Genomic DNA, 114,195 nt, shown 5'->3' with positions numbered 1-114,195 from the left:
CAAACTTCGTAATTGGCTTGATACCATTCTTTTCGTTAAAAATTCCATCCAAGAAACTTTCACGATCATTTCCGTTTGGCGCAATTGCACCCATTCCTGTAATTACTACTCGAGTCATGTCGTTTCCTTTCTGACTAACTAGCTTTGCTTAAATTTAGATATAAAGGCCACCGTCAACGGTAATCGTTTGACCAGTCATGTAGTCATTGCCTGCTAAGAACAAAGCAACGTCTGCAACGTCGTCAACCGTACCAAACCGTGACAAAGGAATTTCGTTCAAAATGGCTTCACGCGCCTTGTCTGACAAAGCATCCGTCATATCTGAAACGATCATCCCAGGGGCAATGGCATTCACGCGGATATTGCGCTTCGCCCCTTCTTTAGCAAGAGACTTAGTCAAGCCAATCACACCAGCCTTTGAAGCGGCGTAGTTGGCCTGACCAACGTTTCCCATTTGGCCAACAACTGAGGCCATGTTCAAGATAACCCCATGCTTTTGACGGATCATCTTCTTGAAGACTGGTTGGGTAACGTTGAAAGTTCCATTTAAGTTCGTGTTAACAACTTGGGCAAAGTCAGCAGCTGACATTCCCATTACTAATTGGTCCTTGGTAATTCCGGCGTTATTCACCAAAATATCGATACCTTCAAAGCCTTCCGTTTTATAAAGGTCCTTCAAGGCCGTTTCGGCAGCCTCTGCATCGGCCAAATCAAATTGCAAAGTCATTGGCTTTTGCTTGAAAGAGTTAACTACTTCTTCTTTCAAAGGTGACCGACCATGCAAAATCAATTGGGCGCCAGCGCTATCAAAGGCGTGGGCAACGGCCAAGCCGATACCACGTGACGAGCCGGTAACTAAAACAGTTTGGTTTGAAAAATCCATGAGTTCTTATCCTTTCTCTTCGTTGAGCATCTCAACGACCTTCTGATAGGAAGCCAAGTCGGTTACACTATAACGCGCAACTTCCTTGGGGGCAATTTTCTTTGCAAACTTAACTAAGGTTGCGGCTGGACCAATTTCAATCAAGGTATCAACCCCATCATCAACCATTTGCTGTAAGCATTGCGCAAAGTAAGTTGGTGAAACAATTTGGTCAGTCAGCGTTTGTTGCAAGCTGTCTTTGTTGAAAGCCTGCTTATTCGTGTTCGAATAAACCGGGAACTTTGCATCAGCAAAGTCTTCTTTAGCAAGCCGCTCGGACATCTTATCGGCTGCATCTTTCAACAATGGCGTATGGAAGGCGCCAACAACGGGCAACTCCACTTGTTTTTTAACACCAGCTTCAGTCAAAGACTCCACAGCTTGGTCAACATCAGCGGCAATTCCACCAATAACCAGTTGTGAAAAAGTATTGAAGTTGGCTGGATAAACTTGCAAACCGTTAGCTTGCAAGCCTTTTACAACTTCCACAATCATGTCTTGGTTGTCATCTAAGACCGCCACCATCTTTCCAGGGTTTTGGTCACCAACCTCTTGCATGTAAGCGCCACGGTCCTTCACCAGCGCAATTGCCTGGTCAAATGAAAGAATCCCGTTGGCTACCAAGGCTGGATATTCACCAAGTGAAAGACCCAAGCCAGCAATTACATTGTCCAAACCAGCATCAACTAATGCTGCTGCCAAAGCCGCATCGAGGGCAACAATGGCTGGTTGGGCGTACTTTGTTTGTCGAATCTTTTCTTCATCTTGGTCAACTTCGTTTAAGTCGTAACCCAAGATTTCAGAAGCCCGGTCGATGTACTTGCGGTAGTTAGGCAAATTATCATACAGGTCTGTTCCCATCCCCGCTTGTTGTGAGCCTTGGCCGTTAAATAACAGTCCAACTTTCATGTGAAACCTCGCTTTGATTACTTTGTGGTATTTTCAATACCCATGATATCAGTGGCTTGTTCCCAAATGGTTGACAAGATTTCTGCGGCTGGCTTTTCATCATTCACCATTCCAGAAATTTGGCCGGCCATGAAGGCTCCGCCGTCCTTGTCGCCATCTTGAACGGCAGCCCGAAGAGTTCCTGATTCCAGCTTTTCAACTGTTTCGTAATCAGGTTCTGGCTTACCGATTTCTTCAACTTCTTTTTTAACGTATTCCTTGGCCATCTTGTTCTTCAAAACTCGAACACGAGAACCAACGATATTACCAGTGATAATCGTATCGATATCACGGGCCTTCAAGACCTTAGCCTTGTAGTTTGGATGAACTTCTGATTCAGTAGCAGTCAAGAACCGGGTTCCCATTTGCACACCAGAAGCACCAAGGGCAAAGGCAGCGGCAACACCACGGCCATCACCAATACCACCAGCAGCAATAACTGGAATATCAACAGCGTCAACAACTTGTGGTACCAAGGCCATGGTTGTCATTTGACCAATGTGGCCACCTGATTCCATTCCTTCAGCAACCACGGCATCGACACCCTTCCGTTGCATCATCTTAGCCATTGAGACAGATGGGACAACTGGGATAACAACGATGCCAGCTTCGTGCAATTCTTCCAAGAATGGCGAAGGATCACCGGCACCGGTTGCAACAACCTTAACGCCTTCTTCTAAGATAACGTCGAAAACTTCACGGATGTGACGACTCATCAACATCACGTTAACACCAAATGGCTTATCAGTTAATTCCTTGGCCCGGCGAACTTCACGACGAACATCATCACCATGCCAGTAACCAGTTCCGATGAAGCCAAGTCCACCAGCTTCAGAGATAGCGGCGGCCAAAGCACCAGTACCTGCCCAAGTCATTCCACCTTCAACGATGGGATACTTCATACCGAGTTTATCAAAAATTGGGTTTTCAACTTTAAATGTCATAATATGTTTTGCCTCTACTTATTTTTTGGGGTATGTATGCGGTTAAAAACCGCTTTCAATAATTACTTGTTGTCAAGTTGCTTCTTGATTTCGTTAACCAAGTCTTGAACAGTTGAGATTTCTTCAGTGTTTTCCAACTTGATGTCGAAATCATCTTCAACACGGTTCAAAACTTCGAACAAGTCCAATGAATCGGCATCGATGTCATCAGTCATGTTGGTAGTCATTTCAACTTCTGAATCTTCCAAGTCGAATTGGTCGATCAAAATTTCCTTAACCTTGCCAAAAATTTCTTCGTTAGTCATGAGCATGCTCTCCTATAGTAGTTTCGTATTGCAATACGTTAGATTTTTACGGTGCAGTCTACTACACCGCAGTTAATACTCTTATTATACCGATTATACTTGCCAAATTTGAGCGCCGATCGCAAGACCACCACCAAAGCCAACAAAGGCAATCTTCATACCTGGCTTAATTTGACCACTTTCTATCATTTCATCAAGCAAGATGGCAGTCGAGCCGGCAGAAGTGTTACCGTACTCAGCCATATTGGTTGGAAACTTGTCCATTGACTGGCCAAAGTTCTTGGCCATTGACTCAATGATGCGCTTATTAGCTTGGTGAGCCAAGTAGAAATCAACATCATCAGCCTGTAAGCCAGCCTTTTGCAAAGCCTTATCCAAAACCTTTGGTACTTCGCGGGTGGCAAAGCTATAAACGCTCCGGCCATCCTGGTGGAAGTAAGGGTCCAAGGGTGAAATTTCACCAGCAAAGGCATTCTTGTTCGCAAAGCGACCAGTAATGATTGCTTCACCTTTGTCTCCGTAAGATTGGAGTTCTTCTTCAATCAAACCAACCGGTTGGTCAGTGGCCTCAAGCAAGACACCACCGGCACCATCACCGAACAAAACAGAAACTGTCCGATCTTTCCAGTCAACTAACTTGGACAAGACTTCTGCTCCGATAAACATCCCCTTCTTGTACCGTCCTGATGATAGGAAGGAAGAAGCAACGGACATTCCATAAACAAAGCCAGAGCAAGCCGCGTTCAAATCAAAAGCGAAAGCGTTTTGTGCTTCGATGTTTCCTTGAACGATTGCCGCCGTGTGTGGTGACAAAGCGTCAGGTGACATCGTGCTGACAATAATAAAGTCCAGGTCAGCTGCATCCCAACCGGACTTTTCTAATAGCTGCTTAGCAACGGAAGTTGCTAAGTCAGACGTGTTTTCATCAGTGACAACATGTCGTTGGTGAATCCCAGTGCGGGGGTAAATCCATTCGTCACTTGTTTCCATGATTTCTGCTAAATCATCGTTTGTGACGACCCGGTCTGGAACTTTTTTAGCAGTTGCTACTAATTTAATCTGTTCCATAATCTTTCAAATCCTTTGAACTTAGCTGTGGACTAAGTCGTTCAAATAAGTTTGTAAGCGGTGGATAGCACGTTCCATCGTTTGTGATTCAGCATTGTTCATTCCGTCAAAAAGTGACTTGGTCACTTGAAAATGAAACTGCTGGTGAGCTCGGTACAAAACCCGCCCCTTATGGGTCAGGCCGATTTTAACCACTCGCCGGTCGTTTTTGGACCGGCGGCGTTCAATGTAACCCTTGTCGACCAACCGGTCAATGGCGGTTGTCATTGCGCTTGGACTCAAGTGGACCGCCTTTGCTAATTGTGAGGCGGTCTTTTCATCATACATTGAAATCGCATAAATCGTGTGGACTTCTTTGACAGTTAATTCAGAAAAAGGTCCTTGTTTTAGCTCATATTCTTCAACCCAAGCAACGTTGGTAAACATGGTCATTAAATCTTCATTGACCAAACGCAAGTTTACCGCTGATTGTTCTTGGTTATTTGTTTTCATCAGGTGCCACCACGAACATTAGTTCCGCAGTAGTGGCGACCTTATCATCAACCTTGGCTGTCACCGTAACGGTTCCCATGTTTTCACGAACTTTACCAAAAGTAGCGTGCAACTTCAAAACGTCACCAGGGACAACCATCTTCTTAAACTTGGCATCGTTGATACCAGTCATGTAAGCAGTCTTACCCTTGAACTGTGGTGAAGACAAAATCAAAATTGAAGCAGCTTGTGCCAATGATTCGATAATCAAGACACCAGGCATCACGGGATTGCCTGGGAAGTGTCCTTGGAAGAATTGTTCGTTAATCGTCACGTTCTTTACAGCAACGATTGATTCATCCGGTACCATTTCCTCAACATAGTCCATATAGATAATTGGGTAACGGTTTGGGATTAGGTCCATAATCTCAGTCGTGGTCAATACTGGCATTATTGGTTTCCTTTCTTTCGGGTACATTTTGACCCAGTAACTTAATTTGCAATATAGCTATTTTAACAATAAATACTTCGATGGTCAAACTATCAGTTCGATTTGTTGGTCTAACAGGGTTTTTGTCCAATTTAGTCCTAGTTTTTCCAAACAAAATAACCGGTTTTACCTTTTTTTCTGTAACAAATAAAACCAACCGAGCTAACCCGGCCGGTTTTTAATTTAGGCTTCTAAAATGATCAAGCGCTCTTCCCATTCAGTCATAAAGTCCGTGCTAAACCATTCGTTAACTCGCCGGGTATGGTAACCAACCGAAGCATTATAAAAGGTCGTCCCTTGAATTTTAGTCAAAGGCACGTGCAAATGGAGGTGACCAGAGACCGCCGCACCCACTCGGTTTTTGACCGCCATGTTGCCAACCTTTTGACTACCCAAGAAGGCATTCAAAATATCTAAGCGCGGATTATGAAAAGGAATCTGTTGGATAAACCGCTCTTCCTGAGCAAAGTGGTTAATTAGGACAACTTTTTGCCCACTTGTGCCAAGGCCATTAATAGCCGCCTGCATTTGATTCAAGTTAACCTGTAACCGGTCAGGATCTGACATCGGTTGGTTAATCCGGCGGTCATACCAAAATTCCCGCTTAAACCGGCGGATTTCTGTCTCTTCGTGTTTCCCCTGGTCAAATGAATAATCGTACCAGGAGTTATTTCCGATTAATACCGTCTGGCCTAAGTCTAGGGTCTTGTTATGGAAGTAAAGGTCATCAATGGGGCTCTCTAGCTCTTCATAAGTCACGCCAGCGCCCATTTCGTGGTTACCAGCTAAAAAGCGGATAATTACCTTTCCGGCAACCTGATCTTGCAAGTCTCTAGCAAAGGCCAAGGTTTTTTCAAAGTTATTATAGAGGTCACCAGCAATGACATAGACACCAATTTCGTTTGCGATTAAGTACTGGCCCTGCATTTGCAAAGCCCAGCTTCTCTCAACTTTATTTAAATCTAAGTGGTTATCTGATGAGATTGCAACTTTCATAATGATCCGGCCCTTCCTTTGTAAACTAGGCTAGTATAGCATATTTTGTACTTGGGCCGGTGGTTCTAAAGCTTTATTTGCCAAGAGCTTATTGACTAGTGGTAAGAACCTTTTTTCAAAGCACAAAAAAAGAACGCCGAAGCGTCCTCTTTAATTATGAATGATTATACGTTTGCAAAGTGCAACAAAGTACGGATCATGTTTGAAGTGAAACCGTATTCGTTATCGTACCATGAAACAGTCTTAACCAATTGCTTGTCGCCAACTTCAACAATTTGAGTTTGAGTGGCATCAAAGGTAGTACCGTGTGTGTCTCCGATAATGTCAGATGAAACGATTTCATCTTCGTTGTATCCGAGTGAGTCAGAAGCCTTAGCCTTCATAGCAGCGTTAACTTCTTCAGCAGTAACCTTCTTTGACAAAACTGAAGTCAATTCAGTAACAGATCCATCAACAACACCAACACGTTGTGCGTGGCCGTCAATCTTACCGTTCAATTCTGGCACAACCAAACCGATGGCCTTAGCGGCACCAGTTGAGTGAGGAATTGTGTTAACTGAAGCAGTACGGTTTGAACGGAACTTCTTTGACTTAGGACCATCCAAGATCATTTGCGTTGAAGTAAATGCGTGGATAGTAGTCATAGTAGCGATTTCAACACCGAAGCTGTCTTGCAATACACGAGCCATTGGGGCCAATGACTGTGTAGTACATGAACCAGCTGAAACAATCTTGTCGTCAGCCTTCAAGATGTCTTGGTTAACGCCGTAAACAACCGTTGGAACATCACCGGCTGGGGCTGAAATCAAAACCTTCTTAGCACCTGCATCCAAGTGGGCTTGTGACTTTTCTGCTGAAGTATAGAAACCAGTAGCTTCCAATACATATTCAACACCATCATTCTTAACCCAAGGAATGTTCTTAGCATCGCGTTCTGCGTAAACAGTGTAGTGCTTACCGTTAACAACGATACCAGTTTCGTCAGCTGAAACTTCAGCGTCCAAAGTGCCATGAGTTGAGTCATACTTCAACAAGTATGCCAACATTGATGGGCTAGTCAAATCGTTGATGGCTGCGACTTCAACATCAGCTGCTGAGTCACCCAATTCCAAGATACGACGGAATGCCAAACGACCAATCCGACCGAATCCATTAATACCAATCTTCACAGTCATGTGTGTAGACCTCCAATTAATTTTTTGACAAATGTCAACACAAATATTATAACACAGTGGCTAAGAAACGGCGTAGGTTGATTAGTAAAAAATCGAAAAACTTAACCGTACCATTTCTCGTTTCTGTCGGATAAATGAAAAGAAAGTGACTTATAAAATTGACGCGTTTCAAGGTACAATAAAAGTGATATTCATTATTTCTACTATTGTAAATTAGAAGAGCAGGAGAAGCGTTATGAAATACTTCACGACGAAGCAAATTACGATTTTAGCGGTTATCACCGCTTTAAACTTAGCCCTATCATATGTCATTCACATCCCCACGCCCGGTGGTTACGTCAACTTGGTTGAGGCCGGTATCTTCTTGGTGGCCTTGTTAGGCAGTGCCCGGTCTGGCTTGATTGTTGGTGGCTTGTCAGGATTTTTACTTGATTTCTTGGCCGGTTATGCCGCCTGGGCCCCATTTTCCTTGGTTATCCACGGTTTGGAAGGTTACTTGGTTGGTTTGATTGGTGCCAAAAAATCAGTTACCGCCCAAACAATTGCCTTAGTGGTCGGTTCTTTGGTCATGGTCGTTGGCTACTTCTTTGCCACTGCCCTTTTGTCCAAGAGCTGGGCGACTGGTTGGGCCTCAATTATCGGTAACATTGCCCAATGTGTCTTTGGCCTGCTAATTGCCTTAGTAGTCCGGCCAGCTTTGGCAAACCGTGTGGACTTAAAGTGAATGAAAAGCACCTTATCCCGGTAGTCTAATGGACTGCTGGGGTTTTTATTTGCCTGAAAAACTTTTAGTTACAGTGGCCTTTCTTTTATTTCATTTCGACCTATGGGATAATTAAAGTAAGAAATTTTTAGGAGGATTTTCATCAATGACAGAGTATGATTACGATGTTTTGTACCTTGGCGCCGGGCACGGTGCCTTTGACGGTGCCCCATTACTAACGGCGGCCGGCAAGAAAGTGGCCTTCGTTGAACGCGAAAAGGTCGGCGGCACTTGCCCTAACTGGGGCTGCAATGCCAAGGTGATTTTGGAAAACGCCTCTGCGCTTCAGCGGCAATTACTTGCTTCTAACGGGATTGTCGAAGGGTCTGGTAAGATTAACTGGGCCAAGAACATGGACCGCAAGAAAGAAATTATTTCAATCTTTCCAAACGCCATCCAATCAGGGATGGAACAAGCCGGGATTGAATTTATCTTTGGTGACGGCGAATTTAAAGACGCCCACACCATCCAAGTCGGCGACAAGACTGTTACCGCCGATAATATTGTGATCGCAACTGGAATGCACTCACACCGCTTAGACATTCCTGGCGCCGAATACATGCATGATTCCAAGGACTTCTTGTCATTAGACCAAATGCCAGCCAAAACAGTTGTTATCGGAGCTGGTTACATCGGCTTGGAATCAGCTGCCATGATGCACACCGCTGGTGCCGATGTAACCGTTATTTTACGTGGCGACCAGGCCTTGGATGGCTTTAACAAGGAATACACCGACGCCCTGCTTACTTCATTAGAAAAGCAAGGGATTACCTTTGTTAAGAACACTGAAACGACTGCAGTTGAAAAGCGCAGCCAAGGATTTGCCTTGCAAACCTCAACTGGTACTTACGAGGCCGACTACATCTTGGATGCTACTGGTCGGATACCAAATACTGCTGGTCTTGGTTTGGAAAAGGTTGGTATCGACTTTGACGCCAACGGAATCGTTGTCAACGACTACTTGCAAACAGCCTTGCCAAACGTCTACGTTACTGGTGATGTGATGAAGAAGGACCAACCCAAGTTGACACCAACGGCAACCTTCGAATCTCAATACGTGGCCAACCACATCTTGGGTGAAGAAACAGCTCCCATTGACTACCCAGCTATCGCTACCAACGTCTTCACAACCCCACGCCTTGCCCAAGCTGGTGTGACTTTGGATGAAGCTCAAGCTCACCCTGACCAATTCACCATTGTTGAAAAGAACGTGATGGATGACTGGTACCGCCAAGTCGATTATGAAAACGAAGGAAAGTTGTCATTAATTTACGACAAGGACCAACACTTAGTTGGGGCCATCGAATTGTCTGACCATGCCGAAGATATTATTAACGACTTGTTGCCAGCCATCGAATTTGCCTATACGCCAAAGCAGTTGAGCCGCCTGGTAACAGTCTTCCCAACGATCGGCTATTCAGCCATTGGTAACTTGCTTTAAAATAAATTTGTCCAAATCGACAAGATAGTTTATACTTTGATTAATCATTAACTGGTTCAGAGAAGCCAAATGGTTACCCAAACATAACTTTTAAACCACAAGACTATTCTCTGAACTTTTTAGGGGATAGTCTTTTTTGTGCCAAAAATATTAGGAGGGCTGGATAAATGGAAAAACCACTTATGATTGCATTAGACTTTGCGTCAGTGAAGGAGGTAACCGAATTTTTAGACCGTTTTGACCAAGCCGATAAGCTAACGGTCAAAGTCGGCATGGAGCTTTTTTACCAGGCTGGCCCTAGTATTATTACCGATTTGAAAAACCGCGGCTGCGACATTTTCTTAGACTTGAAGCTTTTCGATATTCCAAATACCGTCAAACGGTCAATGAACCAAATTGCTCAATTGGGTATTGATTTTGTGACTGTTCATGCAATGGGTGGCCGCAAAATGTTAGCCGCTGCTAATGAAGGCTTACAAGAAGGCGCTGACCAAGCCGGTTTGAAAAAGCCCGCCCTCCTAGCTGTTACTGAGCTCACATCAATGTCTGATGAAGCCTTGAAAGAAGACCAACACGTTTCCCTATCGATGCAAGACCAAGTTTTAGCCCTGGCCCAAATGGCCGAAGAAACTGGCTGCGATGGGGTGATTTGCTCCGCCCTTGAGTTAAAAACTTTAAACGCCCAGCTGCCAAAGGACTTTTTGTTTGTGGTACCCGGTATCCGTCGCCAAGCAGACCAAAGCGGCGACCAAGTCCGAGTTGCTAGTCCCACTACTGCTGCCAACGACGGCGCCAATGCCATCGTTGTTGGCCGGCCAATTACCCAAGCCCCTGAACCGGTTGCCGCCTGGCACCAGTACCAAGAAGACTGGCAATCAGCCTAGACAATTAGTAACCGGTCGATTAAACGACACCACCCATTCCAACACGAACCTTAAAATTTGAAAGGAAAACCCATGATCCAAAAGACCGCTAACATCTACCAAGATTTGATTGACCATGAAATCGTTCAATTAAAGACGGACCAAACTTTTACCTTTGCATCTGGCATCAAGTCACCAATCTACACCGACCTTCGGCAAACAATTTCTTACCCCAAAACTCGGACTGCCATCAAAGAAGCTTTGGCTGACTTGATTGACACGACCTTCCCCGGCCGGACAGTCATCGCCGGTGTTGCGACGGCCGGCATTCCCCAAGCAGCCTTGGTTGCTGAATCTTTGAACCTGCCCATGGTTTATGTTCGCTCAAAGCCAAAGGACCACGGTACCGGCCGCCAAGTTGAAGGTAACTTACAACCAACCGACCAAGTCGTCTTGATTGACGACCTCATTTCAACTGGTGGTTCTGTAATTTCCGCTGCCAAGGCCGTTGAAAAAGAAGGCCACCACGTTACTGGGGTTGTTTCAATTTTTTCTTATGGTTTCCCAGACGCCGATAAGAACTTCAAGGAAGCCGGCTTTACCTTCAAGCCTTTATTAACTTACAGTGGCTTAATCAAACGTCTGGCCGACCAAGATGTGATTTCAAAGGACCAATACGACCGCTTTTCAACTTGGCACCAGGACCCTTGGGCCTGGTCATAATCATTTTTCACTTCAACACTCACCAACATTTAAAACATTTTTCAAACAAAAAAAGAGCTATCCATCTCACACCTAATCTGATTAGGCACAGCTGGTTAGCTCTTTTTTCATTTATTAATCATGCAATAATTATTCGATGCCAGAACCTGGTTCGATTGAATCAGGCAAGATTGAAACCGTCACGATATCATTCTTTTCCGCTGACAAAACCATCCCCTCAGACAGCTCACCAGCCATCTTCCGAGGAGCCATGTTAGCAACGATGGCAACCGTCTTACCAACCAAGACTGCTGGTTCAGGGTACCACTTGCGAATTCCCGAAAGAATTTGGCGAGGCTTGTCAGAACCATCATCAAGGGTAAACTTAACTAACTTCTTTGACTTTTCCACTAATTCAGCGGCCGTAATCTTAGCTGCTAAAATTTCAACCTTGTCAAAGTCATCATATTCAATCAATGCCTTCTTAGCACTTGCTTCTTCAGTCACTTGCTTCTCCTGGCCCTTTTTCTTGGCCGTTTCCTTTACTGCGCGGCCCTTACCCTTGGTATCCTTGGATACCAATGATGCAATGTAGGCCACTTCTTGTTCAACATCCAAGCGTGGGAAGATTGGTTCACCCTTTTTAACAACTTTGGCACCAGCCGGCACCTGGTCAATCGTCAAATCTTGGATGGATACGCCATTTTCAGGGTAGTCCAAACCAAGTTGGGCGAAGATTTGCTTAGGTGCATCCGTCATAACCGGTTGTAACATTACCGCAACTGCCCGCAAGGCGCCAACCAAGTGAGCCAAGACAGATTGTAAGGCCGCCTTAGCTGCTGGGTCTTCACCAGCTGTCTTCGCCAACACCCATGGTTCCGTTTCATCGATATACTTGTTGGCCCGACGGACAACGCCCCAAACTGATTCAAGGGCATCGGCAGTATGGACAGCGCCTAAGTGTTCGTTGTATTCGGCCACTTGTTCCAAAACAACCTTGTCTAAGTCTAGGTCAAAGTCGGTCTTACCCATTTCAAAGGCAGGGACAACCCCGTCTTCATACTTGTTAACCATGGCAACCGTCCGGTTTAACAGGTTACCAAGGTCGTTAGCCAAGTCATAGTTCACCCGAGAAACAAAGTCTTCAGGTGAGAAAACACCATCATTTCCAAATGGCATTGACCGGAGTAAGTAGTAACGGACGGCATCCAAGCCGTAACGTTCCGTTAAGTCTTCAGGGTAAATCACGTTTCCCTTCGACTTTGACATCTTACCGTCTTTCATAACTAACCAGCCGTGACCAATGATTTCCTTTGGCAAATCAAGACCCAAAGCATGGAGCATGATTGGCCAGTAAATAATGTGGAAGCGAACGATTTCTTTTCCAACTAATTGGACGTTAGCCGGCCAGAATTTTTGTAACAAATCGTCTTGGTTAGACCCGTAACCCAAAGCCGTAATATAGTTAGCCAAGGCATCAATCCAAACATAGATAACGTGCTTTTCATCGCCCGGTACCGGTACCCCCCAGTTAAATGATGTTCGAGTAACCGCTAGGTCTTCCAAGCCAGGCAAAATGAAGTTTTGCAACATTTCGTTCATCCGTGCTTGTGGTTGAACAAAGTCTGGGTGTTCCTTGTAGTACTTAACCAACCAGTCAGCATACTTGGACATCTTAAAGAAGTAAGTTTCTTCTTGGATTTTTTCGACTTCATGACCAGATGGGGCCTTCCCACCGATCATCTTGCCGTCATCATCGCGGTAGACTTCAGCTAGTTGTGATTCAGTAAAGTATTCTTCATCCGAAACTGAATACCAGCCTTCATACTGACCCTTATAAATATCGCCCTGGTCCAAGAGCTTTTGGAAAATCTTTTGAACGGCTGCTTCGTGGTCCTTATCCGTCGTCCGAATAAACTTGTCATAAGAAATGCCCATCAATGACCACAAGTCCTTGATGTCTTTGGCCATCTTATCCAAATAAGCAATTTCGGTTGTGCCGGCAGCAGCAGCCTTCTTTTGAATTTTTTCACCGTGTTCGTCTGTTCCAGTTAGGAAGAAGACATCATCGCCTAAGAGGCGGTGGTAACGGGCGGCCGCGTCGGCCAAAACCGTTGTATACGTATTACCGAGTTGCAACTTCCCAGATGGGTAGTAAATCGGCGTTGTGATGTAAAATGTACTATTTTCTGACATATGAGTCCTTTCTGGCCTAATGGTGGCCACACCTTGCTACCATTATAGCAAAGGCCCGAATGGCAGACCACTCTTATTAAGGAAGAAGGTCTATAACTTTCCAGTAAACCATTTGATAAAAACCCTTAACAAAAACCGTCCTATCCAACTTTATCAACAAGACCACTTTTCGAATCAATTTAGAAAATTAAAGATAAATTAGAGAAAATCCGTTGACAAAAAAATCACGGGACGGTACACTAAAGTAGAAATTGGAGGCGCTTATGTTAGTTGCATTATCATCTAACAACCTAGAAATGCGCGCGGTAACCTGTCGGTTCCCGCTTTTTTAGGGTGCGTTTTCGTTTTATACTAATAAAATGACTTAAAAACCGCCCTTAGTGTATTCTAGGGGCGGTTTTTCTATGTTTAAGAGGAGAAGGAACAAATGAAAAAGAAGATGGCGATTTTGCTCGCTGGAATCATCGTCGTGCTTGCAGCCATTGTTGGTTTGTTGCAGCTCAACAAGCCTGCCGAAGGCTACACGATGGACAAAGGAACCTTAACCGTCGGTTTAGAAGGAACCTACGCCCCATTTTCTTACCATGATAAAAATGGAAAATTGGTTGGTTATGAAGTCGAGATGGCCAAAGAAATTGGTCAAGTTCTTGGCTTGAAAGTTAAGTTTGTTGAAACCAAGTGGGACTCATTGATTGCTGGTTTGAACGCCAACCGTTATGATGCCGTTATCAATAACATCGGTATTCGTGCCGACCGACAAAAGTCATACCGAATGTCACAAGCTTACTTGTACTCAAAGACGGTGATTATTTCACGCAAGGGTGAAACCAACATGAATACCCTGTCAGATATCAGTGGTAAAACGATGGCTCAATCATTAACTTCTAACTATGGCCAAATTGCGCAACAAAAAGGTGCTACTATTAAAGGTGTCGCCGGTATCGTTGAAGCAATGAACTTGATTACGACTAACCGGGCCGATGGAACAATTAACGACCTTGGGGCCTTCAACGCATGGAAGAAGGAAAATCCTAAGGCCAAGGTGCAAGATGTTGATATCACCAACGAAATTGCATCCGTTCCTTCTGGTGTTTTGATGAAGAAGGACAACTCAGAATTGCAAAAGAAGGTCAACAAGGCCATCACCAAGTTGAAGGACAACGGCAAGCTGAAGAAGTTGTCAGAAAAGTACTTCGACACTGATTTGACGAAAAAATAATAGCTAAGAGGAGAACAACTCCATGACAGATTTTTGGAATCTGGCAACTGAATATACCCCCAGGCTTCTAGAATCAGCCTTCAAATACACGCTGCCGCTGACAGTTATCGCCTTTTTCTTCGGGCTGGTCTTTGCCATCCTAACTGCCTTAATTCGGACTGCTAACCTACCTCAAAATGAGTGGGCCGCAGCCGCCTTACAAATCCTAAAGGGGTTTGCCGCCTTTTATGTCTGGCTTTTCCGGTCAACGCCGATGTTGGTTCAACTCTTTATCGTCTTTTACGGATTACCAAACGCTCACGTGGCCTTATTCCAGTCCGCCTGGGTTTCAGCCATCACGGTCTTCTCACTAAACACTGGGGCTTATGCTTCTGAATCAATCCGGGCATCAATTTCATCGGTTTCTGAAGCCCAAAAGCAAGCCGCTCGGTCGCTTGGAATGACGACCACCCAGGTCTATCTGAACGTCGTTTTGCCACAGGCGGCTCGGATTTCAATTCCGCCTTTGTCAAACTCCTTAATTTCATTATTAAAGGACACGTCATTGGCCTCCACGATTACAATTGTTGAAATGTTCTACACCGCTCAACAAGTTGCCGCTACCAACTACAAGATCCTATCAATGTATATCCTGGCAGCGATGATTTATGCAGTCTTTACGTCAATCCTATCAATCGGTCAGCACTACCTAGAAAAGTACACATCGAGGTTCGCCCAATGATTCAAGTTAAAAATTTAATCAAACAATACCCCGATAAAAAAGCCCTAGATAATGTGACTGTTGACTTCCCTGCCGAAGAAACAACCGCCATCGTTGGTCCTTCCGGTTCTGGGAAGTCGACCTTACTACAGGCTTTAAACCTGCTAGAACGTCCTACTAGCGGTCTTTTAGCGATTGATAACGACACCTTGGACTTGTCAAAGCCGATTACCAAAGACCAAGTTCTTCACGCCCGTCAACAATACGGGATGGTTTTCCAGGAAAAGGCCCTCTTTACACATTTGACGGTCTTAAAAAACCTAACAGAAGGGCCAATTAAGGTTCAAAAGCTAAGCAAAGACGAAGCCAACCAACGAGCTTTAGACCTGCTCAAGCAGTTCAAGATGGAAGAACTTGCTAACCGCTACCCCTACCAATTATCTGGCGGGCAGCAACAACGAGTCGCCATCCTCCGCGCCTTAGCAATGAACCCCTGCTACTTATTATTAGATGAACCAACTTCGGCCCTTGACCCTGAGCTAGAAGCCCAAGTTTTACGGGTCTTGCGTGACTTAGCCCAAAAGGACACTTCGATGATCATTGTCACCCACAACATGTCCTTTGCCAGGCAAGTTGCTGACAAGATTGTCTTTGTCGAAGATGGTAAAGTCGGTTACGACGGTCCTACCGATGGTTTCTTTAATTCGTCTAACGACCGAATCAAGCAATTCTTAGGTGCTATGCAGTTTTAGTTTTATTCATAAATTAAAAGAGGTTCAACACTATTTTGTATTTAAGTGTTGGGCCTTTTTTTAATACAAATATTAAAAAAAAAAGAAAACGACCAGCCTAAGCTAGTCGTTTTTCTCTCATGAAGTGCCCTCGGTGGGAGTCGAACCCACACGGTGTTGCCACCACTGGATTTTGAGTCCAGCGCGTCTGCCAATTCCGCCACAAGGGCATTTGCTGTATTTCATAACTATATTAGTTTATCAACTACAGCACGATAAGTCAATTACTTTTTTAAATCTTTTTTACCTATTAATCTACCCGATGTTTCTCTGCTTCAGAGTGTGTCTGATGATTGACCACGTGTGTGACGTGCTTCTCGGCATTGTCCAAAATAGTCAAAATATGGGAGTCTGTCAACCGGCAATAAGATAGCCGACCCTCTTTTTGTACCGTTACAAGTTGGGCTTGGCGAAGCAGCTGTAGTTGGTGAGAAACCGCCGACTGTTCCATTCCTAACCGGTCTGCTATCTCATTAACTGTTAAGGACTGGTCACGGAGTAATTCAACCATTTGTAGTCTAGGTTTTGATCCCAAAAGTTTAAACACTTGACTGAGTTCTGATTGAATTTGTTTTTTCATCTAGTCGTCCCCCAAAAAGAAAAAATATAGTAAAAAGTATTGGCTTCATACATAATATAAAGACCGAGAACAAGGTAAATAACTAATTGAATTACTTTTCCATGGTGGTCAAATAGCCGTTGTAACCATTTTATTTTGGCAATATGATAGGCAGCCCAAATAGCCAGCGTCAAAATCAGGGCGAAAATCAGTAAAATCAACGGTAACAAACCAAGGTTTGTTAATGAGAAATAGGGAACATAAAGGGCCAAATTATCAGCTCCACAACCAGCTACCGTCATCAAAATAACTGTTTCAATTATTTTCGAATTTGGCACTTGTGCAAGTCGATCAGCAAATTTTTGTCCTTCACCGTCATCATCAGAGCGAACAAAGCGGACAACTCCTAAGATAATTGGAACTAACCCTAAAAATCCTAATAACCCCTCCGATGGCACTTGCTGCAGTAACGAAGCAACTAATATTGAAACCATCACAAGCAAGGCGTTTCCTAGATAAGCTCCCAATACTATTGGTTTTACCTGCTTTTTTTGCCGAAACTGGGCAAATAGTAATACTAAAATAACAAAATAATCAGATGTCGTTCCTAAATACGACAAGGTTCCTGAAACCAAGGCTTGAATCATAGTTTCCTCCATTGATGAATTAATTTTCATATATTCTAATGACTATTATATGAATATTTATTCATATGTCAAGCAATAAAAAAGGTACTAGCTTCCTAGTACCATTTCTTTATTCATGAACAATCAAAGTTGAAATCTTAGCATTACGAGCAATGTAAGATGCCTGTGAACCTAATGATGCCCAGAACCCTTCGTGAGAGTGGGCACCCACAACAATTAAGTCAGCCCCAACCCGAGGAGCGATTTCATCATTCAAGATTTCACCGGCCTTGATACCATCGTCAAATACCACTTCAACATTTTTCAACCCCTTTGACAGAGCGAAATCACGGTACTTGGCCAAGTTAGTCTCAAGTTCTTGTCGCTTTTCTTTAATAAAGTCCAAGTGTAAGGCGGAAATCGCCGACAAGTCACCCATTTCAAGGATTGTTGCAATAACCAACTTTGCATCATCTTCACGAGCTTGGTGGACAGCGTTTGACAAGGCGTTATAGCCCAACTCTGACTCATCAACCCCAACCAGAATGTTCTTAAATTGCTTTGGTTGTACATCTTCTAATTTCAATTCAGCCATGATTTGCCTCCTCTAGCTTAACCAAATACTGATGGGAAGAACTGGTCAAGGACAAGCCAAACGTTAATGGCTGTCAAAACTGCAAAACAGAACCAACCAGTCCAAGTAATCCAACGACTATTGGCATATGGACCCATAATCTTCTTTGATGAAGTAAAGTAAATCAATGGTGCCATTGAGAATGGCAAGGCAATTGATAAGAATACCTGCGTTCCAGTAATCAAGTTATCCAACTGGTATTCATTACCACCATAGATAATCGTGATTGCCAAAACTGGAATCAGGGCAATTCCTCGGGTAATCACACGACGAAGCCACATTGGCACCCGTAAGTGTAAGAACCCTTCCATGATAATTTCACCGGTCAAAGTACCAGTAATGGTTGAGTTTTGACCAGAAGCTAACAACGCCAAAGCAAAGAGTGTTGACAAGAATGGTGATGCAATTGCACCGGCAATCTTTGAATCACCCAAGGCGTTGTACATTGCCTTAAATGAGTCCAATTCAGTGGCGTGGCCAAAGAACAAAGCAGCTCCAACGACCAAAAGCAAAGTGTTAACAACAAAGGCCAAGGTCAATTGAATGTTAGAATCCCAAGTCATTAAACGAACAGCGTCGCGCACTTCTTCGGGATTTTCATGGTCAACCTTACGAGTTTGTGAAATCGATGAATGCAAGTACAAGTTGTGCGGCATAACCGTTGCACCAATAATACCAGCAGTTAAAATCAAAGGACTTGACAAACCTGAGATTGCTGAAGTCGAAATAATCTTTGGTTGTGGGACATAACCAGCGAAAAGACTAGCCCACTCTGGCTTTGACAGGATGGTCAGATAAACAAAAACAACCAAGATAGTCAAAATCAAAGTCATGACAATTGCTTCAATCTTACGGAAACCAAACTTCATCAAGCCAAGCAATAAGATAACATCAAATGCAGTCAAGAAGACGGTTACCAACAGTGGCCAGCCAAAGAGTAAGTTCAAGGCAATCGCCCCTCCGACAACTTCGGCAATATCAGTGGCAATCAATGCCAACTCCGTCATAATCCAAAGCGAATACCGGCCAAACTTGTTGGTCCGGTTTCCAGTAGCTTGCGCCAAGTCTTCTTGCTTAACGATTCCAAGCTTTCCAGCCATGTACTGCAGAAGCATGGCAATCAAAGAGGACATCAAAACAACAGAAAGCAAAACGTAGTGGTATGAAGCCCCACCGGCTACTGAAGTCACCCAGTTACCCGGATCCATGTACCCAACAGCCACCAAGGCCCCAGGCCCTGAAAAGGCAAACAACCGGCGCATGAATGATCCTCCACGAGGAATCTCAATCGTCCCGTTAACATCTTGCAAACTCTTCTCACCAGCGTGTTCGATTAGTGAGTGATGAGTCTTTTGTACGGATTCTTCCATAATTCTTCTCCTTCGGAATTTCCTCAGGGTTCAGTAATTAAATCTATTCACTTGATTTGTCCAAAGCAAAAAGCCAGTCTCTCGGCTGACTTTTTGACAGCACGAAAATCAGCCGGTTCCCCAAACTTCTTTTCACAAGTGCTAAATAATTTTCATAAAGGATTTCATTCAACTTGGTTGTTGAAAGCTTATGAAAGCTACTTAACTCAATTACTTCTTCCTAAGTCTATAGTAAATATTACACAAGAAATTATGAAGGTCAAGATATTTTTTTATTACGTTTTGATGGTTTTTGAAACATATTGTCTAAAAAGACTACTATAACAACGAAACACTCTGACACATTGTCGTAGAACTTTAATTTATTTAAATTAATCCCATCAATTAAAATAAGAACAATTCTAATTTATAATATCAATCGTCACTTTAGAATTTTTATCCAAATAAAAAATGCTCCAACTATTTTGGAGCATTCTTCTATATTTGGTTGCAATTTTCGTGGGGACTACCCAACTCCAACTGAACCGTAACGTGTTGAATACCGTATTTTTCCTTCAATTCGTTTTCAACCGTCTCCAGTAAGTTTTCGACTTTTTCCGGGGTGAAGTCGGCTTCCTTGACAGCCATGTGAACCGTCAAAGCGGTTTCCGTCGTTGACAGTGGCCAAATGTGCAAGTCATGGTAAGCAACTACCAAAGCCTGACTATCAAGGTACTGACCAACCGCTTCTTGGTCAACCGTTTCTGGTACCCCGTTAATTGCTAGGTTAACCGTTTCTTTCATCACCGGCCAGGCCGACAACAGGATTACGAAGCCAATTATTAATGAAACAATTGGGTCGATTAGCTCAATCTTAGTCACATCAATCAACCAACCGGCTAGGATGACGCCAATCGAAACAGCGGCATCCGATAGCAAATGCAAGTAAGCCGTCTTAGAATTCAAATCCTGGTCATGGTGGTGGCCGTGCTCATCAGGCGTGCCCGAAACTTTAAACAATAAGGCTGTCGACAGGTTCACAACAATCCCAATGGCAGCCACAACCGTAATAATCGTTCCATTAGTATGGACAGGTTTAGCAAAGAAGAGGTCATCAACCGCTTCATAGAAAATTGTGCCAACCGCAAACATTAACAAAACCGCGTTAAAAATCGAGGCTAAAATTGAAACGTTGTGAAAGCCATAGGTTTGTTTTTTAGTTGCTTTAATTCCAAAAACTAAGACCGCCAGCCAGGCAATTACCAGCGCCAAAACGTCTGATAAGTTATGGAAGGCATCTGCAAAAAGGGCCGTTGAATGGGCGACTTTGGCAAAGATAATTTCGGTTAAAACAAAGACCAGGTTCACTGAAATTCCAATTAGATACGGCTTTTGCGACAAATTAGGGTTTTGGTGAACGTGGGTATGCTTCTCTACTTGACTCGTTTTTCTTGGCGCTCCCGTCTTCGTCAGTGACTGGTTCGCTCCTTGATCATTCGTCATAAATTTTCCTCCACTCTTATCATACCCTTTTTTGGCCCAATAAAAAAAGCCCGTTTGGGCTTAAATTTCTAATTCTTTAAAAAATTGACCGGCATCCCCAACCACCTGGTTAACACGCTTACCCATTGGCACTTCTGTCAAATTAACGGATAACATTTCTGCATCCGGTCGGGCATACTGGAGCAAGCCGGCAAAGGGATAGACCTGGAAAGAAGTACCAACAACAACCAATAGGTCGGCCTGGCTAACCCAGTCAATTGCCTTTTCAACTTCTTGGGGTTGCTCCCCATAAAAGGTAATCGCAGGCCTTACTTTCGCCCCATCCTTTGGTCGGTACAAAGCCCTTTGATAGTCAGCCAAGTCTGCCGGCCGGCCATCCTTGGGAGCGTAAAGGTCATAAAGCGACCCATGGAAACGGATTAAGTGGTCGTCTTCACTCCCGGCTTTGACGTCTAAATCATCAATGTTTTGAGTAATAATCTTGGCCCGGTCTTTTAAAGTCAACTGCGCCATCTTTTCGTGGATAATATTTGGCTTGGCATCAGGGAAATACAAATTTTCCTGCATAAACCGGTATTGAATCTCTGGAATTTCCTCAAAGGCATCCTTTGACAGTAAGTATTCCGGGGCTAAGTTCAGCCCCTGGTAGACCCCTGACTTGGACCGGTAGTCCGGAATCCCGGATAAGGTTGAAACACCCGCCCCGGTCAAAAAGACTACCTGGTCTGCATCGTCAAACATTGCTTGAATCTCTTTGGTTACCAACATGTTCCTACCTCCACGAATAAGCTTTGATTGGGTCTTTCAATTTTACTGACGCAAGATATACGGCAAAGCCAACTTCGTCAGCAATTCCTTCACCGAAATTTGGTAAAGTTCCGTAAAGAACTTTGGTCGGTCACCCTCCTCTTCCGGCGGCGTTACCACAAAGGTATTTTGCCGGTCTTTTTTACCAACCCCAACAAAGGCCTTTTGCTTGGTTTGGAAATCCGTCATGTCAGAGTGGAAAATTTCATATAGGTTGGCCACCGGACCGTCTAACTGGCGTTGTGACAGCACCGGCGTCAGCGTCACATACTGGTTAGCATTGACTGTTGGTAAGTCTTTGGCCTCCAATTCTTCATCCAAAGCAGTAAAGACATGGACAATTTCACGGCGAATTTGCCGGGAGTCCTTTAAGTTTGCAGCTAAGATTGGCTGAGCCAATTTCAAAGCAGCTTCATTTGCCAATGGGTAATTTTCAACCAACTGAGCTTGTGCTGTCTCAATTTCGTTTTCCAAGCCAGCCCCTAAAGCACTAGCCAAAAAGACTTGAGCATCCAAGAGTGATAGTAGCCGCCAAAGGAATTGGCCATCGACGCCATCTTCAGTCGAAAGTTCATCGTCCAAGCCATTCATAAAGGCCTGCAAAGTATTCTTGGTCAAGAAGCCTTGCTTGGCTAATTCCTTGTAAGAAATCGCATGAATCACGGCCTTGTGAAGGCGAGTTGCAATCGTAATGAGCTGCTGGTCCAATTCTTCTTTGTTAAAAGTTAGGGCAAAGTAAACCTGGGGCGTAATGCCATTCAAAGTCAGGACCAGCTTCAGTAATTCATTGCCAATCACAAAGTCAGCTTCTGTTTGGTCCGGGACTTCAATCAACAAGCGGTCTGCCAAGGCTGACTGGTTGACGCGGTCGGTCCGCAAAAAGCCATCATGGTCATCGCCAACCCGAGTCATCACCGTTCCTGGATAAATCTGGTTTGCTTGGTCTAATAATTGGTTAAGCTTTTGGTTCATTTGCTCGTAACTCTCCTAAATACTTTTTCGCCTTGGCTTGGCTAATCGGTTGGTCTTTTGCTAAGGCCCTGGCTACTGCATCAACTTCATCAGCACCGGCACCAACTTGCACAGCCAATGTCCTAGCCTGCATCCGCATGTGGCCGGCCTGAATTCCCTCACCGGCAATTGCCTTTAAAGCGGCCAAGTTTGATGCCAAACCAACGCCCGCCACAATTGCTTTGACCTGGCTTAAGCTTGGGTTTTCTAGCAAATCCAGGTTGTCTTGGGCCTTCGGCAAGGCCGCTAAAGCCCCGCCAACAATTCCCAAGTTCAGCGGCACCGTGATTTTACCCTGGAGGTATTCCTGGTTTTCACTAATTTGCCAAGTTGATAGCGACTGGTATTGGCCAGTATGACTGGCATAGGCATGACCTGCTGCTTCGACTGCCCGCCAATCATTCCCAAGGGCCAAAACAGCGGCGGCTAGTCCATTAAAAATTCCCTTATTTTCAGTAACCGCCCGGTTGGAATCTACTTGGCCAAAGGTCGATAACTTCACAATTCTTTCTGCCATCGTTAAGCCGCCCAGAAAGTCCACCGGCACTTGACCAGTAACCGAAACCAAACTTTCATGGCCAGCGTTGGATAAAATTGCCCCAACAATTTGATCTTGGTAGTCGGTCAGCAATGCCCTAACAGCTTCTAAAATCGTGTTAACTGAATTAGCACCCATTGCTAAGCCTGTATTAACAACCAGGTCCAAACTTGCCCGGCCATTACTTAAGTCACGAAGGCTAACCTTTTTCAAGCCACCCCCGTGCTCAACCAAACTAGGCTTTGCATTAATGGCCGTTTCAAAAATTTTTGCTTCTTGTCCTTGAACAAACTTTTCCAAACTTTTAAAGTCAATTTGCTCAAATAAAATCTGTCCGGTTAATAGCGGCTGGCTTTCGCCCACAGATTGGATACCACCACCGAGCCCGAGCAACCGAGCACCATTATTAGCAGCTGCTACCACGGACGGTTCCTCCGTCACAAGCGGAACGCGGTAATCATGGCCATTGACCGTTAAATTTTTGATAATTCCCTCCGGCAAAGCGAAACTGGTCAGGTAATTTTCAATCAAATTTTCTTGACTTTTTCTCTGGTCAACCAAAAAACGATCAGCTAAAGTCTTTTCAAGACTTAACTGGTCAATTCGTTCTTTTGGACTAAGTTCGTAGAATTTTTTTGTCATGCTTCAAATATGCTTTCAATCAAACCTTCGCGAACACCGGACTCAGAAAAAATCACTTGGGGCGCCTGAATTGCTTCGGCTAAGTTTAAGAAAGGTAATAATCCAGAAATAATAATATCAGCCCGACTCTTTTCCAGGCCAGCCAAGTTTTCCCGCTTTGCCCGGGACATCTCAGTGATAGTCGTGAAAATTTCTCGGGCCTGGCCGGTAGTCATCATAAAGCCATGTAATAACCTTTTGCCCTGGTTCCAATCCTGACTCTGAGCCATTTTGGCAAGGGACCGGTTGGCCCCGCCAAGCAGGATAATTGGCTCTCCTTGAAAATCTTTCAAGAAGTCTAAACGTTGGTATTGGCCTTGGATTTTTTGATTAGCCAGATCGATATCAGCCATTCGAATATTGTCTGCGAGGTCAAACTGCTCCGATAGGTTCACCGCTCCAAATGGTAATGATACCTCGGCTTTGGCTTCCCCATTCCTGAAGGCAATCACTTCAACCGAAGCACCACCAGTGTCTAAAACCACACCATCGGTCACATCGGGCAGTGAGGCCTTGACGCCAAGAAAATCATAATGAGCTTCCTGCTCGCCAGTTAGAACTTGAAAATTAACGTTGGCTTCCTCATGGGCTCGTTGTAAAAATTCAGCCTGGTTTTTGGCAGTTCGAACAGCGGCGGTTGTAATGGCCAAAACTTGGTCAACGTGGAAGTCTTTAATTTGCTCGCGGTAGTCTTTTAAGACCGCAATCGTCCGTTTGATTGGCTCCTCTTGAAGCCTTAAATCGGCACCCATCCCTTGAGACAAGCGCGTATCTTGTTTGACCCGGTAGATTTCTTCATAAGTATGGTTAGAATGAAGCTCTTCAACTACCATCCGGGTGGAATTACTGCCAAGGTCTATGATTGCAATCTTTTGAACTGACATACCGTCTCCGCTTCCTTGATTAACTCTTAGTATAACACGAATAGATAGGGAATAAAAAAGCCAGGTAACTGTTGTTACCTAGCTTTCTAGCACACCTTAACCGGTGAATGATTCATTAATTTGTTCAAGCATCGTTTCAGCAATTGAGTAGTCTGAAGATGGAACTGTACTTCCGAATTGAGATCCGGTCGTCTTAGCCTTCAAGCCCAGCTGTGACCTAATCAGGTTCGTAATACGTTGCTTTTCAGAAGTTGGAACCATCTGGTACGAAACTTCGTCATAGTAGACTCCATCACCTTGCAAGTGATCAGAAACCTGGTTCTTAACCGTTCCACGGTACTTTTCAACAATTTGAGTAATGTTATCGAAGGTCAAATCAGTTTGCACGTTGCTTGACATCGACTTGATAAAGCTGGTATTAACCAAACTCTTAACATTAACAGCCTTCTTCAACAACGCCTCCAGCAAAATCCGCTGACGCTGTTGACGACCATAATCACCTTGTGGATCATCATAACGCATTCGACTAAAGGCCAAGGCAGCATCAGAAGTCAAAACGGTCTTACTTGCTGACCAAGTCTTACCACCATCAGTTGAGTGTTCGTACTTGTAAGATCCCTTGTGGAAACGATACAAGTCAGCACCATAATCATGGGCGGTATCTTGACTATACTGGAATGAAAGTGGTGACTTAACCTTAACACCACCAACCTTATCAACCAAAGTTTCCAAGCCCTTCATGTTAACCAAGGCATATGAGTCAATCGGGATGTTCAGATAATCTTGAACCGTCTTCATCGTTGCCCCAACATCATCAAGACTGTAAGCCGCATTCATCTTTTGTGGGAAGGAATCTTCATCACCATCAATGGCAACCATAATGTCACGCGGAATTGAGACCATCGTAATCTTGTGTTCCTTCGGGTTAACTGTCGCAACCATGATAGAGTCGGTCAAACCAGTCCGATCACGGTCCAACTCACCCGTATCAGTTCCTAAAATCAAAATTGAGAAGGACTTACCACGAGCCAAAAGGTTTGAAATATTCCGAGTTTTACTAATACTGGCTGACTTGTGCAAGTCGTCAATCGATGTCTTGTATTGGCTATAAATATAACCACCCCAAGCGACAAAGGCTACCAATGCAACCAAGAAGGTATACATCAACCAGCGTACCCAGCGGTGCTTACGACGCCGGTTACTTCGAACCTGGTCAAAGCGTTCCCGCCGTGAAACTTCTTGATATTCTTCTTCTGACATAAGAATCTATGCTCCGTTTTCTAGCGTTTATTAATCCGTTTTCACGTTCCCTTATAATATCACAAATAACGGGAACTAACCGCCCTTTTATTTAATCTTTACGTTTTTTATCATATCTTAAACAAAAAAACACCTACAAACTATTGTAGGTGTTTTAGGTTAAATCGAGATTAACTCGCTATTAGCGTGCTTCACCAACGATAGTACCGTTTACGATACCAAATCCAACCTTAGTGTAGTTAGGGTTGATCAACCAGTTACGGTGTGCAGGTGCTGCAACCATGTTGGTTTCGTTATACCAAGCGTTAACAACAGCGCTAGGTGAGAAGTCAATAGCAACAACTTCGCCAGAAGTAGCAAAGTGGTTAGTTGGCAAGTAACCGTTATCAACGGCGTTTTGTGCACGTGATTGTGCATATGAAGCCAATGATGAGTCATATGAAACAGGTGACAAACCAAGTGATGAGCGCAATGCGTTCATGGCGTTCAAGATAGTTTCAACTGAACCAGAAGCACCAGCTGATGAGTAACTTGAAGTTGATGCTGAAGTTGATGCAGCAGCTGAAGTTGAAGTTGAAACTGCAGCAGTTGAAGTTGAAGTTGATACTGAAGTTGATTCAGAAGTTGAAGTTGATACTGAACCATCAGTTGAAAGAACTTGGTCAACGTAAATCAAGTTAACGTTTGAGATACCGTTGGCTGAAGCCAAGGCATCAACAGTAGTGTTGTTGTCAGCAGCGATTTGTGACAAAGTGTCGCCAGCCTTAACAGTAACATCGTTAGCAGACGCGACAGCGTTTGCACCAGCAAAAGCAGCGGCACCAGCGGCTGCTGCCAAAATCGTTTTAGTAACGTTATTCTTCATGAGAGACATCTCCATATTTTTATCTTTGTTTTTTGTAAGCACACAGCCTACGCTTAGCTTATGGGTATAATTATGCAGTCCAGATATTACTACACATTATCCTTAATATTACATTTTTATTAAAATAAGGTTTCTTAAGTAACTGTACTTATATATCAAGTAACAGAGACCCGTAGGTGAACCCCGCTCCAAAACCAGTTAATACCACTTTTTTATCGGTCAAGTCTACCTCCTGGTTTACCTGATCAAAGGCCATGGCAATCCCAGCTGAAGAAGAATTTCCATACTTTTCTACATTGGTAACGAACTTAGTCATCGGCTGCCCCAGCGACTTTGCAATACTTTCAATAATTCGCATGTTCGCCTGGTGCAAGATAAAGTAATCAACATCATCCAGGTTCAAGCCTTGTTGGTCGACAAAGTCTTGAATATGCTTTGGTATCAAAGTGGTTGCTTCTTGAAAGACTTCCCGGCCCTCTTGGAAGAAGGCGTCAATCTTTGGATAGTTATCAGCGCTCAACTCAGTCAATGGCGCAATTCGACCAGAATGGATGACTTCAGCGTTACCTTCAGTGTGCAGGTCACTACCAGCAACCATTCCTTTACCTTCATCCTTGCCCAAGACAACAGCACCGGCACCATCACCGAAGAAGACCGTACTGGTCCGGTCAGAAAAGTCCATCATTTTCGAATTAACTTCAGCAGCAATCACTAAACCATATTGGTATTGACCGCTTTGCATAAAGTGGTTAGCAGTCGTCATCCCCAAGACAAATCCCGCACAGGCAGTCGACAAATCAAAGGCAAAGGCTTTAGTCGCATTCAAATTCCGCTGAACTAATGCAGCTGTCGATGGTGCTAGCCCATCCGGCGTAAAGGTTGTGACAATGATAAAGTCCAACTGGTCAGCTGCAAGACCTGCATTTGCCAAAGTTTTTTTGGCTGCTTTAGTGGCCAAGTCAGATGTATTTTCTCCTTGAAGGGAAACGTGCCGCGTCTTGATTCCGGTGTGTTCGACAATCCACTCATCAGACGTGTCAATCACTTTTGCCAAATCATCGTTCGTGACGGCGTCCCCCGGAACATAGTGGCCGCTTGCCAAAATTTTTGTTCCAAACATAATTTTTACCTATATAAACTAAACCAAATTTCACGGTTACCATGAATTAATTGTTTAAAATCTTATTATACTCATATTAACCTAACATAAAAACCCCACCGAAGTGAGGAAATTATTGTTACATTGAATTTTAGTTATGTTTTTGCAGCTCTGCAATCCGCTTATTAGTGGAATCTAGCTTATCCTGCCAATCTGCTAACTTTTCTTTTTCAGCAGCAACGACCTCTTCAGGTGCTGAGTTAACAAACTTTTCGTTTGAAAGCTTGCCATTTGCTCGGGCAACTTCCTTTGCAAACTTGTCAGCTTCCTTTTGCAAACGAGCAACTTCTTCGTCAATGTTAATCAAACCGGCCAAGGGAACGTAAACTTCCGCACCAGTAATAACTTGCGACATGGCCAAGTCAGGCAAGTCAACATTTGTTCCAATCGTCAATGATTCTGGCTTAACAAATCGATCAATATAATCGGCGTTATCATTGAAGACCGCTTGTAGCCGCTCTTCGCTAACCTTAATCACCACATTAATCGGCTTTGACATTGGCGCCTTGGCTTCAGCTCGAATATTTCGGACTGCCACAATCAAGTCCTGCAAAGACTTAAAGGAAGTAGCTGCTTCAGCATCCGCCAGTTCTGCCTTAAAAACTGGGTAAGCTTGGATACCCAAGTGTTCGGCCTTACCCTTGTGTTCAGGCATTTCTTGCCAAATGGCTTCTGCCATAAATGGCATGATTGGTTGGAGCAAACGCAATGTCTGGTCCAAAACATAGGCCAAGGTTTGTTGAACGGCCATCTTGTCCCCGTCACCATTCAATGACTCCTTGGTCATTTCGATGTACCAATCAGCAAAGTCAGACCAGATAAAGTTGTACAAGTCACGGCCGGCTTCGCCAAATTCAAACTTGTCGAAGTTTGTTGTTACCTTTTGGACCGTTTCGTTTAAACGGTTCAAAATCCAGCGATCAGCCAACGTCTGTTGGTCCTTAGCCGGCACAACCGCCTTGGTATCGTCATCTAAGTTCATAATAACGTAGCGGGCCGCGTTCCAAATCTTGTTAATAAAGTTCCAGGCGGCATCCATCTTTTCATAAGTAAAGCGGACATCTTGTCCCGGAGTAGAACCAGTTGCTAAGAACCAGCGCAAAGCATCGGCCCCGTACTTTTCGATGACGTCCATTGGGTCAACACCGTTACCCAACGACTTTGACATCTTGCGCCCTTCACCATCACGGATCAAACCATGAATCAAAACGTTCTTAAATGGTCGTTTACCAGTAAATTCTTTTCCTTGGAACATCATTCGAGCAACCCAGAAGAAGATAATATCGTAACCGGTTACCAAAGTGTTGGTTGGGTAGTACTTCGCGTAATCGCCTTCCAGGTCGTTTGGCCAGCCCATGGTTGAAAATGGCCACAAGGCAGATGAGAACCAAGTATCCAAAACATCTTGGTCGCGGACCCAGTCATCCCCAGGGGCTGTTTCGCCAACATAGATTTCTTCCTGGTCAGTCCCCTTATTCTTGTACCAAGCAGGAATCTGGTGGCCCCACCACAATTGACGAGAAATCACCCAATCACGGATGTTATCCATCCACCGGGTAAAGGTGTCTTCAAACCGGCCAGGGACAAATTCAACTTTGTCATCAGCTGATTGCTGCATTGCCAAAGCCTGCTTAGCCAACGGCTCCATCTTGACGAACCACTGCGTTGACAGACGGGATTCAATTTGCACGCCAGTTCGTTCTGAATGACCAACCGAGTGGGTCAATGGGTCAACCTTCAGCATAAAGCCTTGGTCTTCCAAGTCTTTAACCATTGCCTTACGGCCTTCGAACCGGTCCAGACCCTCGTACTTACCAGCGTTTTCGTTCAAATGAGCATCTTCGGTCATGGTGTTAATCCGCTCAAGGTTGTGGCGGTTACCAACTTGGAAGTCATTTGGGTCGTGGGCTGGGGTAATTTTCACCATTCCAGTTCCAAAGTCTTTTTCAACGTATTCGTCGGCAATAATTGGAATTTCGCGGTTAACCAACGGTACCTTAACGGTTTTGCCAATCAAATCCTTGTAACGTTCATCCGATGGGTGGACAGCGACCGCAACATCCCCAAACATCGTTTCGGGACGAGTCGTGGCAATTTCAATGTAATCCTTACCATTTAAGGTCGTACCATCCGTAAATGGGTACTTAACATGGTAAAAAGCACCCTCGTCATCTTGGTAAATGACTTCGATATCAGACAAGGCAGTCCGAGCTTGTGGGTCCCAGTTAATGATGTATTCACCACGGTAAATCAAGCCCTTATTGTACAAATCAATAAAGACTTTGTTAACTGCTTGGTTTAGCCCTTCATCCAGGGTAAACCGTTCACGGTCATAGTCCAATGCCAAGCCCATCTTGCCCCATTGTTGCTTGATGGTTGAAGCATATTCATTTTTCCAATCCCAAACCTGGTCGACAAACTTTTCTCGGCCCAAGTCATAACGCGAAACCCCCTGTTCACGCAACCGTTGTTCAACCTTGGCTTGCGTAGCGATTCCAGCGTGGTCCATTCCTGGCAACCACAGGGTATCAAAGCCCTGCATCCGCTTTTGCCGGATTAGCATGTCTTGTAAGGTTGTATCCCAGGCGTGGCCCAAGTGCAACTTACCCGTAACGTTTGGTGGTGGAATCACCACTGAATATGGTTCTGGTTCTTGGCCCTGGATTGCCTTGTTGGCTTCAGGGGCAAACAACTTATTGTCGAGCCAGTCTTGGTAACGGCCAGCTTCAACGGCGGTTGGGTCATACTTGGTTGACATTTCAACTTCGCGCATCGCAATTCTCCTTTTTGAGTGGCGGGCAAAATAAAAGGCGCCCTAATCTTTTGATTAGGACGCCAAGACGTGGTACCACCTAAATTGCTACCAACTTAGTTGGTAACCACTCATTAATCTAAATTTTTAAGGTCAAAGCAACCTTCAACATTAACGGTCCTGGTTTTCACCACCCACCAGGTCTCTAAAATCCGCGCTTGCCTAATCCTCATTGACTTCTTTTAGTTTACAAAGACCAGGCCACTTAGTCAAGCTTTTCTGCTGGCAAATAAAAAAGCGGGCTACCCGCTTTTCATATTTACTGTTGTGTAGTAGTTGTTGTCGTATTATTATTTTGTGCGGCCTTAGCAGCGGCAGCTGACGATGAAGCAGCAGCCGATGATGAAGCAGCCGAAGCTTGTTGGGAAGCAGCAGAATCTGCGGCAGCTTTGGATGAGGCGGCGGCAGCCGACTGACTTGCGGCAGTTGCAGCAGATTGACTTGCGGCAGAAGCTGCACGAGACGAACTTGCAGCGGCGGCAGAAGCAGACGAGGCCGCCGCTTGGTTCGCCGCAGCTACAGAAGCTGAATCATCTGAACTGGACGAACTTGAACTAGTTGACTTCTTCTTTGATGATGAGTAAGAAATATCAGGCGTTGAGGAATCATCCGAACTCTTTGATGAGTTAGCTGAACCGATAAAGTACAAAGCCACCCCACCGACAACAACAATCACGAAGACCCAGAATAACCACTTCTTATAAAATGGTCGGGTAGCATTCTTAACTGCCTTCTTATTAGTTGGCAAAGTGTTATTAGCACTGCGCTTCTTAACTGGACGTGGGTCCGATGAAGTTTCAATCGGCTTTGATGGCGTTACAATCCGTGAGCGCCGGGGTGCTGGCTGATCTTTCTTACCAACCTTGGGCATCTTAAAGCCCTTTTTATCTTTATTATTCTTACCTGAAAACATAAGCTTTCCTTTCAAAAACTGTTCAATTACCGGCCAATTCGGTTAAGTAAGTCACGGATTTCCTTGCGATAATACACAATAAAACCAGCGAACACGATTGGCCATGGGCTCTTAGTAACTGCTGCTAAAAGCAGTTCCCCTAGGTAGGAAAAGATTGCATTAAAGATTCCGCCGAAGATAACTTTCAAGGCCACCAGCAAAATCACCACCACGACTGTTACAACAACCGGGTTTGACCACTCCGACCGTTCTTTAACAGTATCATAAGCTTTTTTGGCTGACTCTTGTGCTGATTGAACCGTCTGGTTCACGACCTTATCAGTAGCTTCCTTTTGAGCCTTTTTCTTGGCTTGACCTTTATGCTGATCTTTTGCCATTCTCTCCTCCTTGCTAGAAAACTAGCACTTATATATTATTTTAGCAGGAATGGCCACAAAAGCCAATTTTTCGATAAAAAAAGCGGCCCAGGGCGGGGCCGCTTTACTAAAAAATATTTTTTTACCAAACGAACAAGCCAACCATTGCTGCTGAGAATAATGAAACCAAGATTCCAGAAAGCAAAAGGTAGATAACGTTCTTTGAAATCAGCTTGTTCTTGTCAGGATCAACCAAGCCCTTGAAGGCCCCGATAATCATACCAATCGTTGAGAAGTTGGCAAACGAAGTCAAGAAGACTGTCAAAACCGCTGCATAGTGAGGAGCGAAGTGAGCAACTGAACCAGTTACCTTACCCATCACGACAAATTCGTTCGTTACCAACTTAGTTCCCATATATTGGGCTAAGTCAAAGGCCGTATTGTGGTCCAAGCCCATCAACCAAGCAAATGGGAACATGATGATTCCCAAGATGTGTTCAAGTGACAACCATGGATTAACCCAGGCCAAGACCTTGTCAATCAAAGCGGCCAAGGCAACGAAAGCAATTACGTTGGCGGCGATAATCAAAATCAACTTACCGGCACCAAGAATTGAGTCACCCAAGAATGAGAAGAAAGGTTCACGGACTGGCTTTTCTGCCTTAGCGATTTCTTCTTCAGCCAATTCTTGCGAAGCTGATTCAGCGTTTTCAGCTGCTGGTGTAGCAGAGGAACCAATTGTTGCAATCGTATCTTCTTCAGGTGTAATTTCAACAGGGTTCAAAATTGACGTTACAATCAAAGCATTGATAACGTTAATTGGCACAGCCGTTAAAATGTATTGACCAGGCATCATTTGCATGTAGGCACCAAGAATTGAAGCCGTCACACATGACATTGACATCATTGCCAAAGTCAAGTTTCGTTCAGCCTTCATTGACTTCAATTGCAAACCAGAAATAGCCAAAGCTTCCGTGTTACCCAAGAACATCATTTCAACTGAGAAGAATGATTCAAACTTGGCTTGACCTGAAATCTTTGACAAGCCCCGACCGATCCACTTAATAATGAATGGCAAAACCCCAAAGTAAGTCAAGATATCAAACAAAGGCACAACCAACAAGATGGGCAACAATGATGACACCACGAAGTTGGATGGCAAAGATGCTCCGGTTGGCTTCAAGGCGAAGTCAATTCCAGCACTGGCAGCTGAAAGCAATTGTGTGAACCCATCAGCAGTACCAGAAATGATTGACCGACCAACTGAAAAGCCGGTAAAGAACCAGGCCAAGACCAAGTTCAAAACAATCATAATCGAAACAGACCGCCATTTAATGGCAGACCGGTTCTTTGAGAACAAAACGGCCAAGGCGATGAAAACCACCAAGCCGACGATGTTAGTAATCAAATACATGATTTAACTCCCTTTTTAATCAACATATTTACAGCATTGTCTATTATAGCATTAAAAAGTCACACAAACACTGGCCTTATGCGATTTAATTTTGATTTAATCCGAACAAACAACATTAATATGAAAATACGTTCGCGTTTAGCGGTGGTATAATATGACAGATTAAAAAAGTGGTGCGTTTACCCGTCACGGCACCTTAAAAACAAAGAGGAGTTCTACACATGAAAACATCAGATAAACAGCCTGGCATTGCTGATGGCCTAGCCGATAGCTTTTCGCCCAAAAGAATTGCAACCGACCTCGTCCAGCTATCGACCTTTACGAAGCTATTCCTAGCACTGATGGTCTTAGCACAAGTTGCCACCTTTATTTATGGTCAAAGCTGGGCTTGGATGGCTTGGCTAACATTAGTAACCGGGATTTCTTCCGTGGTTAACCTTGCCTTAGTTGACCAAGGCAAGCAAAGCAACTTTTTCTGGGGAATTATCGCAACTGCCACCTGGATGGCTGTTGCGATTAGTTCCAGGACCTATGGCGACTTTGCCTCGCAAGCCTTTGCCTTAATTATGCAATTTATCGGAATTGCCGCCTGGGCCAAGTACCGCGGCGGCACCGGCAAGGAGCTAAAGGTTCGTCAACTTGGCACCTGGTCAGCAATCGTGATCACTTTAATGACAATTGCTTCTTATCTAATGATTCTTGGATTATCGAAACAATTTAACGGGGTCCAAATTTACTTAGATTCCGCCGTCTTACCTTTAAACATCATTGGTCAGATTTTAATGACCTACGGTTACCGGTCACAATGGATTGCTTGGTTAATTGTTGACCTAATCCAAGTGGTTGTTTGGTTTCAAAACATTCACCTCCTTGGCAGCCAATATGCGACCTCAATGTTTGTCCTCCAAGTCATTATCTTGTTAAACGCCTTATATGGGACCTGGTACTGGTACCAAAAATCCCACAAGTTTCACATTTAACTAACCAATAAAATGAAAAACCGCTAATCAAGTGATTAGCGGCTTTTTATGACTGCCCCAGCTGGACTCGAACCAGCGACCCTCGCATTAACAGTGCGGCGTTCTACCAACTGAACTACGGAGCAATTAATTACCATGTCTATATACTAACCCGTTTTCTAATGATTGTCAACACTTTTTCTAATTTTATTTTAACAATTATATAAAAACAGGTGAAAGTCCTTGGCATGGCGGTTTGATTTAATTAAACAACTTCATTAAATTTGTTTTGAATTGAATCGGCTGATTTTTGCAACTTCTCTTTTTCCTCATCCGTTAAATCTAAGTGAGAGTAGCCAACAATCCCCGCCCGACCCACGATAGCCGGGTAAGACAAGTAAGATTCATACTCTGGGCGCTTGTGCGACACCGGTAATTCCGTATGCCCATCTTGAACAACCGTCTTAGCCAACCGAATTGCAGCAGAAGCAATCCCATACGAGGTAAAGCCTTTCCCTTCAAAGACGGTATAACCACCGACAACGGAGTCTTTTTCAATTTCGGCCAGGTCAACCTGGCTTTCTTTGGCCCGGTCAGCTACCGATTGGCCCTGAATTGACACCGTTGACCAAGCAGTAAACTGTGAATTACCATGTTCGCCCAAGTTATAACCCGCAACCGAACGGGGGTCCAAGTCAAAGGCTGCCCCCACCGCCCGGTGCATCCGGGCAGTGTCTAATAACGTTCCGGTTCCAATCACTTTTTCCACAGGGTAGCCCGTTTCTTTTTGGTACAAAGCTGCAATCGCATCACACGGATTGGTGATGACAATTAAAACGCCAGCAAAGTCGGTTTGCTTTAATTTGCCAGCGACATCTTTTACTTGGTCAACGTTATAGGGTAATTCGATAAAGCGGTCGTGACTAGGGTTATTATGCTGCAATTCGATGTTTCCGACAGCAGAAATAACCACGTCAGCATCCCCCAAAGCCTGGTAGTCATTGACCGCGATGTCAAAGGAGTGGTTCAAATTATTTTTAGCATCTTCAAAATCCAAAGCTTCCGCCTGGACCTTAGCTTCATTTTTATCAATTAAAACATACTGGTCAAAAGCCCCCTCAGCTACTAGGCCATGAGTAACAGCTGAGCCCACGTGGCCCATTCCAATAATTCCAACTTTACGCATAATAAAACCCTCCTTCGCTTTTTGACCATACTAGTCGGCAAATTCAGGCTTGTCAATCATTTTATGAAAATTTTCTAATCGAAATACTTATCTTCATGCAAGGTGCAATTTGGATTAAAGGCACTCTGGCAGTTTGGACACCGGCCCTGCTTGTACTCAGAAAAAGTTAACCGAGTCCCACATTTGCCACATAAAACTGATTTGACTGAATCCGCCTTCGTACTTGGCTCGAATCCATGGTCTTTAAGTTCGTCATGGCAGAGGTAGCAGGCAAAGTAGGCCTGGCAGGTTTCACACCACATCCCTGCAATATCTTCTTTTAAGTGATAATGGATGCAGGTCCCGGTTTCACCGAGGTCAATTCCGGTCATCGGTACCTGGTTTTTTCCAAATAAACGTGTCGTCATCGTCTTATACCAATTCTGTTAAGCTCTTTTGCAGTTGGGCCACTTCGCCAGCATACTGCCCTAAAATCGTGGTAACTTCGGCCTCCGTCATTTCGGCCGTAATATCACCCACAGCAATATTTAGCCGTAAGTTAGCTGGCAACCGGTTCATCTTTAGTCCCTGCAAAACCAGTGACAAAGCTAATTCAGCTTGAAAGCCACCATGGCCACCAAAGAAAACAGTTGCCACCTTTTTACCTTGCCATTCAGCATACAAAGTATCCAATGCATTCTTCAAAACGGCCGGATACCCCCAGTTATACTGAGAAGAGACAATCACCATGGCATCAAAGCTTTGAATCTTGGTAGACCAAGCCTTCGTGGCGTCATTTTGATAATGACCAGCGGATGGCAAATCTGGTTCATCTAACCAGGGCAGGTTTTCAGCGGCCAAGTCGACCACCTCAGCTCTTAATTGGTCAGAAGTCAGCTGCTTAGCTAACCACTGACCAATTCGCAGGGTGACTGAATTTGTCCGATTACTACCTACTAATACTGCGATTTTTTTTCATCTATTTGTTCTCCATTGATTGAGGGCCGCACGACTCATGAAGTCGTCGTCCCAATTACGAGATCAACAATGTCTGATAAACAAAAGAACTCTCGCGGCTTTTGCATTTCCCTATTATAGTCTTTTTTGTGATTTGTAAAAGCAATTTTAGAATTAGTCTTGACTCATTGTTTTTTAATGATATACTCATAACCAGAATGATAACTGCAATGAACGGATGAGTAGTTAGCAAGCAACCCTACAGAAAACCATGCATGTTGAGAAATGGTGGGTTGGCTACTAACGAACATGGTCCAGGAGTAGTTTTTAGTTGGTAAGTCCCTGTTGATTAGCCAGCTACGGTTAACAACCGTTACCTTGTTACGGTATAGCTTTTTCCTAGTGTACCGGTTTTAGGCTAGCCAATTATGCTAGCAAAGTAGAGTGGTACCGCGTTGACAGACGCCTCTAAGTTTAGGTTTTACAATCTAACTTGGGGGCGTTTTTTTAGTGTTTAAGAGAGAAATGGAGAAGAGACATGGACCAGCCCAAAACAACCATTGAATTAATTACTTTTACAATCCTTTCCTGTTGTCCCTGTTTAATGATGTCTGAAGGCAAGTAAACACAAGCAAGATTTAATCAACAGGAGTAAAAAATGAAACAATGGCATAAGTGGACGGGCGCAGCAGTCGCCGTCTTAGTAATTGGCGGATTAGTCGTGGCAGACCATCAAAAATCAAAAGGGTCAACTAGTTCCTCGGTCTTAAACTACTCGCTGGACAACGATATTCAAACTCTGGATATTTCAAAAAGTTCTGACCAATACTCAACCACCATTTTAGGCAACACAGAATCAAACCTACTGCGGCTAAACAGTAAAGGCGAACCAGTTCCTGATTTGGCCAAATCCTATAGCGTATCAAAGGATGGTCTCACCTACACCGTTCAATTGCGGTCCAACTTAAAGTGGTCTGATGGGTCAGCCTTAACCGCTAAGGACTTCGTCTATTCTTGGCAACGGTTAGCAGACCCTAAGACTGGGTCTGAATACGCCTACCTCACTTCAGGGGTCAAAAACGCTGATGATATTATGACTGGTAAAAAACCGGTTTCATCACTAGGCGTGACTGCAAAGGGCAATACGCTAACCTTCAAGCTGGAAAAGCCAATGCAGCAGTTTAAATACCTATTAAGCTTTGCCCAATTGATGCCCCAAAAGGAATCATACGTCACAAAGCAAGGCAGCCACTACGGGACAACTGCTAAAAACCAAATTTACTCCGGCCCATATAAACTAGAGGGCTGGAACGGTACCAATGAGTCCTTCAAGATGGTCAAGAACTCAGATTATTGGGATGCCAAGAACGTTAAAACCAAGACGGTCAACTGGCAGGTCATCAAAGATCCCGAATCGGCTTTGAAGCTCTACCAAGAAAACAAGCTTGACCGTGCTAAGATTTATGGCACGCCAGAAATCTACCAAGCCAACAAGAACAATAAGGCGGCAACGACCACCCCTCTCGCGGTTTCAAGTTACTTAGAATATAACCAGGCTAAGAACCCATATTTGGCTAATAAGAAAATCCGCCAGGCCCTTAACATGGCCACCAACCGAAAAGCCTTAGCCAGCCAAGCCAGTGGTAACACCCGTTGGGCAGCGACCGGCTTAGTTCCTAAGAACTTAGTCAAGGCTCATAACGGCCAGGACCTAGCTTCCTATGTCAACCCTGGCTACTCCTATAACTTAGCCAAGGCCAAGAAACTCTTTAAAGAAGGCCTTCAAGAAGTCGGTAAGGGCAAGATGAACGTCACGATTGAAACCGATACCGATGCCGTTATTTCAAAAAATACCGTCGATTATTTGAAGCAAGCTTGGGAGTCTGCCTTTGGTACCGATAATATCTCTGTCAGCGAAAAAATTGTTCCAATTAAGCAACGGATGCAAGACGCCAAAAATGGTGACTTTGACATTACTTTGACAAGTTGGACCGGTGATTACCAAGACGGAGTCAGCTACTACAACATGTTCAAGACCGCAACCACTGGCACTAATAACGGACAATTTACCAACGCGGCCTTCACCGCAGCCGTCAACAAGGCCGAAAACCAGGATGCCAACAACCCATCTGCTCGCGACGCCGACTTCAAACAAGCAGAAGAAGCACTGAAGGACGATGCTAACTTGAATCCTTTGTATTCATGGAAGCGGGTTACCCTAAACCGACCAAGTGTTAAGGGCGTTGTCGCCAACTCAACTGGTCTTCAATTGGATTTGACCCACGCTTACCGGAAATAATTTACCAAATTCACAACCATTTTGAGACCATCAGGAGCAATTATGAGCAATACTCAAAAAGCAAAACAATCAATGAATACTAACCAGCTGATTGCCCTGTCACTGGGTGGGGTAATCGGTACCGGAATTTTTATGAGTCCTGGTTACTTTATCCAAAGTGCTGGTGCAATCGGGACGGTTATCGCCTACCTAATCGGTGCCGTTTTGGTCTGCCTAGTCATGCAATGCCTAAGCGAACTCTCCGTCCACCAACCAACAACCGGGTCCTTCCGCGATTATGCTAACCAATATATTAATCCTGGCGTTGGCTTTGTGGTTGCTTGGCTTTACTGGTTAACCTGGACCATTGCACTAGGTTCGAACTTGCTGACCATGGGTGTTTTAATGCAACGGTGGTTTCCAAATGAACCTGTTTGGCTCTGGTGCTTGTTGTTCGGACTCATCATCTTTGCATTAAACATCGGTAACCTTTCTTGGTTTAGCAAAAGCGAATCGCTGACCTCCTGGGTGAAAACACTTGCCCTCCTCGCCTTTATCGTCATTGGTTTTTTGATGGTTACCCGGATTATTCCAGGCCACCACATTCAAACAGCCGCAAACTTTGGTGAATTGACCAAAGGCGGCATCCTTCCCCATGGTATTGGCCCGATTTTAGCCACCGTTTTAACCGCTAACTTCGCTTACTCCGGAGCCGAAATGATCGGTGTTGCTGCCGGTGAAACCAAGAACCCCGAAAAAGCGGTTCCAACGGCGAGCCGGAAAACACTTGTGATCTTAATCGTCCTCTTTATCGGCGCCATCGTCATCATGGGGTCACTGCTAGCACCCTCTAACAATGCCCTTGCCACCAGTCCTTTCGTTGCCATCTTGGGCCAAGCCGGCGTTCCCGGTGCCGCCGACATCATGAACGCCGTCTTGATCATTACCTTATTCTCTGCTTCCAATGCCGGTGTTTACGCGGCGTCTCGGATGATTTGGTCCTTAGCTGACAAAGGCGAAATTTCACCCAAACTTGGCAAACTCAGCAAGCATGGTTTACCTGTTTATGGTTTGCTACTAACAATGGCCGGCGGGGCCCTCTCCTTACTTTCCAGTATTTACGCTGCCCAAACTCTTTACCTGGCTCTCAATGCCCTGTCGGCCTTTGCCGTCGTGGCTGTTTGGATTATCATTGCCTGGTCTCAGCTGAACTTCCGTAAACATTACCAAAAAGAACATGATGTAAGCACCTTAGCCTACAAAGCCCCGCTCTACCCCCTAACACCGATCACCGTTATCATCATTTGCCTGGCCTCAATTATTGGAATTGGCTTTGATCCAAAGCAGCGGATTGCGCTAATTATCGGCGTTCCTTTCTCTCTTATTCTTTACGGTTATTATCAACTTTTTCAAAACAAAAAAGGAGTCAAACAACATGAATTTTCAACAATGGGCCAACCAGCAAAAGACGATTTTATTTGATAGCTCAATGAGCTTAGGCTTGGAAAACCAAGGCTTTGATACTAATAATCCCCTATGGACTGCCAAAGCCTTGATTAAAGAGCCTGAAAAGGTCTACCAGGTCCACTTAGACTTTTTTAACGCTGGGTCAAACATCACCACAACCGATAGCTACCAAGCCTCACCTGCTGGTTTTGCCAAACAAGGGCTTAATCATGACAAGGCCGAAGAGCTCATCAAACAATCCGTTTTTCTAGCTAAAGAGGCCAGTCAAGCCAGTAATGGTCAGCAGGCAAAGTGGGTCGCCGGTAACATTGGGCCTTACGGGGCCTACCTCGCCAACGGTGCTGAATATACCGGAGACTATGGCAACCTGTCGTCTGAACAACTGCGTGATTTCCACAAAGACCGACTCCACTGGCTAATCGAGGCGGGTTCAGACTTAATTGCGGTCCAAACCGTACCCAGCCTGCCAGAAATCAAGGTTCTTTGCCAGTTACTTGATAAGTACCCAGACACCCCCGTACTCTTCACCTGTTCATTAAAAGACAGCCGACACATTAGTGACGGCACTGACCTACGTGAAGTTCAAACGCTTTTGGAAGCACAAAAAAATGTGATTGCCTACGGTTTCAACTGCTTCAAGCCTGAATTTGCCGAGACTGCCTTGGATTACATCAAGGCGACTGCTAAAACAAAGAAAGCACTTGCGATTGCACCTAACGCCGGGGCTGATTACGACCCCATCACCAAGACCTGGGGCGAGCCAAACGAAAAAATTTTTTCCGAAAAAGCGCCATCCTGGCATGACCACGGTGCTTCTTGGATTAGTGGTTGCTGTGAAATGATTCCGGCCGAACTAAGTAAAGTCAAAGAAGCCCTGTCCTTATAACTCTGCCAAAGAAAAAGAAGCTACCAGTTATGAAACTGGTAGCTTCTTTTATTTTTAATCACAGTCATTTTTTGGCATGGTATTCTTCACGCCTAATTGGGTTAACTTTGAAACTTTCTTCCGTTCGATAAAGAGTGGGACGACTTCTTCGACTGTATCACTCAAGCGCAACTTGTAGAAGTAGCGCAAGTGAACGGTGTGTGATTGGAGCCAAACTCGACCACCAATCAAGAACCGGTCCCAAAGTGAGATACTTGAAACCGTCTTCAAGTCGGTATAGTAGTTATTGGTAATCACATACTTAAAATCACCGATACTCCGGTACTTATCGAGGCCATAACGGGACTTCTGCGGTTCCAAGACCCCTTGCTTAACCAACGTTTTGGCAATCTGGTGGACGTAGTATTCCACTTGAGGGTCAACCTTGAAGCCAAGGTTCAAAACTACACGAACCATGTTTGGACTACCCATCAAGTCCACCGAATACGACTTTTCATACGGGTTAATTGATTCCTTAATCGTGACAAACCAGTAAACATTGGCCCGTTTTGGCCGGGCACCCAACAAGGAATAAATCACCGACTTTTTGATTTGGTAATCGTTATGAACATTAACAATGTAAACCAAGTTTTTGGCCATCAATGGCTCGTCCTGGTCGTTAGTCAACAGCATCAACTGCTTCCGGTACTTCTTCAACGACAAGTACTCGTTGTTATAGGACAAGGCTTCGCGGCGCTTGTTCCCGTAGAACCAGAAGACCATCACAGACAAAATCGCCAACATAATCATCACAGAAGCATAACCACCATGGATAAACTTAACCAGACTTGCAATCAAGAATAAGGATTCCAAAATGGTAAACGGTACAGCGAAAACCCAGGCGGCTACTGAACCAACCTTACTCATCACAAACTGGAAGAGCAGTAGTGTGGTCATCAACATTGTCACCGTAATCGCCAAACCATAGGCCGCTTCCATGTTATGCGAAGTCTTAAAGTACAAGACCACGCAGACACCAGCCGCGAAGAGCATCCAGTTAATAATGCTGATATACATTTGCCCACGGAAATCATTTGGATAAGTAATCCGCAGCCGTGGCATGATTTTCAAACTAATCGCCTCAGAAACCAAAGTAAAGGCGCCGGTGATCAATGCCTGGGAAGCAATGATGGCGGCAATTGTTCCAAGCAAAACGCCAATCAGGCGCCACTGACTTGGAATCATGTCATAAAAAAGGTTCAAATTGGCAGAACCGTCAACCCGGTGGCTAATCGCCCAGGCACCCTGCCCCATGTAGTTCAAAACCAGCATGGTATAAACAAAGGGCCAGCTTAGGTAAATGTTTTTCTTACCAACATGCCCCATATCAGAGTACAAGGCCTCGGCCCCAGTAGTGGCCAAGAAGATGTTTCCCAAAATCAAAAGGCCTAAGTGGTTATACGGTGCAAAGAGCGTTTTAATCGCATAAATCGGCGACAAGGCTTGCAAAACGGCTGGGTAATGCAAAATTTGCAAGAAGCCAAAGAAGCCAATAAAGCTAAACCAAAGCAACATCATCGGACCAAAAACCTTGCCAATCCGAGTCGTTCCAGTCCGTTGCAAGGAAAAGACCAAAAGTAAGATTGCCAAGACAACGGCAATCACAAAGTCAATCCCGCTTGGAAAGACAAAAGCCCCGAAGCGCTGGCCCTTCAGCCCTTCCACAGCAGAGGTAACCGTCACCGCCGGAGTCAAGGCACCATCGGCTAACAGAGCCGCCCCACCGACCATTGCTGGCAAAATCAACCAACTCTTCTTCCAGGTCCGGACCTTACTGTACAGTGAGAAAATCCCACCTTCACCGTGGTTATCAGCTTTTAAAGCGATAAAAACATATTTGACCGTCGTGATCAACATCAAGGTCCAAAAGACCAAAGAAATTGACCCAATCACCAAGTCCTTCAAGTTATCTGTCCCTGAATTACCGGAGATAATGGCGTTCATTGTATAAAGTGGTGACGTTCCAATATCACCATAAACGATTCCAAGGGCAATTAAAAAGCCACTATATTTCAACCGAGATTTTTTTGTGTTCGCCATTCTTCTCTCCTACAAAGCACGGGTGCTTTGTCTAACAAAAGATTTTTCTTTCACCTGTCCGTTCACTTGAACGGGCGCCAACTCCCCTCTGCAAACCAAACAAGTGTTGGTTATATCTGCAAAAAGGTTTCTTCAATCACGGGCTAGTGTACCGCCACTTTAGAAAATATACAACCCGTAAAAGGATATTATTTTCAAATAAAAATGCCCGACCAAAATCATTGGCCGGGCATTGCTTATTTTTAAGCTAATTTGCTATCAAACCACTTAGCCACGAGTGACAAACCATAGTTTAACAAGAAGTAAACAACTGTTAAGAACAACAGTACTGGAATAATGTAATTGGTATTTTGTGCATAAACGATTTGACCACGGTAGGTCATTTCGGCTAAGACAATTCCGGATGCCAAACTAGTATCCTTGACCAACGAAATCAACTGCGAAATAATTGGTGGAATCATCTTCTTGTAAGCCTGCGGCAAGATGATGTGAATCATCGTTTGACCATTGGTCAACCCATTGGCTCGGGCTCCCTCAAACTGGCCAACCCCGATGGCATCCAAACCACCACGGATAATTTCAGCTAGCATGGTCGATTCAAAGACCGTCATGGCCACCACTGTTGCCCAGAAAATCGGTAAGCGGACCCCAAGTTGAGGTAAAGCAAAGTAAGTAAAGAAAATAATTAACAGCAATGGTAAGTTACGGACAATGTTGTTAAGAGTCCCAACGAAACTTGAAAAGTATGGAATCTTTTCAAACATGATGACCCCGATTAATGACCCAATCGCCAGACTTAAAATCACAGCAATTAAAGAGACACCCACGGTAATCCCAAGACCGCCGAGTAAATATGTTAGGTTTGCTCCTGAAAAAGCACTCATCGTTTCGCCCTCCTTTCCTAAGCTTTCTTCAACTTGGTTTCTAGGTACTGGATATAGTAGCTCAATGGCAACGTAATCACTAAGTAGAAACCAGCAATAATAATGTAAGTCGTCAAGGTTTCAAAGGTGTTAGCTGCAACCAAGTTTCCCTGGTACATCAAATCCAAACCACCCACGAAAGCCAAAATCGATGAGTTTTTGACCAAGTTAATCACCTGGTTCCCCAAAGATGGGATAGCCACCTTAAAGGCTTGGGGCAAGACGATATAACGCATTGCCTGGTAAAAGGATAATCCGTTAGCTCGAGCGCCTTCCATTTGCCCACCTTCGATTGACAAAATCCCCGCTCGAACTGATTCAGCGATAAAGGCCGAAGTATAGAGCATCAAGCCAATCGAACCCGCAACAAAGCCCGTCATCCTAACCACCTTGGCCACCGCCAAGTACAAGAATAAGGTAATAATCAACAAGGGAATATTGCGGAAGACTTGGACATAAACATCGCCAATCACCTTGGCCGTCTTCGAATCGGACACCTGCATAATGGCAAAGACCGTCCCTAAGATTAAAGACCCAATCAGGGCAATCAAGCTGGCAAGTAGTGTGTGATCAAAGCCTTGAACAAAGGTCGAAAAGTTATCAACTAATAAGTTCATGACTTCACCTCCAAATCATGCCAGTCCAAACCAGGAACACTTGAGAACCACTTCTTAATCAACTTATTGTACTGACCATCCGCCTCAACAGCAGCCAAAGCCTTGTTCGTTTCCTTCACAATTGGCTTTTGGTTATGGTTAAAGGCAATCGCGTAAGGCCCGCTGGTGAAGACTCCGCCAACCACGTGGTAGTCAGGGTTTTCAGTGGCCATTCCATACAGGATACCGTTATCAGTTGAAAGGGCATCCCCTTGGCCGGCCTTCAAGGCTTGCATGGCTGAAGCGTAGTCTTGCAAGGCGACCAACTTGGCCTTTGGTGCGTACTTCTTCGTTTCTTGGGCAGCCGTTGAGCCAACGACGACCAAGATCGTTTTCTTAGGACTATTCAAGTCAGCAATCGAATGAATGCCAGAATCCCTCTTAACCAAGAGCGACTGACCAGCATCAAAGTAGGTCTTTGAGAAGTCGACCGTCTTAGCTCGTTCTGGCGTAGCCGTCATAGTAGCCATCACTGCATCAACATTGGTGTTCTTCAACAACTGAGTCCGTGATGATGACGTAACTGGGACGAATTTAGCCGTCAAATGCGTGTGCAACTGCTTGGCCAATTGCTTGGTCATTGCTTGGGCCAAATCAATTTCAAACCCGCTTGGCTGACCCGTCTTTGTATCCATCAAGCCAAAGAGCTTGGTATCAACCTTCACTCCCCAGACAATTTGGTGGTTCTTTTCTACTCGTTTTAGCGTATCCTCACCGTTGTTTTGGTTTTCTTGGACCTTATAAACAGCCCAACCAATCCCAAACACCAGCAAGAAGGCCAAAACAATGGTCGCAATCAAACCAAAGCGACGCTTTTTGATTTTCTCCATAATTATTTGCTCGCTAAAAAATCTTTTCAGCGAGCCCCTCCTTTTTAGTGGTGTTCAACTTGAGACAAGAACTTTTGGGCCCGTGGTTCACTTGGGTTTTCAAAGAATTCCTTGGTTGAACTATCTTCCAAAATCTTACCATCAGCCATAAAGATTACTCGGTCGGCCACGGCCTTAGCAAAGCTCATTTCGTGGGTCACAACTAGCATCGTCATCTTCGAATCCTTGGCGATATCTCGCATAACGTCCAAAACTCCGCCAATCATTTCAGGGTCCAAAGCAGAAGTTGGTTCATCAAAGAGCAAAGCCTTTGGCTTCATTGCCAGTGACCGAGCAATCGCTACTCGTTGCTTTTGTCCACCAGAAAGCGCTGATGGCATGTTGTTAGCCTTGTCAGCTAAGCCAACTTGTTCCAACAATTCCATCGCAATTTTCTTATTTTCGGCTTCGTCACGCTTCAAGACAAGGCGTGGCGCCAACATAATGTTTTCCAAAGTCGTTTTGTTATCGTACAAATTGAAGTGCTGGAAAACCATCCCAACATCTTTTCGCACGGTATTAATATCTGTTTTAGGATCGTGCAAGTCAAAACCATCAACTAAGAGCTGGCCTTCTTCAATTTCTTCCAAACCATTCACGGTTCGAATCAAGGTCGACTTTCCTGAACCAGAGGGGCCAATCAAAACGACGGTTTCCCCCTCATCAATCTTGAGGTTAATATCATGGAGGGCATGGAAGTCCCCATAATATTTTTGAACATCTTTAAATTCAATCATTGACATTGCATTTCTCCCTGTCTAAGGCGTGTTTAAATGTGAATAATATTAGATTTTATTCACTAATACACTTCAATCGTACCACGTATCAACGACAAGTGTTTGATTAATTGTTAATTTCCCTCCCATCACGGAAAATAACCGAACGTTTGACCATCACAAATTCTATCATTCGTTTATTTACAAATATTACGCCAGTCGCTTGTCTTGTTTCGTTAATGTTAAAATAGAAGTAACTCAATAGTAAAGTGAGATGTCCCATGAAAAACTACACGGTCCTCAATCAAAAGCGCAAGGCCTACTCTGCCTTTGCCGAAAAAACAATTCCCCTATTTATCAAACAAAAAGACACCCGGGAAGAAAGCGAGTACCAGCGGGCCTTAGCAGCTAGTCAAAAGGCTTTCGAGCTTCCAGCCAGCGTGGCCAAAAAGCCTAACATTTCTTGGCAAGAGCAACTCGAAACAACCATCGAGATTTCGCCCAAGTCCGGTCGCGTTGCAAAAACAATCTACTATATTCACGGTGGGGCCTATTGGGCTCAACCAACGAGTTTTCATTTTTCAATGTTGCAAAAAATTGCTCAGCAAAACCAGGCACGCATCATTATGCCAGTTTACCCAAAGGCGCCGGCCAATACCGCTGATGACGTTCTGCCCTTTATTTTAAAGAACTACCAGCAAGCCCTCGGCGTTTACGGTTTGGACCAAGGTCCAATTTTAATGGGTGATTCCGCCGGTGGTGGGTTAGCCCTGGCCTTAGTGCAAATGCTCCAAGAGCAAAAGTTAACAACTGCCATCCCAAATCAAATTATTCTTTTCTCACCTTGGCTTGACATCACAGCTAACAATCCTGAAAAAAAGGCACTGCAGCCAGTCGATCCAATGTTAGACAATGATATCTTGGCCTTTGAAGGAAAGGTTTACTCTGGCTCTTATGCCGTTGATTCTCCACTAATCAGCCCAATCCACGCCGACCTGTCAACCTTTCCGCGGATTGATGTGTTGACTGGCACTCATGATATTTTATTCGCCGACCAAAAGCAATTAGCCGAAAAAGGCTACGAAAACGTCTTTATCACCGTCTATCCGAAGATGGACCACGTCTTTGTGGCCATGCCCATTCCAGAAGCTAAGCAAGCGCTTCGTCAAGTTCATAACTTACTCAAATGAAAAGCCAGGCCAAAGGGCCTGGCTTTTCATTATCTTAAACATCTAACAATTTCTTTTTCTTAGCATCAAACTCTTCTTGAGTAATGATGTCATCATCTAAGAGTGACTTCAATTGCTTGATGGCTTTCATGTTTACTTTCGCAGGCTTTGCTTTTACTGTGTCTGGCTTGTCAACAGAATTTTCAACAGTAGTTGGCGCCTCTTTTTCAACTTTGTCGTTATTTTTCTGACGGTGCTTATACCGAGCAAACACCACAATTAGGTAAATAAAGTAAAACGGCAAAAGCAAGAACAGCGTCGCAAAAAGAACTGGTAAAAGTGGTACCGCAAAGAAGAGAACCGGGATGGCAATCAAACCCCATTTTAACTGTTGACGCAAACTATTAGGATAACTTGCCAGAAAGCGCTGTTTTTGATTCTTCTTAGCTTTTGGCTGCTTTGATTCATCAGCTTCAGCCATCTCAGCAATGTTTTCAGTCTGGGCTGACTGGTGAAACTGAGCTTCTTCTTTCTTAACGGAAGAAACAGCCGGTGTAGCATCCTGAGTTCCTACTACCTTTTGGCTTTCAACTTCTACTTCCGGCTCTGGTTGGCTAACCGCCACCGGCACAGGCTTGACTTCGTCACCAGCTTTTTCTTTCTGCTCGACTGGGTTAACCGAAATGTCTTGCACTTCATCAGCGAAATCAGGCTTTTGATCTGAAGGTTCAGCCGCTTTAACCTCTGTCTCAATGTGTTCCATATATGGCTTAGGCACTACTACTTTTTTGGTCTTTTCCTTAACAGGGGCAGATGGTGTTTCAACATCATAGCTTTTTGTAGTTGTTGAAGTGGTTTTCGCACTACTCTTGTGGTGACCATCTGATAACATCTTATCCTTGCTAGAATAATCCTTTACATAAGAAATTCCAGTTCCGGGCAAAGACATGGTCTTGCGGTAACCTCCGTTGGCTTTTTTGGTCACTCGGTAACCCTTTGAACCAACACTATAGCCCATCCCGCTCTTACTAAAGTTCAAACGAACCGGTCCCATTTTAACGCTTTTACGGTAACGTAATCCCATTAATTCTCTCCTTAATTAATAGTCAACTTGCATTGAACCACTATCATCGAAATTAGCAGGTTCTTGGTTAGTCCACTTTGCCAAAATTTGGCCAAAGTATACGGCCGGGCTCACCCCTAGCAAATCGTTCTTGCCCGTATCCAAAATCACGTTGACGTAGTTTCCCTGACCCAGGTTTTGGAAATGAACGGCAAAAGTTTGATAGCCCTTCGCAACACCCTTATCCTTATAATCAACAACATCTTGCAAGTTAGCCTGTAAGAACTGGCGGGCATCAAAGGCTACTAAGACCTTGTTGCGCTGGTTATCAACCATTAACCCGTTACCCAGATTCAAGGCGTTGTTCATCTTGAATTGCTGCTGGACTTCACGTAATACATAGTCTTTGTCAGCATGAGTAACAGCTTCTTCTTCAGCTAAAGTTTTCGCGTTTGCCTGGTTCTTTTGATAAATTTCTTCCTGGTGCTTAATCCGTTTTCTTTTGCCCAAATAAAAGATTCCCATAGAGACCGCAATCAGTAGCAAAATCACCACAATGTGGGCAATAATAAAGGTCAAAACTGCTACAACTAAGCAGACTGCCAAAATATATGGCAGGTACTCCAAGAATTTAATCCCCAACCAAATCAGCAACATCATCAACAATATGATTATTCCAACCATCAAAAAACTCTCCCAAGTCTATTTTAACTGGTTTTATTCTAACTCTTTTTACTGTCGCCGTCCCCTTGTTTAGATTAAGTTTTGATTGCAAAAAAGGGAGTAGCCCGATTCGGCCCTTTCTTCCTAACCTTTGTCGTTTCTTAGACCCTTTATTAATTCCCCACCTTTCGCACTGTTGTCGTCAAATGAGCCTTCGTCCTTAAGTCGTGGCGGAAATTGTCACTGCCAATTATTTGCTTCTGCTGTTGTTCATCTGCAAAAATCGCCAGGTCTCCGATAATCAGCTGATTAACCTGGGTTGCCGGCACAATCCGGCTAGTCTTTACATAGCTTCCTTTATGATAAGCCATAACATAGGGTTGAACCACAGCTGGATTTTGTCCGGTTGCTAGGGTTAACTTGGTCCATGAGGTCCCCATCTCATTGTCCGCATACCAGGCTGTCCACCTTCCGGTCTGGTTCTCCTGTCGGGCCGGCATCTTGGTATAAGATACTTGGTAAGTCAAAAACGGGTTCCATCGGTCAATGTCTGCAATACCTTTTTGGTAGCCACACCAGAGGATGGTCACCCACGTCACCAGCAACATAAAAATTAATGACAAAATAATTGTTATTTTCTTATAACGACCCTTCAATTTTACCTCTCGGTCAAGTGCCGGCGCCATTCCTTGATTTTGTTTCATCGCCTTCTCATCTCCAAACATAATTTGTTCAAAAGATACTTCGAATAAAACACAAATACTTCTCAAAATTTCCAAACTTGGGTAATTCTTACCATTTTCCCAAGTCGAGACCGTTTGACGACTGACATGCAATTTATTTGCCAAATCTTGTTGCGTCATTTGCTTGCTTTGACGAAGTCGTTTAATATCTTGTTCGAAACTCATATCTTTTACCTTTACGTTAATTGATTGATAATAATAAGACTAGCAAGAAAAGCTGTCATAGGTAAAGCAAGCACTACTTGCATCCTTGCCATCACAGTCCTTTCTATACAAAATAAAAAGTGTTCATTGAAAATAAATTCAATGAACACTTAATTCAATGGAGAAGAAGGGATTCGAACCCTCGCACGCTTTAACACGTCTACACCCTTAGCAAGGGCGCCTCTTCAGCCTCTTGAGTACTTCTCCGTAACAGATAATATCATATCAGATTATCTGCTTAACGGCAAGCGTTTTAGCGACTAATCAAAGTCTTTAGTTGGTCGTTAAACCGGTCCCAAACCCCTTGGTCGTCTTGCTTGAAGTCTTCGATGAATGATGTGCCGGCTGGCTTGATGGTGCCGGCTAGTTTCTTATAAACATCGTACATCTCAAGTTCTGCTTGGTCATTCCATTTGACGGTGTAAAAAGTCCCGTCCATTCGGTAGTCCAAAATTTCTTCCAAACCACGAATCAGGGTCCGCTTGATGACTTGGTCTTCAGTGACTGCTTCGCCGCGGGCGTTTAAAATGGCGACCTGGTCCTTTACTTCTTGGTAGTCGTCGGCTACTTCCATGCTATCCATTTGGTCGACCTCTTTCATTACTATTTTTTGGCGTTCTATATTATAATTAACTATATCTATTATACTAAGGTGAAATCAATGAGACAACTCGTGACAACAGAAGAAATGCAGACCTTGGACCAATACACGGTTGAAACGGTCGGCATCCACCAAGACGTTTTAATTGAGCGGGCCGCCTTGGCCGCTTTAGACATTCTCGGTGCTGGTAATTATGACCTCTCCAACGTCTTGGTCTTAGTTGGTCTAGGCCACAACGGTGCTGACGGAATTGCCCTGGCCCGCTTGCTCCACCAATTGCAAATTCCAGTTTCGCTCCAATTTGTCGGTAACGTTAATAAAGCCAAGCCGGCTGTCAAACACCAACTAGAGATTGCTGAAGCAGCTGGCGTAACTCGGTCAGAAAAGTCCGACTTTAAGCAAGCTTCACTGATTATCGATGCCATTTTTGGAACCGGTTTGAACAACGATTTGCCAGAAGGCCTCCAAAAGATGGTCAAAGCCGCTAACCATATCGAAAACACAGTGGTTGCCTTGGACATTCCAACTGGGATTAACGGCGACAACGGTCAGATCATGGGTGCTGCTCTGAAAGCCAAGACCACGATTACCTTCGGTTATGCCAAAACCGGTTTGACACGCGGACTCGGCAAGAAAATGTCTGGTCAAGTCTTAGTGAAAGACATCGGTATCATGGTTCCAGCAGACTTCACCTTCTCAATTAAAAAGCCAGCCGAAAAAACCTTTGAACAGAAAAAACAAAGTCATCATAAATAAAAAGAGCGACCAACTGTGACTAATCACGGTTGGTCGTTTTTCTTTGTCTTATTTTTACTTATGATAGGTCGAACCAGCTGAAATCATCATTGCCCGGTAAATTTGTTCGACTAAGACCAGCCGCATTAATTGGTGGGGTAAGGTCAACAGGCCAAATGACAGGAGCAAATTAGCCCGCTTTTTAATCGTTGGGTCTAAGCCGAGTGACCCACCAATAATAAAGGTCAACGTTCCATGACCAGTGTTTTTAGCTGTCTCCAACTTCTTAGCAAGATCTTCTGATGGTAGTTGCTTACCCTCAATCGCTAAGACAACCACATAGTCACGGTCACCAATTTTGCCTTGGAGCCGGTCTGCCTCTTTAGCCATAATTTGCTGGTTTTCTGCCTCAGAGGCCTTTTCCGGTGTCTTTTCATCAGCCACTTCAATCAGTTCAACCGTACCAAAGCGGTTTAACCGTTTGGCATACTCGGCAATCCCCTTTTTCAAATAATCTTCTTTCAACTTACCAACAGTCAATACTTTTATTTTCATTTAAGTTTCAATCCTTTTTTTGGTCTAAACCAAGTAGTTATTCTCTTTTCCATAACTTATCCACTATTTTATCACCAATTCCCCAGGCTTATCCCCCTATTTTTGCTTAATTTAGAAAGGTTTTGACCGACTTATCCCCAAAACGGGGTGTTATTCACAGCGCCTGTGGATAACTTTATCAAAAATTCTGAAGGTGATAAGACTGGGATTCTTGCAAATTTATCCCCAATTATCCCCAATTTTGTCCCCTCAATCCAAACGGCACATTTGTTCGCCCCACCAGGGGAACGAACCTTCGGATTTTGCTCCTTTTGCTCAGCTAGACCAAACGGTGAAATGCGTGCTAGCCGCCTTTTAATAGCGAAAAAGTCGAACAGACCGAGCCTTGCTTTTTCGCCCATATTTTTTAGGCGAACACAAGCGAACATCCATTCTAAAATTGGTATAGTTGTGAAAATTATCTTTTTATTTTTCTAACCAACACCTGTCTGTTCTATTTTACATTTCTTTCATTTGCCAATAAAAAAAGCAGACATCTGTCTGCTTTTCTTTAGAATAAGATTGGAAAAATTAACGGCCAGCAGCCTTCAATTCCTTCAAGTAAGCCTCTAGTGTCAGGTTGTGAGCGACAATGTACTTGGCGTTCTTCACTCCAACATAGCGGAAGTGCCATGACTCGTAATCGATACCCGTTTGCTTGATATCAGACTTCGTCTTACCATAGCGCAAAATGAAGCCATAATCAGAGGCATGCTTGATTAACCAGCGCTGTGAGGCAAACTGGTCCATCTCACCATCCAAGTTTGGATACTTAGCCAAAGCATCGTTTCCGGCCAAATCAATGGCTAAGCCAGTTTGGTGTTCAGAAGAACCGGGTGTTTCAACAACTAATGAGGTTGCCTTCTTAGCATCTGCTTCAGACATTCCCTTAGCTTCGTTATTAGCAGTAACAGAGTCAAAGACTTGTTGCTGGTACTGGATTGACCGGTAACCAGAAACTAAGGTAGTGTCATAACCGGCGGCCTTCGCACCGTTCATAAAGTCGATGACGGCTTGTTGAATCTTAACGTTGACTTGCTTGTCACCGATACTTGCCTTAGTGAAGGATACTTCAGTGTTTTGTGGGTGCCACTTATTGATTAAGAACAAGTCCCAATCAGTTGTTTTCACACCAGAAGGCAGTTCAGAAGACTTCGTCGTCTTTTTTGACGACTTGCTTTCGTGGCTGCGGTCATCGTGACGATCCATTTCATGCACGGCCCAGGCCGTACCACCAGCTAAGAGCAAGACCAGTACGACAACCAGCCCCACTATCCAATAACGCTTCTTATCCATTATTGCCTCCTTTAATTTACAAAAAAAGCCGGAAGATTTTCTCCCAGCTTCTCTCATATGGTCAGTCAGGGGCTCGAACCCTGGACCCACGGATTAAGAGTCCGTTGCTCTACCAACTGAGCTAACTAACCATGGTGTCTTTTTCAACAAGAATTATCATACCATAGTTCAAGCCCACCGACAAGCGTTTTGACTAACTTTTCTAAACTATTTTTGACTAACTAATTTGTCCTTAGCCAAATAGAAACAACCAAGGATTCCAGCGTTATCACCATTTTTAACCGCAACCAGATAATTGTCCAAATTAGGCGTTGCCAAATAATCCGCAAAGCGGTCGGCAAACTTCTGCCGGACTAATGGCAGCAAGTTATCCCGGTGGGGTACCCCACCGCCAAAGATGATTTTATTTGGTCGGAGTAAGATTGTCACATTCACTGCTGCTTGCGCTAAGTAATCCGCTTCAATCTCCCAAGCCAAATGGTCGTCTGGTAGGTCCTTAGCGGATTGTTGCCAACGGTCTTCCATCGCTACCCCCGAAGCTAGTCCTTCCAGGCACTGGTCATGGTGGAAGGGACAGTGGCCGGCATAAGAATCGAGCGGGTGCTTTTGAACCACCATGTGTCCTGCCTCTGGGTGGCCAAAGCCAGCCAAGAGTCGGCCTTCGCTGATGATTCCAGCCCCGACGCCTGTTCCAACTGTAAAGTAGGCCAGTGATTGTCCCGGTTGAACGGCGCCAGTTTTATATTCCGCCCAAGCAGCCCCATTGACATCAGTCGTCCAAGCATAAGGAATAGCCCGCCAGGCCTTTAACCGACCTAAGAAGTCATAACCAGACCAACCCCTTTTAGGGGTATCTAAAACCCGACCATATGTTTTGGATCCCGGCTGAATATCAATTGGCCCAAAGGCTGCGACCCCAATCGCATCAATTTGGCCGAACTGGTCAAAGTATTGGATCACTTTTGTGAGGGTCTCTTCCCCATCGGTTGTCGGAATTAACTGACGGTCTACAATTTGAAAATTTTCATCACAGACGGCTAAAACAAACTTGGTGCCCCCGGCTTCAATTGCCCCTAATAAACCCATGGCAACCTCCTTTTAAATGCGAATGTTGTTTCTTTTCAAAAACTTTTCTTACTGTCATTGTAATCGCTTACACCCTGACGAACAATAGCCCGTTTGTCTAACATCTCAGCCAGCTTTTAAAGGCATGAAAAAAAGCCAGTCACCTGGCTTTTAATATTAGTCGCGGTCATCAAAACCATTTGGATGCTTTTCTTTCCAGTTCCAAGCCGTCTTGATAATGTCTTGAACGTTATCATACTTAGGCTTCCAACCCAAAACTTCGCGGGCTTGGGTCGAATCAGCCACCAAGATATCAGGGTCACCAGCTCGGCGTGGGCCAACCTTGGCTTCAATGTTGACACCGGTCGCTTCACGGGCAGCTTCGACCATTTCCTTCACTGAGAATCCAGTTGCTGATCCCAAGTTAAATTGGGCAGAGTCGTTACCCTTGGCCAAGTAATCCAAGGCCAAAATGTGGGCATCGGCCAAGTCAACAACGTGAACGTAGTCACGGACGTTATAGCCATCAGGGGTGTTGTAGTCATCCCCAAACATTTCGATGTAATCACGTTGTCCGGCAGCAGCCTGCAAAATGATTGGTACCAAGTGTGTTTCTGGTCCGTGGTCTTCTCCAATTGAACCATCTTCGATTGCACCGGCCACGTTGAAGTAGCGCAAGGCTACCCACTTGATGTCGTAGGCTGAATCAGCCCAAGCCATCATCTTTTCCATCATCAACTTTGATTCCCCATAAGGGTTGATTGGGTTTTGTGGGTCGGTTTCCTTAATTGGAATGTTAACTGGGTTACCATAAGTAGCGGCCGTTGATGAGAAGACAATCTTCTTGACATCGTGTTCCTTCATCACTTCCAGCAAAGTTACCATACCAGCCGTGTTGTTGTCAAAGTACTTCAATGGTTCGGCCACTGATTCTGGCACAATTGAAAAGGCAGCAAAGTGGACAACAGCATCAATGTTTTCCTTTTCAAAGACTTCTGACAAAGCAGGTTTGTCCCGCAAGTCAACTTCATAGAACTTGGCTTCCTTGGCAACGGCATCACGGTGCCCTTTGACCAAGTTATCAACAACAACAACGTCTTCGCCTTGTGCTAACAACTGGCGAACCATGTGTGAACCAATATAACCGGCTCCACCTAATACTAATACTGACATTTCAATATCCTCACTCTAATAAATTAAGTTAACTTTTACTGCCAATTAATCATTGCTTCTGCGGCAATGCCACCGTTTTTAGTAACCCGGTGTTTCGTCTTATTATCCCCTAAAACCGCTTGGGAATCAACTTGGTGACCGTAATGAACCTCATTTTCATAACGAATCGTTAAGGCCTTGGCCTCGTGTTCTTTGACAAAGTCCAAAGGTAAAACATCTAACATCCATTCCAGATACTTAGAATTATTAACATGGCGGTTACCATCGATATCTAAGAAACGGACTTGATAAGACCGGTCGAGCGTCTCTTCGTCGTCACTAATCTTTTCAACCTTTTGCATCTTTTCCAACCGACGGACTTCTTGACCACCATACGGTGCCACCAAGTCCTCTGGGAACTTTTTCATCCGCCTAGTTTCGAGGTCAATCAAGGCCCAAAGCGAATCGATTTCGATAATCACTTCGCCAGTCTCGTCCCGGAATAAGAAACCTCTCATGGCAAAGTAAGATGACCACTCGCCCGCCTTCGTTTCAATCGTAATCGTTTCACCTAACTTGGGCCGGCGGTTAATTTTCAAATCGTACTGCAAGATGACCCAGCCAACACCTCGTTGGTCAGTTTCTTGGTAACCAATCTCCAACTCTTCGCCGTGCTTTCTAGAACATAAGATTGCCAAATTCAAAATCATTGGCAACGAAAGTTTCCGGGTCAAATCAACCTGGTAGTATTCAACTGGCTGAGTAATTTTAAATCCTTCTGCCATCTTATTCCTCAATCTGGTGATAGGTTTTGTAAACATCTTGCCGGTTTAAGCCCCGGTCTTTTGCTACCACCTTAATTGCTTGGTTTGGCTTTTGGCCTTGGTCAACTAAGGCTTGAACCGCCTCTTCTACTGGCAAGCCAGCCAAAGAATCCTCACCGGCTTGTGCCTGTTTTGCTTGCCGGACCGTTTTTTCATCTGCTCCAGCAACTAACAGAACAAATTCTCCCCGAACCTCACTGCTTGCAGCCCAGTCCCATAATTCTTGAGCTGTACCACGTAAGAATTCTTCGTACCGTTTTGTCAGTTCCCGGGCGAGTACAATTTGCCGGTCTGGGCCCAAAACCTCGACAAGGTTTGCTAAGGTTGCCTTCAACCGGTGTGGTGCCTCGTAAAAAATCATCGTTTCGGATCGGACGCCAAGGTCTGCTAGGACCTGGGCCTGGTCTGTTTTTTTTCGGGGCAAAAATCCGTGGAAGTAGAAGGGCTGTGGCACTAATCCAGACGCAATCAGGGCCGTAATCCCAGCCGAAGCTCCCGGAATAGGAACAACTGCAATACCAGCTGCAATTGCTGCTGCCACTAATTCCTTACCAGGGTCTGAAATCGATGGCAGTCCGGCGTCTGACACCTGGGCAATCGATTGTCCAGCTAAGAGGTCTTGCACCAAAAGTGGCGTTTTCTCCTGCCAGTTATGTTCATGTAAGGCTGTTTTCTTGGCCCGGATGTCAAAATAATTGAGCAACAGTTGTGTATGCCTCGTATCCTCGGCAGCAATCACATCAACCGAAGACAGGACCTCAATTGCCCGGTTTGACATATCACCTAAGTTTCCGATCGGCGTGGCAACCAGGTACAAAGTCCCCGTATCTTGTTTGGAAAAACTTTTTTGTGTCTGCATCCTCTTCACCGATTACTTTGGTTTAAAAGTTATCCATCCACCCATTATGGGTAAAATGGATTAACTGACCATTAATGTTTTTGTTCATTAGCCCAAGGCCAAAACGACCTCTAAAGCTAGTTTTTCTAACCGGCTTTGCCAAGCAATATTAACTGACCGAAGTTGGTCTGCCTGCAAGACTAAGCTACCAACCGCTAGGAGTTGGTCGGTTGAATACCGTTCCTGGACTTTTTCATAATAGCCCGTTAGCTGTGGAAAACGGAGTTGATCCTTTCCTAAGTAAGAAAAGACCGTTAAGTCCCGTCCCATGTCCTGGAGCCAGGCAATCACTTGTTGCTGGTGGTCTAAGTTATCTTGGACCAGGGGCATCAAGTCGGTTTTTAAGTAAGAAATCACGGAGACATCTCGGGCCAAGGCCTTTTCAAACCACTTAAAAGTGATTGATTGAGCCTGGTCTAAGAAGGCCTGACGGTCCGCTTCTAAATCAGAACCAACTTGGTCGGTCGCGCTTAAGCTTACCAGCTGAGCTCGTGATTGAATTGTCGGCAAGACCTCCGATAAGCGGTTAGCCAATAGCAAAATCAACTGCGGACCGGCTGGTTCCTCAATAAACTTCAACAAAGAGTTCGCAGCCGCATTGGTCAACGTATCAACTTGGTCAATCACAAAGACCTTCCGGTCCGCTTCCATTGCCGTCGTAGTTAATTCAGGTAGTAAGGCCCGGATTTGGGCAATTTTAATGGCTGCCCCTGGCTTTTCGGGTAAGACCGTCACAAAGTCCGGGTGGTCGTAAGCGGCCAACCGTTCCTTGGTTAGGTCATCATCGCCAATCACCAGTGAACCAATCGCTTGTGCCAAGGCCAACTTTTCTTGGTCGCCAGGCCCCACCATTAAATACAGGTGGGATAAGCGGTCTTCTGCCACCGTTTGCTGAAAGTGAGCCAAGTCCGTTGGGTAAGCCTCAGTGGCCACCTTCGTAAAGTCAACATTAGCCAGGACTTCTTGGTCTGTATTTGGACCGGTTTGGTCCTTGTTTTTACTTTTTGCTGCCATTAATTAAAATTGGTAAAAATTATCAATCGTTTGAGTAAAGACAGTTGCCCCACCAACTTCGATTTCAACTGGGAAAGAACCCGTCCGTTCACCTTCAAAGCCAACTGGCGGAACCATAAACTGCTTCCGCTTTTGTGAAACGTCTTTAATAATTTGCAAGACAGAATCAACCTTATCTTCATCAATCGCAATGATAAAGGTCGTATTTCCAGACCGCAAGAAAGAACCCGTCGTACTCAAGCGGGTTGCTTGTACCTTGGCCTTTACAAAGGCATTGGCTAGCTTGGTGGCATCTTTGTCTTGAACAATCGCATTGATTAACTTCATCGTCTTACCTCCAATTATTTTTCAGCGCTACAATCACATCCTGAATAACCTGGTCGAGGTCTTGGTTCGCATTGACCAGTTTAATTCGGTCAGCATATTGGTCAGCAATCTTTAAATAAGTTTTCCGAACCTCTTGGTGGAAAGACAAAGCTTCCTCATCCAAACGGTCAATCTTATCCTGACGGTGTGAAAAGACCCGGTCCAACCCAACTTCAACTGGCAAATCCAGGTAAATCGTTAGATCGGGTAAGAGTCCCTGAGTGGCAATTTGATTCAAATCCATCACCTGGTCAACCCCTAAACCACGACCACCACCTTGGTAGGCCAGCGAGGAATCGAGGTACCGGTCTGAAATAACGACCTGGTCATTGGCCAAAGCTGGTTCAATCGTTTGAACCAAGTGTTCCCGTCTTGAAGCAGCTAACAAAAGTGCCTCCGTCCATGAATCCATTGCCGGTTCCGTCTTTTTTTGTAGCAAAGACCGAATGCCTTCAGCCACTTCGCTCCCACCTGGTTCGCGAGTCACCAAAACTGATTTTTTTGACAGTTCTTCAATTACAGGAACGACCGCATTAATCACGGTCGTCTTCCCAGCCCCTTCAGGCCCTTCAAATGAAATAAACTGAGTCTTTTTCACAGTCTGCTCCTAGCTATTGCTTTGGGTGTTGAAACATCTGTTGCTGGCTGGCAACCGTCTTGCGCAGGCGAGCCTCATTATACAAATAAGAGAACTTAGCCTTTTCCAAGGCGGTTTGTGCCTGGATCATGTGACCATTTACCCGTGAATCAACCAAGGCAGTTTCTGATTCTTCCGAATGGTGCAAGGAAGCCCGAGCCTCATTGATTTGGTCCATGAGCATTTGGTCGTATTCTTGCTTCAAGTATTGGTTGTCTAACTTCTTCTTTTTAAACATTAGAGCTCATTTCTGCCTTCGATGGACTTGATTAGGGTCAGTTGGTCAGCATAGTCAATATCAGAACCGACGGCTAAGCCAGTTGCCAAACGGGTTACCTTAATATTGGCCGGCTTTAACAACCGGGCCAAGTACATTGCTGTTGCTTCCCCATCGGTATTAGCGTTCGTTCCAACAATCACTTCCTTGATCTCTTCATCCTTTGACAAACGTTTAATCAAGGACGGCAGGTTGATATCTTCTGGTCCAGTTCCCGCACTTGGCGAAATTAAACCGTTTAAGACGTGGTACAAACCATGGTATTCCCCAGTTTGTTCCAAAGCCATCACATCCTTTGGGTTTTGCAAGACCAAGACAACCGACCGGTCGCGACTTGAATCCTGACAAATAACACAAGGATTTTCATCTTTACTAGTAATATTACCGCAAATTTCACAGAAAGTGACGGAATCTTTGGCAGATGATAAAGCCTTCGCAAAGGAGGCAACATCATCCTCATCCATCCCCAAGGTATAAAAGGCCAACCGACTGGCAGTTTTCGCCCCAATTCCCGGGAGTTTCGAGTATGAATCGATTAATTTTGCAATGGGTTCTGGGTATTGCATTCGCAATCTTCCTTAGTTTTCTTCGTCTTGAACTTGGACCATGTCTTTACCAAATAAGTCTTGCGCCTGTTTGACGAGGTCATCTTCAACAGCCACTTCACTTTGTACCGGTGTAGCTGAATTAATTCCACCACCCTGGGCTAAAACGGTTGGCGCCAAGTCATCCAACTTAATTTGGATGCTTTGACCTGCCTTTAAGGCCTTAATGTATTCCGCCCGGTCATTCATCCATTCATCCTGGCTGCGTAATACCAAAGTCTTTGGTAAGCCATGCTGGTGCAGGTGTCCGGTTAAGGATTGCAACAAGGCCGCATTTTTCAATGTATTTTCTAAGATAGCAGGGAAATCAAAAGCCAAGATTAAAGCCTCGCTCGAAGCAGCGACCGGCTTGGTCACTTGCAAGACTGCCTGGTCTTTCACTGAAAATTCGGCCACAATTTCTGACCAAACAGATTGAGCCTGCGTTAAACTATCACGCTTAGCTTCTGCCAAGACAGCCTGGACTGGTTCTTTGCCAGTGTAAACAACCGGTTCAATACCAGCGTCCGGCAAGTCATCGGTTTGACTAGCAGCTGGTTGTGGCATTTGTTCGTTGGGCGCCTCTTCGACCGTAGGACTTGGTTCACTCACAGCAGTTGGTTCTTCGGGGATCGATTCTTCGACAACAGGTGTCGGGGTTGGCTCTTCAACCGCTGGTGTTGTTACCACTGGCTGGTTTTCTTCTGTAACCGGGTCTGAAGTCTTTGGTTCAACTGGTTTTTCACCTTGTTGGCCGGGTTGAACTGGAGCTTTCTCAGGCATTGACTGAGACTTCACCTGCTTCATTGGCTGGCTTTGACCGACTGTCAAACCTGCTTGACTTGGTGCTGGGCTTGTCGCAGTTTGACTAGTCGGCTGGCTCAACCGCACCGTTAAAATTTCCAAGTAAATATCACTTTGCAAAGATTGGGCCAATTCGGTTTTGACTTGGTCAATCGTAAGCAACATGGTCTGAATTTTTTCCTGGTTTACTCGGGACTTAAATTCGCGTAATTCATTAATTTTTGCCGCTGATTTAACTAATGCTTCATCCAAATCAACGAGCATAACATCGCGTAAGGTCGTCATTAAGTCGGCCAAAAAGCGGTTAGCATCTTTCCCAGCCAATAGGATGGCCGACAGCGTTTCCAAAGCAGCAGCTGTATTCTGGTCTAGGACTTGGCCCAAATAGGTCAATAGTTGGTCAATTTTAACCGAACCTGTCACCGTCAAAGCGTTATCAACCGTGACTTTTTCTGGGCCAAAGGCAATCACTTGGTCCAAAATCGACAAGGCGTCTCGCATCCCACCTTCAGCAGCAGTAGCAACAACATCCAAAGCCCCGTCTTCATAGTCCTGGTTTTCTTGGCCGAGAATTTCAACCAAGCGGTCTTTAATTGTTTGGTTTGATAACCGCTTAAATTCAAAACGTTGCGTCCGCGACAAAATCGTGGCCGGCATCTTCTGAACCTCAGTCGTAGCCAAAATGAATTTGACCTGGGCTGGTGGTTCTTCTAGGGTCTTCAACAAAGCATTAAAGGCTCCCGTTGATAGCATGTGGGCTTCATCAATAATATAAATTTTGTAAGGGGCTTCAATTGGTGCATAGTTTGCGGAATCACGAATCGACCGAATTTCATCAACCCCATTATTCGAGGCCGCATCAATTTCAATAATATCCGGGTGAGACTCTTTGGCCTCATCAGCACTAATACCATTCACTTCTCGAGCAAAGATTTTCGCCGCAGAAGTCTTACCAGTTCCCCGGGGGCCAGCAAAGAGGTAGGCATGACCAGTTTGGTCTTTTTCAATTGCATTCGACAGGGTCTTGGTAATCACTTCTTGGCCAACCATCTGGTCAAATGTCTTTGGCCGGTAAACCCGGTACAGTGCTTGATATGCCATTGATGTCCCCTCTCTTACAAAAAAAGCCGCCACAAGGCGGTTTTGCTATGTACACAAGCACAAGGTCAATCAATCTTAGAGCTGCTACATTTCTGTCCTGACTCGGTTCGAAAGGCAACCCTTGCCTGCACTGTTATTATAGCGAAATTAGGGGTAAAAGGCAACCGTTTTTAACAGATAGCCCAGTCAAAAACTGACCGTCAAATTCAGCCCCGTTCTGCCTCTTTTTTCGCTTTTTTCAAAGCCTTTTGTTTCTGCCGTAGTCCTTGGAAAAAGTCCTTCAACAAGGCCTTTGATTCTTCTTGTTTAACACCAACAAAAGTTTTGACTTGGTGGTTTAACCGGTCATCATCAAAAACCTGGTACAAAGACGAAACTGCTCCAGCCTTGGGGTCTTTAGCCCCATAATAAACCAGTGGAATCCGGGCATTTAAAATCGCCCCGGCACACATCAGGCAGGGTTCCAATGTCACAAACAAAGCGGTATTTTCTAACCGCCACGTACCCATTTTTTCATTCGCCGCCATAATGGCTAGCAATTCAGCATGGGAGGTCGTTTCCTGGTCCACTTCGCGCCGGTTAGAACCAGTAGCAATCACTTGACCATTCTGGACTAAAACCGCCCCAATTGGGACTTCACCAATCGCACCGGCCTGCTTTGCTTCTGCTAAGGCCAGATCCATAAAGTGGGCAACCTCTTCACTCGTTAAAGTTGGAACTTCAGCCATTAGTTGCCTCCAAGACGTAGTAACCCTTCTTTTTGTTAGCGACTAACACTTGTGGAAAGACTACTTCCATGTTCTTTTGTGCAGATGGCGCCCCTTGCTTTTTTTGCAAAACCGCTAAAATCCTGCCTCCGGGTACTAAGTGATCTTTAGCTTCTTGAAGCATCGCTGTTACGACCGCCTTACCAGCCCGGATTGGTGGGTTCACTAAGATTAAAGCGTACTGGTCTTGGACCTGGTCATAAATATTAGACTGGAAGACATTGACCTGGCTAGCCACACCATTCCGGTCTGCATTTGCTCGAGCAAGTGACAGAGCCCGTTCGTTGACATCAACCATGTCGACTTCTCGGTCAAAGGCCTTCGCCATTGAAATCCCAACGGATCCATAGCCGGTTCCAAGGTCTAAGACCTTACCTGCAGGAATATCAGTTGTTTTTTCAGCCGTATCCAACATGACCCGGGTACCAAAATCAACAGTCCGCTTGGAAAAGACTCCCGCATCGGTTTGGAAGTGAAGATTGTGACCTAGTAAAGTAAAGTCAAAATTTTGGTAGTCATGGGCAGCATCGGGGTTGGCCGTAAAGTACTGCTCACCTGCTTTTTTCTCCGTCATCATCGAATCCTTTCTGATTGAATTTGTAAAAGTTATGTACAAAAAAAGAGCACCAAGTGCTCTTTTTCTCTGATTACTTCAAAGTAACTGAAGCACCAGTTTCTTCCAAAGCAGCCTTCAATTCTTCGGCTTCGGCTTCGGCAACGCCTTCCTTAATAACAGAAGGTGCGTTATCAACCATGTCCTTAGCTTCCTTCAAGCCAAGACCAGTTGCTTCACGAACTGCCTTGATAACCTTAACCTTAGCAGAACCTGCAGAAGTCAATTCAACGTCGAATTCTGACTTAGCTGCGCCACCTTCGGCACCGGCAGCACCAGCAGCGGCAACAGGAGCAGCAGCTGAAACGTCAAATTCTTCTTCGATAGCTGAAACCAAGTCAGCCAAGTCCAAAATAGATGCATCCTTCAATGATGCGATAATCGCGTCTTTATCAAAAGCCATGATTAATTCCTCCAATTAGTTTTAATGTTTGTAAGTTATAAAAGTGCTTATTCAGCAGCAGGAGCTGCTTCGCCTTCCGCTTCCTTCTTCTCTTGCAATGCCTTAACAGCATAAGCAAAGGTACGAATTGGGTATTGGAATTCGGCCATCAACTGGCCAAGCAAACCTTCGTGTGAAGGCAATGAAGCGTACTTGTTGATGTCTTCAAGAGAAGCGATGCTTCCGTCAATGACACCACCCTTGATAACGAGCTTTTCGTTTTCTTCGGTGTACTTCTTCAAAATGCGGGCTGGGGCAACAGCGTCGTCGTTTGAAAAGGCAACGGCTGATGGGCCAGCAAACAAATCGTTCAAATCTTCAAAGCCGGCTTCCTTAGCGGCACGTACCAAGACTTTGTTCTTGATAACTTCCAATCGAACACCTTCTTGGCGCAATTGGTGACGCAAGTCAGTTGATTCGGCAACTGTCAAACCACGGGGGTTCACAACAACCGCAGCTGCAGCTGACTTAAGTTCTTCAGTAACAGCAGCAACCTTTTCGGCTTTGATAGCAATAGCTTGTTCACTCATGTGAAATAAACTCCTTTCAACTAGATTTTTTTGCAAAAGAAACCCGCCTGCCAAAAGACAGACGGGACAAGTTAATGTTTAACTTCCTCGGCAGGGTATTAAGGTATTGCTACCACCTGAGTCTTAGGCAAAATTGATTTAATTTACTTAGTAATCTTAACAGTTTTAAGACAGGCTGTCAATTAAAGAGAAGCCAAGTCCAAAGTAACTGCAGGACTCATCGTTGATGAAAGGGCAACGTTTGAAACGTAAGTTCCCTTAACAGCAGCTGGGCGAGCCTTCAAGATTGTGTCAGCAATTGCCTTGATGTTTTCAGACAACTTGCCTTCTTCAAATGATACACGACCAACAGTAACGGCAACGTTTCCGTCACGGTCAGTACGGTAAGTCACTTGACCACCCTTAGCATCTGAAACGGCCTTAGCGACATCCATCGTAACAGTTCCAGTCTTAGGGTTTGGCATCAAGCCCTTAGGACCCAATGCACGACCAACACGACCAACTTGGGCCATCATGTCAGGCGTTGCAACAGCAACGTCAAAGTCCAACCAACCGTCTTGGATGCGTTGAACCAAGTCAGCAGCACCAACAACGTCAGCACCAGCTTCTTCAGCTTCCTTTGCCTTGTCACCTTGGGCAAAGACCACAACAGTCTTGTCCTTACCAGATCCATTAGGCAAAACAACAGCACCACGCAATTGTTGGTCAGCTTGACGAGTATCAACGTTTAACTTGAAAGTTACTTCAACAGAAGCGTCAAACTTAGCGTATGATACATCCTTCAACAATGAGATTCCGTCTGCCAAAGCGTATGCCTTTTCAGCATCAACCTTTGCAACGGCTTCTAAATACTTCTTACCATGCTTTTGTGTCATTATTCTGCGTCCTCCTTGATTGCTGTTCCTTCAACAGTCAAGTCCACACCTTCAACAGTAACACCCATTGAACGAGCAGTACCTTCGATCATCTTCATGGCTGCTGTCACGTCGTTGGCATTCAAATCTGCCATCTTGTTTTCAGCAATTGCCTTGATTTGGTCCAAAGTAACGTTACCGGCCTTAGTGCGGTTAGGTTCACCAGAACCCTTACCAACAATCTTCCGTAATTGGTCAGCTGCTGGTGGGGTCTTTGTCACGAATTCGAATGAGCGATCATCGAAAACTGAGATTTCAACAGGGATTGTTGAGCCAGCTTGGTCAGCAGTCCGTGCGTTAAATTCCTTAGTGAATTGTGCAATGTTAATACCGGCTTGTCCCAAGGCAGGTCCAACTGGTGGAGCTGGGGTTGCTTTGGCAGCGGCAATTTGCAGTTTCACAACATTGATAACTTTTTTAGCCACGATATTTTCCTCCTCGTGTTGTGGTACAGCGCAGCTTCAGTGCTGCTTCCACGCATGTCCTTGACATACCATGATATCTTATCAAAAAGGCCGACCTAAGTCAAGGCCGGCGCATTTATCATACTTTTCTTAAAGGTTTGTATCGATATCGTTGAATCCCAGTTCAGTTGGCGTTTCCCGACCGAAGACTTCAACCGTTGCTTCTACTTCTTGTTTTTCCGTATCAATTGACCGGATAACCCCTTCCATTCCATTGAATGGACCAGCAACAATCTTAATTGTTTGACCAACTTCGACATCAAGGTCAACAACGGCTTCACCTTGCATCCCCATCCGCTTCATCAACAAGTCAACTTCTTCAGGCAGCAAAGAGTTTGGCTTTGAACCAGCACCGTGAGAACCCAAGAACCCAGTAACACCTGGCGTGTTTCGAACAACGTACCAAGCTTCGTCGGTCATGTTGCCTTCCTGTGGGGTTGCCATTTCAACGAGGACATAACCAGGGAAATCGTTTTCGATTGAAGTCTTCACTTCACCATCTTCAACGGTTGATACTTCTTGTTCTGGTACCAAAACCCGGAAAATCTGGTCAGACATTCCCATGGTTTGTGTACGAGAACCCAAGTTAGCTTGCACCTTGTGTTCGTAACCTGCATATGTGTGGACAACGAACCAAGCTTTTTCGATTTCTTCTGTCATGTTTTTTTCGGGCTAAGCCCATCCTCCTTTTAATGGCAAATAAAAAAGAGTCGTCCGACTCCTTTATCTGCTTTAAGTATACTATATTGTTTCTTAGTGTGCCAAGAAGAAATTAACCGCTTGGGTCAAAATCCAGTCACTGGCACCAATAATGGCAGCAAAAATCAATGAAATACCAATTACTGCGACTGATTCTTTTGTAGTTTGTTCCAAGGATAACCATGAAACCTTGCGCATTTCAGAAGCGACATTTTTAAAATAAGTAATCATTGTGTTGCTACCTCACTTTGTTTCCCGGTGGAAAGTGTGCTTGCCACAGTGTGGGCAAAACTTCTTGACCCCTAAACGGTCAACCCGACCTTTTGATAAAGTCACGGTGTAATTTCTTGAACCGCAAACTTCACAGGCCAACGATGCTTTTTGACTTGGCATACTTCTTTACCTCACTAAGGGATTATAATAGCATTTTTTCACCAGTATTTCAACTAAGCCGGTAGAGCTCAGCTTTGACCCGCCGTTTAAACTGAAACTGTAGGCTATACTCGTATGGATTTTGACGTTTTTTGGCAGTTAACGGTTTCAACCCCGTCACTTCCGCCACCATTTTTGGAAAGCCTGGGTTTCGTAAGGGTTTCACCTTACCCAAAGCCTCCCGGATAATCACAGCTTCTTCTGCCGACACATCCGAACTAGCAATCTCGAAAACAATCCGTCCCTTATCAACCGATCCAGTTGACAACATTCCCCGTCGAAAAGCCGCTCTTTTTGAATAATAACGCCGGATCACATCAATCGCCTTATTTTCAAGCGAACTAAAAAAATAAGTCGAAAACTTCGCCTCGTGGCGCTGGTCTAACTGATAATTGCGAACACAGTATAACAAGACCTCTAAAGCCTCGGACTGCCACTCGTCAAAGTCACAGTACTTGCTGATTCGTAAGCAATAGACAAAACGAATCATCCCAGCAGTCTTATCCATTAAAAATTCAAAGGCGGTGTCATCCCCCATTTGGGCACTTGCCACCGTACTTAATAAATCGTCAGCTTCCTTCATTTTTCAACCCTCCGAAAAATGAGCCAATTGGCTCAAATTACTTTGGGTGTCGCGAACCATATCCTTGGTAAATTAACAAACTAGCAGCGACACTAGCATTTAATGACTGAACGTGACCAACCATCGGGATTGTGAGCATGCCATCCATCTGCTTTTTCAGCAGCGGCGAGATGCCCTTTCCTTCGTTACCAATCACTAAGGCAGTTGCCCCATTGGCGTCCCAGTCACGGTAGTCTTGGCCGGCCATGTCGGTGCCAAAAATCCAAAGGCCCCGGTCCTTTAAGGTCTTCACCGTTTGAACCAGGTTCGTCACCCGGCAAACCGGTACGTGCTCAATCGCCCCAGTTGAGCTCTTAGCCACCGTTCCGGTTAATTGGACTGCTCGGCGCTTTGGAATGATGATTCCATGAACTCCAGCCGCATCGGCCGTCCGAAGAATCGACCCCAAGTTATGGGGGTCTTCGATTTCATCCAAAATTAAGAAAAAAGGTGCTTCCCCGGCGGCATCCGCCTTGGCAAATAAGTCATCCAAGTCCGCATATTCATAAGCCGCAACGGACAAAACTAGCCCCTGGTGGTTCCCACCATCTGCCAATTCGTCCAACTTTTGCTTGGGGGCCTTTTGGATCACAATCCCCTGGTCCTTAGCAAGTTGGCTAACTTCTTTTTCAACCTTTGGCTGCAAGCCCGTCTGTAACCACAGCTTGTTAACTGCCTTTTGCTGCTTTAATGTCTCCACAACGGCATGGTGGCCGTAGATAAAGGCCGGTTCTTCTTTAGACATCTTTTGTTCTCCCGCTTTCAACTTGGTCATAGACCCAGTTCATTAATTCTTCTAACCGGTCTGTTTGCCCTGACAAATACAGGTAACCAACCATCGCCTCAACGCCAGTTGAAATCCGGTAGGAAACAACATTGGTATTTTTGGCCTTGGTATAAGACTTAGCATTACGACCGCGCTTAAAGTAATGCTGTTCTTCTTCCGTCAATAAGTCGTCTTCCACCATCAATTGATACAAGGCCGCATGGGCTTTGGCTGAAACGTAATGGCGCGACTTTTTTTGCAAGTCATTGACCTTGGTTAGACCCAAGTAAACCAAGTGATTACGGACTGCTAGTTCGTAAATTGCATCGCCAATATAGGCTAGCGACAACCCGTTCATTTGCTGGTAGTCAATTTGTTCCATGAAATCCTTCTTGTCTGCAAACCGTCCGCCAACACCTTGAGGATAACGAAACTGTCAAAATTTTGACTAGTCAAATCCTCAAATTGGCTTCAAACCGACTTTTATTTGTCATAAACGGCTTAATCTTTTTTTACAAAGTAAAGCACCCGGACCCAAATTTTTAACTGGGTCGGGTGGCATTCTTACTTCTTTTTACTTGTCTTTTGTACAATCCAGTAGTGGATAGCAAAACGGTATGACCACATCACCATGAAACCGACCACTAAAGCGGCAATCGTGTGGACCGCAATCTCACCTTGCTTTTGAATTGGCCAAAGCAAAAGTGAAGTCACCATCAAGACCACTGAAATGATAATTGCTTGCTCCCACTGGCTCCAAGTCGTGACCTGGTATTGGTGGTGGGGCATCGACTTAGGAAAGAGCCGGTATTGCACCTGCTCTCCTGCTGGACTGAAGGCCGCTGCATAGAAAATGGCAAAGACATAGATGAACCAGTTGGGATCATAGGCCTGGTTACCATTTTTAATTCGGACAGCCAAAAAGATCAATAAAATAACTGTTGGCACAACCACAATGGACCATAGTTGCTTTTGATTCAAATCTTGGACCCATTTAATCCACTTAATTTTAACTTCTGTGTCTGCTTTTTTCATTTGCCTTATACTCCTATTTCCTAGTCTACCTTAAACCAACTTTTTGGACAATAAAAAAAGCCAGCTTTCGCTGACTTTTCCACCGTTATTCTTGGCCGTCAATTGTTTGAGCAACTTCGTCCAAGGTTTGCATTTCTGCTTGAATGTCTTCAGGTTGGGCAACCACTTCGCCAACAACTTCAGGCTTAATCTTACGATATTCGCCCATACCAGTTCCAGCTGGAATGATCTTTCCAATGATGACGTTTTCCTTTAGTCCGACCAATGGGTCGTTCTTGCCACGGATAGCGGCATCAGTCAAGACACGAGTTGTTTCTTGGAATGATGCAGCAGACAAGAATGAGTTAGTTTCCAAAGCCGCCTTGGTAATACCAAGCAAGACAGGACGGGCAGTGGCAGGAATCTTACCAGCAAAGAGTGCTGGTTCGTTAGCCCGCTTGAAGTCCGCAATGTCCATCAAAGTTCCAGGCAACAAGTCAGTTTGACCTGGATCCATGACACGGACCTTCCGCAACATCTGACGAATCATAACTTCGATGTGCTTATCTGAAACTTCGATTCCCTGCAAACGGTAAACCTTTTGAATTTCAGAAAGCATGTATGATTCGGTCGTCAATGTATCAGTAACGGCAAGCAATTCCTTTGGATCAATTGGTCCTTCGTTAATTGCTTGGCCACGCTTGATGGCATCCCCTTCACCAAAGCGCATCCGCGCTGTCAAAGGCAAAGTGTAAGTCCGAGTATCGGTCTCACCTTCAATTGTGACTTCCTTCGTCCGTTCGGCTGGGTTTTCTTCGATCGTCGTGATCTTTCCAGTCACTTCAGAAATTTCAGCACGTCCCTTAGGGATACGAGCTTCAACAATTTCTTGCACACGAGGCAAACCTTGCGTGATATCGTTTCCACCGGCAACACCACCCGTGTGGAAGTTACGCATGGTCAACTGAGTACCAGGTTCACCGATTGATTGAGCGGCAACAGTACCAACTGCTTCACCAACTTCAACTTCTTCACCAGTGGCCAAGTTCCGACCGTAGTCAAGAACAGAAACACCGTGTTCAGTAGTCGAAGTGAAGACAGAACGGATGGTAACTTCTGTGATACCAGCCTTATCAATTTTCTTGGCAGCGTCTTCGTCAATCATTTCGTTACGAGCAACGATCTTTTCACCAGTTTCTGGATCAAAGACTGACTTCATGGCGTAACGTCCCAAGATTCGGTCATACAATGGTTCAACCACTGAGTTACCATCAACAATTGCTGAAACAGCAACACCACGGTCAGAACCATTATCGTATTCACGAACAATAACATCTTGGGCCACATCAACCAAACGACGAGTCAAGTAACCTGAGTTGGCCGTCTTCAAGGCCGTATCAGACATACCCTTACGAGCACCGTGGGTTGAAATAAACATTTCCATCACAGTCAAACCGTCACGGAAGTTTGATGTAACTGGCAATTCGATAATCTTACCACCAGGTCCGGCCATCAAACCACGCATACCGGCCAACTGAACGAAGTTCGAGATGTTACCACGAGCACCAGAATCCTGCATCATGTAGATTGGGTTCTTAGTATCAAATGAATCAATCAATTCATCTTGGATAACATCCTTGGCCTTTGACCAGATATCGATAACCCGCTGGTAACGTTCGGCATCCGTAATCAAACCACGACGGAATTGCTTGGTAACAACGTCCACTTGCTTGTGGGCATCTTCCAAGATCTTTGGCTTATCAGCCAATTCCGTCACGTCGGTCATGGCAACTGTCAAACCAGATTGAGTTGAAATGTCATAACCCAAGTCCTTCATCCGGTCCAAAAGAAGGGATGTTTCAGTTACCTTGTAACGTTTGTATACTTCGGCAATGATATCTGACAAGAAGCCTTTCTTAAACGGCTTAATGATATCGTTGTCCTTCAAGTATTCGTTAATATCTTCTCCGGCATCTAAGAAGAAGTCATCTGAGATTGCCTGGAAGTTTTCGTCTGAAGGTTCATTAATGTATGGGAATTCAGTTGGCAAAATTTCGTTGAAAATCAACTTACCAACAGAAGTAACCATAATCTTTTGACGTTGTTCGGCCGTAAATGGCTTCTTTTCGTCAAATGAAGACGTTTGGATTCCTACCCGAGTATGGTAGTGAACCAACTTATTTTCATAAGCAAGGCGAGCTTCATCAACAGATGAGAAAATCATGCCTTCGCCTTCACGACCTGCTTCTTCAGTAGTCAAGTAATAGTTTCCAATTACCATATCCTGTGAAGGAGCAACGATTGGCTTTCCATCCTTAGGAGCCAAGATGTGGCCAGCGGCCAACATCAACAAACGGGCTTCCGCTTGGGCTTCATCTGACAAAGGAACGTGAATGGCCATCTGGTCCCCATCAAAATCGGCGTTATAAGCTTCACAGATCAATGGGTGTAACCGCATTGCCTTACCTGAAACCAAAACCGGTTCAAAGGCCTGGATTCCAAGACGGTGCAATGTAGGTGCTCGGTTCAACAAAACTGGGTGTTCCTTGATAACGTCTTCCAAAACGTCCATCACATCTTCATCAGCCTTGTCAATCTTGCGCTTAGCAGACTTAACATTGCCTGCCAAACCACGCTTCGTCAATTCCTTCATAATGAATGGGCGGAACAATTCGATTGCCATTGGACGTGGCAGACCCATTTGGTTCATCTTCAAGAATGGACCAACATCAATAACAGAACGACCTGAGTAATCAACACGCTTACCCAACAAGTTTTGACGGAAACGTCCTTGCTTTCCCTTCAACATGTGAGACAAAGACTTCAAAGGACGGTTACCAGGACCAGCAACAGGACGGCCACGACGACCGTTATCCATCAATGCATCGACGGCTTCTTGCAACATCCGCTTTTCGTTTTGAACAATGATACCAGGGGCATGCAAGTCAAACAAACGCTTCAAACGGTTGTTACGGTTAATCACACGACGGTACAAGTCGTTCAAATCAGAAGTGGCAAAGCGGCCACCTTCCAATTGAACCATTGGACGCAAGTCAGGTGGGATAACTGGAATAACATCCATGACCATCCATTCTGGCTTGTTGTCTGATTGCAAGAAAGCTTCAATGATATCCAAACGGCGAACCGCACGGACACGCTTTTGACCAGTTGCTTCTTGCAATTCGTGCTTCAAGGCATCGGCTTCACCAGCCAAGTCAACGTCGGCCAACAATTCCTTGATGGCTTCGGCTCCCATTCCAGCCTTAAAGTTGGCACCGAATTCCTTCTTGTAGTCACGGTATTCGCGTTCAGTCAGCAACTGCTTCTTTTCAACAGGTGCATCACCGGGATCAACTACAACGTAAGAAGCAAAGTAAATCACTTCTTCCAAAGAACGTGGTGACATGTCCAAGACCAATCCCATCCGTGATGGAATTCCCTTGAAGTACCAAATGTGGGTAGCAGGAGCTGCCAATTCAATGTGACCCATCCGTTCGCGACGGACCTTTGCTGAAGTAACTTCAACACCACAGCGGTCACAGACAATTCCCTTATAACGGATGCGCTTGTACTTTCCACAAGCACATTCGTAATCCTTGGTTGGACCAAAGATTCGTTCATCAAACAAACCATCTTTTTCAGGCTTTAAAGTTCGATAGTTAATCGTTTCTGGTTTCTTAACTTCACCATGAGACCAGTCATGGATTTGGTCAGGAGAGGCCAGACCGATTTGCATACTCTCGAATTTGTTAACATCGATTGCCATCTATTCGGTCACCTTTCTTTAATTATTCTTGTTCATCAGTAAAGGTGGCTGCTTGTGCTTGATCCTTGCCTTCAACTTCTTCAAAGGCTTCCTTCACTTCTTTATCATCGCGGTTTAACAAGTCAGGGTTTGTCCGAGCAAGCTTTTGCAAAGCATCAACTGGCAAGACAGAGTCGTCTTCATCCATTTGCTTCAATTGCACGGCTTCACCAGAGTTATCCAAGACCCGCATATCAAGACCAAGTGCTTGCAATTCCTTCACCAAAACTCGGAATGATTCCGGTACACCTGGCTTAGGGATAGCTTCTCCCTTAATAATTGATTCGTAAACCTTAACACGGCCAGCAACATCATCTGACTTGTAAGTCAAGATTTCTTGCAAAGTATAAGCGGCACCATAAGCTTCCAGTGCCCAAACTTCCATTTCTCCAAAACGCTGTCCACCGAACTGAGCTTTTCCACCCAAAGGCTGTTGCGTAACAAGAGAGTAAGGACCGATTGAACGAGCGTGAATCTTATCATCAACCATGTGGGCCAGCTTCATGTAGTGCATAACACCGACACCAACACGCTTATCAAAGGCTTCACCAGTCCGTCCGTCATAAACAACTGACTTTCCATCAGATGGCAAACCAGCTTCTGCCAAGGCATCTTCGATTTCATCATCCGAAGCACCGTCAAAGACAGGAGAGGCCACGTGGATACCCAACTTCTTAGCGGCAAAGCCAAGGTGGAGTTCCAAAACCTGACCAATGTTCATACGTGATGGCACACCCATTGGTGAAAGCAAGATATCAATTGGTGTTCCGTCTGGCATGTATGGCATGTCTTCTTCAGGAACAACAACTGAAACAGTACCCTTGTTTCCGTGACGACCGGCCATCTTATCACCGACTTGGATCTTACGCTTTTGCGCGATGTAGACCCGGACCATTTGGTTAACGCCTGGTGCTAATTCATCACCATTTTCTGGTGTGTAAATCCGAACAGATTGAACGACACCACCACCACCATGGGGAACCTTCAATGAAGTATCGCGAACTTCGCGGGCCTTTTCACCAAAGATTGCGTGAAGCAAACGTTCTTCGGCTGACAAATCAGTAACTCCCTTAGGCGTCACCTTACCAACCAGGATGTCGCCATCCTTAACTTCCGCACCGACACGGATAATTCCGTTTTCGTCCAAGTCCTTCAACTGTTCTTCACCAGTGTTAGGAATTTCGCGGGTAATTTCTTCAGGGCCAAGCTTTGTATCACGGGCCTCTGAATCGTATTCTTCGATGTGAATTGATGTATAAACATCTTCACGGACCAAACGTTCGTTCAAGACGATGGCATCTTCGAAGTTATAACCTTGCCAAGTCATAAAGGCAATCAATGGGTTTTGACCCAAGGCCAATTCACCCTTTTCCATTGAAGGACCGTCAGCTAAGACTTGGTCTTCTTCAATTTGTTCACCAGCCTTAACGATTGGCTTTTGGTTATAGTTCTTACCACCGTTTGAGCGGCGGAACTTCATTAATTCATAAGTGTCAAGTTGACCGTCTTCACGACGAACGCGGATTTCGCGGGCATCAACGTATTCAACTTCACCAGCGGCAGTTGAAATAATAGCGGCACCAGAATCGTGGGCAGCCTTATATTCAACACCAGTACCAACAATTGGTGCGTGTGGGTCAAGCAAAGGAACGGCCTGACGCTGCATGTTGGCACCCATCAAGGCCCGGTTGGAATCATCGTTTTCCAAGAACGGAATAACTGACGTTCCAACAGAAACAACTTGCTTAGGGGAAACATCGACGTAGTCAATCTTTTCGATTGGCGTTTCGATGTTTTCTTCACCAAAGCGAGCCATGGCTGTTTCGTGCACAAATGATCCATCGTCTTCCAATTCCGTGTTGGCTTGGGCAACAATGTAGTTATCTTCTTCATCGGCCGTCAAGTAGTCAATCTTTTCGGTAACCTTGTGAGTTCCCCAATCAACACGACGGTATGGTGTTTCGATAAAGCCATACTTGTTAATCCGACCATAAGTGGCCAAAGAGTTAATCAAACCAATGTTAGGACCTTCGGGTGTTTCAATTGGGTCAATTCGGCCATAGTGGGTGTAGTGAACATCTCGCACTTCAACACCGGCACGGTCACGAGTCAAACCACCAGGACCCAAGGCTGACAAACGACGCTTGTGGTTCATTTCGCCAAGTGGGTTGGTCTGGTCCATAAACTGTGAAAGTTGTGAAGAACCAAAGAATTCTTTAATTGAAGCAACAACCGGACGGATATTAATCAATTGTTGTGGTGTAACGGTTGCAGCGTCTTGGATTGACATCCGTTCGCGGACAACTCGTTCCATCCGAGTCAAACCAATCCGGAACTGGTTTTGCAACAATTCACCAACGGAACGGATTCGACGGTTACCCAAGTGATCAATATCATCAACTTGGCCAACGCCTTCTTGCAAGTTCAAGAAGTAGTTCATTCCAGCCAAGATATCAGCAGGGCGAACGTTGTGTTCGTCTTCTGGCAAATGACCATTACCAATCAAAAGCAAAGTCTTGTCTGGATTTTCAGGTGATTCAATCTTAATCTTTTGCAAAACAACTTCATCTTGCAAAACAGCATCACCAGATGGTGAGTACGAAACCGTCTTAAAGTCTGGGTTATCCAAGAACGGTGCCAACTTAGCCATGACAGCCTTATCAACTACTGTTCCCTTTTCGGCGATAATTTCACCAGAATCTGGGTCGGCCAAAGTTTCAGCCAAAGTTTGGTTTAGCAAACGAGTCTTCAAAGACAACTTCTTATTGATCTTGTAACGACCAACAGGAGCCAAGTCATAACGCTTTGGATCGAAGAAACGAGCAACCAACAAAGCCCGTGATGAATCAGCGGTCTTTGGTTCACCTGGACGCAAACGTTCGTAAATGTCCTTCAGTGATTCTTCAACACGGGAATCAGACATGTTCTTGTGAACATCCTTTTCCAAGGTCATGTTCAAAGCATCATATGAATCTGAGAAGATATCGATGATATCTGAATCAGAGCCAAAGCCAAGGGCTCGGACCAATTCCGTCATCAAAATTTTACGAGTACGGTCGATACGAACGTTGGCAATTCCCTTAGCGTCCGTTTCGTATTCCAACCAAGCACCCCGGTTAGGGATAACAGTCGTACCAAAGTGTGGACGACCGTTCTTGTCAGCTTCTTGGTTGTAATAGATACCAGGTGAGCGAACTAACTGGGAAACGATAACACGTTCCGCCCCGTTAATAATGAAAGTTCCCTGCTTGGTCATCAATGGGAAGTCACCAAAAAAGACATCTTGCGACTTGATTTCACCAGTTTCGTGGTTGGTCAAACGCAAAGTGACATGCAATGGTGCTGAGTAGTTTGCATCGTGTTCACGAGCTTCATCAATGTTGTACTTGGGTTCCATCAACTGGTAGTCGACGTATTCCAATGACAACTTATCTTGGAAATCCGAAATTGGCATGATGTCGTTAAACATCTCCTTGATCCCTTCATCTAGGAACCATTGGTAGGAAGCCAACTGCACCTCAATCAGGTCAGGAATGTCCAGCACTTCTTTGATGCTGGCATATGACCGGCGGGTACGGTATTTACCATAATTTACTAAATGTCCTGCCACACTATCACCTCATCTGTTATTCACTGTCGGCAAATAAAACATTACATTTTGATTACAATTCACCAAAAACGCCCTTTTTTGCCTCGTTAGAGCACAAAAAAAGCAAGTCTCACCAAGGAGCGACCTCAGCGGACATTGCTACTATAAGGGCGTTTGTGGACAATAGATCACAAAACGCCATATTTATTTACAGTGTTACTGCTTACTATTATACGGTTCTTAGTAAAAAAAACAAGGGCCAGTCCTAAAAAAATAGGTCCCGCCCCTGCCGAAAAATGTTTTGTGTTGACCGTTATTTTTTCAACCACAAACGAATTAATTTTAAAGAAAAATTAAGGAACTTAAGTTCGTAAGCCAGCAGGCCAAACACAACTTAGTCACATTTTTCTTATCTCTTCGTCTAACGATAAATAGAACATCAAAATTCAATTTCAACCCAATGGTAATGTCTCTCATCATCACCAGCTTATCAATGGAGAAATAAACGCACAACAGCCTCTATTCTAGCGGTTAAAAGCCCTAAACCACAAGGCTTTTTGGTTTACAAACGTTAACGGGTCCTGCCCATTAATTACTTTTTATTTGAGCGACCGGCCATGCTATAATGGTTAAGAAAGATAAAATATTCACATGGGGGAACCAATGGCCAGCGCAATCACAACTGAGCAAATTTTTGACGCATACTTAGAAGTTGCTAAAAAAGCCGATAAGTTCCAAGACATTTCTTTAGCCAAAGTCGCTAAGCAACTCGGCATTTCTCGCCAGGCCCTCTTCCAACACCACTTTCAAAACGTTCGGGAATTAACTCATTCCCTTTTCTACTATGTTGACCAAATTCCATTTGCTAAAATCAGGACTTATATTGATGGTCAGTCAGTTCATAACTTTGAAGACCTATTACATTTTTTTGCCGCCGATATCATCCCCTACCTATATCAAAAGAGGGATTACCTCTCTATCTTCTATTCCAACTTATCTGGAGCAGAATGGCAGCCCTACTTAACAAAACGTTATACAGACATACTCCTGCCTTACTTTTCTGACCGGTCAACCCAGCAGCCAAACATTTCAGCCAAAACACTATCAATGCTAACCGTCAACCAAATTTTTGCCGTTCTCGGTGTTTGGCTGGGTAAGGGCCAGCCAGAAACACCCGATGTTTTTGCCGAACGCTTTATTTATTACTTTTCACATTCACTCATTGAAATCGCCAACCACTAAAAAAGACAGCTACCAAGGTAGCTGTCTTTTATTTGTTAAAAATTTAGGCGTCTAAATCGACCTCTTCTAGCGGGATGACCTTTGACTTCTTAATGAACTTAAAGCCAAAGTACAAAATCAAGAACAACGGAACCGACAGGTAAGTAATCCCGATTTTTTCCCAGTCAAAGTCGACAAAAGCGGTTGGGTCTTGCAAGATGATAACTAGCGTAGACAGGGCCAAGGCTAGTATTGGGCCAAATGGGAACCAGCGCGCCTTGTAAGGCAGGTCATTGACATCCCGACGTTGTCGGACGTAAGCCCGGCGGAACCGTAGGTGCGAAATCGCAATACCTACCCAGGCAATAAAGCCAGACAAACCAGAAGCAGAAACCAACCAAGTATAAGCTTCGTTCCCACCCTTAATGTCAGATAAGAAGGCCATCATCCCAACAATAATTGTTACAATCAAAGCCCCCATTGGTACACCGTGCTTAGTCAACTTACCAACAAACTTAGGAGCTTGGCCCTTCTCGGCCATGGCATACAAAGTTCGTGTCGCGGCATAGGTACCGGAATTAGCCGCTGATAAAATCGAAGTCAAAATAACGGCGTTCATCAAGGATGCTGCAAAGGCAATCCCAGCATTCTTAAAGACAATCGTAAACGGTGAAACCGTCACATCATTGTTATTAGCAGCACTCAACAAGTTTGGATCCTTATAGTAAACCAAGGCTGAAATCACAAAAATTGCGCCAATATAAAAGAGCAAAATTCGCCAAAAGACTGAGTTAATTGCCTTTGGCACTGATTTTTCAGGGTCCTTCGCTTCCCCGGCGGTAACCCCAACCAACTCTGTACCTTGGAAAGAGAAACCTGCCACTACAAAGACTGCCAAAATTCCTGACCAGCCACTAACAAAACCATGGTGCCCGACTGACAAGTTCTTGCCGACATTAATATCAGAGTGGATAATTCCAAAAATCGTCGCGAAACCGATTACCAAGAAAAAGATAATCGTCACCACTTTAATCATCGACATCCAAAATTCAGTTTCACCATAAGTGCTGACGGAGAAGGTGTTAATTAAGAAAATTAATAGTAAGGTCGTACCGGAAAAAATCCAAGCCGGCACGTTCGGTAGCCAAAATTGAGCAACCAAACCAACAGCAGCCGCCTCAGCAGCTACTGTAATTGCCCAGTTAAACCAGTAGTTCCAGCCAAGGGCAAAGCCCAAAGCCGGTTCAACAAAGCGGTTCCCGTATTCTGAAAACGACCCAGAAGTCGGCATGTAGGTCGCCATCTCTCCGAGCGAGGTCATCAAAAAGTAAACCATGATTCCAATGGCGATGTAGGCGGTAATTGCCCCCATTGGGCCACCCTCTGAAACAGAGGCCCCAGAGGCTAAAAATAGCCCCGTTCCAATTGACCCCCCCAAGGCGATCATCGAAACGTGCCGGGTCTTCAATTGGTGTTGAATCTTATTTTCTTCAGCCATGTGTATGACTCCTAGTATAAATTTCAAACAATAAAAAACCTGCTTTTGTCACAAAACAAAAGCAGGTGGTATCTCGTTAGTAATTAATGATTGCAAAGCGCACCGTTAAAAACGACAGTCTAACAGGTCTTTCCTGTTAACCCAAGAAGAAAGTGCCACCTTTCTTCTTTCGGCGACCGCACCTTTCACTCAATTTCAGCGCTTTTGGCAAGCTCAGTTGAGTTAGTCATCTTGGTCGCAACCTCTTTGTTTGTTGCAATCATTTTAGCACAGTTAAATTTTACCGTCAACGGAAAAGATTCGCTGCCAGTTTTTGGCCTGTTTCAAATACATCCGCGAAAAGACCCGGTGGAACCAGTAGGCTACTAAGAAGGCACCCAAAACAGTCATGGATGATAGGTCCGTACCAACCACCTTGTTGGTCGCAATGATTAGCCAGAACAAAACAAAAAATCCAGCAATCACAATTTTGAGCCAGTGAGCAATGTGTAAACGGGTAATCAAAATGTTTTGAATTTGCATTAATAGAAGAGCCCACATCGTCAACGATAAATCTGGCATGGTCTGGGTAATTGATGGTCCCTGGTCCCAGGTCAAAAAGACGACCAAAGACCATAGCAAGGAGAACAAAAAGAGAATAGTCATGACGGATAGGATCCACCATAAGGCAATCTTATAATCCAGTGACCGGATAAACACTCCCCAAATAACTACAAAAATCCAGACAACCCAGAGACTGCCGAAAAAGTAGGCTGGGCCCGCCAAAAAAGTAAAGTGCTGAGCAATTTCTTGACCGATAATCGCAATAATCGTGTCGAGCAATTCCAAGAAGGAACTATGCAGCCGCAACATAACAGATAAAATAATGAAGGCCAAAAAAGCTAATTTAACTCGAAATGGTCTTTTGATAAGCGGTGAAACTAACAAAAAAACTTCCTTCCCACCCTAGGGGCGTAAACTGCAACAAAATTTTAATCGATAGCTAGCGGTCAAAGTCTTAACCGAAGTAGTTAATCCCCATTGCAGCCCGAACTTCTTGCATCGTCTGCTCTGCTAACTGGTTGGCCTTATCTGACCCTTGTTTTAACATGGCCATTACCTGGTCCATATCCTTGGCATACTCTAGCCGCCGTTCACGGATTGGGGCCAATTCAGCTTCCATCACTTCTAACAAGTGCTTTTTCAACTTCATATCCCCGAGGCCACCAGCTTGGTAGTGGTCCTTTAATTCTTGGACACGAGCCTGGTCAGGATCAAAGATATCCAAGTAAGTGAAGACGACGTTGCCTTCAACATGGCCGAGGTCTTCAACCTTCACATGGGTAGGGTCAGTATACATCGACTTAACCTTTTTGGCTAATGTGTCCGCATCATCTGACAAATAAATCCCATTATTTAATGACTTTGACATCTTCGCATTGCCATCAATTCCAGGTAACCGGCCCTGCCCCTTGGGTGGGAAGACCCCTTCTGGTTCGACGAAAACGTCTGTGCCATACGCATTATTGAAAGACCGGACCAATTCTCGGGTCTGTTCAATCATTGGCTTTTGGTCATCACCAGCTGGAACCTTGTTAGCTTTAAACAAGACAATATCAGCTGCTTGAGAAACTGGGTAGGTCAAGAACCCAGCGGGAACACTTTCGCCAAAACCCTTTTGCCGGATTTCAGTTTTGACCGTTGGATTGCGTTCCAACCGGCCCAATGAAACCAAGTTCATAAAGTACATCGTCAATTCTGCTAATGCTGGAATCTGCGATTGGACAAAGATTGTTGACTTGCTAGGGTCAATGCCCACTGCCAAATAATCCAAGGCCACTTCCCGGAGTGACTTTTGAATTTTTTCAGGATCGCGGGCGTTATCCGTAAAGGCTTGAGTGTCCGCAATCATAATATAGGGGTCATATTGCCCCGAGTTTTGCATCGCTACCCGGTTTTTCAAAGAACCAATGTAGTGACCAATATGTAATTTCCCAGTCGGGCGGTCGCCCGTTAAATAAATTTCTTTTGCCATTTGCTCAATTCTTTCGTTTTCTTGACCCTTTTATTATAACGAATCTTTGGCTTGCTTGCATTACGGATATATTATTGGTATATTATGAGAAAACAATGAGTTTTATATAATATTAGGAGGATGTCTATGAAATACACAGTTGTTGGTGCCGGTGCGATGGGGTTGCGGTACGGGTTGTTGTTGCAAGAAGAAGCCGGCCTAGACGTTGACTTTGTCGAGCCAACCCAGGCCTCCTTAGATAAGATTCATCAACAAGGGGACAAAGTTTTTCGGTCTGTTGACCACCAAGACCGAACCGAAGTTCCAGTCAAAGCCTTTTCGCCAGAAGAATACGAAGGTGATCCTGACGTTTGGATCTTTTTTATGAAGCAAATGCAACTCGCCGATACTTTGAAACGTCTAGCACCAAAATTCAAGGACCACCAAACCGCTTTAGCAGCCATGAACGGAATGGGCCACATCGAAAAAATCCAAGAATACTTTGCTGACGACCACATTATTGGCGGTACTGCAATGATTGCCACTATTTTGAACGATTACGGTGATGTTGACTTTATCGGTGCCACCGGGTCTGTTTACGCTAACTTGACTGAAAAGCCTTCAGAAGTAATGGACCGTGTTCAAGAAGACTTCCAAGCAGCCGGTTTGAATCCCGAGTATTCAAATAACTTTTTAGGGACTTTGTTGACAAAGGTAACCTTTAACTCAGTTACCAACTCAATTGCCACGATGTTCCAAGCCCGGATGGGTCATTTAATTCAATACGACCATTTTATTGATGGTTTAGCCAAACCATTAGTTTATGAAGCGTACGCTGCTGCTCGAGCGGCCGGAATTGAACCAATCGAAAGCGAACAAGAGATGTTAGAGCAATTAGACTACGCCTCCCGGGTTTCTAACCCCCTTCACTTTCCTTCTATGTACCAGGACTTTGTTAAGGGCCGTCCAACGGAGGTTGATTACATCAACGGTTACTTTGCCGACTTGGCTGAAAAAAACGGCCTGGAAGCGCCAAACCACAAGCTGATCGTCCACCTAGTTCATTTGGCAGAAGCAATGCGGGAATTCAACCCACCTAAGAACCAACTGCTTGAACACTAACATTGTTTATTTAATTAAATAAAACCAACAAAAAAGCCGCAACCGAAGTTGCGACTTTTTTAGTAGCTCGTGAGAGAATCGAACTCTCGATTCCGCCGTGAAAGGGCAGCGTCTTAGCCACTTGACCAACGAGCCATGGTCAGTTGTTGCAAGAACTCTCGTCCAAACAACTATTATATTGTAGCAAGGCTAGACGCTACCGTCAAGCATTAATTTAAAAAATTAATACCATCCATTGGCTAAGTGGAACTTCAAGGCGTTAACCGCTGTACCATAACGGGCAGCAATGTAAGCCTTCATGGCGTTCAACTGGTCTTGGTAATCAGCTGTGTTACCGCCATAACGGGCACGGAGGTCTGGTGATAATTGACCAAGCCCATAGTAAATCCCATTACGGGCATTCACGTTTCCACTAGATTCTATCATAATCAACTCTTGCAAAGCCTGTTGTTCGGCATCAGAGTCACTAGTTGAAGTCGTCGTAGTCGTTGCACTAGTTGTGGTAGTGGCAGCGGTTGATGTAGCGGTCGAACTTGCTTGGCTAGTTGATTGACTAGTTGAAGTAGAGGTTGACTGGCTTTGACTAGTTGATGTCGAAGTTGACGTTGAGGTAGAGGTAGAGGTTGATTCACTAGTAGAAGTTGACGTTGAAGTCGACTGGCTAGTTGATGTTGAAGCAGAAGTTGAGCTAGCTTGGCTACCAGAAATCGTCAGTACTTGGCCAACTGAAATTTGGTCAGCATTTGAGATACTGTTTTGGCTTACCAAGGATGAAACGCTCACCCCGTACTTCTGTGCTAATGCCCAGAGGGTATCCCCACTCTTGACAGTATATGTTCCACTTGCGGCAGTACTAGTTGACTGCGTGCTTGCTGAACTAGTGGTACTAGTTGTTGTGCTAGTTGACGCAACCGTGATGACCAGCTCTTGACCCTTATAAATTTGGTCCACGTTTTGGATAGAATTATCCTTAGCGAGTTGAGCAACGGTTGTGTTGTACTGACGCGCTAAAGCTGACAAAGTTTCACCAGCCGCAACCGTGTGCTTTTGCACTTGGTCCGCGTTAGCAACATGTTGACCAGCAACGACTGATCCAGCTAAGCCGGCAGCTACTAGAAGCTGTTTTTTCATGTTCATCGTATTACTCCTTTCTATTGCCAGCCTTAGATGCATTTGTAACAAAAATGCCCAAGACTGCTAATACCTTTATAATAACGCAATAATGATTTAATAAAGGTTAAAAAAAGGATAAGAAAGACGATTTAACCAATAAAAAAGGAGTTCGATTACTCGAACTCCTTTACTAGCCTAACGGCCAGAACGTGCGGCAGCGACGTGGATTCGGTTAACAGCTCGCATCAAGGCGACCTGGGCTAACTTCATGTCACGTTCGTTATGGTTACTTTGGGCTTCGTCCAACCGAGATTGGGCGCGTTCCTTAGCACTTTGTGCACGATCAATATCAATATTATCTGAAGTTTCAGCAGAGTCGGCAATTACTGTCAACATATTCTGTGAAAATTCAGCAACCCCACCGTTAACGGCAAGGGACTTTTCATTCCCGTCTTTTTTAACGAGTAATTCGTCAATGGCCATGGCAGCCAAAATTGGTTCGTGACCAGCCATGATTCCAAGCTGACCACCCTGAGTATTAATCACGGCAATTTCAACTTGGTCTTGGTCATAGACTTGACCTTCAGGCGTTACGATTTTAACCGTAATACCCTTTGGACTGTTTACTTCATCAGCCATGGATTACCCCCCTTATTGGGCCATCGTCTTGGCCTTATCAACCACTTGTTCGATAGCACCGACGTTACGGAAGGCATCTTCAGGCAAAGTATCATACTTACCATCCAAAATTTCCTTAAATGAGCGAACAGTTTCTGAAACAGGAACATATTCACCCTTTACACCAGTAAAGGTTTCCGCAACTGAGAATGGTTGTGACAAGAAGAACTGAATCCGACGAGCACGGTTAACCGTAACACGTTCTTCATCAGACAATTCGTCCATACCCAAGATCGCAATGATATCTTGCAATTCACGGTAACGTTGCAAAGTCCGTTGTACTTCAGTAGCAACTTCGTAGTGGTCTTGGCCAACAACTTGTGGGTCCAAGGCAGAAGAAGTTGATGCCAATGGGTCAACGGCTGGGTAAATACCCTGCTGAGTCAATGAACGTTCCAAGTTGGTTGTGGCATCCAAGTGGGCGAAAGTCGTTGCAGGTGCGGGGTCGGTGTAATCATCGGCAGGCACGTAAACGGCTTGAATTGAAGTAACGGCACCCTTCTTAGTAGAAGTGATTCGTTCTTGCAAACGTCCCATTTCAGAAGCCAAAGTTGGTTGGTAACCAACGGCTGAAGGAATACGACCCAAAAGGGCAGAAACTTCAGAACCAGCTTGAGTAAATCGGTAAATGTTATCGATAAAGAGCAAAACGTCTTTACCTTCGTTATCACGGAATGATTCGGCCATTGTCAAACCAGTCAAGGCAACACGCATACGTGCACCAGGAGGTTCGTTCATTTGACCATAAACCATGGCAGTTTGCTTCAAAACGCCAGATTCCTTCATTTCGTGGTACATGTCGTTACCTTCACGGGTACGTTCCCCAACTCCAGTAAAGACAGAAATACCATTGTGTCCTTGTGCAATGTTGTGGATCAATTCTTGAATCAAGACGGTCTTACCAACACCGGCACCACCGAACAATCCAATTTTTCCACCACGGATATATGGAGCAAGGAGGTCAATAACCTTAATTCCTGTTTCCAAAATTTCCGTTGACGTTGCAAGGTCATCAAATTCTGGTGCAGCGCGGTGGATTGGGTGGCGAGGCTCTGAGGCATCGATATCACCCGCATTATCCACTGGTTGACCCAAAACGTTGAAGACCCGGCCCAAAGTAGCTTCCCCAACGGGAACTTCAATGGGCTTACCGGTATCGCTAACGGCCATGCCGCGTTGCAATCCATCGGTTCCATCCATGGCAATGGTCCGGACAACTCCGTTACCCAAAGCCAAAGAAACTTCAACCGTTAATGTCTTGTTATCTCCTAAATCAACCAACAAGGCGTTGTTGATTTCAGGAACAACTTGCCCTTCTTCAAAGGCAACATCAACAACTGGACCGATCACTTGTACGACTTTTCCAGTAGTCATCGTTGTTTCCTTTCAGTTTAAAGCACCCACATTAAAGTGGCTGTGCTGCTTATATGCTTATTCCAAAGCGACCAAACCACCAGTAATTTCGGTGATTTCTGTCGTGATTTGTGCCTGACGTGCTCGGTTGTATTGCAAATCGAGACCAGAAATCAAATCGGAGGCAGAGTCGGTCGCCGATGACATCGCCGTTGATGAAGCGGCGTGTTCTGCCGTTTTGGCATCCAACACTGCTTCAAAAACAAGGGACTGAATGTATTGTGGCAAGACTACGTTCAAAACAGCAGTTGAATCTGGTTCAGAATCATAAGCAGATTGGACAGTAAAGTCACTGTCAGCTTGGCTATCATCGTTACCATCACTAAGGCTTTCCTTAGTAAGTGGCAACAATTGAACGTTTTCTTGGCTTGCTTCCAAGCGGTTGACAAAGTGGTTATAAACCATGTGCAACGCGTCAAAAGCTTCAGCCTCATACAATGAAATGACCGTCTTTAATAGTTGACGGATTTCATTGAAGGTTGGGACATCGGAAACGCCGCGGTGTTCCAAGGCAATCGTGAAACCGCGCTTCTTATAAAAATCAGCACCATTTCCACCAATTGCAAGGATAACGGCATTATCTTTGTTTAGGCCATGCTCTTCCATCAAAGAATTGGTTTTCTTGATGATATTGGCATTATATGATCCAACCAAGCCGCGGTCAGAAGTTACCACCAAAATTCCAGTCTTTTTAACCGGCCGCTTGGCAACCATTGGCAAGTGAGTTGAGTCCACGTTGTCTAGGACGTGAGCTTCAACCAAGTGCGCCACAACCGCCTTTAAGCGTTGGGCGTATTCCTTGTAACCAGTAGCTGAATTTTGGATTTTATTCAACTTGGCAGTTGAAACCAACTGCATCGCTGAGGTAATCTGACGGGTACTCTTTGTTGAAGCAATTCGCCGTTTAATATCCTGTAAAGAAGCCATTTTGCCTCCTTTTATTGGTCGGCAACTGAGCCAGCAAAGCTATCCTTAAAGCTCTTTACGGCAGCATCCATCTTGTCTGTATCAGGCAATTGCTTGGTTGAAACGATTTCGTCCAACAAAGCCTTTTGGCTGGCATCCAAGTATGAAATCATTTCATCTTGGAAACGTTGCAAGTCTTCGATAGCAACATCGTCCAAGTAACCATGAGTCAATGCATACAAAACAAAGACTTGGTGTTGAACTGACATTGGTGCGTGCAAAGGTTGCTTCAAGATTTCAACAGTTCGCTTACCACGGTTCAACTTAGCTTGCGTTGCCGCATCCAAATCTGAACCGAATTGCGCGAAGGATTCCAATTCACGGTATGAAGCTAAGTCCAAACGCAAAGTTCCAGAAACCTTCTTCATTGCCTTAATCTGAGCATCACCACCAACACGAGAAACTGAAGTACCGGCATCAATGGCTGGGCGAACACCCGCATAGAATGAGTCAGAATCCAAGAAGATCTGACCGTCGGTAATTGAGATAACGTTGGTTGGGATATAAGCAGAAACATCGCCCGCTTGCGTTTCGATAATTGGCAAAGCAGTCATTGACCCAGCACCCAGTTCGTCTGACAACTTGGCTGCACGTTCTAGCAAACGTGAGTGCAAGTAGAAGACATCACCAGGGTAGGCTTCACGTCCAGGCGGACGACGGAGAATCAAGGACAGCTCACGGTATGCCGTTGCTTGCTTTGACAAATCATCAAAGACAATCAAAACATGCTTACCGTTGTACATGAATTCTTCACCCATGGCAGCACCAGCATATGGTGCCAAGTACAACATCGCTGCGGCTTCAGAAGGTCCGGCGTTAACAACAATGGTGTAATCCATTGCGCCCATCTTCTTCAACGTTTCAACTTGTTCACGAACAGTTGAATCCTTTTGACCAATAGCGACATAGATAACAATCATGTCTTGGTCTTTTTGGTTCAAAATTGTATCAACGGCGATTGAAGTCTTTCCAGTCTTACGATCACCAATGATCAATTCACGCTGACCACGACCAATTGGAACCAAGGCATCGATGGCCTTGATACCAGTTTGCAAAGGTTCTGAAACAGATTGACGTTCCATAACCCCTGGCGCCTTCACTTCGACTGGTCGAGTCTTTGTTGTTTTCAAGTCGCCTAATCCGTCAATTGGTTGACCCAATCCGTTGACGACACGCCCGATAAGTTCTTCACCAACTGGCACTTCCATGATGTGTCCAGTCCGCTTAACTGTATCACCTTGGCGAATGCCATCAGAACTACCCAAAACGATAATTCCGACTTCGCTTTCTTCCAAGTTTTGGACCATTCCGAACTCGCCGTTGTTAAATTCAACAAGTTCACCTGACAAGGCGTTTGCCAAGCCAGTTGCCCGTGCGACACCATCACCAATATAGGTAATCGTACCGATTTCTTCTACAGTCAGCTTTGTGTCGAACTTTTCGAGCTGCTGCTTAATTAAAGCAGAAATTTCTTCAGCTTGAATAGCCATTTCTTTTCCTCACTAACCTAGTAACTCTGCCCTCATTTTGGCAATCTTATTTTGCAATGAGCCATCGATTAACAATGACTTGGATTGCATCACCACGCCACCAATCAAGTTTTCATCAACGGCATAGGTTGGTTCAACTTTTTTGGCACCGCTTTTACTTTGAAAAGCATTTGCCAGCCGGTCTTTTTGATCATCATCAACTGCGACTGCTGTCGTAATCGTCACGGCTTCAATGCCCTGACTTTGCTGGTAAAGGTCAAAAAATCGGTCAACCACTGTCTTTAAATAGCTAAAGTGGTGGTGCATCATGAGAACTTTTACCAAGTTCACCACTGCTTGTTCAGCGCCCTTTGTCAGCGCCTTTACTAACCCGTCTTGGTCTTCTGCAGAGATTGTCTGTGCATCGATCAAAGCGGTTAATTCAGGTTCGGCAATAACCACCGAACGGATGGCTTGCAGGTCAGAACTAATTGCAGCAACTGCGTTGTTCTCGTTTGCATAAGCCAAGATTGCTTGGGCGTATTGGTTAACAACTTTTTCTTCTTGCTTCGCCATACGCCCCCCTTACTGCTGGTCTAATTCTGCCAAATAGGCATCAATTAAGGCCCGCTGGTCATCAGCAGATAATTCTTTTTGCATCAACTTTGAAGCGATGGTAACAGACAAGTCTGCCACATCCTTTTTAGCAGAAGACAAAGCTTCTGACTTCATTTGCTTAGCATCAGCTTCAGCTGTCTTTTTCAAACCGGCGACTTCATCATTTGCAGACTTCAGGAGTGCATCTGATTGGTCCTTTGCGGTCTTCTTTGCGGCTGAAATTACTTGAGTAGCTTGGTCTTTGCCATCTGCCAACTCTTGTTCGCGCTGCTTGGCCAAGGCGGTTGCGTCCTCGTTTGCCTTTTGCGCACTGTCTAAGTCATTGTTGATTTTATCTGCACGTGCGTCCAAGGCCTTTGTTAAAGGTCCATAAGCAACGTACTTTAAGATAACCATTAGAGTAAGGAAAGCGACAATAATGAAGACCATATCACCTAAAGGCATGGCCTTTGTCATTGATAGTGTTGGAACCATCATCTATTCCTCCCTCTGGGATCTTTATTTGTTGATAAGTGTAAAGGCCATACCCAAAACGATAATTGGTGTGGCTTCGGCCAAGGCCAATCCCAAGAAGGCACGTGACAACAACTTGTTTGCCAATTCAGGTTGACGAGACATTCCAGCCAAGAATTGTGAATACATGACACCGACTCCGATACCACCACCAATGGCTGATCCCGCAAAGGCAATCCCTGCTCCGATTACGCCTAAGTTGTGTAAATCCATTATATTTCTCCTTTAATGCTAAAACGCTTCGCGTTTTTCTCTAGGTTTGGATGTTTCCGCTCCCGCGTGTTTTGCCCGAAAGCTAATTTCAGGCATGAATCCTACTCGTTACCAGATAACTGAGCCGTAAAGACGGCCGTTAACATGACAAAGACGTAGGCCTGAATGCCACCGATCAACAGTGAGAATCCTTGCCAAGCAATTTCCAGTGGGAAAGCTAGGATAATCCAGAACCCATTCAAATGAGTTCCGTATGCTAGGCTGGCAAGTAAGTTCAACATTAATTCACCGGCAAAAATGTTACCAAAGAGCCGCAAGGCCAAAGTCAAGAAGTTGGTGAACTGCTCAACAATATTCAATGGGAACATTGCGACATATGGTTTGAAGAACATGTTCTTCAAGTAGCCGCCAAGACCAAGTGCTTTGACACCAGTCCCGTGGGCAAGCATCAACGACATGATTGCCAAGGTAAAGGCAATAATTGGATCCGCAGTTGGTGACTTGACGTAGGTTACGCCGTCGCCCATTTTAACTTGTAGCAAAAGACCCATTTCATTGGCAACAATCAAAAACATGAAAAGGGTAAAGGCGTACAAGCCAAATTGTCGGGCTAAGTTAGCCGGCAACTGGTCTCCAAGAATACCACGAACAAAGTCTAAGACATATTCAATAGCATTCTGTCCTTTACTAGGACGGATAGCGACTTTCCGAGTCAACAAGACCGCCACTAAAACGACAATTGACATCGCTAGTAGGGTCGAAATCACAGTTGTCCATGTGAACGTTAGACCCAAGAAAGAAAAGGTTGATGTCGCTTCATCCATCAGTTTTCTCCTTTCTGTAGAACTTATTTTGATGCAAGGCGTTGGGCGCACTCCTCAAAATATACCCCCAATAATACTCGCCAATTCGAGTAAAAACAAGGCAATTTTGTTTAATTTTCGCAACAAATTTTCTTGTGCTTAAAAAATCGTGAAAATAAACAACACAAACTAGAATGTGTCGGCAAACGCTAATTTGAAAGGGTTTTATTCATCAGTTTTTGCTTTTTTAGGCAAGATTAAATTCAACAAAATTCCCAAAACCGTCGCCAAAGCCACACCAGAAAAGTCAACTTGTGAACCGACCATCAAATGATAGCCACCAATTCCGACTACCATCACCGGTCCAGCAATCATTAAGTTGCGCTTCTGGCCATAGTCGACCTTGTTATCAACAATCACTTGTAAACCGGCGGCAGCAATCACGCCATAAAGCATCATGCCAACGCCGCCGGTAACAGCACCCGGCACGGTGCCAATTAATGCCGAGAGTTTTCCAACAAATGAGAAGATGACGGCCAAAACTGCTGCACCACCAATGACCCAAACAGAATAAACCTTAGAAAGCTGCATCACCCCAATGTTTTCACCGTAAGAAGTCACGGCTGGCCCACCAATCAAACCTGCAACAACCGAAGCTGCCCCGTCTCCTGCCAAAGTCTTATTTAAGCCGGGATTTTCAAAGAAGTCCTGACCGATAATCTTTGACAGAACTAATAGGTGACCCAAGTGTTCTGACAAGGTTACCAAAACTAAGGGGGCCATCGTCAAAATTGCAATGGGGTAAAAGGTCCAGTGGTAAGATCCGGTACCAGAATTAAACAAGAAATCAAACTTTGGTAAGGCAAACCAGTGGGCTGAGCCAACCGCACTAAGGTCGACCATCCCAAGCGATAGAGCTAGCAAATAACCAAAAACAATTCCAATCAAAACCGGGATCAGTCCTAAGAATCCGCCCAGGTACATGTTGGCTAAGATTGTCACCAACAAAGTACCGCCAGCGACCATAAAGACTTTCAAGTCATAATGACCGTTAACTTCAGTTGCAGAAGTAGCAGCTGAGGCTGCTAATGATAACCCAATTACCAAGATAACCGGGCCAACAACTTCGGGTGGAAAGATTTTATCAATCCAAGCCGAGCCGACTTTGGCAACAATGAGCGCGATGACTAAGTAAACCACCCCAACCGCGACCACGCCTTGACCAACGGCGGGATAGCCGAAGGTTTTTAGCAAAGAAGTCATCGGGATAATAAAGGCAAAGGAAGAACCCATGTAAGCTGGGACTTTCCCCTTGGTAGTCAACAAGTGGACTAAAGTCCCTACCCCTGATGAAAAAAGCGCAACGCCAGGGTTCAAGCCAACCAAGAGCGGCACTAAGATAGTCGCTCCAAACATTGAAAAGAGGTGTTGGAGGGATAAGCCGACCATCGTCACAAATGGTGGTCGTTCATGCAGGCCATAAACTGCCCGTGTTTCTTTGTTATTTTCTGTCGTCATAATTAATTTGGTACTTTCATTTTTATTTTTGCCCAATAAAAAGCCTGCTGAGAAAAGTCTTTCCCCAACAGGCAATTTTTAACCTTAGGCACCCAAGGTCTTCTTTGATTTGATTGACAAATCAGCCCCCAAATCATAAACGATTGGTTGGCCGTTTGCGATTTCAACATTCAAAATGTCGTCATCTGAAATGTTTTCCAAGTGCTTAACCAAGGCACGAAGTGAGTTACCGTGGGCAGCAATCACAACATCCTTGCCAGCTTCCAAGTCCTTCTTGATTTTAGCATCAAAGAAAGGCAAAACGCGTTCCAAGGTAACCTTCAAGTTTTCACCCAATGGCAATTCACCGTAAGGAACATCAGCGTAACGAGCGTCAAAGGCAGGGTAAGTCTTACCCTGGACATCAACAGTTTCTTCAAAGTTTTCAAGCAATGGAGGCAAAACGTCATATGAACGACGCCAGATGTGCACTTGGTCATCGCCCCACTTTTCGGCAGCTTCGGCTTTGTTTTGACCTTGCAAAGCACCGTAGTGACGTTCGTTCAAGCGCCATGACTTTTCTTCTGGGACGTACAATTGACCAGCTTCTTCCAAAGCATAGTGCAAAGTCGTGATGGCACGAGTCAAAACAGAAGTATAGGCTTGGTCAAAAACCAATCCCTCTTCCTTCAACAAAGCACCAGCTTGCTTTGCTTGTTCAATCCCCTTGTCAGACAACTTGGTGTCAATCCAACCGTTGAAAAGGTTCAATGCGTTCCATTCACTTTGTCCGTGACGGATCAAAACTAATTTTGCCATGTGGCGTACTCCTTTTAATGCATTTCAATTCTCAATTATTATACAACATTCTCTTTTGGAATTCACTCCAACAAAAAAAGTCCGGATAAAATCCGGACTTTTTGAACTAAGAAAACCTTAGTCCTTAACGATGTTAACAGCTTGCAAACCGCGGTCTGAGTTTTCAACATCGAAAGTTACGGCTTGGCCGTCTTCCAAAGTCTTGAATCCATCACCTTGGATTGCTGAGAAGTGTGCAAATACATCTTCCCCTGATTCGCGCGTAATGAATCCGTAGCCCTTTTCGCTGTTAAACCACTTGACAGTGCCTTTTTCCATGATTCGTTTCTCCTTGGGGTCATCCCAACATAATAAAGTTCGTAAATAAGAATTATGGTATGACGCCTTTCGAAAAAAACAAATCAAAATCAAACACTTAATTACACTGTTACTTTAACATATAAAGTATTACTTAGCAATAACTTTCACTAAATTTAATTATAACAACTCTAAATTAAACAAAAAGAGACCCAACGGTCTCTTTTCTTAAGCATTTTTCAGCTTAGTTATTGGCTAATAAGTTCTGGTAATATTCAACCGTCGACTTAGCAGCACCATCTGGATCAGTCTGTGCTTGTGAGCGAACCTGTTGAATCCAAGAAACGTAATCCGCTTGGTCAACCATCGTTGCCAAGACCGCCTTCAACTTAGCAGCATCTGCTGGTGAAAGGGCAATCCAAGTTTCAGGAACTTGGTAAGTCACAACGCGTGACTTCAATTCCTTATTATTGTCGGCAATACCAAACATAAACTTATCAAAGCTGTTCTTATAAACATAGCGCTTAGAAGTTGTTACCTTGTAAGCTTTGTCGCCAGAGATGTTTTGCATCTTGGTTGAAGTCTTCAAGTCAGGCTTAGCCACCGTTGGGGTGGTTGCCTTGTCAGATGACCGGTAGACGTAAACGCGTTCCTTACCAGAGGTTCCAACTGCCTGGTAAGACAAAACCCCGTAGACGTTTTCCCCTTGAGCAGAGTAAATCTGTTCCTTCGTGGTGTAAGTCTTAACCTTCATACCAAAGTGGTCATGCATGTTAGCGATAATCAAAGTCACTGACAAAACAACAATGGCAAATGAAACCACAAAGCCCAAAATCCGATAAAGAGTTTTTTCGACCATCATCAACGAAACGAAGGCCAAAATCATGAAGATAAATAGAATAAAGATAATCATTTTTCTTAGCCCTCCTTATCTTCCTTTGGTTCGACCTTACCGTTGTGCATAAAGAATGCCAACACTAAGGCAGCCAAGGCAAAGCCAGATGCCAACAAGAAGGAAGCGTGGAAACCATCCAAACTAGCGTTCAAAGCCTTAGCGCCATAAGCAATTGGGTCTTGGCCCTTCAAGGCTGAACTTGGCATATTGTTGTTAATTTGCGTCTGCATCACAGAAGACAAAATAGCAGTTCCAAGGGCAGCGGCGATTTGCCGGGCCGTATTATTGACTGCCGTACCTTGAGCAGTTTGGTCTCGACGCAAAGCACCCATGGCAGATGACGTCAAAGGCATCATCGTCAAACCAACACCCATCATTCGAACCGTGTACAAAATCGTGATGTACAAAGTTGGTGTCGTTTCAGTCAAGTAGTGGAATGGCACTGTTCCAAGCAAGATGGTTGCAAAACCAAAAATTGCCAGGCGCTTAGCACCAATCTTATCGTAGAAGTACCCTGCAATTGGTGACAAAACCCCAATCATCAAAGCACCTGGTAGCAAAGTCAAACCAGAGTGGAAGGCTGACAAACCGCGAACTTGTTGCATGTAAATTGGCAAGACCATTTCAACGCCAATCATGGCCACGAAAGTAAGTGAAACCAAAACGGATGTCAAGGCAAACTGCTTGTTCTTAAAGACAGAAACGTCCAAGAATGGCTTGTCCATGTGTAATTGATGGCGGACAAATTCTCCGATAATCAAGACACCAATAATCATTGGTGCGATTACCCAGGTAAAGTTTGACCAACCATAGTTTGAAACTTCGGCAGATCCAAACAATACCAAACCAAACCCTGCGGTTGATTCGATCAATGACCGGACATTCAAAGTTTCCTTCTTGGTTTCCAAAACATTCTTGAAATAGAAGATGGAAAGCAACAAGACAATGGCAGTAATTGGCAAAACCAGTCCAAAGATTGACCGCCAGTCACCACCCATGGTGATACCAAAGACAGTGTGCTTAGAATCTAAGATCCATCCAGACAAGGTTGGACCAACGGCTGGTGCCATTCCGACAACCAAACCAACCATTCCAAGCGCCCGGCCACGGGCTTCAGAACTAAACAAAGTCAAGGCAACCACTTGCATCAATGGCATCACAATTCCAGCAGCCATTGCTTGGAAAGCCCGGGCCACCATCAACATCCAAAAGGCGTTAGTTGGTGTGACGTAAGCAATTAAGGTTCCAATGAAGTAAACCGTCAAAGCTGACAGGTACAAGTACTTCGTTGGAATCCGTGTCGTTAAGTATGCCGAAACCGGCACCATAATTCCGTTGACCATCAAATAAGTGGTTGTCAACCATTGGACTTGGGCTGAATCAACATTAAAGGCTGTCATCAATGATGGCAGTGCAGTTCCCAATGAGGTCTGCATGATAATAATCATAAAGGATCCAACCATCAACAAGGCCATCATCACAATCGGATTGACCTTTTTGGTGGTAGATTTTGAACTTGAATCGACCATTTTTCCTCCAATAATTTTTAAAATCTTTCTAAAAACAGACAAAGTAAGTTAATACGAAGATTAATCTTAACGCTTAACCAACACCCTGTCAAATTTGTATCTTATTTATTTTGTTGACGCCCCTGAAATGTCACCGCCTGAACCTGGTGGTAAAAGTCCAAAGACAAGACCCACTCGGCCTTATCCTTTGTTTTAACAATATAGTCATCGTAGTTTTTTTGGTTGGTCTTGTCCCAGACTGCTAAAGCCGTTTGGTAAAAGTCCTTAATCGAATAATCTTGGTACTGGTACCGCCAGGATTTTTCGTCTGTGCTGGCTTTGACCGTGGCCAAAAAGTTCCGTTCCAAGTACCAATCTTTGATATCCGCTAACTTTGCCTCAATAAAAACCGTTTCATCCAAGAGGTCACTTGGTAGTTGCAAGGCCACTACCCCTTCAATGATTAAGACATCTGGCCGCTTAATTTCTTGCTGGCCCTCTGCCAAATCAGCCAAAGTTTGTGAGTACTTAGCTATTCTTTGACTGTTGGCACCATCCTTAAAGGCTTGGATAAAGGCTGCCAGGTCTTTCAACCGGTAAGTATGCGGAAAGCCCTTCTCATCAAAGAGACCACTAGCGTCTAATTCGGCATTCGACTTCAAAAAGTCATCCGTTGAAACAACGGTTGCCTCCAAACCCGCCTTCACTAACTCGCCGGCTAAACTTTCAGCCAGGGTCGACTTACCAACTGCCACTGACCCAGTCATTCCAACCGTTAAAAAAGACCCGCTTTGGGCCTTTTTTAAAATTTCTTGTACAAGTGCTTCCATTATAGTCGCTCCTGTTCATATAAGTTTGCATCAATTGGTGTGACCAACGGTGAAGATTGCCCAACCCCAACCAAGGTCAAGCGGTGCATTGCCCGCGATGAAACCGTGTAAAGCAGACGTCGGTCTTCATCTTCTTGGTAGTGGTCTGCATCAGCCTGCCAAATCACGACCGCATCAAATTCTAGCCCTTTGGCAAGGTATGACGGAATAATTACCGCACCAGGTGCCAACCTCTGGTTTTCAGAGTGAATCAAGGTCACACTATCATCATTCAATGCCGCTGACAAATCCTTAGCAGCCTGCAAGGTCTGCGTAATAATGGCCGTCTTTTCACCACCCGTAGCGTTTTGGGCCAGCTGGTCCTTCAAAGCCTGCAAAGCAGCCTCATCATTTTTCGCCAACTTGGCCACCGGCTTTTCCCCATCACGGTTAAAGGCTTCAATTGCCTTCCCGTCTTGCAAAATCTCCTTAGAGAAGTTGGTAATTTGTTCAGTTGACCGGTAAGTTTGCTTCAATTCAACAAATTCAACTTTGTCTTCGTCAAAGAGTGAGGCAAAGTCTTCTTCCAGCGTGTTGGCCCAGTCCTGGGTAAAGATGGCCTGGTTCAAATCACCCAAGACCGTGAATTTAGCATTTGGGAAAGAGAACTTCAAGAAGGCCAATTGGAAAGGCGTGTAGTCTTGAATTTCATCAATAAAGAGGTAACGGATATCACGTTGTCCATGCTTACCAGTAATAAGGTCATATAAGTAAAGGTAAATGGTTGTCACCGTCAAAGACATCTTACGGTCCTTCAGGTTAGTGACCACTTCTGCCACGTATGTTTGCCAGTCAGCGTCAGAAACACCAAACTTTTCCATTTCAAGGTAGTCTGGCAAGGCCTTTAACATTTCAACGAACTGGGTGTTGATATTTAAGAAACCAGACCGGCGAACCTTCTTGGCCAAGGGGCGCAAGGCGTTCGTCACAATCTTCTTAGCTAAGAAGTTACGTTCTTGCTTATCAGACCGGAATTCACGCTCCTTTGGCCCCTCACCAAGCTGGTGACGGCGGGTGGCAGCCCCAGCATCCCCTTCTTGGTCATCGCCCAACCGGGTCGAACCAGCACCAATCATCTCGTCATATTCTTCCTTTGACAAGTTTTCAATGGCAAATTCAACCCAGTCCTTCTTCATTTGCACGCCAACTTGTGACCGCAATGACCGGAGCAAGGCTTCTTGAGTGGCTTCCAGCCGCTGAGACAGCTTGTAGTTACTATTATATTGGTAATAGACGTCTAAGATTTTTTCCTTGGCAATTAAAGGTTCCCCTTGGAAATTCAAACTCCGGACCGCCAAGCCTTTTTGGTTTAAGCTCTTCGCGTAGTCCTGAGTTGCCTCAAACATCTCCAAAGACCCCAACATCCGGTTAATCTTTTCGTACTTACTTGGGTTTTCAAATCGCTCTGCCAAAGTTTGAACGGCAAAACGTGGCAAACGGCGAGAGGCATATTGGAAGAACGTTAGTTGAACCAAGTTTTGTTCACCCAATTCTGGCAAAACTTGGTCGACGTAATCGTTAAAGAGCTGGTTTGGCGAAAACATCACGACCTGACCAGAAGTTAATTTGCCCCGGTACCGGTACAAGAGGTAAGCAACACGCTGCATAATCGCAGCTGTCTTACCAGAACCTGCAGCTCCTTGGACGAAGAGCAAGTCCGCATCAGTGTTACGGATAATCTTGTTTTGTTCCTTTTGAATCGTCGTGACAATCGACTTCATCTTGGTTGATGACTCGCCTGATAAGGCGTTTAAGAGCATCGCATCCCCAATCGCCTCTTCCGTATCAAAGAGGGTCACAATTTGACCTTCTTCAATTTCAAACTGCCGCTTCAAAGAAACGTCTGCTTGTTGAGGACCAGCAGGTGTCAAATACTTGACCTGACCCAAACCGCCATCATAGTAGATAGAAGCCACCGGGGTCCGCCAGTCGTAAATCCAAAACTTACCCGCTTCATCCGAGTAAGAAGCCAGACCAATATAAATTGATTCTTCCGGATGACCACCTTCGGCCATATCAGTAAAATCAATCCGAGCAAAGTAGGGCTTTTCAACCTGCTTAGTCAAAGTGCCATAGCGGACTTCAGCCCTGCTTTTAGCGGCTTCTCGTTCAGCGATTGCCTGCTGCTGCTGGCGAACGGACATCGCTGTTTCAACAATCCCAGAATACGTACTGGTCTTAACCCGAACATCATCCCAGCCAGAAGCGGCATCGTCTAACGACCCTTTTGATTTTTGAATCTCCGCTTTTGTTGTCGCCAGCGAAGCATTGATTCGTCCTAACGTCTCATTTAAATACTGTTGTTCAGTGCGCTGTTGATCTTTTGACACGGTCCACCTCTTCAAAATTTCTTGCTATTATTATACGCTAAATTTTAGAAATTAAAAAGGAAAACCATTCTAATTTGATAGAAAATTCGTTTTATTTTTAGTTTACAATTGTCAACTTTTATATTGTTCGTTTTTAACAGAACAAAAAAGAGGGCAGCCCGAAGTCTGCCCTCTTAAAACAAATATTTTACTTGTTAGTCAATGATTGGATACCTGGCAAAGTCTTACCTTCCAAGTATTCAAGTGAAGCGCCACCACCAGTTGAGATGTGTGACAATTGGTCAGCAACACCCAAGGCTTGAACAGCGGCAGTTGAATCACCACCACCAACAATCGTTGAACCACCATTCTTGGTTACATCAACCAAGGCGTTTCCGATTGCCAAAGTACCCTTGGCGAAGTTTTCCATTTCAAAGACACCCATTGGGCCGTTCCAAACAACCGTCTTGGCATCTGACAAAACTTCCTTAAACAAGGCAACTGACTTAGGACCGATGTCCAAGCCCATGTAGCCATCAGGAATACCAGCAGCTGAATCAACCGTTTCAGTCTTGGCATCGTTGGCAAACTTATCTGCGGCAACAGCATCAATTGGCAAAACCAATTGGTCGCCAGCCTTGTCCATCAATTCTTTAGCCAAGGCAACCTTGTCTTCTTCAAACAATGAGTTACCAATCTTGTTACCCTTAGCGGCATCGAAAGTGTAAGCCATTCCACCACCAATGATAACCTTGTCGGCCTTCTTCAACAATGATTGAACAACTTCAATCTTGTCAGAAACCTTGGCACCACCAATAATGGCAACAAATGGACGCTTTGGTGTATCAACAGCGTCACCCAAGAACTTGATTTCCTTTTCCATCAAGAACCCAGCAGCAGCTTGGTCAACGTTTGAAGCGATTCCAACGTTTGAAGCGTGAGAACGGTGAGCAGTTCCAAAAGCATCGTTGATGAACAAGTCATCACCAAGTGAAGCCCAGTACTTACCCAATTCAGGGTCGTTCTTTGATTCCAGCTTAACTTGTTCCCCGTCATGAACATCTTCATAACGAGTGTTTTCAACCATCAAGACTTGTCCGTCCTTCAAGTCAGCAACCGCTTGTTCCAACTTAGCGCCACGAGTTTCAGGAACAAAAATGACTTCTTGTCCAAGCAATTCGCCCAAGCGCTTTGCAACAGGAGCAAGTGACAAACCTGGCTTGTCATCTTCTGACTTAATCCGGCCCAAGTGTGAGAACAAAATTGCCCGACCGTTTTCAGCGATCACGTGCTTAATGGTTGGCAAAGCCGCCACGATTCGGTTATCATTACCGATCACACCATCCTTGATTGGGACGTTAAAGTCCACACGCATCAAAACTTTCTTACCTGCCAAGGCCAAGTCAGTTACTGCTAATTTTGCCATAATTGCCTCCAATTAATTTTTCTTTTTAACAAGACCAATTATAAAGCAAATGCTAGCAAATGTCTTGGACTTTGGTTGAATTTGCCCGGAAAAACACAGACAATTCCTTGATTTCGTTGGAAAAGTAAGCACAAAAAAAGCCGGTTCAAATTAAGAACCGACTGAGCTGATTGCCCCTGCTGGGATCGAACCAGCGCATGGAGGTACCAAAAACCTCTGCCTTACCACTTGGCCAAGGGGCAATGCTTCTATTTTGCCAGAAGCTTGGCAATGGGAGCGGTAGGATTCGAACCTACGAACCCGAAGGAACGGAGTTACAGTCCGTCGCGTTTAGCCAGACTTCGCTACACTCCCATTTGTTTTGCAACTATTCTATAATACCAACATTTCCCTAGACTGGCAAGGTTTTTCTGAAAAAAATTCCATTAAAAAAGCAGGCTTTTGCCTGCTTTCCAAATTTACTTTTACCAAATCTGAATCCGGTCTGCTTTTTTGGCAAACATTCCATCCCCCTCTTTGACTTCAAAGGTCTGATAGAAGTCCAAAAAGTTCGGCAGAATTAAGTTCGTTCGTAACTTGGCCGGTGCATGAACGTCAATCTTAGCTAGCATCGCCATGTAAGCTGGTGATGCTTTTTGCCGCCAAAGCGTCGCAAAGTTAATAAAGAAGGCTTTTGCATCAAAGTCTGCTTGACCCTTCGCAGCCGCTAGCGCTGCTGATACGCCACCCAAGTCCGCCACGTTTTCCGAAACGGTCAAATGCCCATTGATTTTAGCGCCGGCTGAATCTTGCCCATCAAACAAGGCTACTACTTGGTCGGTTTGCTTTTCAAAGTTGGCAAAGTCTTGCTTGGTCCACCATTCCTTCAAGTTTCCGTTTTCATCGTAGTGCGCCCCATTAGTATCAAAGGCGTGGGTAATTTCGTGGGCAATCACCGTCCCAATTCCACCAAAGTTTTGACTGGCCGATTGACCATAGTCATAAAACGGCGCTTGCAAAATGGCAGCCGGAAAGACGATTTCGTTAAAGTCGGGTGAATAATAAGCGTTAACCGTATCCGCTGACATCCCCCATCGAGTCTTGTCCGGGGCCTGGCCCCATTTAGAAAAGTGGTCTTTAACTGCTGCTTCTGAAAAGACTTGGATGTTTTCCAACAGGGACTTTTGTAAGTCAACCTTCCGGTCCAACAAGTATGCTGGCAACTGGTCAGGGTAGCCAACCTTGACCTGCAAAGCAGCCAACTTTTTCTTGGCCTCAGCCCGAGTATCCTCAGACAACCAGTCATTGGTATCAAAGCGCTGGTCATAAACGGCAATTAAGTCTTGGACCATCTTGGCCACATCCGCCTTGGCCTTTGTACCAAAGTAAGTTTGACCATACCATTGGCCAACCACTTGGGCAAAGAAGGCCCGGGCCTGCCTGAAGGCAGCCTTTTCTGGGCTAACCGCTTCTTTTGCGCCTGACAGGTGCCGGCCATAACGTCCAGCCGTCACCCGGCTCTTGTCACTCAAAAATGGTGCAATTTCCAAAACATTTTGAACAACCATCCAAGCCTTCATCAATTCGAAGTTTTCTTCACGGTAAACTTCATTGGCCTTCTCAAAGAACGGACCATCAAAGACAATTACCTTCGAAACATCCGCACCAACAACTGCCGATAATGTTTTTTGAACCTGGTAATCCGGTACCAGTTTAGCTAATTCAGCCGTCGTCTTGGGGTGGTAGTTCTTCCATGAATCCGACAAAGCTTCTCGTGAACTTTCTCGCTCAGCCAGTAACTGGTCAAAGGCCACCGCCTTTTCAATCATGTCCAAACTTTCTTTTTCACCAAAGCCAAACCGGGCCAAAAGCCGGTTCACCATCTTTTTCCAAACTGCTAGCAGTTCTTCTTTTTGGTCTTCGTCTTGGTAAGAGGTCACATCTGGCAAAATGATGTCTGGGTCAGCCAGCCAAAGTTCATTTCGAGCTGTATTTTTTGAATCCGGGCTAACCGTTAAAGCAAGCGGTACCGTGTAAGACTTTTTAATCAAATCAGCCTCTTGGTCTTGGTAGTCCTGCCAGGAATCCAAGTCAAAAATCGGTTCCAGGTAAGTTTGAACTTGACCAGCCTCGTCGTAACCTCGCTTATCCCAGTCTTTGGTCAATTGGTGGAGGGCTAAAAATTCCTTCAAAACTGGGTCTGGTTCCTTTTTTCCGGCTTCAATTTCTTTTAACACCTGCCGTTCCAAATCTTCGATTTGGTCACGTAAGTCATAAAAACCACCGGTGGCTGGCTTATCAGCTGGAATTTCGGCTTGGTCAATCCAGTCACCGTTCACCGCTTTGTAAAAGTCATCTTGGTACTTTGTCGTCATCTTGCCCTCCTTTAAAATCATTACTTGTTGTTATTATCCCTATTTCTGAGAATAATTGCAAATAAAAAAACCAGTTATAACAATAACTGGTTTTGTTTTATTAAATTTAACTAAGAGTATTCGCCCCGGCATCTTTTGGTAAAGCTAAGACCTCTAACAATGGGTAAATTGAAAAGAGACCAACAATGGCCAAGGTTAATTGGTAAGCCAGCGTAACCGAGACCACTTGGGCCAGAAGTGATTCGATTGTCGCCACAATTCCAACCCCAAGGGCTTGCGATAGCATTTGCACAACCGAGGTCAGCGTATTAGCCGAATTTTTTTCTTCCTTGGATAAATCGGAATATGACAAAGTATTGTATGAAGTTAAAGCCAATGACCGACCGACCCCTGACAAAAAGGCCACAACGGCAATCCAGGCTTTAGCTGTATTGATCTGGAACAGGGCCATCAAGAAGCTAGCTGTTGTCGCCATCAAAAGGGCCAGCGTTAATGAATACTTATAGCCCATTTTTCGAATAATTGGCGTGGTAAACGGTTTAATAGCAATGTTCCCAACGAAAATAAAGATCACAAAGGCCCCCGCAGATACCGGGCTCCAGTGGAAGGCCACCTGCAAAACCAACGTTAGGAGGTATGGCAATGCTCCGATTGTCATCCAGAAGATGGCTCCACCAGTTTGGTAAATCCGGAAAGTTTTAACCTTCAGCGAATCCAGCGAGAACAATGGTTGCTCGACCTGTTGTAAGTGTCGCCAAGCAAAGTAAAAGAAGACCAGTGCCAAAACTAAGATCGAAAGACCGATGGCAAAAAGGTTCAAGCCGCGGGACAAAACTTCAGCAGCAACCAATAGACCGCCACCCGCTAAAGCGACTAAGAAAAAGCCGGAAAAATCAAAAGGCTGGTCCACCCGTTCATTATCATCAACAATCAAGAAAGCCCCAAACAGGATAATCAAGATTCCGATTGGCAAGTTTAAAAAGAAAATCCAGTGCCAAGATAAGGCATCAATAATGTAGCCACCTAGTAGTGGTGCGATTGCTGGTGCCAACAAGGCCGGCCAAACCAAGTAAGACAAGACCTGGAGCATCTTCTTCGGTTCGGTGTTTTCTAGAATAATCAACCGGCCAACCGGGACCATTAAGGCCCCTGCCGTTCCCTGAATTGCCCGCATCACTAGTAGGTAAGTTAGATTATTAAACAAGCCGGCCATCACCGATGAAAGGGTAAAGAGTGCAACCGCAATTAAAAAGAGGGTCTTGCGACGCACTTTCTTTGCCAGCCAGCCGGACAAAGGAATAAAAATCGCCGCAAAAAGCATGTAAATTGACACCAGCAAAGATGCTGTACTTTGCTGGACCTTTAGGTCTTTTGCCACCTGGGGCAAGGCCGTCGTCACAATGGTGGAATCGAGCATTTGCATAAACAAGGCCGCCGCAATCACCAGGGCAGCCTTTTTGACCTGAGAAAAGGTCATCTGACTTTCTGCCATTTTTGCCTCACTTCTAAATAAAATTACATAAAAAAAGACCGCCTAAACGGTCTTTTAGTTTACGCTTGACCTAAGGCATCGTCAAGAATACCTTCTGATCAAGCCATCTCTTTCAGTACTTAGAGGACTGCATGACTGGTCACCTGTCGGCCGGCTAAAGCTTGATCTTCTCGGTGGTTTTCTGGGTATTCCTTTTTAAAGGCGACTAAGTCCTTGCTGTTAATGCCAATCGGTTCAGCCAGAATCAACCATTTAATGTCGGCTTGGATCGGTGGCGTAGTCAGTGAGCCCGTGTAAGTATAGGCTGTTTGAATTTTCTCTGGCAAAAAGGCCGCCAAGGAAACTTGGTAATTCCCCTCTTGAATCAACGGTGTGAATAAATCGGCTTGTTGGTCGGCTTTTTCCACATAAATTGCTAAGACCATGACTTGCCCAGCTTGGTTTTGGCAAACAAAGTGTAACTCACCAGCAGCACGGTTCCCGTCAATTAAGTGTTCGGCCCCATCATGGTAGTGAAAGCGGATAACTTGAAAGTCCTCGCGGTTGACTTTAATTTGCCCGTCAACGAAAAATTGGTCCCCGTTAACTGCTTGGTCACGGGTGAATCGGCTATTGGTGAAGTCTGACCAGTCAATTTCTAGTGGTGTTCCCTCAACTAAGTCCTTGGTTCGAATATCAATCGGTGATTCGTATGGTGTCTTGGTCGTGTAGGTCCAGGCACTTTGGTAATCATAATTTAACTTGGTCATAAATAACCTTCCTTTGCCTTATTATAGCGTGATGTAGATTGAAAAGTACATTAATCCCGCGCCAAGCAAGACAAAAACGTGCCAGTAAACGTGCCCCATTGGGATTTTAGGTACTAAATAAAAAATTGTTCCCAAAGAATAAACAATGCCGCCAATTAACAGTAACCAAAAGGCTGAAGGCAGTAAGGCCGACCACAAAATTGGCATGGCAACCAAGATTAGCCAACCCATCACGAGGTAAATCAAAACTGATAACCAAGGGTATTTGCCGACCAAGAACAGGTCATAGGTCAACCCAGCCAAAGTCATTAGCAAAATCGATAGCCAGATTCCCCAACCCCAGCCACCTTGGATAACCAACCAAGTATAAGGCGTATACGACCCTAAAATCACGAGGTAGATACCAGCATGATCCATAAACTGAAAAACCTTAGCAGCCTTCGTGAAGACCAAGGAGTGAAACAAAGTCGAGGCCAATAAGAAAAGTGAAATTGAGGTCACATAGACAATCACGGCCGTCAGTTCAAAACCAGATGCGTGCCCCTTGGCCACTTTCACTAACAAAAAGACGGCTGCGACCACCGCCAAAATAAAACCTAAACCATGAGTCACGGCGTTTAAAACTTCGTAGACAATTTGGTAGGCTTTTCCGCGCTTTTTCATAAGAAAACATCCTTCAACTTAAATTAAACGTAGTGCTACTATTTTACCACGATTTTTTGGTGTTGATTTTTTGAAAAAATAAAACTATACCATTTTTGACACATTCGTAATTTTTCGGTATACTAGTAATTGTAATTAAGATGAATTGGAGGAATTATCATGGAAATCACATTTACACAAGCTGCTATGGACCACTTGCAAAAGTTTTTGGGTGATGACGTTAAGATTGTCTTAGACTTTGACGACGGGGTTGGCCCATTCTCAGATGAAGCGAACTGCACATTGGATTTGTCATTTAACCTCGTATTTGTCAACCAAGACAAGGACTTGTCTGACTTTGGTTCAGTTATCAAGTCCAACCTCGGCGATGTTTACGCCAAGCCATATTCAACAGACCAAATGGATGAAAACATGACCGTTGATGTTGATGCCAAGTACTTGCGTTACTCACTTGCTGGTAAGAACGGCGCCCTTGACCCCGCTTTGACAGTTAAGCAAGTAGCCTAAAGTAGTGAAAGCAAAAAAGACAGCCAATCGGCTGTCTTTTTTTATGCATTAAAATTTTCAACAATAGTTTGCCAGTCTTTTGACCAAATCAAGGCCATTCCTGCATCACCGGTGTGAACTCCGATAACTGGGTCCATGCTAAACCGTTCAAATTCAACAGCTGGATACTTAGCCTGGAAGTCCTTCAACCACTTATCGCCTAATTTAGCATTATTACCATCAATTACATAGGCACGGACAGGAAAAGAAACTTCCTTTAAATAATTTTCGAAGGCTTCTTGGATTTGGTCCTTAGCTCCAGACATTTTTCGGGCCTTACCAACCGCACCAATTTTACCATCGCCTAGGATATCAAAATCCAACAGCGGCTTGATATTTAGTAAACCACCAACCAGAGCCTGGCCCCGTGACAGCCGCCCTGTCCGCTTCAAGTGCGAAATGTCGTTGACCACAAAGCGAACGCCCAATGTCTTTTGGAAGTTTACCAGCTGGTCGTTAATTTCTGCCAATGTCGCACCTTTTTTGGCCAAACCAGCAGCTAATTGCGCCTGGGCTGCTTCGCCAGCGTTGGTTAACTTTGAATCAACGACCAAAATTTCATGCAGACCATCGAAGCCATCTGCCACCAACTTAGCCGTTTGATAGGCCCCAGAAATTCCTGATGATAGGGTAATAATCACCGCCTGGTCATAACCCGCATTCTTGGCTTGGTTCAAGGCCATTTCCCACTCTGCCGGACTAGGTTGTGAGGTGGTTGGCAAAACATCCTTTTCTTTAATCATGGCTATTAAGTCCGCCAGTGTTGAAATATCTTGTCCACCAAGGTAACTTTCTTCTCCAAATAAAATTGGCACGGCGACTTCTTCAATCCCGTGCGTTTGCCGAATAGCCGCTGGCAATGCGGCTGATGAATCGACAATTACTGCTATTTTTGCCATAAATTACTCCAATTTGTTCATTAAATAAAGATAATTAACCACTGACCCAAAAGAAAGGCAGCGATTCCTAAGACTACTTGTAAAAAGAGGTAAAAAAGTTGACCAGAAAAATTATCTTGGTCAGCCGACTGGGTCATCATCGTTGAAAAGGTCGTTAGCCCACCGAGAAAACCGGTTTGCGTTAGTAGGGCAAAATCTGCTCCCTGTTTGGCACTAATGGCAAAGCCTAGGAGGAAGGAACCTAACAGATTGACGGCAAAAACGCCGGTCGTTATCCGAAACTTACTTGGCCAAACCATCAAGACCAAGTACCGAGATAAGGCCCCGAACCCAGCACCTGTCATCACCAATAACATTTTTTCAAGCATGGTGGGCCCCCTTTGCATGGCGTTGGTTGGGAATCATACGGTTGGCCAGTAACTGGCCAAGCAAGACCCAAACAATTGCACCGAAAATACTAGCAAAAAGGTATAGGTCGGCCAACCAGTAGGCAGTTCGACTCAAAATCACAAACTGCCCAATCATTGTCCCAAAGGTCGTAAAGCCACCTAAGACACCCGTTCCTAAAAACGATTGCCAATACTTAGGCCGGGCGAGCACTTCTTTTAAGTACATCGCCAAAAAGGCCAGTAAAAACGCTCCCAACCAATTAATCATCAGTGTTGTTAAGGGCCACTTTCCAAATACTGGTGTCAACGACAGCAAGTAGCGCACTAAACCCCCAAGGGCCCCGCCAACAAAAACAACGATTGCTTCAATTGTCCAGTTAACTTTTACCATTGCTACCCATTATACTCAGTTAAAGTGATAGTTGGGCCAGCTTTTGAACATCGCCAGCCAAATCAGCCAACGTCATGTCAGCCATTGTCGTCGTCACCGTGTGATCAATTCTTTGATAGTAAGCTGTTAAAGCACTTTCCATTGACGACCCAATTGGGCACTCTGGGTTCGTATTATGGTCCAGTGGAAAGACTGTTGCACAGTCTTCAACGGCTTCCAAAACATCCTTAAAGGTAATTTCATCAGCAGAACGGGCCAAAACAGGGCGACCAGGGTAGTCCCCTTCACGCTTGATTAATTCAGCTGATTGTAAGTCCGCTAATAAGGCCCGGACCCGGGATGGATTCGTATTAATTGATCCCGCTAAAGTTGCAGAACTTAGGGAATCTGTTGCTCTGGCCGCTTCAATGTAGACTAAGATATGGAGGGCATTTGTTAAACGAAGTGATGGTTTCATAATTAAGTCCTTGTGTTTTTCTGTTATGTAGTATAACATATGTGTTGTACTTTAAAAAAATACAACTACAAGGAGATTTACTCATGGCAGAATTTTTAGACTTGCAAAAGAAGCGTCGCTCAATTTACGGACTTGGTAAGAACTTGAACCAAAGTTCTGAAGAAGTTTACACTTTGGTAAAGGATGCTATTGAAAACACCCCTTCAGCTTTCAACTCACAATCAACACAAGCTGTTGTTTTGACTGGAGCCGCTCATGACCGCTTGTGGGACATGACTTTGGCTGAATTGAAGAAGGTTGTGCCTGACGAGGAAGCCTTTGCTGGTACTAAGGCAAAGGTTGACGGTGCTTTCAAGGCTGGTTTTGGAACTGTTTTGTACTTCACTGACAAGAACATTGTTCAAGGCTTGAAGGATGGCTTCCCACTTTACGCTGAAAACTTTGATGACTGGGCAGAAGAAGCTGTTGGTATCTCTGTTTATGCTGTTTGGATGTCTCTTGCAGAAGCAGGAATCGGTGCGTCATTGCAACACTACAACCCATTGATCAACAAGGCTGTTCAAGAAGCCTTTGACTTGCCTGAAAACTGGGTATTGCGTGGCCAAATGCCATTTGGTTCAATCGAAGCGCCAGCTCAAGACAAAGATTACTTGGCTGAGGACGTTCGTTTCCGCCACTTTAACGACTAATTCTGAGAATTTTATCATTTGTTCTTGACAGTTTTCGACCTGTCTTGTATGCTTAGTTCAACTTTAAATGTTTTAAGGAGAGCATCATGCTTCAATTTGCTACACAATCGAACCGTCAATGGTGGCGCCGGTAGGAAAGCAGTTTGGCCGAATAGGACAAGCTGTGACAACAGTTTTGTCCCAACCGGCTCCTTTGCAATGCATTTTAAAGTCTGTTTGGGTTTAATACTTCGCCCAGACAGGCTTTTCTTTTTGCACTAAAAGCCAAATGGGCGCTAATCGATCAGGAGAGAATAAATGAACAAACGCTTACTGTCCGTCACCTCTTTGATTTTCTTATTCTTAGTGGTGGCATTCTTTACGACTGGTAATGCCTCAAATAAGCACCATAAAGGCACTTTAACGGTCGGGATTTTGCAACTAGTTACCCACCCGGCTTTGGACCAAATCCATGAAGGGGTTGTGGCTGGTTTAAAGGCTGGCGGTTATTCTGAAGGCAAAAATGTCAAAATTGACTATCAAAATGCCCAAGCCGACCAGGCTAACCTAAAAACAATGGCGCAGAACTTCGCTAATAAAAACGAGGATTTGATGGTTGGAATTGCAACCCCCGCCGCGCTGTCATTAGCTAAGGCCGCCAACGGTCAAACTCCTGTCATCTTGGCCGGAATCACTAACCCTTCTGGGTCAAAGTTAGTTAAGTCTGATGCTCATACCGGTAATAACGTTACTGGTATTTCGGGTGACTCGCCCTTCCAAAAACAATTAGAGGTCTTAAAGCAGGTTTTGCCAAAGGCCAAGACAATTGGTGTCATCTCAACAACTTCTGATGCTGGTGGTACTTATTCTGCTAAAAAAATGACTAAGCTTTTAGAAAAAAATGGCTACAAGGTCAAAAATTACACAATTTCTTCTACTAATGATATGCAACAAGTTGCCACTACGATGGCGGGCGAAGTAGATGCTATCTATGCTCCTCAAGATAACGGGGTTGCCACTGCCATGAAGACGCTGGTTTCAGTTGCTAACCAAGCACACGTTGCTGTTATTCCAGCTGCTGACACCATGGTTAAAGATGGTGGCTTAATCACCTACTCAACTTCTCAATATCAAGTTGGTTACCAAGCTGGCCTGGTTGCTGCTAAGGTTTTGAAGGGCGAAAAGCCAGAAAACATTTCAGTTAAGTCTGTTACCAAGGGAAACTACGCAGTTAACCTACAAGAGGCTAAGGAACTTGGCATCAAGCTGCCAGAAAGTCTGGTTTCACAGGCTAAGCAAAACGGGGAGGTCTACTAATATGTCAATTATCGTTTCGAGTATCTCACAAGGTATCCTCTGGGCCGTCTTGGGCTTAGCCCTTTTCTTGACTTTTCGAATTTTAAACTTCGCCGATATGACGGTTGAAGGATCTTTCCCACTTGGTGCCGCTACAGCGGTTTCCTTAATTGCTCACGGGACCAACCCATACTTAGCAACCTTGGCTGCGATTGTCGTCGGCGCCATTGCTGGTTTAGCTACGGGACTGCTTTACACCAAAGGAAAGATTCCAATCCTGCTAGCGGGTATCTTAGTGATGACTGCCTGCTTATCGATTAACTTACGAATTATGGGCTCTGCCAATATTTCTTTATTAAACCAAAAGACAATCTTTTCTGCTCAATTCCTAAAGGACTTGCCAAAGTACTTTGACGGTGTCGTGGTTGGTTTGATTATTATCACAGTCATCACCTTAGCCTTGATCTGGTTTTTACAGACCGAACTTGGTCAAGCCTTTATCGCAACTGGTGATAACGCCAAGATGGCTTCCGCCTTCGGAATCAAGACAGACCAAATGACAATCATGGGTCTGATGGTTTCTAACGGCTTGATTGCCTTTGGTGGTGCTGTCATTGCACAAAACAACGGCTTTGCCGACATAAACATGGGAATCGGCATTATTGTAATCGCCTTAGCATCAATTATCATTGGTGAAGTTGCCTTTGGAGACCTTTCGCTCAATCAACGGTTACTTTCCGTTATTATCGGTTCGATTATTTATCGCCTGGTCTTGTTGGCCGTCTTGCAACTTGGTTTCTCAACCAACGATTTAAACTTAATTTCATCAATTATTTTGGCTTGCGCGATGGTCTTACCACAAGCTCGCAAGGCTTTGAAACTTGATAAAGTTTTCCAGTTAGGAGGTAAGAACCATGACTAACCCTGTTATCTCATTAAAAGATGCCACAATTACTGTCAATGGTGAAACGGATATTTTAAAGGCGTTAAACCTTGATATTTTCCCAGGTGACTTTATCACCGTACTAGGAACTAACGGTGCTGGAAAGTCGACCCTCTTCAATGCCATTTCAGGCGACCTAGAGTTAAGTTCTGGCGCAGTTTTTCATGATGGTGCTGATATCACGACCGTTCCTGCTGTTAAACGGACCTCATTTATCGCACGGGTTTTCCAAGACCCAAAAATGGGGACTGCCCCTCGGATGACGGTTGCCGAAAACTTACTCCTAGCTGAAAAGCGGGGCTCTAAGCGGACCTTGAAAAACCGCCGGTTAAATAATGCTAAACTTGACCACTACCGTGAAATCACGGCTAAGATGGGCAATAACTTAGAAGACCGGATACAAACAGCTGCCGGTTCACTCTCGGGTGGCCAACGCCAAGCCCTTTCGTTTCTGATGGCTACCCAGGTAAAGCCCGGCCTTTTGCTTTTAGATGAGCACACCGCAGCCTTAGATCCAAAGACTTCTGCTCAATTGATGGATGCTACCAACCATCAAGTCGTTGATAATGATTTAACGGCCTTGATGATTACTCATAACCTGGCAGATGCCCTGAAGTATGGTAACCGGTTAATCGTCTTAAACTCCGGTCAAGTTGTCGTAGATGTTAAAAACGAAGACAAGGATAAGCTTTCAGAAGAAGACTTACTAACCTACTTTGTCCACTAAAATAATTAATCAAAAAGACCAGACAGGTTTAACCTGTCTGGTCTTTTCATTTGCGGTAAATTTAAATTCCAGTCCCACGAGAATTAATTCGGTCAAAGACTTCAAAAAGGTGTTCTCGTTCCGTTAACCGGTACTTTTTGGTCTTACGGTCGAAAACCACCTCTGACTTTATTTCATCCTCTTGTTGTAAGTCCGCTAGGAATTCACGAATCTCTGCAATATCGCGCTGGACCGTCTTATGACCAACAAAGAACAAGTCTTCAATCTCAGCAACCTCTAGGGCCTGTTTTGAAATTAAAACGGAGTACAAACGCAAAATCCGTTGTTTATCGTTATAGATTGCTTTTACCCGTGACATTCAAACCCCCTTGTTATTTTTATTTGCCGGTAAAATTTGAATAAAAAAGACTGCTTTAAGCAGTCTTTTGTTAATTTATACTGAACGACGGTTGAAAATCCAGAATGATGAACCGTAAATGATAGCCAAATAGATACCATAAACTAAGAACATAATCCAAACGTGAGTACCGAAGTATGAGTGCAATGAAGCCTTCACTGATGAAGATCCGTCAAAGGCTTGAACCCCTTCCAAAACAGTGAATGGGTTCCACTTCAATGGGTTCCAGAATTGAACTAAGTAAGTAGTCAAAGTTGACAAGATTCCAGTGGCAACGTTCAACACAATTCCAAGTGAGATTGCTGCAGCAGTTGACTTAGCAGCAGTTGAAATCAACAAAATCAAACCAATTACGAAGAGTGAAGAAACGATGTTGATGAACAATGCCATCCAGAACTGTGACCAAGTAATGGCCGTGTAGTACGTCGTCAAGATTCCGCTATGAGTAGCCTTGAAAATCAAACGACCAAGCAAAGTTCCCAAAACAGCAGAAGCCAACAACAAGACAAATTCAATCATGATGATGATGAACTTTGAGATGAAGACCGTCAAACGTGAGTATTGACGTGACAACAACTGACGGACCGTTCCAAAGTTAAATTCTTGGGTAAATGACAAGGCTGTCAAAACTGCTGTTCCAATTGAAACAATAATCGTTGACCCACCCAATGCGCCATAACCAGTTGTTTGGTAAGCTTCAGGGATAAAGAGTGACAAAGTAATTAGTGGCAATACGAAGGCGATAATCAACCAGACATAAACGCGGTTTTGCTTAATAGCCTTCATTGTTTCTTGTTTTAATAAGGTAAACATAGTTTCTCCTTTAATCTTAAACTAGGCTTAGGCCCGAGTTGAATCCGTTGACAAGACTTCCAACAAGTGGTCTTCCAAGTTCGCTTGACCAGTGTGGATATCTTCAACTTCAAGTCCGGCTTCAGAGGCCTTGGTCAAGACAGCTTGAGCATTTACCCCTTCTTCAATGGCAATCAAGACAACATCGTCGCCCATCTTAGCATCCCAGCCAGCGTCTTTGGCAACTTGAACCATCTTTTCGTCATTGTTGGTCTTAACTTGGACCTTTGAAGATCCTTCAGCTAAGAAGTCCTTCATTGTTCCACGACGCAAGATCTTACCACGGTTGATGATGACAACATCATCAGCAACACGTTGCAATTCATCGAGCAAGTGAGATGAAATCAAGAAGGCAACACCCTGATCAGAAAGCTTACGGATCAAGTCACGGATTTCGCGAACTGATTGTGGGTCCAAACCGTTCATTGGTTCATCCAAAACAACCAACTTAGGGTTACGGATCAAAGCGATGGCAATTCCAAGACGTTGCTTCATTCCAAGTGAGAACTTCTTAGCCTTGCGCTTACCGAACTTTGAGCCATCGATACCGGTTAATGCCATCAATTCATCGATGTCAGCGTGGTCATTCTTGGCATCCATTGCATAGTAAACCATGTGGTCACGAGCAGTGAAGTTTGGGTAGATAGATGGGTATTCAATCAAGTTTCCCATCTTTGCCAAGGAAGCGGTCTTTGAAAAACGAACTGGTTCGTCGTCAAAGATTACTTCCCCTTCGGCATAAGACATAAGACCAGTGATGGCCCGCATGGTAGTTGACTTACCAGCTCCGTTAGGACCAATCAAGGCAACGATTCGTCCAGGTTCAACTGAAAACGAAACGTCATCCATTGCCTTATAAGAACCGAAGTTCTTTGACACGTTGCGTAATTCTAATAATGACATTAACGATGTCTCCTTTAGTTTTGTTAGCTGCCTAGCCAAGCTGACCAGTCCGTCGGGCCTGACTATAGTGCCACTGATACTTTCATTGTAACAAAATTAACCAAACGATTAAAGACCGTTTTTGTCTTTGTTACCTTAAGTTCTAGAAAAAAGGCCCCCTGAAGTTGAGGGGGTCGTTCATCTGCTGAACCTCCATCTCGGCACGGGAGAGAAGGTATAAATTAGGTTTAGAGAGAAGTATTTATAGATGTGCCGAGATGAAGTTTTTTGATGTCCGATATATCGCTATATCGATACACATAGTGTAAAAGTTTGAGATTAAACTAATGTTAAACTAGAAAATTAATTTTAAAAACTTTGACAAATCCAAGCAAAAAGCCCATTTTGATATGAACCCCGAAATTTGGACAACCAAATTTCGAGGTTTTTATTATGTCCAAATTATCAAAAGAAGACAAAGTT

The 114,195-nt window shown here is 44.6% G+C and carries 117 protein-coding genes, 7 tRNA genes, 1 other RNA gene, 1 pseudogene, 1 riboswitch and 1 other annotated feature (1 of these 128 only partly in view); of the genes and pseudogenes, 20 read left to right on the top strand and 106 right to left on the bottom strand.

All coding sequences use genetic code 11. The annotated features are described in order from the left end of the window. The 10 genes from fabF to gap form a co-directional block, all read right to left on the bottom strand. Positions 1–118 carry the beginning of a beta-ketoacyl-ACP synthase II gene (fabF, locus tag AC5162_RS01615; protein ID WP_496533514.1) on the bottom strand. The gene continues 1,133 nt to the left of window position 1, outside the view, so only the first 118 of its 1,251 coding nucleotides appear in the window; the start codon lies at positions 116–118; its stop codon lies off the left edge, out of view. A 36-nt stretch (positions 119–154) separates the two neighbouring features. Further along, entirely contained in the window at positions 155–883 is a 729-nt protein-coding gene (fabG, locus tag AC5162_RS01610; RefSeq protein WP_496533513.1) for a 3-oxoacyl-ACP reductase FabG, read from the bottom strand. Positions 884–889: 6 nt separating this feature from the next. After that, positions 890–1,831, bottom strand: coding sequence for an ACP S-malonyltransferase (locus AC5162_RS01605; protein ID WP_496533512.1), 942 nt, complete (start codon positions 1,829–1,831; stop codon positions 890–892). A 17-nt stretch (positions 1,832–1,848) separates the two neighbouring features. After that, entirely contained in the window at positions 1,849–2,814 is a 966-nt protein-coding gene (locus tag AC5162_RS01600; RefSeq protein ID WP_496533511.1) for a DUF561 domain-containing protein, read from the bottom strand. A gap of 62 nt (positions 2,815–2,876) precedes the next feature. Beyond that, a complete protein-coding gene (locus tag AC5162_RS01595; RefSeq protein WP_496533510.1) occupies positions 2,877–3,119 on the bottom strand; it encodes an acyl carrier protein in 243 nt (80 codons plus the stop codon). Between the two features lie 93 nt (positions 3,120–3,212). Beyond that, the gene (locus tag AC5162_RS01590; RefSeq protein ID WP_496533509.1) at positions 3,213–4,187 is read right to left on the bottom strand and encodes a beta-ketoacyl-ACP synthase III; all 975 of its coding nucleotides are present in this window, start codon (positions 4,185–4,187) and stop codon (positions 3,213–3,215) included. Positions 4,188–4,208: 21 nt separating this feature from the next. After that, a complete protein-coding gene (locus AC5162_RS01585) occupies positions 4,209–4,679 on the bottom strand; it encodes a MarR family winged helix-turn-helix transcriptional regulator (protein ID WP_496533508.1) in 471 nt (156 codons plus the stop codon). Further along, positions 4,666–5,109: a 3-hydroxyacyl-ACP dehydratase FabZ gene (gene fabZ / locus AC5162_RS01580; protein WP_496533507.1), complete on the bottom strand. Its 444-nt coding sequence runs from the start codon at positions 5,107–5,109 to the stop codon at positions 4,666–4,668. The genes AC5162_RS01585 and fabZ overlap by 14 nt, the downstream gene beginning before the upstream one ends. A gap of 222 nt (positions 5,110–5,331) precedes the next feature. After that, complete coding sequence (locus tag AC5162_RS01575; protein WP_496533506.1) at positions 5,332–6,144, bottom strand: metallophosphoesterase; 813 nt, start codon at positions 6,142–6,144, stop codon at positions 5,332–5,334. 164 nt (positions 6,145–6,308) lie between these two features. Continuing rightward, positions 6,309–7,319 carry a type I glyceraldehyde-3-phosphate dehydrogenase gene (gene gap / locus AC5162_RS01570; protein ID WP_496533505.1) on the bottom strand — a complete coding sequence of 337 codons (1,011 nt, stop codon included), beginning with the start codon at positions 7,317–7,319 and terminating at the stop codon, positions 6,309–6,311. A 235-nt stretch (positions 7,320–7,554) separates the two neighbouring features. On the opposite strand from gap, the gene AC5162_RS01565 reads away from it, so the two are divergent. The 4 genes from AC5162_RS01565 to pyrE all read left to right on the top strand — a co-directional run bounded on the left by AC5162_RS01565 (position 7,555) and on the right by pyrE (position 11,109). Further along, a complete protein-coding gene (locus AC5162_RS01565; protein WP_496533504.1) occupies positions 7,555–8,043 on the top strand; it encodes an ECF transporter S component in 489 nt (162 codons plus the stop codon). Positions 8,044–8,188: 145 nt separating this feature from the next. After that, complete coding sequence (locus tag AC5162_RS01560) at positions 8,189–9,523, top strand: dihydrolipoyl dehydrogenase family protein (protein WP_496533503.1); 1,335 nt, start codon at positions 8,189–8,191, stop codon at positions 9,521–9,523. A 167-nt stretch (positions 9,524–9,690) separates the two neighbouring features. Continuing rightward, on the top strand, positions 9,691–10,407 hold the full coding sequence (gene pyrF / locus AC5162_RS01555; RefSeq protein ID WP_496533502.1) for an orotidine-5'-phosphate decarboxylase: 717 nt from the start codon (positions 9,691–9,693) through the stop codon (positions 10,405–10,407). 72 nt (positions 10,408–10,479) lie between these two features. Then, positions 10,480–11,109, top strand: coding sequence for an orotate phosphoribosyltransferase (gene pyrE, locus AC5162_RS01550; protein ID WP_496533501.1), 630 nt, complete (start codon positions 10,480–10,482; stop codon positions 11,107–11,109). Between the two features lie 129 nt (positions 11,110–11,238). Here pyrE and metG read toward each other — a convergent pair whose 3' ends face one another. Further along, a complete protein-coding gene (gene metG / locus AC5162_RS01545) occupies positions 11,239–13,284 on the bottom strand; it encodes a methionine--tRNA ligase (protein WP_496533500.1) in 2,046 nt (681 codons plus the stop codon). 427 nt (positions 13,285–13,711) lie between these two features. Here metG and AC5162_RS01540 point away from each other — a divergent pair, with 427 nt between their 5' ends. Genes AC5162_RS01540 through AC5162_RS01530 form a run of 3 tightly spaced genes read left to right on the top strand, consistent with a single transcriptional unit; the run spans position 13,712 to position 15,955 of the window. Beyond that, positions 13,712–14,503, top strand: coding sequence for a transporter substrate-binding domain-containing protein (locus tag AC5162_RS01540; protein ID WP_496533499.1), 792 nt, complete (start codon positions 13,712–13,714; stop codon positions 14,501–14,503). A 22-nt stretch (positions 14,504–14,525) separates the two neighbouring features. Next, the gene (locus tag AC5162_RS01535) at positions 14,526–15,224 is read left to right on the top strand and encodes an amino acid ABC transporter permease (RefSeq protein ID WP_496533498.1); all 699 of its coding nucleotides are present in this window, start codon (positions 14,526–14,528) and stop codon (positions 15,222–15,224) included. Next, entirely contained in the window at positions 15,221–15,955 is a 735-nt protein-coding gene (locus AC5162_RS01530; RefSeq protein ID WP_496533497.1) for an amino acid ABC transporter ATP-binding protein, read from the top strand. The genes AC5162_RS01535 and AC5162_RS01530 overlap by 4 nt, the downstream gene beginning before the upstream one ends. Before the next feature lie 125 nt (positions 15,956–16,080). Here AC5162_RS01530 and AC5162_RS01525 read toward each other — a convergent pair. The 17 genes from AC5162_RS01525 to AC5162_RS01445 all read right to left on the bottom strand — a co-directional run bounded on the left by AC5162_RS01525 (position 16,081) and on the right by AC5162_RS01445 (position 33,365). Beyond that, positions 16,081–16,164, bottom strand: a tRNA-Leu gene (locus tag AC5162_RS01525). Between the two features lie 80 nt (positions 16,165–16,244). Further along, positions 16,245–16,574 (bottom strand): ArsR/SmtB family transcription factor, encoded by a 330-nt coding sequence (locus tag AC5162_RS01520; RefSeq protein ID WP_496533496.1) that lies wholly within the window; start codon positions 16,572–16,574, stop codon positions 16,245–16,247. Beyond that, positions 16,571–17,200, bottom strand: coding sequence for a cadmium resistance transporter (locus tag AC5162_RS01515; RefSeq protein WP_496533495.1), 630 nt, complete (start codon positions 17,198–17,200; stop codon positions 16,571–16,573). The genes AC5162_RS01520 and AC5162_RS01515 overlap by 4 nt, the downstream gene beginning before the upstream one ends. A gap of 109 nt (positions 17,201–17,309) precedes the next feature. Further along, positions 17,310–17,774, bottom strand: coding sequence for a universal stress protein (locus AC5162_RS01510; protein WP_496533494.1), 465 nt, complete (start codon positions 17,772–17,774; stop codon positions 17,310–17,312). A gap of 17 nt (positions 17,775–17,791) precedes the next feature. Beyond that, positions 17,792–19,183, bottom strand: coding sequence for an Nramp family divalent metal transporter (locus AC5162_RS01505; protein ID WP_496533493.1), 1,392 nt, complete (start codon positions 19,181–19,183; stop codon positions 17,792–17,794). Between the two features lie 477 nt (positions 19,184–19,660). Continuing rightward, complete coding sequence (locus tag AC5162_RS01500) at positions 19,661–20,665, bottom strand: cation diffusion facilitator family transporter (RefSeq protein ID WP_496533492.1); 1,005 nt, start codon at positions 20,663–20,665, stop codon at positions 19,661–19,663. 60 nt (positions 20,666–20,725) lie between these two features. Then, a complete protein-coding gene (locus AC5162_RS01495; protein ID WP_496533491.1) occupies positions 20,726–21,433 on the bottom strand; it encodes an NAD-dependent protein deacylase in 708 nt (235 codons plus the stop codon). A gap of 42 nt (positions 21,434–21,475) precedes the next feature. After that, positions 21,476–22,444, bottom strand: coding sequence for a nitrate ABC transporter ATPase (locus AC5162_RS01490; RefSeq protein ID WP_496533490.1), 969 nt, complete (start codon positions 22,442–22,444; stop codon positions 21,476–21,478). Then, positions 22,428–23,663 carry a hydroxymethylglutaryl-coenzyme A reductase family protein gene (locus AC5162_RS01485; RefSeq protein ID WP_496533489.1) on the bottom strand — a complete coding sequence of 412 codons (1,236 nt, stop codon included), beginning with the start codon at positions 23,661–23,663 and terminating at the stop codon, positions 22,428–22,430. The genes AC5162_RS01490 and AC5162_RS01485 overlap by 17 nt, the downstream gene beginning before the upstream one ends. Continuing rightward, positions 23,660–24,586: a Ppx/GppA phosphatase family protein gene (locus AC5162_RS01480; protein WP_496533488.1), complete on the bottom strand. Its 927-nt coding sequence runs from the start codon at positions 24,584–24,586 to the stop codon at positions 23,660–23,662. Before AC5162_RS01480 ends, AC5162_RS01485 begins: the two co-directional genes overlap by 4 nt. Positions 24,587–24,682: 96 nt before the next feature. Beyond that, entirely contained in the window at positions 24,683–25,846 is a 1,164-nt protein-coding gene (locus AC5162_RS01475; RefSeq protein ID WP_496533487.1) for an LCP family protein, read from the bottom strand. A 181-nt stretch (positions 25,847–26,027) separates the two neighbouring features. Then, complete coding sequence (locus tag AC5162_RS01470) at positions 26,028–26,711, bottom strand: CAP domain-containing protein (RefSeq protein ID WP_496533486.1); 684 nt, start codon at positions 26,709–26,711, stop codon at positions 26,028–26,030. Positions 26,712–26,859: 148 nt separating this feature from the next. Continuing rightward, on the bottom strand, positions 26,860–27,831 hold the full coding sequence (locus AC5162_RS01465; RefSeq protein WP_496533485.1) for a beta-ketoacyl-ACP synthase III: 972 nt from the start codon (positions 27,829–27,831) through the stop codon (positions 26,860–26,862). 130 nt (positions 27,832–27,961) lie between these two features. Further along, positions 27,962–30,643 carry a valine--tRNA ligase gene (locus AC5162_RS01460; RefSeq protein ID WP_496533484.1) on the bottom strand — a complete coding sequence of 894 codons (2,682 nt, stop codon included), beginning with the start codon at positions 30,641–30,643 and terminating at the stop codon, positions 27,962–27,964. A gap of 298 nt (positions 30,644–30,941) precedes the next feature. After that, positions 30,942–31,595: a hypothetical protein gene (locus tag AC5162_RS01455; RefSeq protein WP_496533483.1), complete on the bottom strand. Its 654-nt coding sequence runs from the start codon at positions 31,593–31,595 to the stop codon at positions 30,942–30,944. A 26-nt stretch (positions 31,596–31,621) separates the two neighbouring features. After that, positions 31,622–31,972, bottom strand: a complete 351-nt coding sequence (locus AC5162_RS01450) for a hypothetical protein (protein WP_496533482.1) — start codon at positions 31,970–31,972, stop codon at positions 31,622–31,624. Between the two features lie 121 nt (positions 31,973–32,093). Continuing rightward, a complete protein-coding gene (locus AC5162_RS01445) occupies positions 32,094–33,365 on the bottom strand; it encodes a NupC/NupG family nucleoside CNT transporter (protein ID WP_496533481.1) in 1,272 nt (423 codons plus the stop codon). A gap of 221 nt (positions 33,366–33,586) precedes the next feature. Here AC5162_RS01445 and pnuC point away from each other — a divergent pair, with 221 nt between their 5' ends. Beyond that, entirely contained in the window at positions 33,587–34,345 is a 759-nt protein-coding gene (gene pnuC, locus AC5162_RS01440; RefSeq protein WP_496533480.1) for a nicotinamide riboside transporter PnuC, read from the top strand. 52 nt (positions 34,346–34,397) lie between these two features. On the opposite strand, the gene AC5162_RS01435 is transcribed toward pnuC, so the two are convergent. The 4 genes from AC5162_RS01435 to AC5162_RS01420 form a co-directional block, all read right to left on the bottom strand. Continuing rightward, positions 34,398–34,470: transfer RNA gene (locus tag AC5162_RS01435), tRNA-Asn, on the bottom strand. A 119-nt stretch (positions 34,471–34,589) separates the two neighbouring features. Next, positions 34,590–35,513 carry a lactate/malate family dehydrogenase gene (locus tag AC5162_RS01430; RefSeq protein WP_496533605.1) on the bottom strand — a complete coding sequence of 308 codons (924 nt, stop codon included), beginning with the start codon at positions 35,511–35,513 and terminating at the stop codon, positions 34,590–34,592. 71 nt (positions 35,514–35,584) lie between these two features. Then, positions 35,585–35,917 carry a CHY zinc finger protein gene (locus AC5162_RS01425; RefSeq protein WP_496533479.1) on the bottom strand — a complete coding sequence of 111 codons (333 nt, stop codon included), beginning with the start codon at positions 35,915–35,917 and terminating at the stop codon, positions 35,585–35,587. A gap of 4 nt (positions 35,918–35,921) precedes the next feature. Then, complete coding sequence (locus AC5162_RS01420) at positions 35,922–36,458, bottom strand: NADPH-dependent FMN reductase (RefSeq protein WP_496533604.1); 537 nt, start codon at positions 36,456–36,458, stop codon at positions 35,922–35,924. A gap of 646 nt (positions 36,459–37,104) precedes the next feature. Here AC5162_RS01420 and AC5162_RS01415 point away from each other — a divergent pair. The 3 genes from AC5162_RS01415 to mmuM are packed head-to-tail and all read left to right on the top strand — an operon-like array spanning position 37,105 to position 41,077. After that, positions 37,105–38,745 carry a peptide ABC transporter substrate-binding protein gene (locus AC5162_RS01415; protein WP_496533478.1) on the top strand — a complete coding sequence of 547 codons (1,641 nt, stop codon included), beginning with the start codon at positions 37,105–37,107 and terminating at the stop codon, positions 38,743–38,745. A 42-nt stretch (positions 38,746–38,787) separates the two neighbouring features. Continuing rightward, positions 38,788–40,206, top strand: coding sequence for an amino acid permease (locus AC5162_RS01410; RefSeq protein WP_496533477.1), 1,419 nt, complete (start codon positions 38,788–38,790; stop codon positions 40,204–40,206). Further along, positions 40,160–41,077, top strand: a complete 918-nt coding sequence (gene mmuM, locus AC5162_RS01405) for a homocysteine S-methyltransferase (protein WP_496533476.1) — start codon at positions 40,160–40,162, stop codon at positions 41,075–41,077. Before AC5162_RS01410 ends, mmuM begins: the two co-directional genes overlap by 47 nt. Before the next feature lie 54 nt (positions 41,078–41,131). Here the strand turns inward: mmuM and AC5162_RS01400 are convergent, their stop codons facing one another. The 5 genes from AC5162_RS01400 to AC5162_RS01380 form a co-directional block, all read right to left on the bottom strand. Then, positions 41,132–43,156, bottom strand: coding sequence for a KUP/HAK/KT family potassium transporter (locus AC5162_RS01400; protein ID WP_496533475.1), 2,025 nt, complete (start codon positions 43,154–43,156; stop codon positions 41,132–41,134). Positions 43,157–43,398: 242 nt separating this feature from the next. Beyond that, entirely contained in the window at positions 43,399–44,040 is a 642-nt protein-coding gene (locus AC5162_RS01395; protein ID WP_496533474.1) for an amino acid ABC transporter permease, read from the bottom strand. A 17-nt stretch (positions 44,041–44,057) separates the two neighbouring features. After that, positions 44,058–44,696, bottom strand: coding sequence for an amino acid ABC transporter permease (locus tag AC5162_RS01390; RefSeq protein WP_496533473.1), 639 nt, complete (start codon positions 44,694–44,696; stop codon positions 44,058–44,060). Then, positions 44,693–45,565, bottom strand: a complete 873-nt coding sequence (locus tag AC5162_RS01385; protein WP_496533472.1) for a transporter substrate-binding domain-containing protein — start codon at positions 45,563–45,565, stop codon at positions 44,693–44,695. Before AC5162_RS01385 ends, AC5162_RS01390 begins: the two co-directional genes overlap by 4 nt. Before the next feature lie 44 nt (positions 45,566–45,609). Further along, positions 45,610–46,347 (bottom strand): amino acid ABC transporter ATP-binding protein, encoded by a 738-nt coding sequence (locus tag AC5162_RS01380; RefSeq protein WP_496533471.1) that lies wholly within the window; start codon positions 46,345–46,347, stop codon positions 45,610–45,612. 254 nt (positions 46,348–46,601) lie between these two features. On the opposite strand from AC5162_RS01380, the gene AC5162_RS01375 reads away from it, so the two are divergent. After that, positions 46,602–47,510, top strand: coding sequence for an alpha/beta hydrolase (locus tag AC5162_RS01375; RefSeq protein ID WP_496533470.1), 909 nt, complete (start codon positions 46,602–46,604; stop codon positions 47,508–47,510). A gap of 34 nt (positions 47,511–47,544) precedes the next feature. On the opposite strand, the gene AC5162_RS01370 is transcribed toward AC5162_RS01375, so the two are convergent. From AC5162_RS01370 to AC5162_RS01345, 6 genes and pseudogenes are all read right to left on the bottom strand, one after another. Further along, positions 47,545–48,573 (bottom strand): DUF4236 domain-containing protein, encoded by a 1,029-nt coding sequence (locus AC5162_RS01370; RefSeq protein ID WP_496533469.1) that lies wholly within the window; start codon positions 48,571–48,573, stop codon positions 47,545–47,547. Between the two features lie 15 nt (positions 48,574–48,588). Then, positions 48,589–49,236, bottom strand: coding sequence for a hypothetical protein (locus AC5162_RS01365; protein WP_496533468.1), 648 nt, complete (start codon positions 49,234–49,236; stop codon positions 48,589–48,591). A gap of 152 nt (positions 49,237–49,388) precedes the next feature. Next, on the bottom strand, positions 49,389–49,919 hold the full coding sequence (locus AC5162_RS01360; protein WP_496533608.1) for a hypothetical protein: 531 nt from the start codon (positions 49,917–49,919) through the stop codon (positions 49,389–49,391). Between the two features lie 63 nt (positions 49,920–49,982). Beyond that, a pseudogene (locus tag AC5162_RS01355) lies at positions 49,983–50,078 on the bottom strand (helix-turn-helix transcriptional regulator); the annotation flags it as partial. Positions 50,079–50,281: 203 nt separating this feature from the next. Beyond that, a tRNA-Ser gene (locus AC5162_RS01350) sits at positions 50,282–50,369 on the bottom strand. Between the two features lie 46 nt (positions 50,370–50,415). Then, positions 50,416–50,745, bottom strand: coding sequence for a hypothetical protein (locus AC5162_RS01345; RefSeq protein WP_496533467.1), 330 nt, complete (start codon positions 50,743–50,745; stop codon positions 50,416–50,418). Positions 50,746–50,823: 78 nt separating this feature from the next. Here AC5162_RS01345 and AC5162_RS01340 point away from each other — a divergent pair, with 78 nt between their 5' ends. Next, positions 50,824–51,519 (top strand): NAD(P)H-hydrate epimerase, encoded by a 696-nt coding sequence (locus AC5162_RS01340; protein WP_496533466.1) that lies wholly within the window; start codon positions 50,824–50,826, stop codon positions 51,517–51,519. A gap of 54 nt (positions 51,520–51,573) precedes the next feature. Here AC5162_RS01340 and rlmH read toward each other — a convergent pair whose 3' ends face one another. From rlmH to rpoB, 29 genes are all read right to left on the bottom strand, one after another. Next, positions 51,574–52,053 carry a 23S rRNA (pseudouridine(1915)-N(3))-methyltransferase RlmH gene (gene rlmH / locus AC5162_RS01335; RefSeq protein WP_496533465.1) on the bottom strand — a complete coding sequence of 160 codons (480 nt, stop codon included), beginning with the start codon at positions 52,051–52,053 and terminating at the stop codon, positions 51,574–51,576. 570 nt (positions 52,054–52,623) lie between these two features. After that, positions 52,624–53,388, bottom strand: coding sequence for a M15 family metallopeptidase (locus tag AC5162_RS01330; RefSeq protein WP_496533464.1), 765 nt, complete (start codon positions 53,386–53,388; stop codon positions 52,624–52,626). 58 nt (positions 53,389–53,446) lie between these two features. Then, positions 53,447–53,519: transfer RNA gene (locus AC5162_RS01325), tRNA-Lys, on the bottom strand. Positions 53,520–53,595: 76 nt separating this feature from the next. Then, a complete protein-coding gene (locus tag AC5162_RS01320) occupies positions 53,596–54,474 on the bottom strand; it encodes an ROK family protein (RefSeq protein WP_496533463.1) in 879 nt (292 codons plus the stop codon). A gap of 156 nt (positions 54,475–54,630) precedes the next feature. Continuing rightward, on the bottom strand, positions 54,631–55,626 hold the full coding sequence (galE, locus tag AC5162_RS01315; RefSeq protein WP_496533462.1) for a UDP-glucose 4-epimerase GalE: 996 nt from the start codon (positions 55,624–55,626) through the stop codon (positions 54,631–54,633). A 35-nt stretch (positions 55,627–55,661) separates the two neighbouring features. Further along, positions 55,662–56,390 (bottom strand): acyl-[acyl-carrier-protein] thioesterase, encoded by a 729-nt coding sequence (locus AC5162_RS01310; protein ID WP_496533461.1) that lies wholly within the window; start codon positions 56,388–56,390, stop codon positions 55,662–55,664. Between the two features lies 1 nt (position 56,391). Beyond that, positions 56,392–57,288 (bottom strand): 16S rRNA (cytidine(1402)-2'-O)-methyltransferase, encoded by an 897-nt coding sequence (gene rsmI, locus AC5162_RS01305; RefSeq protein WP_496533460.1) that lies wholly within the window; start codon positions 57,286–57,288, stop codon positions 56,392–56,394. Positions 57,289–57,375: 87 nt separating this feature from the next. After that, positions 57,376–58,341: a DNA polymerase III delta subunit-related protein gene (locus AC5162_RS01300; protein ID WP_496533459.1), complete on the bottom strand. Its 966-nt coding sequence runs from the start codon at positions 58,339–58,341 to the stop codon at positions 57,376–57,378. Between the two features lie 3 nt (positions 58,342–58,344). Next, positions 58,345–58,668 carry a cyclic di-AMP receptor DarA gene (gene darA / locus AC5162_RS01295; protein WP_496533458.1) on the bottom strand — a complete coding sequence of 108 codons (324 nt, stop codon included), beginning with the start codon at positions 58,666–58,668 and terminating at the stop codon, positions 58,345–58,347. 4 nt (positions 58,669–58,672) lie between these two features. Next, a complete protein-coding gene (gene tmk / locus AC5162_RS01290; protein ID WP_496533457.1) occupies positions 58,673–59,305 on the bottom strand; it encodes a dTMP kinase in 633 nt (210 codons plus the stop codon). A 13-nt stretch (positions 59,306–59,318) separates the two neighbouring features. Next, positions 59,319–59,582, bottom strand: a complete 264-nt coding sequence (locus tag AC5162_RS01285) for a YaaL family protein (protein ID WP_496533456.1) — start codon at positions 59,580–59,582, stop codon at positions 59,319–59,321. Further along, positions 59,582–60,187 (bottom strand): recombination mediator RecR, encoded by a 606-nt coding sequence (gene recR, locus AC5162_RS01280; RefSeq protein WP_496533455.1) that lies wholly within the window; start codon positions 60,185–60,187, stop codon positions 59,582–59,584. Before recR ends, AC5162_RS01285 begins: the two co-directional genes overlap by 1 nt. 12 nt (positions 60,188–60,199) lie before the next feature. Next, a complete protein-coding gene (gene dnaX, locus AC5162_RS01275) occupies positions 60,200–62,110 on the bottom strand; it encodes a DNA polymerase III subunit gamma/tau (protein WP_496533454.1) in 1,911 nt (636 codons plus the stop codon). 46 nt (positions 62,111–62,156) lie between these two features. After that, positions 62,157–62,243: signal recognition particle sRNA small type (gene ffs, locus AC5162_RS01270), an RNA gene on the bottom strand. Between the two features lie 73 nt (positions 62,244–62,316). Continuing rightward, positions 62,317–62,838: a tRNA adenosine(34) deaminase TadA gene (gene tadA / locus AC5162_RS01265; RefSeq protein ID WP_496533453.1), complete on the bottom strand. Its 522-nt coding sequence runs from the start codon at positions 62,836–62,838 to the stop codon at positions 62,317–62,319. Next, positions 62,831–63,451, bottom strand: coding sequence for a class I SAM-dependent methyltransferase (locus tag AC5162_RS01260; RefSeq protein ID WP_496533452.1), 621 nt, complete (start codon positions 63,449–63,451; stop codon positions 62,831–62,833). The genes tadA and AC5162_RS01260 overlap by 8 nt, the downstream gene beginning before the upstream one ends. Before the next feature lie 73 nt (positions 63,452–63,524). Further along, the gene (gene rplL, locus AC5162_RS01255; RefSeq protein WP_496533451.1) at positions 63,525–63,893 is read right to left on the bottom strand and encodes a 50S ribosomal protein L7/L12; all 369 of its coding nucleotides are present in this window, start codon (positions 63,891–63,893) and stop codon (positions 63,525–63,527) included. Between the two features lie 47 nt (positions 63,894–63,940). Continuing rightward, positions 63,941–64,462, bottom strand: a complete 522-nt coding sequence (gene rplJ / locus AC5162_RS01250; RefSeq protein ID WP_496533450.1) for a 50S ribosomal protein L10 — start codon at positions 64,460–64,462, stop codon at positions 63,941–63,943. A gap of 27 nt (positions 64,463–64,489) precedes the next feature. After that, positions 64,490–64,608: a sequence feature (ribosomal protein L10 leader region), on the bottom strand. A 36-nt stretch (positions 64,609–64,644) separates the two neighbouring features. Further along, positions 64,645–65,337 carry a 50S ribosomal protein L1 gene (gene rplA, locus AC5162_RS01245; RefSeq protein WP_496533449.1) on the bottom strand — a complete coding sequence of 231 codons (693 nt, stop codon included), beginning with the start codon at positions 65,335–65,337 and terminating at the stop codon, positions 64,645–64,647. Further along, complete coding sequence (gene rplK, locus AC5162_RS01240; RefSeq protein ID WP_496533448.1) at positions 65,337–65,801, bottom strand: 50S ribosomal protein L11; 465 nt, start codon at positions 65,799–65,801, stop codon at positions 65,337–65,339. The genes rplA and rplK overlap by 1 nt, the downstream gene beginning before the upstream one ends. 129 nt (positions 65,802–65,930) lie before the next feature. Next, the gene (nusG, locus tag AC5162_RS01235) at positions 65,931–66,500 is read right to left on the bottom strand and encodes a transcription termination/antitermination protein NusG (protein ID WP_496533447.1); all 570 of its coding nucleotides are present in this window, start codon (positions 66,498–66,500) and stop codon (positions 65,931–65,933) included. A gap of 93 nt (positions 66,501–66,593) precedes the next feature. Further along, positions 66,594–66,770: a preprotein translocase subunit SecE gene (gene secE, locus AC5162_RS01230; protein WP_496533446.1), complete on the bottom strand. Its 177-nt coding sequence runs from the start codon at positions 66,768–66,770 to the stop codon at positions 66,594–66,596. Positions 66,771–66,782: 12 nt separating this feature from the next. Beyond that, positions 66,783–66,932 (bottom strand): 50S ribosomal protein L33, encoded by a 150-nt coding sequence (rpmG, locus tag AC5162_RS01225; protein ID WP_496533445.1) that lies wholly within the window; start codon positions 66,930–66,932, stop codon positions 66,783–66,785. 49 nt (positions 66,933–66,981) lie between these two features. Beyond that, a complete protein-coding gene (locus AC5162_RS01220) occupies positions 66,982–67,554 on the bottom strand; it encodes an RNA polymerase sigma factor (protein ID WP_496533444.1) in 573 nt (190 codons plus the stop codon). A gap of 37 nt (positions 67,555–67,591) precedes the next feature. Next, positions 67,592–68,338 (bottom strand): 23S rRNA (guanosine(2251)-2'-O)-methyltransferase RlmB, encoded by a 747-nt coding sequence (gene rlmB / locus AC5162_RS01215; RefSeq protein WP_496533443.1) that lies wholly within the window; start codon positions 68,336–68,338, stop codon positions 67,592–67,594. After that, entirely contained in the window at positions 68,331–68,741 is a 411-nt protein-coding gene (locus AC5162_RS01210; RefSeq protein ID WP_496533442.1) for a Mini-ribonuclease 3, read from the bottom strand. The genes rlmB and AC5162_RS01210 overlap by 8 nt, the downstream gene beginning before the upstream one ends. 182 nt (positions 68,742–68,923) lie before the next feature. After that, positions 68,924–69,394 (bottom strand): hypothetical protein, encoded by a 471-nt coding sequence (locus tag AC5162_RS01205; RefSeq protein ID WP_496533441.1) that lies wholly within the window; start codon positions 69,392–69,394, stop codon positions 68,924–68,926. Positions 69,395–69,479: 85 nt separating this feature from the next. Next, complete coding sequence (rpoC, locus tag AC5162_RS01200) at positions 69,480–73,139, bottom strand: DNA-directed RNA polymerase subunit beta' (protein WP_496533440.1); 3,660 nt, start codon at positions 73,137–73,139, stop codon at positions 69,480–69,482. Positions 73,140–73,161: 22 nt separating this feature from the next. Beyond that, entirely contained in the window at positions 73,162–76,788 is a 3,627-nt protein-coding gene (rpoB, locus tag AC5162_RS01195) for a DNA-directed RNA polymerase subunit beta (RefSeq protein WP_496533439.1), read from the bottom strand. 642 nt (positions 76,789–77,430) lie between these two features. Between rpoB and AC5162_RS01190 the strand changes: the two genes are divergently transcribed. Beyond that, complete coding sequence (locus AC5162_RS01190) at positions 77,431–78,009, top strand: TetR/AcrR family transcriptional regulator (RefSeq protein WP_496533438.1); 579 nt, start codon at positions 77,431–77,433, stop codon at positions 78,007–78,009. A 43-nt stretch (positions 78,010–78,052) separates the two neighbouring features. Here the strand turns inward: AC5162_RS01190 and AC5162_RS01185 are convergent, their stop codons facing one another. The 3 genes from AC5162_RS01185 to trpS form a co-directional block, all read right to left on the bottom strand. Then, on the bottom strand, positions 78,053–79,486 hold the full coding sequence (locus tag AC5162_RS01185; RefSeq protein WP_496533437.1) for an amino acid permease: 1,434 nt from the start codon (positions 79,484–79,486) through the stop codon (positions 78,053–78,055). An 87-nt stretch (positions 79,487–79,573) separates the two neighbouring features. Continuing rightward, positions 79,574–79,741: riboswitch (Lysine riboswitch) on the bottom strand. Positions 79,742–79,759: 18 nt separating this feature from the next. Then, the gene (locus AC5162_RS01180) at positions 79,760–80,413 is read right to left on the bottom strand and encodes a hypothetical protein (protein ID WP_496533436.1); all 654 of its coding nucleotides are present in this window, start codon (positions 80,411–80,413) and stop codon (positions 79,760–79,762) included. 70 nt (positions 80,414–80,483) lie between these two features. Then, entirely contained in the window at positions 80,484–81,500 is a 1,017-nt protein-coding gene (trpS, locus tag AC5162_RS01175; protein ID WP_496533435.1) for a tryptophan--tRNA ligase, read from the bottom strand. Positions 81,501–81,626: 126 nt separating this feature from the next. Between trpS and AC5162_RS01170 the strand changes: the two genes are divergently transcribed. Next, the gene (locus AC5162_RS01170) at positions 81,627–82,601 is read left to right on the top strand and encodes a ketopantoate reductase family protein (RefSeq protein ID WP_496533434.1); all 975 of its coding nucleotides are present in this window, start codon (positions 81,627–81,629) and stop codon (positions 82,599–82,601) included. A 63-nt stretch (positions 82,602–82,664) separates the two neighbouring features. On the opposite strand, the gene AC5162_RS01165 is transcribed toward AC5162_RS01170, so the two are convergent. The 24 genes from AC5162_RS01165 to trhA form a co-directional block, all read right to left on the bottom strand. Continuing rightward, positions 82,665–82,736: transfer RNA gene (locus tag AC5162_RS01165), tRNA-Glu, on the bottom strand. A gap of 87 nt (positions 82,737–82,823) precedes the next feature. Beyond that, positions 82,824–83,738, bottom strand: a complete 915-nt coding sequence (locus AC5162_RS01160) for a LysM peptidoglycan-binding domain-containing protein (RefSeq protein WP_496533433.1) — start codon at positions 83,736–83,738, stop codon at positions 82,824–82,826. Positions 83,739–83,909: 171 nt separating this feature from the next. Then, on the bottom strand, positions 83,910–84,353 hold the full coding sequence (locus tag AC5162_RS01155) for a F0F1 ATP synthase subunit epsilon (RefSeq protein ID WP_496533432.1): 444 nt from the start codon (positions 84,351–84,353) through the stop codon (positions 83,910–83,912). Between the two features lie 12 nt (positions 84,354–84,365). Then, positions 84,366–85,766: a F0F1 ATP synthase subunit beta gene (gene atpD / locus AC5162_RS01150; RefSeq protein ID WP_496533431.1), complete on the bottom strand. Its 1,401-nt coding sequence runs from the start codon at positions 85,764–85,766 to the stop codon at positions 84,366–84,368. Between the two features lie 57 nt (positions 85,767–85,823). Next, positions 85,824–86,732 (bottom strand): F0F1 ATP synthase subunit gamma, encoded by a 909-nt coding sequence (locus AC5162_RS01145; RefSeq protein WP_496533430.1) that lies wholly within the window; start codon positions 86,730–86,732, stop codon positions 85,824–85,826. Positions 86,733–86,743: 11 nt separating this feature from the next. Next, positions 86,744–88,261, bottom strand: a complete 1,518-nt coding sequence (gene atpA, locus AC5162_RS01140) for a F0F1 ATP synthase subunit alpha (protein WP_496533429.1) — start codon at positions 88,259–88,261, stop codon at positions 86,744–86,746. Positions 88,262–88,273: 12 nt separating this feature from the next. Continuing rightward, positions 88,274–88,816, bottom strand: coding sequence for an ATP synthase F1 subunit delta (gene atpH, locus AC5162_RS01135; protein WP_496533428.1), 543 nt, complete (start codon positions 88,814–88,816; stop codon positions 88,274–88,276). 9 nt (positions 88,817–88,825) lie between these two features. Beyond that, on the bottom strand, positions 88,826–89,332 hold the full coding sequence (atpF, locus tag AC5162_RS01130; RefSeq protein WP_496533603.1) for a F0F1 ATP synthase subunit B: 507 nt from the start codon (positions 89,330–89,332) through the stop codon (positions 88,826–88,828). Between the two features lie 24 nt (positions 89,333–89,356). After that, on the bottom strand, positions 89,357–89,584 hold the full coding sequence (atpE, locus tag AC5162_RS01125) for an ATP synthase F0 subunit C (protein WP_496533427.1): 228 nt from the start codon (positions 89,582–89,584) through the stop codon (positions 89,357–89,359). Positions 89,585–89,685: 101 nt separating this feature from the next. After that, positions 89,686–90,408, bottom strand: a complete 723-nt coding sequence (gene atpB, locus AC5162_RS01120; RefSeq protein ID WP_496533426.1) for a F0F1 ATP synthase subunit A — start codon at positions 90,406–90,408, stop codon at positions 89,686–89,688. A 204-nt stretch (positions 90,409–90,612) separates the two neighbouring features. Continuing rightward, complete coding sequence (locus AC5162_RS01115; protein ID WP_496533425.1) at positions 90,613–91,905, bottom strand: solute carrier family 23 protein; 1,293 nt, start codon at positions 91,903–91,905, stop codon at positions 90,613–90,615. An 84-nt stretch (positions 91,906–91,989) separates the two neighbouring features. Next, positions 91,990–92,703, bottom strand: coding sequence for a 2,3-diphosphoglycerate-dependent phosphoglycerate mutase (gene gpmA, locus AC5162_RS01110; RefSeq protein WP_496533424.1), 714 nt, complete (start codon positions 92,701–92,703; stop codon positions 91,990–91,992). 117 nt (positions 92,704–92,820) lie between these two features. Then, positions 92,821–93,021, bottom strand: coding sequence for a cold-shock protein (locus AC5162_RS01105; protein ID WP_059378954.1), 201 nt, complete (start codon positions 93,019–93,021; stop codon positions 92,821–92,823). Positions 93,022–93,244: 223 nt separating this feature from the next. Next, on the bottom strand, positions 93,245–93,913 hold the full coding sequence (locus tag AC5162_RS01100; RefSeq protein ID WP_496533423.1) for a DUF4811 domain-containing protein: 669 nt from the start codon (positions 93,911–93,913) through the stop codon (positions 93,245–93,247). A gap of 5 nt (positions 93,914–93,918) precedes the next feature. Next, on the bottom strand, positions 93,919–95,424 hold the full coding sequence (locus AC5162_RS01095; RefSeq protein WP_496533422.1) for an MDR family MFS transporter: 1,506 nt from the start codon (positions 95,422–95,424) through the stop codon (positions 93,919–93,921). 101 nt (positions 95,425–95,525) lie between these two features. After that, on the bottom strand, positions 95,526–96,233 hold the full coding sequence (locus AC5162_RS01090) for a type I pantothenate kinase (protein ID WP_496533421.1): 708 nt from the start codon (positions 96,231–96,233) through the stop codon (positions 95,526–95,528). Then, a complete protein-coding gene (helD, locus tag AC5162_RS01085) occupies positions 96,233–98,602 on the bottom strand; it encodes an RNA polymerase recycling motor HelD (protein ID WP_496533420.1) in 2,370 nt (789 codons plus the stop codon). The genes AC5162_RS01090 and helD overlap by 1 nt, the downstream gene beginning before the upstream one ends. A 187-nt stretch (positions 98,603–98,789) precedes the next feature. Next, positions 98,790–100,007, bottom strand: a complete 1,218-nt coding sequence (locus tag AC5162_RS01080; RefSeq protein WP_496533419.1) for a phosphoglycerate kinase — start codon at positions 100,005–100,007, stop codon at positions 98,790–98,792. A 170-nt stretch (positions 100,008–100,177) separates the two neighbouring features. Beyond that, positions 100,178–100,249: transfer RNA gene (locus AC5162_RS01075), tRNA-Gln, on the bottom strand. Positions 100,250–100,278: 29 nt separating this feature from the next. Continuing rightward, positions 100,279–100,361 (bottom strand) — tRNA-Tyr (locus tag AC5162_RS01070). 110 nt (positions 100,362–100,471) lie between these two features. Further along, positions 100,472–102,361, bottom strand: a complete 1,890-nt coding sequence (locus AC5162_RS01065) for a M13-type metalloendopeptidase (protein WP_496533418.1) — start codon at positions 102,359–102,361, stop codon at positions 100,472–100,474. Positions 102,362–102,467: 106 nt separating this feature from the next. Then, positions 102,468–103,853: an MFS transporter gene (locus tag AC5162_RS01060; RefSeq protein WP_496533417.1), complete on the bottom strand. Its 1,386-nt coding sequence runs from the start codon at positions 103,851–103,853 to the stop codon at positions 102,468–102,470. A gap of 119 nt (positions 103,854–103,972) precedes the next feature. After that, positions 103,973–104,602: a carbonic anhydrase family protein gene (locus tag AC5162_RS01055; RefSeq protein ID WP_496533416.1), complete on the bottom strand. Its 630-nt coding sequence runs from the start codon at positions 104,600–104,602 to the stop codon at positions 103,973–103,975. 21 nt (positions 104,603–104,623) lie between these two features. After that, positions 104,624–105,265 (bottom strand): PAQR family membrane homeostasis protein TrhA, encoded by a 642-nt coding sequence (gene trhA, locus AC5162_RS01050; RefSeq protein WP_496533415.1) that lies wholly within the window; start codon positions 105,263–105,265, stop codon positions 104,624–104,626. A 159-nt stretch (positions 105,266–105,424) separates the two neighbouring features. On the opposite strand from trhA, the gene AC5162_RS01045 reads away from it, so the two are divergent. After that, positions 105,425–105,772: an iron-sulfur cluster biosynthesis family protein gene (locus AC5162_RS01045; protein WP_496533414.1), complete on the top strand. Its 348-nt coding sequence runs from the start codon at positions 105,425–105,427 to the stop codon at positions 105,770–105,772. A gap of 41 nt (positions 105,773–105,813) precedes the next feature. Here AC5162_RS01045 and AC5162_RS01040 read toward each other — a convergent pair whose 3' ends face one another. Genes AC5162_RS01040 through AC5162_RS01025 form a run of 4 tightly spaced genes read right to left on the bottom strand, consistent with a single transcriptional unit; the run spans position 105,814 to position 107,947 of the window. Beyond that, positions 105,814–106,710 carry a DegV family protein gene (locus AC5162_RS01040; protein WP_496533413.1) on the bottom strand — a complete coding sequence of 299 codons (897 nt, stop codon included), beginning with the start codon at positions 106,708–106,710 and terminating at the stop codon, positions 105,814–105,816. Between the two features lie 20 nt (positions 106,711–106,730). After that, positions 106,731–107,078: a fluoride efflux transporter FluC gene (locus AC5162_RS01035; protein WP_496533412.1), complete on the bottom strand. Its 348-nt coding sequence runs from the start codon at positions 107,076–107,078 to the stop codon at positions 106,731–106,733. Continuing rightward, positions 107,071–107,490: a fluoride efflux transporter FluC gene (locus tag AC5162_RS01030; protein ID WP_496533411.1), complete on the bottom strand. Its 420-nt coding sequence runs from the start codon at positions 107,488–107,490 to the stop codon at positions 107,071–107,073. Before AC5162_RS01030 ends, AC5162_RS01035 begins: the two co-directional genes overlap by 8 nt. A 19-nt stretch (positions 107,491–107,509) precedes the next feature. Continuing rightward, a complete protein-coding gene (locus tag AC5162_RS01025; protein ID WP_496533410.1) occupies positions 107,510–107,947 on the bottom strand; it encodes an Rrf2 family transcriptional regulator in 438 nt (145 codons plus the stop codon). 83 nt (positions 107,948–108,030) lie between these two features. Between AC5162_RS01025 and AC5162_RS01020 the strand changes: the two genes are divergently transcribed. From AC5162_RS01020 to AC5162_RS01005, 4 genes are all read left to right on the top strand, one after another. Further along, positions 108,031–108,636, top strand: coding sequence for a nitroreductase family protein (locus AC5162_RS01020; RefSeq protein ID WP_496533409.1), 606 nt, complete (start codon positions 108,031–108,033; stop codon positions 108,634–108,636). Between the two features lie 297 nt (positions 108,637–108,933). Next, entirely contained in the window at positions 108,934–109,932 is a 999-nt protein-coding gene (gene trpX / locus AC5162_RS01015; protein WP_496533408.1) for a tryptophan ABC transporter substrate-binding protein, read from the top strand. Between the two features lies 1 nt (position 109,933). Beyond that, positions 109,934–110,833 carry an ABC transporter permease gene (locus AC5162_RS01010; protein ID WP_496533407.1) on the top strand — a complete coding sequence of 300 codons (900 nt, stop codon included), beginning with the start codon at positions 109,934–109,936 and terminating at the stop codon, positions 110,831–110,833. After that, positions 110,826–111,581 carry an ABC transporter ATP-binding protein gene (locus tag AC5162_RS01005; protein ID WP_496533406.1) on the top strand — a complete coding sequence of 252 codons (756 nt, stop codon included), beginning with the start codon at positions 110,826–110,828 and terminating at the stop codon, positions 111,579–111,581. Before AC5162_RS01010 ends, AC5162_RS01005 begins: the two co-directional genes overlap by 8 nt. A 61-nt stretch (positions 111,582–111,642) precedes the next feature. Here AC5162_RS01005 and AC5162_RS01000 read toward each other — a convergent pair whose 3' ends face one another. From AC5162_RS01000 to AC5162_RS00990, 3 genes are all read right to left on the bottom strand, one after another. Next, positions 111,643–111,939 (bottom strand): kinase, encoded by a 297-nt coding sequence (locus AC5162_RS01000; RefSeq protein WP_496533405.1) that lies wholly within the window; start codon positions 111,937–111,939, stop codon positions 111,643–111,645. A gap of 75 nt (positions 111,940–112,014) precedes the next feature. Beyond that, a complete protein-coding gene (locus AC5162_RS00995; protein WP_496533404.1) occupies positions 112,015–112,791 on the bottom strand; it encodes a DUF2705 family protein in 777 nt (258 codons plus the stop codon). Positions 112,792–112,818: 27 nt separating this feature from the next. Next, positions 112,819–113,733 carry an ABC transporter ATP-binding protein gene (locus tag AC5162_RS00990; RefSeq protein WP_496533403.1) on the bottom strand — a complete coding sequence of 305 codons (915 nt, stop codon included), beginning with the start codon at positions 113,731–113,733 and terminating at the stop codon, positions 112,819–112,821. Positions 113,734–114,195 lie beyond the last annotated feature (462 nt).

This window comes from Fructobacillus sp. ChS1-6f1-1-27 (genome assembly GCF_059579415.1).
The sequence above is the reverse complement of the archived record's forward strand: the minus strand, read 5'-3'. Positions and strand labels throughout refer to the sequence as shown.

Excerpts from the sequence above, each read along its gene's own strand:
- fabG (WP_496533513.1), bottom strand. The coding sequence starts at position 883 with ATGGATTTTTCAAACCAAACTGTTTTAGTTACCGGCTCGTCACGTGGT.
- AC5162_RS01605 (WP_496533512.1), bottom strand. The coding sequence starts at position 1,831 with ATGAAAGTTGGACTGTTATTTAACGGCCAAGGCTCACAACAAGCGGGG.
- AC5162_RS01600 (WP_496533511.1), bottom strand. The coding sequence starts at position 2,814 with ATGACATTTAAAGTTGAAAACCCAATTTTTGATAAACTCGGTATGAAG.
- AC5162_RS01595 (WP_496533510.1), bottom strand. The coding sequence starts at position 3,119 with ATGACTAACGAAGAAATTTTTGGCAAGGTTAAGGAAATTTTGATCGAC.
- AC5162_RS01590 (WP_496533509.1), bottom strand. The coding sequence starts at position 4,187 with ATGGAACAGATTAAATTAGTAGCAACTGCTAAAAAAGTTCCAGACCGG.
- AC5162_RS01585 (WP_496533508.1), bottom strand. The coding sequence starts at position 4,679 with ATGAAAACAAATAACCAAGAACAATCAGCGGTAAACTTGCGTTTGGTC.
- fabZ (WP_496533507.1), bottom strand. The coding sequence starts at position 5,109 with ATGCCAGTATTGACCACGACTGAGATTATGGACCTAATCCCAAACCGT.
- AC5162_RS01575 (WP_496533506.1), bottom strand. The coding sequence starts at position 6,144 with ATGAAAGTTGCAATCTCATCAGATAACCACTTAGATTTAAATAAAGTT.
- gap (WP_496533505.1), bottom strand. The coding sequence starts at position 7,319 with ATGACTGTGAAGATTGGTATTAATGGATTCGGTCGGATTGGTCGTTTG.
- AC5162_RS01565 (WP_496533504.1), top strand. The coding sequence starts at position 7,555 with ATGAAATACTTCACGACGAAGCAAATTACGATTTTAGCGGTTATCACC.
- AC5162_RS01560 (WP_496533503.1), top strand. The coding sequence starts at position 8,189 with ATGACAGAGTATGATTACGATGTTTTGTACCTTGGCGCCGGGCACGGT.
- pyrF (WP_496533502.1), top strand. The coding sequence starts at position 9,691 with ATGGAAAAACCACTTATGATTGCATTAGACTTTGCGTCAGTGAAGGAG.
- pyrE (WP_496533501.1), top strand. The coding sequence starts at position 10,480 with ATGATCCAAAAGACCGCTAACATCTACCAAGATTTGATTGACCATGAA.
- metG (WP_496533500.1), bottom strand. The coding sequence starts at position 13,284 with ATGTCAGAAAATAGTACATTTTACATCACAACGCCGATTTACTACCCA.
- AC5162_RS01540 (WP_496533499.1), top strand. The coding sequence starts at position 13,712 with ATGAAAAAGAAGATGGCGATTTTGCTCGCTGGAATCATCGTCGTGCTT.
- AC5162_RS01535 (WP_496533498.1), top strand. The coding sequence starts at position 14,526 with ATGACAGATTTTTGGAATCTGGCAACTGAATATACCCCCAGGCTTCTA.
- AC5162_RS01530 (WP_496533497.1), top strand. The coding sequence starts at position 15,221 with ATGATTCAAGTTAAAAATTTAATCAAACAATACCCCGATAAAAAAGCC.
- AC5162_RS01520 (WP_496533496.1), bottom strand. The coding sequence starts at position 16,574 with ATGAAAAAACAAATTCAATCAGAACTCAGTCAAGTGTTTAAACTTTTG.
- AC5162_RS01515 (WP_496533495.1), bottom strand. The coding sequence starts at position 17,200 with ATGATTCAAGCCTTGGTTTCAGGAACCTTGTCGTATTTAGGAACGACA.
- AC5162_RS01510 (WP_496533494.1), bottom strand. The coding sequence starts at position 17,774 with ATGGCTGAATTGAAATTAGAAGATGTACAACCAAAGCAATTTAAGAAC.
- AC5162_RS01505 (WP_496533493.1), bottom strand. The coding sequence starts at position 19,183 with ATGGAAGAATCCGTACAAAAGACTCATCACTCACTAATCGAACACGCT.
- AC5162_RS01500 (WP_496533492.1), bottom strand. The coding sequence starts at position 20,665 with ATGACGAATGATCAAGGAGCGAACCAGTCACTGACGAAGACGGGAGCG.
- AC5162_RS01495 (WP_496533491.1), bottom strand. The coding sequence starts at position 21,433 with ATGTTGGTAACCAAAGAGATTCAAGCAATGTTTGACGATGCAGACCAG.
- AC5162_RS01490 (WP_496533490.1), bottom strand. The coding sequence starts at position 22,444 with ATGAACCAAAAGCTTAACCAATTATTAGACCAAGCAAACCAGATTTAT.
- AC5162_RS01485 (WP_496533489.1), bottom strand. The coding sequence starts at position 23,663 with ATGACAAAAAAATTCTACGAACTTAGTCCAAAAGAACGAATTGACCAG.
- AC5162_RS01480 (WP_496533488.1), bottom strand. The coding sequence starts at position 24,586 with ATGTCAGTTCAAAAGATTGCAATCATAGACCTTGGCAGTAATTCCACC.
- AC5162_RS01475 (WP_496533487.1), bottom strand. The coding sequence starts at position 25,846 with ATGTCAGAAGAAGAATATCAAGAAGTTTCACGGCGGGAACGCTTTGAC.
- AC5162_RS01470 (WP_496533486.1), bottom strand. The coding sequence starts at position 26,711 with ATGAAGAATAACGTTACTAAAACGATTTTGGCAGCAGCCGCTGGTGCC.
- AC5162_RS01465 (WP_496533485.1), bottom strand. The coding sequence starts at position 27,831 with ATGTTTGGAACAAAAATTTTGGCAAGCGGCCACTATGTTCCGGGGGAC.
- AC5162_RS01460 (WP_496533484.1), bottom strand. The coding sequence starts at position 30,643 with ATGCGCGAAGTTGAAATGTCAACCAAGTATGACCCAACCGCCGTTGAA.
- AC5162_RS01455 (WP_496533483.1), bottom strand. The coding sequence starts at position 31,595 with ATGTTTTCAGGTAAGAATAATAAAGATAAAAAGGGCTTTAAGATGCCC.
- AC5162_RS01450 (WP_496533482.1), bottom strand. The coding sequence starts at position 31,972 with ATGGCAAAAGATCAGCATAAAGGTCAAGCCAAGAAAAAGGCTCAAAAG.
- AC5162_RS01445 (WP_496533481.1), bottom strand. The coding sequence starts at position 33,365 with ATGTATTTGATTACTAACATCGTCGGCTTGGTGGTTTTCATCGCCTTG.
- pnuC (WP_496533480.1), top strand. The coding sequence starts at position 33,587 with ATGAAAACATCAGATAAACAGCCTGGCATTGCTGATGGCCTAGCCGAT.
- AC5162_RS01425 (WP_496533479.1), bottom strand. The coding sequence starts at position 35,917 with ATGACGACACGTTTATTTGGAAAAAACCAGGTACCGATGACCGGAATT.
- AC5162_RS01415 (WP_496533478.1), top strand. The coding sequence starts at position 37,105 with ATGAAACAATGGCATAAGTGGACGGGCGCAGCAGTCGCCGTCTTAGTA.
- AC5162_RS01410 (WP_496533477.1), top strand. The coding sequence starts at position 38,788 with ATGAGCAATACTCAAAAAGCAAAACAATCAATGAATACTAACCAGCTG.
- mmuM (WP_496533476.1), top strand. The coding sequence starts at position 40,160 with ATGAATTTTCAACAATGGGCCAACCAGCAAAAGACGATTTTATTTGAT.
- AC5162_RS01400 (WP_496533475.1), bottom strand. The coding sequence starts at position 43,156 with ATGGCGAACACAAAAAAATCTCGGTTGAAATATAGTGGCTTTTTAATT.
- AC5162_RS01395 (WP_496533474.1), bottom strand. The coding sequence starts at position 44,040 with ATGAGTGCTTTTTCAGGAGCAAACCTAACATATTTACTCGGCGGTCTT.
- AC5162_RS01390 (WP_496533473.1), bottom strand. The coding sequence starts at position 44,696 with ATGAACTTATTAGTTGATAACTTTTCGACCTTTGTTCAAGGCTTTGAT.
- AC5162_RS01385 (WP_496533472.1), bottom strand. The coding sequence starts at position 45,565 with ATGGAGAAAATCAAAAAGCGTCGCTTTGGTTTGATTGCGACCATTGTT.
- AC5162_RS01380 (WP_496533471.1), bottom strand. The coding sequence starts at position 46,347 with ATGTCAATGATTGAATTTAAAGATGTTCAAAAATATTATGGGGACTTC.
- AC5162_RS01375 (WP_496533470.1), top strand. The coding sequence starts at position 46,602 with ATGAAAAACTACACGGTCCTCAATCAAAAGCGCAAGGCCTACTCTGCC.
- AC5162_RS01370 (WP_496533469.1), bottom strand. The coding sequence starts at position 48,573 with ATGGGATTACGTTACCGTAAAAGCGTTAAAATGGGACCGGTTCGTTTG.
- AC5162_RS01365 (WP_496533468.1), bottom strand. The coding sequence starts at position 49,236 with ATGGTTGGAATAATCATATTGTTGATGATGTTGCTGATTTGGTTGGGG.
- AC5162_RS01360 (WP_496533608.1), bottom strand. The coding sequence starts at position 49,919 with ATGAAACAAAATCAAGGAATGGCGCCGGCACTTGACCGAGAGGTAAAA.
- AC5162_RS01345 (WP_496533467.1), bottom strand. The coding sequence starts at position 50,745 with ATGGATAGCATGGAAGTAGCCGACGACTACCAAGAAGTAAAGGACCAG.
- AC5162_RS01340 (WP_496533466.1), top strand. The coding sequence starts at position 50,824 with ATGAGACAACTCGTGACAACAGAAGAAATGCAGACCTTGGACCAATAC.
- rlmH (WP_496533465.1), bottom strand. The coding sequence starts at position 52,053 with ATGAAAATAAAAGTATTGACTGTTGGTAAGTTGAAAGAAGATTATTTG.
- AC5162_RS01330 (WP_496533464.1), bottom strand. The coding sequence starts at position 53,388 with ATGGATAAGAAGCGTTATTGGATAGTGGGGCTGGTTGTCGTACTGGTC.
- AC5162_RS01320 (WP_496533463.1), bottom strand. The coding sequence starts at position 54,474 with ATGGGTTTATTAGGGGCAATTGAAGCCGGGGGCACCAAGTTTGTTTTA.
- galE (WP_496533462.1), bottom strand. The coding sequence starts at position 55,626 with ATGTCAGTATTAGTATTAGGTGGAGCCGGTTATATTGGTTCACACATG.
- AC5162_RS01310 (WP_496533461.1), bottom strand. The coding sequence starts at position 56,390 with ATGGCAGAAGGATTTAAAATTACTCAGCCAGTTGAATACTACCAGGTT.
- rsmI (WP_496533460.1), bottom strand. The coding sequence starts at position 57,288 with ATGCAGACACAAAAAAGTTTTTCCAAACAAGATACGGGGACTTTGTAC.
- AC5162_RS01300 (WP_496533459.1), bottom strand. The coding sequence starts at position 58,341 with ATGGCAGCAAAAAGTAAAAACAAGGACCAAACCGGTCCAAATACAGAC.
- darA (WP_496533458.1), bottom strand. The coding sequence starts at position 58,668 with ATGAAGTTAATCAATGCGATTGTTCAAGACAAAGATGCCACCAAGCTA.
- AC5162_RS01285 (WP_496533456.1), bottom strand. The coding sequence starts at position 59,582 with ATGTTTAAAAAGAAGAAGTTAGACAACCAATACTTGAAGCAAGAATAC.
- recR (WP_496533455.1), bottom strand. The coding sequence starts at position 60,187 with ATGCAATACCCAGAACCCATTGCAAAATTAATCGATTCATACTCGAAA.
- dnaX (WP_496533454.1), bottom strand. The coding sequence starts at position 62,110 with ATGGCATATCAAGCACTGTACCGGGTTTACCGGCCAAAGACATTTGAC.
- tadA (WP_496533453.1), bottom strand. The coding sequence starts at position 62,838 with ATGGCTGAAGTTCCAACTTTAACGAGTGAAGAGGTTGCCCACTTTATG.
- AC5162_RS01260 (WP_496533452.1), bottom strand. The coding sequence starts at position 63,451 with ATGACGGAGAAAAAAGCAGGTGAGCAGTACTTTACGGCCAACCCCGAT.
- rplL (WP_496533451.1), bottom strand. The coding sequence starts at position 63,893 with ATGGCTTTTGATAAAGACGCGATTATCGCATCATTGAAGGATGCATCT.
- rplJ (WP_496533450.1), bottom strand. The coding sequence starts at position 64,462 with ATGAGTGAACAAGCTATTGCTATCAAAGCCGAAAAGGTTGCTGCTGTT.
- rplA (WP_496533449.1), bottom strand. The coding sequence starts at position 65,337 with ATGACACAAAAGCATGGTAAGAAGTATTTAGAAGCCGTTGCAAAGGTT.
- nusG (WP_496533447.1), bottom strand. The coding sequence starts at position 66,500 with ATGACAGAAGAAATCGAAAAAGCTTGGTTCGTTGTCCACACATATGCA.
- secE (WP_496533446.1), bottom strand. The coding sequence starts at position 66,770 with ATGATTACTTATTTTAAAAATGTCGCTTCTGAAATGCGCAAGGTTTCA.
- rpmG (WP_496533445.1), bottom strand. The coding sequence starts at position 66,932 with ATGCCAAGTCAAAAAGCATCGTTGGCCTGTGAAGTTTGCGGTTCAAGA.
- AC5162_RS01220 (WP_496533444.1), bottom strand. The coding sequence starts at position 67,554 with ATGAAGGAAGCTGACGATTTATTAAGTACGGTGGCAAGTGCCCAAATG.
- rlmB (WP_496533443.1), bottom strand. The coding sequence starts at position 68,338 with ATGTCTAAAGAAGAACCGGCCTTTATCTACGGCCACCATGCCGTTGTG.
- AC5162_RS01210 (WP_496533442.1), bottom strand. The coding sequence starts at position 68,741 with ATGGAACAAATTGACTACCAGCAAATGAACGGGTTGTCGCTAGCCTAT.
- AC5162_RS01205 (WP_496533441.1), bottom strand. The coding sequence starts at position 69,394 with ATGAAAAAAGCAGACACAGAAGTTAAAATTAAGTGGATTAAATGGGTC.
- rpoC (WP_496533440.1), bottom strand. The coding sequence starts at position 73,139 with ATGGCAATCGATGTTAACAAATTCGAGAGTATGCAAATCGGTCTGGCC.
- AC5162_RS01190 (WP_496533438.1), top strand. The coding sequence starts at position 77,431 with ATGGCCAGCGCAATCACAACTGAGCAAATTTTTGACGCATACTTAGAA.
- AC5162_RS01185 (WP_496533437.1), bottom strand. The coding sequence starts at position 79,486 with ATGGCTGAAGAAAATAAGATTCAACACCAATTGAAGACCCGGCACGTT.
- trpS (WP_496533435.1), bottom strand. The coding sequence starts at position 81,500 with ATGGCAAAAGAAATTTATTTAACGGGCGACCGCCCGACTGGGAAATTA.
- AC5162_RS01170 (WP_496533434.1), top strand. The coding sequence starts at position 81,627 with ATGAAATACACAGTTGTTGGTGCCGGTGCGATGGGGTTGCGGTACGGG.
- AC5162_RS01160 (WP_496533433.1), bottom strand. The coding sequence starts at position 83,738 with ATGAACATGAAAAAACAGCTTCTAGTAGCTGCCGGCTTAGCTGGATCA.
- AC5162_RS01155 (WP_496533432.1), bottom strand. The coding sequence starts at position 84,353 with ATGGCTGATGAAGTAAACAGTCCAAAGGGTATTACGGTTAAAATCGTA.
- atpD (WP_496533431.1), bottom strand. The coding sequence starts at position 85,766 with ATGACTACTGGAAAAGTCGTACAAGTGATCGGTCCAGTTGTTGATGTT.
- AC5162_RS01145 (WP_496533430.1), bottom strand. The coding sequence starts at position 86,732 with ATGGCTTCTTTACAGGATATTAAACGGCGAATTGCTTCAACAAAGAGT.
- atpA (WP_496533429.1), bottom strand. The coding sequence starts at position 88,261 with ATGGCTATTCAAGCTGAAGAAATTTCTGCTTTAATTAAGCAGCAGCTC.
- atpH (WP_496533428.1), bottom strand. The coding sequence starts at position 88,816 with ATGGCGAAGCAAGAAGAAAAAGTTGTTAACCAATACGCCCAAGCAATC.
- atpF (WP_496533603.1), bottom strand. The coding sequence starts at position 89,332 with ATGGTTCCAACACTATCAATGACAAAGGCCATGCCTTTAGGTGATATG.
- atpE (WP_496533427.1), bottom strand. The coding sequence starts at position 89,584 with ATGGATTTACACAACTTAGGCGTAATCGGAGCAGGGATTGCCTTTGCG.
- atpB (WP_496533426.1), bottom strand. The coding sequence starts at position 90,408 with ATGGATGAAGCGACATCAACCTTTTCTTTCTTGGGTCTAACGTTCACA.
- AC5162_RS01115 (WP_496533425.1), bottom strand. The coding sequence starts at position 91,905 with ATGACGACAGAAAATAACAAAGAAACACGGGCAGTTTATGGCCTGCAT.
- gpmA (WP_496533424.1), bottom strand. The coding sequence starts at position 92,703 with ATGGCAAAATTAGTTTTGATCCGTCACGGACAAAGTGAATGGAACGCA.
- AC5162_RS01105 (WP_059378954.1), bottom strand. The coding sequence starts at position 93,021 with ATGGAAAAAGGCACTGTCAAGTGGTTTAACAGCGAAAAGGGCTACGGA.
- AC5162_RS01100 (WP_496533423.1), bottom strand. The coding sequence starts at position 93,913 with ATGATTATCTTTATTCTATTTATCTTCATGATTTTGGCCTTCGTTTCG.
- AC5162_RS01095 (WP_496533422.1), bottom strand. The coding sequence starts at position 95,424 with ATGGTCGATTCAAGTTCAAAATCTACCACCAAAAAGGTCAATCCGATT.
- AC5162_RS01090 (WP_496533421.1), bottom strand. The coding sequence starts at position 96,233 with ATGGAAGCACTTGTACAAGAAATTTTAAAAAAGGCCCAAAGCGGGTCT.
- AC5162_RS01080 (WP_496533419.1), bottom strand. The coding sequence starts at position 100,007 with ATGGCAAAATTAGCAGTAACTGACTTGGCCTTGGCAGGTAAGAAAGTT.
- AC5162_RS01065 (WP_496533418.1), bottom strand. The coding sequence starts at position 102,361 with ATGACGACAAAGTACCAAGATGACTTTTACAAAGCGGTGAACGGTGAC.
- AC5162_RS01060 (WP_496533417.1), bottom strand. The coding sequence starts at position 103,853 with ATGGCAGAAAGTCAGATGACCTTTTCTCAGGTCAAAAAGGCTGCCCTG.
- AC5162_RS01055 (WP_496533416.1), bottom strand. The coding sequence starts at position 104,602 with ATGACCAAGTTAAATTATGATTACCAAAGTGCCTGGACCTACACGACC.
- trhA (WP_496533415.1), bottom strand. The coding sequence starts at position 105,265 with ATGAAAAAGCGCGGAAAAGCCTACCAAATTGTCTACGAAGTTTTAAAC.
- AC5162_RS01045 (WP_496533414.1), top strand. The coding sequence starts at position 105,425 with ATGGAAATCACATTTACACAAGCTGCTATGGACCACTTGCAAAAGTTT.
- AC5162_RS01040 (WP_496533413.1), bottom strand. The coding sequence starts at position 106,710 with ATGGCAAAAATAGCAGTAATTGTCGATTCATCAGCCGCATTGCCAGCG.
- AC5162_RS01035 (WP_496533412.1), bottom strand. The coding sequence starts at position 107,078 with ATGCTTGAAAAAATGTTATTGGTGATGACAGGTGCTGGGTTCGGGGCC.
- AC5162_RS01030 (WP_496533411.1), bottom strand. The coding sequence starts at position 107,490 with ATGGTAAAAGTTAACTGGACAATTGAAGCAATCGTTGTTTTTGTTGGC.
- AC5162_RS01025 (WP_496533410.1), bottom strand. The coding sequence starts at position 107,947 with ATGAAACCATCACTTCGTTTAACAAATGCCCTCCATATCTTAGTCTAC.
- AC5162_RS01020 (WP_496533409.1), top strand. The coding sequence starts at position 108,031 with ATGGCAGAATTTTTAGACTTGCAAAAGAAGCGTCGCTCAATTTACGGA.
- trpX (WP_496533408.1), top strand. The coding sequence starts at position 108,934 with ATGAACAAACGCTTACTGTCCGTCACCTCTTTGATTTTCTTATTCTTA.
- AC5162_RS01010 (WP_496533407.1), top strand. The coding sequence starts at position 109,934 with ATGTCAATTATCGTTTCGAGTATCTCACAAGGTATCCTCTGGGCCGTC.
- AC5162_RS01005 (WP_496533406.1), top strand. The coding sequence starts at position 110,826 with ATGACTAACCCTGTTATCTCATTAAAAGATGCCACAATTACTGTCAAT.
- AC5162_RS01000 (WP_496533405.1), bottom strand. The coding sequence starts at position 111,939 with ATGTCACGGGTAAAAGCAATCTATAACGATAAACAACGGATTTTGCGT.
- AC5162_RS00995 (WP_496533404.1), bottom strand. The coding sequence starts at position 112,791 with ATGTTTACCTTATTAAAACAAGAAACAATGAAGGCTATTAAGCAAAAC.
- AC5162_RS00990 (WP_496533403.1), bottom strand. The coding sequence starts at position 113,733 with ATGTCATTATTAGAATTACGCAACGTGTCAAAGAACTTCGGTTCTTAT.